The sequence below is a fragment of the Psychromonas sp. SA13A genome (assembly GCF_011378715.1).
GTDB lineage: Bacteria > Pseudomonadota > Gammaproteobacteria > Enterobacterales > Psychromonadaceae > Psychromonas.
Genome location: NZ_WTKU01000003.1, coordinates 230,687 through 312,341 on the forward strand (window position 1 = coordinate 230,687; position 81,655 = coordinate 312,341).

General features: G+C 37.1%; 63 protein-coding genes (1 of these 63 only partly in view). 42 read left to right on the forward strand and 21 right to left on the reverse strand.

Annotated elements, in window-relative coordinates:
* From GQR44_RS05050 to GQR44_RS05075, 6 genes are all read right to left on the reverse strand, one after another.
* Window positions 1-259 carry the 5' portion of a BON domain-containing protein gene (locus GQR44_RS05050; protein WP_166369892.1) on the reverse strand. Its footprint begins 287 nt before the window's first position, so the window shows 259 of its 546 coding nt (coding positions 1-259); the start codon lies at window positions 257-259; the stop codon falls past the left edge of the window.
* Window positions 260-567: 308 nt separating this feature from the next.
* Entirely contained in the window at window positions 568-1,578 is a 1,011-nt protein-coding gene (locus tag GQR44_RS05055; RefSeq protein WP_166369894.1) for a mechanosensitive ion channel family protein, read from the reverse strand.
* Between the two features lie 296 nt (window positions 1,579-1,874).
* Window positions 1,875-3,509, reverse strand: coding sequence for a diacylglycerol kinase family protein (locus GQR44_RS05060; protein WP_166369896.1), 1,635 nt, complete (start codon window positions 3,507-3,509; stop codon window positions 1,875-1,877).
* 308 nt (window positions 3,510-3,817) lie between these two features.
* On the reverse strand, window positions 3,818-4,198 hold the full coding sequence (locus GQR44_RS05065) for a hypothetical protein (protein WP_166369898.1): 381 nt from the start codon (window positions 4,196-4,198) through the stop codon (window positions 3,818-3,820).
* 197 nt (window positions 4,199-4,395) lie between these two features.
* Window positions 4,396-5,817 carry an SLC13 family permease gene (locus GQR44_RS05070; protein ID WP_205962966.1) on the reverse strand — a complete coding sequence of 474 codons (1,422 nt, stop codon included), beginning with the start codon at window positions 5,815-5,817 and terminating at the stop codon, window positions 4,396-4,398.
* Between the two features lie 142 nt (window positions 5,818-5,959).
* Window positions 5,960-6,436, reverse strand: coding sequence for a response regulator (locus tag GQR44_RS05075; protein ID WP_166369900.1), 477 nt, complete (start codon window positions 6,434-6,436; stop codon window positions 5,960-5,962).
* A gap of 458 nt (window positions 6,437-6,894) precedes the next feature.
* Here GQR44_RS05075 and GQR44_RS05080 point away from each other — a divergent pair, with 458 nt between their 5' ends.
* From GQR44_RS05080 to GQR44_RS05090, 3 genes are all read left to right on the forward strand, one after another.
* Window positions 6,895-8,229 (forward strand): ferric reductase-like transmembrane domain-containing protein, encoded by a 1,335-nt coding sequence (locus GQR44_RS05080; protein WP_166369902.1) that lies wholly within the window; start codon window positions 6,895-6,897, stop codon window positions 8,227-8,229.
* Window positions 8,230-8,645: 416 nt separating this feature from the next.
* On the forward strand, window positions 8,646-8,996 hold the full coding sequence (locus GQR44_RS05085; protein WP_166369904.1) for an Imm51 family immunity protein: 351 nt from the start codon (window positions 8,646-8,648) through the stop codon (window positions 8,994-8,996).
* A 491-nt stretch (window positions 8,997-9,487) separates the two neighbouring features.
* Window positions 9,488-10,108 carry an HAD-IA family hydrolase gene (locus tag GQR44_RS05090; RefSeq protein ID WP_166369906.1) on the forward strand — a complete coding sequence of 207 codons (621 nt, stop codon included), beginning with the start codon at window positions 9,488-9,490 and terminating at the stop codon, window positions 10,106-10,108.
* Window positions 10,109-10,216: 108 nt separating this feature from the next.
* Here GQR44_RS05090 and gnd read toward each other — a convergent pair whose 3' ends face one another.
* The 3 genes from gnd to zwf are packed head-to-tail and all read right to left on the reverse strand — an operon-like array spanning window position 10,217 to window position 13,890.
* Complete coding sequence (gene gnd, locus GQR44_RS05095; protein ID WP_166369908.1) at window positions 10,217-11,665, reverse strand: decarboxylating NADP(+)-dependent phosphogluconate dehydrogenase; 1,449 nt, start codon at window positions 11,663-11,665, stop codon at window positions 10,217-10,219.
* Complete coding sequence (pgl, locus tag GQR44_RS05100) at window positions 11,655-12,392, reverse strand: 6-phosphogluconolactonase (protein WP_166369909.1); 738 nt, start codon at window positions 12,390-12,392, stop codon at window positions 11,655-11,657. The genes gnd and pgl overlap by 11 nt, the downstream gene beginning before the upstream one ends.
* A 1-nt stretch (window position 12,393) precedes the next feature.
* A complete protein-coding gene (zwf, locus tag GQR44_RS05105; RefSeq protein WP_166369910.1) occupies window positions 12,394-13,890 on the reverse strand; it encodes a glucose-6-phosphate dehydrogenase in 1,497 nt (498 codons plus the stop codon).
* 571 nt (window positions 13,891-14,461) lie between these two features.
* Between zwf and GQR44_RS05110 the strand changes: the two genes are divergently transcribed.
* The 4 genes from GQR44_RS05110 to GQR44_RS05125 all read left to right on the forward strand — a co-directional run bounded on the left by GQR44_RS05110 (window position 14,462) and on the right by GQR44_RS05125 (window position 17,690).
* Window positions 14,462-15,094: an SGNH/GDSL hydrolase family protein gene (locus tag GQR44_RS05110; protein WP_166369912.1), complete on the forward strand. Its 633-nt coding sequence runs from the start codon at window positions 14,462-14,464 to the stop codon at window positions 15,092-15,094.
* A gap of 504 nt (window positions 15,095-15,598) precedes the next feature.
* Entirely contained in the window at window positions 15,599-16,174 is a 576-nt protein-coding gene (locus GQR44_RS05115) for a YceI family protein (protein ID WP_166369914.1), read from the forward strand.
* Between the two features lie 168 nt (window positions 16,175-16,342).
* The gene (locus tag GQR44_RS05120) at window positions 16,343-16,873 is read left to right on the forward strand and encodes a redoxin domain-containing protein (RefSeq protein ID WP_166369916.1); all 531 of its coding nucleotides are present in this window, start codon (window positions 16,343-16,345) and stop codon (window positions 16,871-16,873) included.
* A 169-nt stretch (window positions 16,874-17,042) separates the two neighbouring features.
* Window positions 17,043-17,690 (forward strand): LysE family translocator, encoded by a 648-nt coding sequence (locus tag GQR44_RS05125; protein ID WP_166369918.1) that lies wholly within the window; start codon window positions 17,043-17,045, stop codon window positions 17,688-17,690.
* A 120-nt stretch (window positions 17,691-17,810) separates the two neighbouring features.
* Here GQR44_RS05125 and GQR44_RS05130 read toward each other — a convergent pair whose 3' ends face one another.
* Window positions 17,811-18,599, reverse strand: coding sequence for a hypothetical protein (locus GQR44_RS05130; RefSeq protein ID WP_166369920.1), 789 nt, complete (start codon window positions 18,597-18,599; stop codon window positions 17,811-17,813).
* 152 nt (window positions 18,600-18,751) lie between these two features.
* Here GQR44_RS05130 and GQR44_RS05135 point away from each other — a divergent pair, with 152 nt between their 5' ends.
* Together GQR44_RS05135 and GQR44_RS05140 are read left to right on the forward strand one after the other, a co-directional pair.
* On the forward strand, window positions 18,752-19,153 hold the full coding sequence (locus tag GQR44_RS05135; RefSeq protein WP_166369922.1) for an NUDIX domain-containing protein: 402 nt from the start codon (window positions 18,752-18,754) through the stop codon (window positions 19,151-19,153).
* A gap of 92 nt (window positions 19,154-19,245) precedes the next feature.
* On the forward strand, window positions 19,246-19,659 hold the full coding sequence (locus tag GQR44_RS05140) for a GFA family protein (protein ID WP_166369924.1): 414 nt from the start codon (window positions 19,246-19,248) through the stop codon (window positions 19,657-19,659).
* Window positions 19,660-19,745: 86 nt separating this feature from the next.
* Here the strand turns inward: GQR44_RS05140 and GQR44_RS05145 are convergent, their stop codons facing one another.
* A complete protein-coding gene (locus GQR44_RS05145; RefSeq protein ID WP_166369926.1) occupies window positions 19,746-20,942 on the reverse strand; it encodes an MFS transporter in 1,197 nt (398 codons plus the stop codon).
* Window positions 20,943-21,250: 308 nt separating this feature from the next.
* Here GQR44_RS05145 and GQR44_RS05150 point away from each other — a divergent pair, with 308 nt between their 5' ends.
* The 5 genes from GQR44_RS05150 (at window position 21,251) to GQR44_RS05170 (ending at window position 26,578) form a co-directional block, all read left to right on the forward strand.
* Window positions 21,251-23,047 (forward strand): VWA domain-containing protein, encoded by a 1,797-nt coding sequence (locus GQR44_RS05150; RefSeq protein ID WP_240923561.1) that lies wholly within the window; start codon window positions 21,251-21,253, stop codon window positions 23,045-23,047.
* 46 nt (window positions 23,048-23,093) lie between these two features.
* Window positions 23,094-23,723, forward strand: coding sequence for a sigma-70 family RNA polymerase sigma factor (locus GQR44_RS05155; RefSeq protein WP_240923562.1), 630 nt, complete (start codon window positions 23,094-23,096; stop codon window positions 23,721-23,723).
* Complete coding sequence (locus GQR44_RS05160) at window positions 23,716-24,603, forward strand: hypothetical protein (protein ID WP_166369930.1); 888 nt, start codon at window positions 23,716-23,718, stop codon at window positions 24,601-24,603. Before GQR44_RS05155 ends, GQR44_RS05160 begins: the two co-directional genes overlap by 8 nt.
* A gap of 100 nt (window positions 24,604-24,703) precedes the next feature.
* Window positions 24,704-25,156 (forward strand): hypothetical protein, encoded by a 453-nt coding sequence (locus GQR44_RS05165; protein WP_166369932.1) that lies wholly within the window; start codon window positions 24,704-24,706, stop codon window positions 25,154-25,156.
* Between the two features lie 465 nt (window positions 25,157-25,621).
* Window positions 25,622-26,578 carry a sensor domain-containing diguanylate cyclase gene (locus GQR44_RS05170; RefSeq protein ID WP_166369934.1) on the forward strand — a complete coding sequence of 319 codons (957 nt, stop codon included), beginning with the start codon at window positions 25,622-25,624 and terminating at the stop codon, window positions 26,576-26,578.
* A 212-nt stretch (window positions 26,579-26,790) separates the two neighbouring features.
* Here GQR44_RS05170 and GQR44_RS05175 read toward each other — a convergent pair whose 3' ends face one another.
* Entirely contained in the window at window positions 26,791-27,384 is a 594-nt protein-coding gene (locus GQR44_RS05175; RefSeq protein WP_166369936.1) for a phosphoribosyltransferase family protein, read from the reverse strand.
* Between the two features lie 119 nt (window positions 27,385-27,503).
* Here GQR44_RS05175 and GQR44_RS05180 point away from each other — a divergent pair, with 119 nt between their 5' ends.
* Together GQR44_RS05180 and GQR44_RS05185 are read left to right on the forward strand one after the other, a co-directional pair.
* Window positions 27,504-28,082: a phosphoribosyltransferase family protein gene (locus tag GQR44_RS05180; RefSeq protein WP_166369938.1), complete on the forward strand. Its 579-nt coding sequence runs from the start codon at window positions 27,504-27,506 to the stop codon at window positions 28,080-28,082.
* A 279-nt stretch (window positions 28,083-28,361) separates the two neighbouring features.
* Window positions 28,362-29,987, forward strand: a complete 1,626-nt coding sequence (locus GQR44_RS05185; RefSeq protein ID WP_166369940.1) for a methyl-accepting chemotaxis protein — start codon at window positions 28,362-28,364, stop codon at window positions 29,985-29,987.
* Window positions 29,988-30,251: 264 nt separating this feature from the next.
* Here GQR44_RS05185 and GQR44_RS05190 read toward each other — a convergent pair whose 3' ends face one another.
* The 4 genes from GQR44_RS05190 to GQR44_RS05205 all read right to left on the reverse strand — a co-directional run bounded on the left by GQR44_RS05190 (window position 30,252) and on the right by GQR44_RS05205 (window position 33,360).
* The gene (locus GQR44_RS05190) at window positions 30,252-31,832 is read right to left on the reverse strand and encodes a BCCT family transporter (RefSeq protein ID WP_166369942.1); all 1,581 of its coding nucleotides are present in this window, start codon (window positions 31,830-31,832) and stop codon (window positions 30,252-30,254) included.
* A 494-nt stretch (window positions 31,833-32,326) separates the two neighbouring features.
* Entirely contained in the window at window positions 32,327-32,572 is a 246-nt protein-coding gene (locus GQR44_RS05195; RefSeq protein ID WP_166369944.1) for a hypothetical protein, read from the reverse strand.
* Between the two features lie 12 nt (window positions 32,573-32,584).
* Window positions 32,585-33,004 carry a hypothetical protein gene (locus GQR44_RS05200; protein ID WP_166369946.1) on the reverse strand — a complete coding sequence of 140 codons (420 nt, stop codon included), beginning with the start codon at window positions 33,002-33,004 and terminating at the stop codon, window positions 32,585-32,587.
* Window positions 33,005-33,045: 41 nt separating this feature from the next.
* The gene (locus GQR44_RS05205; RefSeq protein ID WP_166369948.1) at window positions 33,046-33,360 is read right to left on the reverse strand and encodes a DUF883 domain-containing protein; all 315 of its coding nucleotides are present in this window, start codon (window positions 33,358-33,360) and stop codon (window positions 33,046-33,048) included.
* Window positions 33,361-34,328: 968 nt separating this feature from the next.
* Between GQR44_RS05205 and GQR44_RS05210 the strand changes: the two genes are divergently transcribed.
* The 4 genes from GQR44_RS05210 (at window position 34,329) to GQR44_RS05225 (ending at window position 38,423) form a co-directional block, all read left to right on the forward strand.
* A complete protein-coding gene (locus GQR44_RS05210; RefSeq protein ID WP_166369950.1) occupies window positions 34,329-35,285 on the forward strand; it encodes a TRAP transporter substrate-binding protein in 957 nt (318 codons plus the stop codon).
* A gap of 68 nt (window positions 35,286-35,353) precedes the next feature.
* Complete coding sequence (locus tag GQR44_RS05215; RefSeq protein ID WP_166369952.1) at window positions 35,354-35,833, forward strand: TRAP transporter small permease; 480 nt, start codon at window positions 35,354-35,356, stop codon at window positions 35,831-35,833.
* 20 nt (window positions 35,834-35,853) lie between these two features.
* Window positions 35,854-37,161, forward strand: a complete 1,308-nt coding sequence (locus GQR44_RS05220) for a TRAP transporter large permease (protein WP_166369954.1) — start codon at window positions 35,854-35,856, stop codon at window positions 37,159-37,161.
* Between the two features lie 314 nt (window positions 37,162-37,475).
* Window positions 37,476-38,423 carry a LysR family transcriptional regulator gene (locus GQR44_RS05225; protein WP_166369956.1) on the forward strand — a complete coding sequence of 316 codons (948 nt, stop codon included), beginning with the start codon at window positions 37,476-37,478 and terminating at the stop codon, window positions 38,421-38,423.
* A gap of 200 nt (window positions 38,424-38,623) precedes the next feature.
* Here GQR44_RS05225 and GQR44_RS05230 read toward each other — a convergent pair whose 3' ends face one another.
* A complete protein-coding gene (locus GQR44_RS05230) occupies window positions 38,624-39,631 on the reverse strand; it encodes a zinc-binding alcohol dehydrogenase family protein (RefSeq protein ID WP_166369958.1) in 1,008 nt (335 codons plus the stop codon).
* A gap of 482 nt (window positions 39,632-40,113) precedes the next feature.
* On the opposite strand from GQR44_RS05230, the gene GQR44_RS05235 reads away from it, so the two are divergent.
* From GQR44_RS05235 to GQR44_RS05295, 13 genes are all read left to right on the forward strand, one after another.
* Entirely contained in the window at window positions 40,114-45,153 is a 5,040-nt protein-coding gene (locus GQR44_RS05235) for an alpha-2-macroglobulin (RefSeq protein WP_166369960.1), read from the forward strand.
* Between the two features lie 97 nt (window positions 45,154-45,250).
* A complete protein-coding gene (gene pbpC, locus GQR44_RS05240) occupies window positions 45,251-47,602 on the forward strand; it encodes a penicillin-binding protein 1C (RefSeq protein ID WP_166369962.1) in 2,352 nt (783 codons plus the stop codon).
* A gap of 252 nt (window positions 47,603-47,854) precedes the next feature.
* The gene (locus GQR44_RS05245; protein WP_166369964.1) at window positions 47,855-49,522 is read left to right on the forward strand and encodes a methyl-accepting chemotaxis protein; all 1,668 of its coding nucleotides are present in this window, start codon (window positions 47,855-47,857) and stop codon (window positions 49,520-49,522) included.
* A gap of 252 nt (window positions 49,523-49,774) precedes the next feature.
* A complete protein-coding gene (locus GQR44_RS05250; RefSeq protein ID WP_240923563.1) occupies window positions 49,775-50,206 on the forward strand; it encodes an ATP-binding protein in 432 nt (143 codons plus the stop codon).
* 358 nt (window positions 50,207-50,564) lie between these two features.
* Complete coding sequence (locus GQR44_RS05255) at window positions 50,565-53,963, forward strand: EAL domain-containing protein (protein WP_166369966.1); 3,399 nt, start codon at window positions 50,565-50,567, stop codon at window positions 53,961-53,963.
* 1,120 nt (window positions 53,964-55,083) lie between these two features.
* Window positions 55,084-55,659, forward strand: coding sequence for a TerD family protein (locus GQR44_RS05260; RefSeq protein WP_028869612.1), 576 nt, complete (start codon window positions 55,084-55,086; stop codon window positions 55,657-55,659).
* A gap of 80 nt (window positions 55,660-55,739) precedes the next feature.
* Complete coding sequence (locus tag GQR44_RS05265) at window positions 55,740-56,345, forward strand: TerD family protein (protein WP_166369968.1); 606 nt, start codon at window positions 55,740-55,742, stop codon at window positions 56,343-56,345.
* 582 nt (window positions 56,346-56,927) lie between these two features.
* On the forward strand, window positions 56,928-58,004 hold the full coding sequence (locus GQR44_RS05270) for a sodium:calcium antiporter (RefSeq protein WP_240923564.1): 1,077 nt from the start codon (window positions 56,928-56,930) through the stop codon (window positions 58,002-58,004).
* A 281-nt stretch (window positions 58,005-58,285) separates the two neighbouring features.
* Complete coding sequence (locus GQR44_RS05275; RefSeq protein ID WP_166369972.1) at window positions 58,286-59,356, forward strand: phosphoribosyltransferase domain-containing protein; 1,071 nt, start codon at window positions 58,286-58,288, stop codon at window positions 59,354-59,356.
* Window positions 59,335-60,114, forward strand: a complete 780-nt coding sequence (locus GQR44_RS05280) for an HAD hydrolase family protein (protein ID WP_166369974.1) — start codon at window positions 59,335-59,337, stop codon at window positions 60,112-60,114. Before GQR44_RS05275 ends, GQR44_RS05280 begins: the two co-directional genes overlap by 22 nt.
* Window positions 60,115-60,118: 4 nt before the next feature.
* Window positions 60,119-61,207: a cysteine protease StiP family protein gene (locus tag GQR44_RS05285; protein WP_166369976.1), complete on the forward strand. Its 1,089-nt coding sequence runs from the start codon at window positions 60,119-60,121 to the stop codon at window positions 61,205-61,207.
* Entirely contained in the window at window positions 61,204-61,821 is a 618-nt protein-coding gene (locus GQR44_RS05290) for an HAD-IB family phosphatase (protein ID WP_166369978.1), read from the forward strand. The genes GQR44_RS05285 and GQR44_RS05290 overlap by 4 nt, the downstream gene beginning before the upstream one ends.
* A 64-nt stretch (window positions 61,822-61,885) precedes the next feature.
* Window positions 61,886-62,341 (forward strand): TerB family tellurite resistance protein, encoded by a 456-nt coding sequence (locus GQR44_RS05295; protein ID WP_166369980.1) that lies wholly within the window; start codon window positions 61,886-61,888, stop codon window positions 62,339-62,341.
* 224 nt (window positions 62,342-62,565) lie between these two features.
* Here GQR44_RS05295 and GQR44_RS05300 read toward each other — a convergent pair whose 3' ends face one another.
* The 3 genes from GQR44_RS05300 to GQR44_RS05310 form a co-directional block, all read right to left on the reverse strand.
* Window positions 62,566-63,729: an alpha/beta fold hydrolase gene (locus GQR44_RS05300; RefSeq protein WP_205962967.1), complete on the reverse strand. Its 1,164-nt coding sequence runs from the start codon at window positions 63,727-63,729 to the stop codon at window positions 62,566-62,568.
* A gap of 76 nt (window positions 63,730-63,805) precedes the next feature.
* Window positions 63,806-64,231, reverse strand: coding sequence for a DUF4174 domain-containing protein (locus tag GQR44_RS05305; protein WP_166369982.1), 426 nt, complete (start codon window positions 64,229-64,231; stop codon window positions 63,806-63,808).
* A 439-nt stretch (window positions 64,232-64,670) separates the two neighbouring features.
* Window positions 64,671-66,122, reverse strand: coding sequence for a glyceraldehyde-3-phosphate dehydrogenase (locus GQR44_RS05310; protein WP_240923565.1), 1,452 nt, complete (start codon window positions 66,120-66,122; stop codon window positions 64,671-64,673).
* A 537-nt stretch (window positions 66,123-66,659) separates the two neighbouring features.
* On the opposite strand from GQR44_RS05310, the gene rbr reads away from it, so the two are divergent.
* The 6 genes from rbr (at window position 66,660) to GQR44_RS05340 (ending at window position 76,152) form a co-directional block, all read left to right on the forward strand.
* Window positions 66,660-67,238 carry a rubrerythrin gene (gene rbr, locus GQR44_RS05315; protein WP_166369986.1) on the forward strand — a complete coding sequence of 193 codons (579 nt, stop codon included), beginning with the start codon at window positions 66,660-66,662 and terminating at the stop codon, window positions 67,236-67,238.
* Window positions 67,239-67,389: 151 nt separating this feature from the next.
* Entirely contained in the window at window positions 67,390-68,529 is a 1,140-nt protein-coding gene (locus tag GQR44_RS05320) for a TerD family protein (protein WP_166369988.1), read from the forward strand.
* A 599-nt stretch (window positions 68,530-69,128) separates the two neighbouring features.
* A complete protein-coding gene (locus GQR44_RS05325; RefSeq protein ID WP_166369990.1) occupies window positions 69,129-69,770 on the forward strand; it encodes an RpiB/LacA/LacB family sugar-phosphate isomerase in 642 nt (213 codons plus the stop codon).
* A gap of 419 nt (window positions 69,771-70,189) precedes the next feature.
* Window positions 70,190-71,287, forward strand: a complete 1,098-nt coding sequence (locus tag GQR44_RS05330; protein WP_166369992.1) for a GTPase — start codon at window positions 70,190-70,192, stop codon at window positions 71,285-71,287.
* A complete protein-coding gene (locus tag GQR44_RS05335) occupies window positions 71,274-72,923 on the forward strand; it encodes a GTPase (RefSeq protein ID WP_166369994.1) in 1,650 nt (549 codons plus the stop codon). The genes GQR44_RS05330 and GQR44_RS05335 overlap by 14 nt, the downstream gene beginning before the upstream one ends.
* A gap of 298 nt (window positions 72,924-73,221) precedes the next feature.
* A complete protein-coding gene (locus tag GQR44_RS05340; protein WP_166369996.1) occupies window positions 73,222-76,152 on the forward strand; it encodes a UvrD-helicase domain-containing protein in 2,931 nt (976 codons plus the stop codon).
* 151 nt (window positions 76,153-76,303) lie between these two features.
* Here the strand turns inward: GQR44_RS05340 and GQR44_RS05345 are convergent, their stop codons facing one another.
* The gene (locus GQR44_RS05345) at window positions 76,304-77,683 is read right to left on the reverse strand and encodes an ATP-binding cassette domain-containing protein (protein ID WP_166369998.1); all 1,380 of its coding nucleotides are present in this window, start codon (window positions 77,681-77,683) and stop codon (window positions 76,304-76,306) included.
* A 527-nt stretch (window positions 77,684-78,210) separates the two neighbouring features.
* Here GQR44_RS05345 and GQR44_RS05350 point away from each other — a divergent pair.
* The 3 genes from GQR44_RS05350 to GQR44_RS05360 all read left to right on the forward strand — a co-directional run bounded on the left by GQR44_RS05350 (window position 78,211) and on the right by GQR44_RS05360 (window position 81,501).
* The gene (locus GQR44_RS05350; RefSeq protein WP_166370000.1) at window positions 78,211-79,215 is read left to right on the forward strand and encodes an ABC transporter substrate-binding protein; all 1,005 of its coding nucleotides are present in this window, start codon (window positions 78,211-78,213) and stop codon (window positions 79,213-79,215) included.
* 140 nt (window positions 79,216-79,355) lie between these two features.
* Window positions 79,356-80,246, forward strand: a complete 891-nt coding sequence (locus GQR44_RS05355; RefSeq protein WP_166370002.1) for a proline/glycine betaine ABC transporter permease — start codon at window positions 79,356-79,358, stop codon at window positions 80,244-80,246.
* 1 nt (window position 80,247) lies between these two features.
* Window positions 80,248-81,501, forward strand: coding sequence for a glycine betaine/L-proline ABC transporter ATP-binding protein (locus GQR44_RS05360; RefSeq protein ID WP_166370004.1), 1,254 nt, complete (start codon window positions 80,248-80,250; stop codon window positions 81,499-81,501).
* Window positions 81,502-81,655 lie beyond the last annotated feature (154 nt).

Consider the following 81,655-nt stretch of genomic DNA (forward strand, 5'->3'; position numbering starts at 1 on the left):
CAAGGCTTGCTACTAGCTCTTCCGCCAAAGATTTATCTACAGCGCTATCTACTTTACCCGTTAGGATCACAACACGGTCTTGCACATCGGTATTAATATCAAAAGAGTTTAAATGACTGTTAAATAAAAGCGTTGTTTCTGCTTTACCATCTAACCATGCATCTTTAGATTTATCTTCCCATGTATTGTCTGCGAATGCGGCTGTTGAACCTGCAGTGAACAAGGTAAGTGCAATAATTGAACGAATTGAGTTTTTCATCATTTTCTCCTTTTTGATTAGGTAATATAGATTAGCGATTATTATGCCAAAACTGTAAGTTGTTGATTTTTAATTATTATGGTTTTTTTAGGTGGCTTTTTAGTGAACTCACTTTGTTTTTATTACATGCGTTAATGTAAAAATTACAAGGGAGTATCGCCGGTAAGCATTGACCTCACGGCTCGCTGGCTTTGCATCTTAAATGAGCACGGTTATATCACCCCTCTAGGATAACTTCACGAGTAATCCTAGAGGGGTGGGGTGCTATTCGCCTATTATTAACGATTAGATATTAACGATTGGATTACTTAGTAATTATCTGTCGTGTTTGATTTAGCAATGGATTTAGCATCTGCATGAGTCTGTTTATTATGCGTTTCGTTAGTTGATGTAGCGCTTTGTTTGTCGTTAACTTGTTCAGCATCAGTTTGTTCAGTTAATAGCTGACCTAACTGTTTTCCCCCTTTAATTGCAAAATCCAGCGTACGAATAGGGAATGGGATCAAGATATCAGCTTCTTCTAGCGTATTTTTAATAACAGAAATAGCTTGGTGTCTTGCTGCCATGAAACCTGTTTGGCCAGGGTAATCAATCCAAAACCACACTAGTAAATTAATAGCGCTATCTCCAAAACTTTCAGCGTATACATTGGTTTCCTGTTTTTTGATCACAAAGTCACATTCATTTAATGCGTTAACTAACAGCTTCGCAGCCTGGTCGGGATCGTCGGCATAGGAAATTGAAACGGGGATTTCAATACGTCTTTCTCCAATCACTGTGTAATTGGTTAATATATTTCTGAACAATATTTTGTTAGGGATGATTTCTAGTTGGCCAAAAAATGTTTCAACTAAGGTATTGCGTAAGTTAATGGTTTTAACAGTACCAAATACACCATCAGCTTCGACTATATCGCCGATTTTAAATGGTTTTCGTATACCCATTACAATGCCGGCAATTAGATTTTCAGTCATATCTTGGAAGGCAAAACCGATTGCCAAACCTATTATTCCTGCACCCGCTAATAACGAGGTGACTGTACCTTTTAAGCCAACAAAGTCTAAGCAAATGAAAATACCCATTAATATCAAACAGGTTTTAAGAATCGCTGTAATTAAATCAGCTATTTGGTGGGAGTCAAATGCGCGCCTTAATACTTTACGCATTACATTACCGGCAATACGTGCGAATAAAGAGAAGAAAATAATAAAGATAATTGCCACGATTAAATTGGGTATATGCTGAATACCTGTCTCTATCCAAGTATTTAGCTTTTCTTCAATCAGTTTCCAATATTGATCAATATTTAATAAGTCCACGTCGTACTCCTAGAAAAATCATACATAAAACTCATACATACAAATTACACTGCAAATTTTAGGCCCGGACTTAACTTGCTGATATTATTTAATTTATTAGTTTTTTTGATGGATTTTAAAAAGCGAAATAGTAAATTTTACAAAAAAATTGTCAGTTATTCCTAGAGCCGCATCTTCTTTGCTGAGGATAATATAGAGTTAAGTGCAATGACTGTTGCGCTGATGGAAGGGGGCTTGAAATAAAAGCGCTAAGTGTTATTCCCTATTGTGAACAGGTTCACTAAGCGCTGTTATTTTTATTGTTTTAAAAAAACCGTTAACGCACTGGGGTTAATACAAATATTGAGCGTATCACTTTCAAATAATTCACCATCAATGACGTATTTAATCGTTTCTTTACTATTGATTTTTATTTTTTTAACACGCTTAGCCCGAATATTTTGTTCACTATCTACTGGCCTTGGTTGGTCATTATTAAAGCTCAATCCAGCTGAAATTAATTCACCTAACCCCATTAATTTACTGCCTACCTGTTGTGTTGAGTTAATCCAAGTAACATCAAGGTAACCGTCTTGAATGTTAGGTGCACCATTACCTTGTGCTAGCAAACTTGTTACGGGAGCGGCATTGGCAACTACAAAACTTGTGGTTTCGATAGGGGTAAAATTCTGATCATCAAAGGCGACATCAACATGATAGGTTTTTCCCTCTGAATAGGCTTTCCAAAAACCATTTAAATATGCAAATTGCCCGTTATCATCTTTTACTTCTCTGTCTGCAAAATTGATCATGTCATATTCAAGGCCAATCCCTGCTAATAACAGCGCCGTTTTACCATTACATTTTGCGGTATCAATTTTAACTGTTTGCTTATTACATATGTGTGATAGCGCAAGCTCAACGGGGGTTATTTTAGACAGGTGGCCGTATAAATGGTGGGCTAATGCATTAGCGGTGCCCATAGGTAAAAAACCAAATGTGATATTGGTATTCACCACCTCTTCAGCAACTTCTCTTAAAGTGCCATCTCCTCCCGCAGCAATGACTGTCGAAGTCTTAGCCGCCAGCGCTTGTTCGGTATAGTGTTTAGCGGATACTGTTGGGGTTGTTTCTCTTACTGTTAATGAGAAGTGTTTATTAAGTTGATTGATAACATCGACTTTATATTGCTCCCATTTCCCACCACCTGCAGCCGGATTTACAATTAACCAAGCCGTTGGATAAGTATTAAGGCTTTTCTGTTCTCGATATTGCGCTAAGCGTCTTAACTGTTTTTTGTTTAAGCCTGCCTGGGTTCGCACACTTGATATGTTATCTAATACTTCTCGAACGGTTAAGTCCGGATTTTTTGCTAATAAATAAGCCGCGGCAACAAATACCGAACGGCCTCTGCCTAAAGCGCAGTGAACCACTACGTTGTTACCGTCATTAATATGGTTGTCGATCCAAGTGATTGCTTGCTGTAAAGAATCGAGATCCGGTGTTTGATGGTCTAAAGTTGGGATGTTCAAATAATCTAGTTCTAATGCAGTACTTCCCCAATCTAAGGCACTAAATTCAGCGGTCATATCTACAATTGCATGAATATCACTGATGTCACCGGATACAAAGTCTTGTGTATTTAAACGTGTTGCGACGAATAAACCTTTGCCTACTTTATGTATTTTAGGGGTCTTATCCAGCTTCCTGGCAATGCCATTATAAATATAAACACCTGCAATAAATGGCCATAATAAAACATTAATATAGAGGGGAATGCGTCCATCGCTATTTTTTCTAAATATACTGGGCATCTTAATCAGGTAAGCAATTGAAATAACGGCGAGAGAGGCACTGATCCAATATAAAATAAAAGACAGTAAAAAAGTGCTGAAATAACCCAATAAAGCAAAAATGAAGGTTAACGCGATGTAATAAAAATAAATAGGCATTACTAATCCCCTTATGAAAAAACGATAGCATTACCAGAGGGGCGCACCCATCTATCAAAGCAATCAATAATTAAGTGTATTTGCAAAGGCTGTACCAAACTTTAACTTGCTGATAAATATTGTTTTATTGTTTTTTCTAAATGAAAATTTAAACTGGTTTTGTAAACTTTACATGAGTGATTGTTAATACTGCTCGATTAAAATGGCAATGGTGGTGCTTAAATTGGTAAGTTGTTTTTGTTTTAGTTGCTGTCGTAGTTGTTGTCGCTATTGTCGGGAGTTTTTTAGCTTCTTAGTATCTGAGAAAGTCAGAGGTTATTGTCTTTTAATAACTGAATAAATTCACTTAATGAATGTTGGTAAAAATCACGGATTAAATTCTCTGTTTCAAGTGCATTTTTATCCATAAAAAGACTAAAAACATCTTGTTTAAAAAAGGGGACTAAAAAGCGTCGGCGTTGAGAAACCTTGGCCGAAATAATCCATTTATCTTTCTCTAAGCTAGAAATCTGTAAAGAGGTATCGTCAAGCTCTGGAATTTGTAACATTAACATTTTCATCGTGGATGTTGGTTGTTTATTCTCCCATTGAAAGTTTCTAAAAAAATGTAATGCTTCGTTTAAGGTCGGCTGTAACGGAACATCTTGTTCCATTTCTTGATCGTAATAACCACAAAATATTCCGTTCATTTTTAGCTCCTATTCTAAGCTCCTGAACAATACTGAGTCCAATACCTTACATAGTTGATTTATTTAAAACCAGTGATTTTGAGCTGTATCGTTGATGAAAGCTAAAAAAATAATGATGATTTTGTAATAGGCCATAATGCTGATTGTTACTGGCCCTTTTCTTTTAACAATAGCAATAGCAATAACAATAAATATAATTAGTTAATAATAACGCCCAATTGATGCAGAACAAAAAACATAGAAAAGCTGATTAATAAACCACTAATCCCTAATATCACTCCTACTTTAAGCATTTGAGAACTTCTTATATGTCCACTAGCATAAGCGAGTGCATTAGGTGGTGTGCTGACGGGTAAAGACATACCTAAAGAGGCTGCAAAGGTTACTGATAATATGAGGACCATTTGACCGCCATAGGGAAGTAATGAATGCATCGATGCACCTAATGTGGCGACTAAAGGTAATAGCAGGTTAGCACTGGCTGTATTAGACATAAAATTAGCCATCAATAAACACAACATAGAAGCGCCAACAATCAGCACTAATGGGTGAAAGTGATGGAATGGAATCGCTTCGATGGTGCGTGCGGCCAGTCCTGTTTTATCTAATGCTAAACCTAAGGCTATGCCGCCGGAAACAAGCCATAAAACATCCCAGGAAATATGCTTTAAGTCTTCCTTACTAATGATATTAAAAATAGAGAATATGGCGACGGGTAACATAGCAACTACGTAAGAACTCATTCCATGCAAGTCTCCTAGTAACCATAATATGATGGTTAATAAAAAGGTTCCATAAACGAGCCAAGCCTTGGGCGTTTTTAAAAATGTGCCTTCGATATCTAGTTTTATGACATTAACGGAAGCAGGAAATAAATGGTTTAGTAACAACCAAGCTAGCAATAACATTACCGCAACAAAGGGCACACCCATTGCCATCCATTCTGCAAAGCTAACACTGTTTTCATTGACTAAGTATTTAAGCGCAACCGCATTCGGTGGTGTACCAATAGGCGTGGCGATACCGCCGATGTTAGCTGCAACAGGAACCGATAATGCAAAGGCTATTTTACCCATGTCCTTATCACCAAATAATGCTAACACTGGGGTTAAAATAGATAGCATCATAGCGGTGGTTGCGGTATTACTCATAAACATTGAAAAAACAGCGGTGATCAACATAATTCCAAGCATTACATATTTAGGCTGGTGGCCAAATGGGCGCAACAGTACGCGGGCTAAATTAATATCCAAACGATATTTGGTCGAGGCAATAGCTAAGAAAAAACCACCGAGAAAAAGCATGATAATCGGTGATGCGAAGGTGGCCATAATGTCAGTTTGGCTAAGTAAATGCCCTTGCAGTTGTGGTGTGTCATTGGTGGCAAACCATAATCCGTGATCGGAAATAAGCAGCAACTCTAATACAATAATTAACACGGAAGTGGCGTAAATTGGAATCGGCTCCAAGACCCAGCACAAAGCAGCCATTACAAAAATAGCCATCACACGTTGCTCTACTAATGTTAAACCAGCTAGTCCAAAGCTATCTGCGGGTAATACAATAATAATTAAGGGCAATAAAATAGGCAGAATGTACTTCAAGTTTTTTTTTATCATTTAATATGCCTCCCACAAAGCGATCCAATTTACGTTGATATTAATGTTAAGCTGTTGAAGTAATTCTGTTTGTATCCTCGCGTTATTTTATTGTCTGCTGTTATTACGAACTCGTTATTATCAAAAGCTAATGCAGCAAAATTTATGATTTAAGTAATCGATACAGAGTAGGGGCATCGAGTTTCTTTATAAAAGGTTCATAGTCAATTCCTTTTTCAAGGATGAATTGTGTCAATAACTCCTTCACCATTTGAATTAGCTCGTCAGAGTCCCAGGTTTTGGCTAAGAAGCCATCAACCTTGGCGCTGTTAATCGCTTTGATAGTATCTGCTTGTGTGGCATGGCCCGTAAGCAGAATTTTTTTAGTGCCAATGAAGCGATTGTCGGTTGCGACTTCTGTTAATAATGCAACGCCTGATTTAACGGGTAAAAAATGCCCTGAAATAATTAAAGCGACATATTCTTGCTGAGCATCGAAGGTTTCTAATAATTGCTCACATTGCTCTGCAGATTGGCACTCTTTGATAGTGAACATTTCACTAAAAAAGCTAAGGTCTCGATTGACGGCCTCTAGGATTTCGCGATCATCGTCAACGCAAATAATATTAATTTTTTCCATTTTAATTCCTCCTACACAGCCATCAATAAAAGTAATCATTGCTAATAAAACAAAAAGTCATTCACTCCAATAAAAAAGTAATTAGCTCCAGTAAAACAAAAAGTAACGATCTTCAATAGTAAGGTAATTAGCGCTAACAAAACGATGTTCATATCTAAGCGTTAACAAAGATATGGACAAAGGTATAGCATAGGCTCAACAGTCGAAATAGGTGTTCAGATCAAGTAAAGGCAGGATCGCTATATCTTTTAGTTGAGTTTGATAAGGGCGTCTTTAAAAGGTGTTTTAGCGTTTTTACCCGTTGGATTATTAGTGCTTAAATCCACATTTAATTCATATTTGAGAACTATTTATTTGCTATAGTATAACCATGGTAATAGTAGGTGAATTGCGTCGTTTTGAGCGCCTATTTAAGTCGCTATTACAATCCTTATTTAAGTTCTTAGAAGGCGAGGGTTATGCGTAGAATAAAATGGTTTATACCGGTTTTTTTTGGTTCATTGACCCTGTTATGGGTATTAGCCGAAAATTTTCAATTACTTCCCTGGTCTTACTTTCCCATTCGTAAAGTATTGATGCAGTATAGCGGTATTTTAGCAATGGCTACGATGAGCATTATTATGCTGCTAGCACTGCGTTTAAAGCCCTTAGAAAAGTTATTAAATGGTTTAGATAAGTCATATCGTTTACATAAATGGTTAGGCATAAGTAGTTTGGTGTTTATTCTTATCCATTGGTTTTGGACTAAAGGTTCAAAATATTTGGTCAACTGGGGGCTATTAGATAAGCCTGGTGGAAAAGGGCGAATGCTGTCAACGATTGATGCATCTTCATTTGAAGGGCTATTACATAGCTTACGTCATTCCGCTGAATCGGTAGGTGAGTGGAGTTTTTATGTGCTGCTACTATTGATTGCTATCGCCTTAGTCAAAAAGATCAGTTACCCAATATTTTTAACAACACATAAACTAATGTCCGTTGTTTATCTATTGTTTGTATTTCATAGTTTAGTATTAGTGAAGTTTAGTTATTGGCAGCAACCTATAGGCTGGTTTGTTGGGGTATTAATTGTCATCGGTTGTTGGGCTGCAATACAAAGCTTAGTAGGTAATATTGGACAAAAAAATAAAATACAGGGCCATATTGAAAGCTTTCATTTTTATAAAAGTAACCATGTATTAAGTCTCTGCGTGGGGACTTCAAAGCAATGGCCTGGTCATGAACCTGGGCAGTTTGCTTTTGTTACATTTTTGGGGCAAGAACCACATCCATTTACTATTGCGAGTATGCCAAACTCATCGGGTTCTGTGCGTTTTCATATTAAAGCGATTGGCGATTTTACGGATCGACTTAATACCAGCATTAAAGTGGGTGATCCGGTCACATTAGAAGGCCCTTACGGTTGTTTTAACTTTAAATCTAAAACCGGTCATCAAATTTGGGTTGCAGGGGGAATTGGTATCGCTGCCTTTACTGCGAGAATGGAAGCGTTGGCGAATACAGAACAGTCTTGCTCTGTGGATCTGTTTTATTGTACGCAAAGCCCTGATCCTATTTTTATTCAATACATTAGCTCATTAGCTAAACAAGCAAATGTTAAATTACACCTTTGGGATGTGAATAAGCAGGGATTTTTAAATGCTAAACAGATCACTGAAATGGCAATGGATTGGGCGGATTCTGATGTTTGGTTTTGTGGGCCTCAATCTTTTTCTAGTGCATTGCAGCATGCATTTGATGAGCTTGGATTAAGCAAAAGTAAATTTCATTATGAGTTATTTCAGATGCGTTAGTGGTTAATTATTTGCAGTAGTAGTTAATGATTTACAGTAGTAATTAATTATTTGCAGTAGTAATACTGCTGCTGCATGTTTTGATGAGTGTATTAATAGTAATTTATTCTAATTGATACACTTAAATTCATACACCTAAACTCGTACATCAAAAAAACAAAATCAAGGTGTTAGCGTGATTATGGAAGTGTTGTCAAAGGTCTTTGGCGGTTACAAACATGAGTTGGTCGCTATAAACATTCGCTAAGTACAGTCCAATTCGCATGAGATTACTTACTTGCTCATAAATAAAACCTATTTATTCTGAGGGTTGTATAAATTATTAAATACAAAAGTATGATGCATAGCATTATTTTTTATCATTTTTAGGACTAGGATGAAGTTCAAATCAACCGTGTCTATTAAAGAGATTTATTATGAAACAACCGAATGCTTTTCAACCTTTTTTATTTTCAAGTTTCCAAAAAATGCATAGTTTGACCTTAGGGGACTTAAAATGGAAAGCATTTGAGTCTCATGATTTTTTAGGTGATAGCGATGACTGGGGAATGGTGCTCGAAAATATGTTAACCGAGAAAAACCCCGATCTTTTAGCAAAATTAACGCTGTGTAGCGACCATGATATGTTTTGTATTCGCAGCCAAGATAGAGATGCATTGCATGACGTAGCTGAAATGGTGTCTGAGTTTTATGATGATGATGCGCGTTTAGATACTTTTATTGAACGTTATGCGCAGTATGACTTTGTACCTAACGCATCCGTTTGAAAGACTCTTTAAATAAAATCTTTGATTATCAAGAGATAATATTGAGTAAATAGCGAATTATTACTCGTTCACTATTTACTCACCTTCCTTGTTATTCTTATTAACAATAATTCTTAGCCACCTATGAGTCAGGTATTTAGTTATGTACTCTATGTATACAGTAAACTGTTCTGCTATGTATTCGGCTTTCTATTCAATTTTTTAACTTTCTATTCACGTTCTATTCAGTTATTTATTCAGTTAACTATGCTGCAATGTAACTGCGATATATTTAACTATTACTCATCCAGACACTTCCTGCCAATTATTATTGTTCGCCTTTTAATTTTACTTTTGTCATTTGTAAAGTGATGTAAGGTTGTTGTTATAAGGTAAGTAGCTATAAGATAAGCCATTGTAAGGTAAGTGGCTATAAGATAAGTTGTTGTAAGTTCGGTAGTTATAAATAGGTGAGTATCTAATTCTTTTTATAAAGTAATCATGAGGGTGTTATGGATTTAGTGATTTTTGATTGTGATGGAACATTGGTCGACAGTGAGTTTCTCTGTAACCTAGCGATGCAGCAACAGCTGGCAGAATTAGGTATTGAGGCAAGTGCTGAACAACTTGTTGCTGAGTATCGAGGTGTGAAGCTTAATGTGATCATGTCGAGCTTAGAAGCAGTATTTTCAACCACCTTTCCTGATAATTTCGAAGTTGAATATAGAAAGAAAGTAGCTCAACTTTTTGACCTTCACTTAACCCCTAATCAAGGTGTTATTGAGTTAATTGAATCGCTGAGTATTCCCTATTGTATTGCTTCATCAGCCCCTAGAATGAAAATAGAACAGGCACTACGAGTGACAGGGTTGGATAAGTATTTTAAAGGTAAAATATTCAGCGCCTATGAAGTCGGCTCTTGGAAGCCTGACCCTGGTTTATTTTTACATGTAGCAGAAACCATGCAGGTTGACCCCGCTAATTGTTATGTGATTGAAGATAGTCTGGTTGGTTTACAGGCAGCCAATGCAGCGCAGATGAAGAGTGTTTATTACGCGCCTAATGACGTTGAACAAAGTCCGCTCGCGATGTTGCAAGTACAACATATGTCGGAATTGATTGGCAAACTTTAAGTATGATTGATGTGCAAAGAATAAGGCGTTAAATCATCAACATACTCGATGATTTAACGCCTTTGCTTATGGCGTTGCTACCTTAAACTTGAGTGCGCTTAAGGTTATTTAAGCATCATAGGTGGTGGAGGAGATATCACCTCCATGCCCTGTCCAGTTGTTATGGAAGAACTCTCCAGCAGGTTTATCTATTCGCTCAAAGGTATGCGCGCCAAAATAATCTCGTTGTGCTTGGATCATATTCGCTGGCAATTGCGCCGTCGTGTAACCATCTAAAAAGGTCAGTGCAGAGGTCATACATGGCATTGGTAGCCCAATCTGCAGAGAGCTAGATGCGACGTCTCTCCATGCTGGTAAACAACGTTCTAGAATATCTTTAAAATAAGGGTCTAAGCCTAGGAAGTTGAGTTCAGGTTGTGTCGCAAAGGCATCTCGAATATTACCCAAAAATGCACTACGTATAATACAACCACCGCGCCACATTAATGCCACGTTACCGTAATTTAGCTCCCAATTATTTTCGTCCGATGCTTGTCTCATCAGCATAAAACCCTGTGCATAGGAGATGATTTTACTCGCTAATAGTGCATCACGTAGGGCATTAACCCATTTTGCTTTATCTTCTTTGATAGGCGAAATAGATTTGTTAAATAGGCTACTCGCTTCCACACGTTGTTGTTTAATAGAAGATAAGTAACGCGCAAAAACAGATTCAGTAATTAATGTTAAAGGAATGCCGAGGTCAAGGGCATTAATACCTGTCCATTTGCCGGTGCCTTTTTGCCCTGCGGTATCCATGATTTTTTCAACCAGTGGTTCGCCATCAGTGTCTTTAAAGGCCAGAATCTGTATGGTTATTTCTACTAAGTAACTATTTAACTCTGTTTCATTCCATTCACGGAAGGTGGCTTCCATCTCTTCATGTGACATCAATAATGCTTCTTTCATGAAGTGATAAGCTTCACTGATTAACTGCATATCACCGTATTCGATACCGTTATGGATCATTTTTACAAAATGGCCTGAGCCAGCATTACCTACCCAATCACAACAAGGTTCACCTTGATCTGTTTTTGCAGAAATACCTTGGAAGATAGGTTTGATATGCGGCCACGCTTTAATGTCGCCGCCTGGCATAATAGAGGGTCCAAAGCGCGCACCTTCTTCACCGCCTGAAACACCTGCACCTACAAAATGAAGGCCTAACTCGCTTAGTTTTTGAACACGGCGATTACTGTCAACATAATTAGAGTTACCGCCATCAATGATAATATCTCCTTTATCTAGGAGTGGCAGTAGGGCATCTATAAAATGATCAACAACGTCACCAGCTCGCACCATTAACATTATTTTACGCGGTGCTGCTAATAAGCTCACCATTTCCTCTAAGGAGTGTGCGCCAACAATATTGGTATCTTTTGCTGTTGATGCTAAAAATTGATCAACTTTTGACACGGTACGATTATAAGCAACCACTTTAAAACCATGGTCATTCATATTTAAAATTAGGTTTTGCCCCATCACGGCTAGGCCTATGACTGCGATATCAGCATTCATCATTGTTTCCTTTTTGTAATAGTGTTGCGGATTCTGGATCTAAATAAAACTCGGTTAATCCTGATTTAGTTGAAATATGAGCTGCAGGGTAGATGTCCCCACTGCTTGCTTGAGTATTTATGGTATAAATCATCTCAGCTTTACTCGCGCCCATCACTAAATAAGTAATGCGTTTACTCTGCTCTATTAAATGTGCAGTTTTAGAGATACGTAGTTGACCAGATTGCGGTTGTGTTGCAATAAAAGTTAAGTTGGTTTCTTCGTAATTAGTTTGCCCTGGGAAAATAGATGCTGTGTGTCCATCTCCTCCCATTCCTAAAATGATCCAATCAAATTGTGGAATATTATCATCACCGCAAGGGATTATGTCTTGTATCTCTTGAGCATAGCGCAACTCCTCTTCAGCGGGAGGGTTTTCACCTTTAATGCGATGAATATTTTCTGCTGGTATATCGATATGATCAAATAAACGTTGTTTACATTGACCGTAATTACTTTCTTCGTGGTCAGGGGCAACACAGCGTTCATCACCCCACCAAAAATGCAATTGCTGCCAATTGATGGTGTTTGCGTAATCGGAACTTGCTATATAATCAAATAACAGGTTAGGCGTAGAACCTCCCGATAAAGAGATATGGATTTTATGCTCACTAAGACTGAGTTGTTGTAAATCAGTCGCAAGTTTATCAAGCAATGCTTGAGTGGAATTGAAAATTATATTATTCACATTAAAGCTCACAGTAGTCAGTATCAGTTAAATTCTTACAAGGAGAACGCCATGTTTGATCTTTTTCAAACAGCGCTTCTGCCTCAATCGGCCCCCATGTCCCTGCGGCATAACCGTAAAGATCAAAGGATTGTTTTTTATAATCAAGAATAGGTTGCACAAATTTCCAACAGGCGTGAACGGCATCACTTCTAGAAAATAAGGTCGCATCACCTTTTACAACATCCAATAATAAGCGCTCATAAGCGGTTAATAGTTGTGTGTTTTTTAAGTTTTTGTAATGGAAGTCCATGGAAACTTCCTCGGTGTTAAAACCAGACCCTGGTTTTTTTAAACCAAAAGTAAGTAAAGTACCTTCATCGGGTTGAATACGAATGATCAGTTTATTATCTGGTGGGTTTGCTGAAAAAACCGGATGTGGTGTTTTTTTGAAGTGAATAACTACTTCAGTAACACGAGTAGGCATGCGTTTAGCGGTACGTACATAAAATGGCACTCCGTCCCAACGCCAATTTTTGATAAACATCTTTAATGCTACATAGGTTTCAGTACGAGAATCATTAGGTACACCTTCTTCTTCTCGGTAGCTTGATAAGCATTTACCACGCACATGTGATTTTGTATATTGCCCTAACACTAGGTTATGTTTTAGGTCATGGTCGGTGAGAGGTTTTAGGCATTGCAAAACTTTGACAACTTCATCACGCATTGAATCGGCGTTAATCACTGCTGGCGGTTCCATTGCGACCATTGCGATCACTTGTAATAAATGATTCTGGATCATGTCGCGCATTGCACCAGAATTATCGTAGTAACCTCCACGTGTTCCTATGCCTAAATCTTCTGCGCCAGTGACTTCGATATAATCGATATATTTAGCATTCCATAAAGGTTCAAAAATACTATTTGCAAAGCGTAAAACTAACATGTTTTGTACTGTTTCTTTGCCCAGGTAATGGTCTATGCGATAAAGTTGTTTTTCGGTAAAGTCTTGATATAAGCTTTTGTCCAGTTCTATTGCAGATTCAAGGTCATAACCAAAGGGTTTTTCAATAACTAAGCGTTTCCATCCGTTATCTTCTTTATTCATACCATGCGCAGCAAGATTTTTAGGGATGACGGAGTAAAGACTAGGTGGTGTTGCAAGATAATAGAGGGTATTACTTGGTATTTCTAATTGTGTCTCTAAGGATTCAATACGCTCTTTAAGGACTGCATATTGATCTACTTTAGCAGGATCAATCGCTTGGTAAAATAAGTGTTTAGAGAATTTATTCAGTGCTGCTTGATCAACATCAGGGGCAGATTCGATATGCTTAATTAACTTATCTCGAAAACTCTGGTCACTATAATCACTTCTGCTGACCCCGATAATAGCAAATGAGGTTGGTAATTCTTTTAGCATATAAAGCTTAAAAAGGGCGGGTATTAACATGCGTTGTGTCAGGTCGCCAGATGCGCCAAAAATCACAATGCAGTTATTATCAAGAGTTAACATTAATCTATCCTTATTTAAATAGGCGAAAAAGATTAAAAAATCTGATTATTAAGTTATCGCGAATATAGATTTCATTTTTGTGTTTAAACTTTAACTTAGTGTTAAACAATTTTTGTGTTTGATTAACAGCCAATGATATGGACACTGTTTAAAACATAAAGTTTTGCTTCTATAGACTGTTTACTGAGACACCATATTCTAAACATGTTTTGTTTAGCAAGGATCTTTTTTATAATAAATTATTATCAACATATACTCCTTACCAATCAATATACATTATTCAGTCGCTAACTCGGGCCTCGGACAAGACGTAACATGACAACAATAGTCAATCCTTATCGAATGTTATAACGCAGTATTGGTTTTCGAGTTAGCGAGCCGCAAGGTGATTATCTTCATTTTCGTGGCAGGAGGTTTGTAAGTCATTTATTTTAAACGTTATATATTCAAGCCTATATCTTCACCTTATGCATTGAACTTGTTTAATTCTCTTCTTGCTGATTTTTGCATCTTGGATGATAACGGGTATGATTAATGAATTTCATTTTATAAAATGACGACGGTGATAATGATGAAAACAATACTATGCTTTGGTGATTCAAATACTTGGGGAACAGTACCCGATGAGAATCGACGTTATGATTTAACTGAAAGGTGGACAAGCTTATTAAAAAACGCGCTTCCTGCTCATTTTGAAGTTATTGAGGCAGGGCAACCTGGGCGTACAACTGTGCATGATGACCCTTTTAATGCTGGCCGAAATGGACTGCAATATTTACGTCCATGTTTAGAATCTCATGTGCCTGATTTGGTGCTGATCATGCTCGGTACCAATGATTTAAAGCATCGTTTTGGCCTGTCTCCCGATGACATTTCACGCGGTGTGTCTGTGTTAGTTGAAACGGTACATAAATTTGACACTGCTTGCAAAAAAAAGGCACCTAAAGTTTTATTGATCTCTCCTCCTCCTATTTATGAGGTTGGTGAATTCGCCGATATGTTTGCAGGTGGGACTGCTAAATCCTTATCCTTAGCAGAATATTATCAACGTAGCGCAGAAAAACTAGGGTGTAGCTTCTTTGATGCTGGTAGCGTCGTTACCTCATGTAATAAAGAGGGGATTCATTGGGATGTAGAGCAACATAAACTTTTTGCTAATGCCTTAGTGCCAGTGATTCAAGCTATTTTTAGTCATGATATCTAGTGCAGTCCCTCACTATTAACACTCACTAGTAAGGTTCGCTATTAAATCTTAATCATTCGATAGAAGCGACTAAAAGAGTGGCGCTGTTTTTTCCTGATTTAGTGTTAATCAGAGTGCCACTTCCCCTCCATGCTATTAGGCCAAGCTGTTCGATTGTAATTTATAGTTGTCGCTTTTTACTGATTGCTAAACTTCTCCACAGAATCCGATAGCCCTCAACCGTTACCAGCCTCTATCAATTTTTATAAATTTGTTCAATAAGACTTATTTTTCAATTGGCCGACATTTTTTAACTGTTTGATTAAATAATTATCTTTGATATTGTGGTCGCGCACGTTGATAGCAATATTAATGTCGCATATCCACCGTGAATATGGACTTTTACTTATTGTGTTGAATTCATGATTCAATGATTACAATCGGTATTATGCAACTTAACAAAGATGTTGAGGCGATGGTGTCTGTAGGTTTTTTTATCATAATTAAAAATTAATGGAGTTTTTCATGAAAATTATATCGAGCATCGCATTGCTACTTGTTTTTTTATCACCTAGTGCTTTTGCAAAATGGCAACTGCAAGGGAATGAATCTAGCGTCAATTTTGTCTCTGTAAAAAGTTCACAAACGGCGGAAGTACATCATTTTAAAAAGCTCACTGGCGCTATAAGCGATACTGGCGCAGTTGAACTCAATATTGATCTTACTAGTGCAGAAACGAATATTGGTATTCGTAATGATAGAGTTAAAGCGATGTTATTTGAAACATCAACATTTTCAAAAGCAAAAGTTAGCGGTGCTATTGATATAGAGAAAGTTGCGCACTTAAATGTAGGCGATAGCTATATTGAAACCGTTAAGTTAGACCTCGACTTGCATGGGGCTTCACAGGAAGTATCAAACGAAGTACAAGTGGTTAAACTTAATGATGGAAAATTATTGGTTAGCTCGATAAGACCGGTTGTTATTAATGCAAGTAGTTTTGGATTAGAGAAAGGCATCGAGCAATTGCGGGAAGTTGCTAAGCTGCCATCAATTAGCACTGCCGTTCCGGTAACATTTAACCTCATTTTTGTGCAATAAAAACGTCGAAATTCCGTTCTACTTATCGTTACAAGCAAACAGTTGGTTATTGAATTGAATTACAAAGTCTATATGGACTGATTCATAATCGGCTATTTTCATGTTGTTTAACACAACGAAAATCTTGAAATTTTACAATTTAGAATTTAACTAATTAGGAGAAATATAATGACACATTCAACAATGCAAGCTGGTGCGCTATTTCCGAGTACCGTGGTTACAAGTATTGACGGTGAAGCGGTTGATATCAGCCAGATTAGTGCAAATGCAGATTGGAGAATGGTGGTAGTTTATCGTGGAAAGCATTGCCCATTATGTACTAAATACCTGAACTTATTAGAAACTTATAAAGAAAGGTTTGCAGCTAACGGAGTAGAAATTGTTGCCGTTTCGGCAGACAGTAAAGAACAGCTTGAAATGCAATTACCTGCTTTAGAAATAAGCTTTCCTATCTACCATGGTTTGAGCATTGAGCAAATGAAAGCTTTGGGTGTCTATATTTCAGACCCTCGTTCTGAAAAAGAGACGGATCATGCTTTTGCTGAACCAGGTTTGTTTGTTATTAATACTAAAGGCCAAGTACAGCTAGTAGATATTTCAAATGGTCCATTCAGTCGACCTGATTTAGCTGTTTTAGCGGGTGGGTTAGAGTTTATTAAAGCGCCTGAAAATGATTATCCAATTCGTGGAACACATTAATAAACGAGTATAACGGTATAGTTTGTATTAGTTTAAACTAGAAAAATAGGGCTAAAATAAAAGAAAGCACTTTCTTTTTTTTAGCCCTTATTGTTTTAGTCTTTTTATTTTTCTGTTTGCTATTATTTTAGTTGATAAGCCTATAAAGCTTATTATTAACGAGGTCTTTATGGAATGGAGTACATGGTTAGTTTATATCAGTGTGATTAGTATATTGATATTCAGCCCTGGACCATCGGCGCTATTATGTATTGCTGATGGTGTTAAGTTTGGCAACAAGAAAACAATCCCTACTATTTTAGGTGGTGCAATAGCCGCTCTTATTTTGATGAGTATTTCAGCAGTTGGACTTGGCGCTATTTTGGCCGCTTCAGAACATCTCTTTTTTGTTATCAAAATGCTTGGTGCGCTGTATTTGATCTATTTAGGTTGGAGTGCATGGAAAGAAGGTAAAATTGACCTTCCATCTGAGACTACAATAAACACTAAATTAGTCTCTTATTCCAGTGTTACACTTTTTCGTAAAGGGTTTATGGTTGGTATTAGTAACCCTAAAGATCTGCTGTTTTTTATCGCTTTGTTCCCAAGTTTTATGGATGCACAATTACCTCAAGTTGAACAATATATTGTATTAGCCAGCACTTGGTTTTTAATCGATTGTAGCTCTATGTTTATGTATGCGGGTTTAGGATCCAAAATAAGTCCATTACTAGCTAAGCCTCGTACCATGAACATTGTTAACCGTGTTGTTGGTAGTGTTTTTATTACACTAGGCGGCGCATTAGCGGCTTCTGCTGGATTCGATAGGAAAGGGTAAGTATAAAACTATTCGAACAGTAATGAGCATACAGATTATTTAAAGCATTCAGTTGAGGCCGGTTTTACTAAACAATTAACCTCAACTGAATCAGTACTAATAATAACTATAAGCTAATAACTATAAATTGAGTAAATAGGCTTCAATAAACTTACCTTGATTAGGTGCTTTAGGCGCAGTTTTGAAGGTTAGAGTATTATTATTTTGACGTAGTTTTAGCGTATTACCAAATTCACATTCAATGTTATTAAATTGTGCAAACTGAGTTTTAAAGGTTTGATCATTTTTACACATATAAGCCATTTGCTCGGCAACTTGAGCACAAAAAGCACCTACAGCATATTGCTGCAAGGTTTTATCATCGATAGCAGTCCATTCCACGTTTGTTTTTATTGCTAGCCCGCACTGTTTATTAATATCAGTATTGGCTTCAGCGACTTTCTGTTGCTGATAATTCAAGTGCTTCTGACGATTAAAAGTAGCCAGTTTAGCTTGTGTGCCTTGCTTTAATTGCTGCTCGTACTGCGCTTTTAAATCGGCGACTATAACTGGATCAGACTGTTCTTTTTTTGATAAATACATGCCGTCACGGGTATCCGGTATATACAGTGTGTACGAGCAACAACCATAACTGTCTCCCACACTGACTAAGCCGCGCTCGGTACCATCATAGGTATATTTGTAAGCGTTATTACTTCCATGAGGCTTAAAATCGGTTAGAAATGTAATGCCGTCAATCTCATGATTAATACCGGTTATTTTTATTAATGCTTGTTTTTTATCTGTTGTCGGTGCGATAACAACATTAACACCTTCTCTTGAACTGAGTTCAATAGGATATTTAGCTAGCTCCAAAGCATAGCTTTTTGATGATAGGAGTAGGCAAGTTAGTAATAATATTTTTTTCACAATAAGTCCTTTTAAGTATCTTAATTTTATATTTAAATCAGTTTATAGCATTGATCATAATGATTTAAAAGCACTATACGTGAAGGGAGTTTTAGATATTTTTAACCTTGGCGTGTAAAGTAGCGAATCAAAAATAATTAATGGGCAATAAGATGAAAAAAGTAATCGATAAGCTTGCTTGGTTGATGATCGTTGATGGGAAATTACTTAATGCACGCTCTAAAGATAAAAGTCTTTTTTATTTACCCGGTGGTAAACGCGAAATAGGTGAATCTGATCAACAAGCATTGATTAGGGAAATAAAAGAAGAAATGTCTGTTGATATCATAGCCGACTCGATTCAATACGCTGGCACATTTGAAGCTCCTGCCGATGGCGAAAAGGCTGAAACGGTTGTGAAACTAACCTGTTATTTTGCTGATTTTGAAGGACAGCTTTGTGCTCAATCTGAAATAGCCGAGATCGCATTTATCGACTTTGAAAATAAATCGCGTTGTTCCTTGGGATCTATTCAAGTAATGCAATGGCTTAAGAACCAGAATTTAATACAATAAGACATTGATCTTTTTGCAAATTTTATGCAGATACTTTTAAGCGAAGATCTGTTTTAATAGCTTCCATCAAATAAGATTAGTTAGGAAATATTATGAAAATTACAGGAAAGTGTCACTGTGGTGATATCGTTTACCACGCAGAAATAGATGAAACTAAAGTAGTAAGTTGCCACTGTAGTGATTGTCAGGTGATGTCCAGTGGACCTTTTAGAAGTGCGGTAATGTCATTACCCAATGCAGTTACTTTTATCGGAAAAAAGCCTAAAGAATACGTTAAGACAGCGGAAAGTGGTAATAAGCGAGCGCAAGGTTTTTGTGAAAACTGTGCAACAACATTGTATGCAACATCGGTCGGTGAGGGTGATAAAATCTATGGTTTACGCCTAGGTGCGATTGAACAACGTGAGTTGTTGACGCCAAAAGCACAAATATGGTGTCGTTCTGCAGCTCCATGGTTGAAGGCATTAGCGGATATTCCTGCCTTTGAGACATCAATACCTAAATAAAATAGTTTTACTTACAAGCCTAAACCTATCTCTAACTTGATGAGAGCTCTACAGGTTAGGGCTTGTATCATATTAATCCAATCTGATTAAAGATGTTCATTGAAGGTGATGTTACGTCCACCCAAATAACCAAAAACACCACATAATAAACTGGATAATGCGCATAACCACAATACTGGAGTCCAGCTATCAAATTGAGAATGTAATAAACCTGCAAGCATTGGTCCTATCGCTGCTAGTAGATAGCCTATACATTGCGCCATTCCCGATAGTGAGGCTGCTTGTCCTGAATGATGGGTGCGTAAACTAATATATGATAGTCCGAGGATAAAAATAGCACCTGAACAAAACCCCATTGTTATCGACCAAACAAAAGCAAATTCCGGTAGGTACAATAATCCTAATGCACATATAAAACCTAATATCGCTAATGATAACGCCAACACTCGTTGATCTTTTAGTTTTGATAGCAGGGGAATCAAAATGATCCCGGGTACAGCAGAAGCAAGTTGAAAAGTGCCATGTAACACTCCCGCTTGCTGTGCATCATGCCCACCTTCCATCAATATATTGGGTAACCACGCAATCATTATGTAGGTAAAGAAGGAATTCAGTCCTAAACATAGTGTTATTTGCCACGCTAAGGCATGGTGCCAAATTCTTCCTGGCGAAAGTGCTTGGGTGAGGTCTTTAGTCGGTTTGGTATGTAATTTTAATTGCGGTAACCAAATAAGTGCGCTGAATAAGGTGACTAACCCAAAACAAGCCAAAGCAATCTGCCAACCTAAATCCTGATAAGCCGCAAGTGGAATAATCAGTGCTGAATAACTGCCGGCAAAAATACCCATTGCTAGCACATAAGCCGAAGTCATCACTGCTACTTTATGTGGAAAGTCACGCTTAATTAAACTGGGTAATAAAACATTACCAATGGCGATACCAACACCGATTATCGCGGTGCCAATGTAAAGCAATATCACCGAATCAATCAAACGAGAGCTTAACCCTAACCCAATCAATAACAATGCAATAAATAATGAAATTTCAAGACCTTGTTTCTTGGCTAAGGTAGTGGCCACAGGTGAGGCAATCGCAAATGCTAGTAAAGGTAATGTGGTTAACATACCAGCTTGAGAAGCACTTAGATTAAAACTATTAATAACTTGATCTAACACTGGGCCAATACCGGTAATTGGCGCACGTAAATTAGCGGCAATAAATAAAATACCAATAATTAGAATAGCAGAAGCAAGTCGGGACCGTTGAGGCGAAATGGAATGCATAATCAGACTCTATTATTATAAAAAAAAAGAGCGCAGATGATAACAGATAATAGTAATTAAACGCATCTAATCGTCACTAAATAGTTGAGTAAAAAATGATTTAAAATAATGGTTATTTATGTAGAGATTTAATGCATAGCTACAGATAAAAAATTTGCTTGTTGTTGCTTGTATGAAATTATTTTTATTTATTTAACCCCACTTTTACAAGTCATCCGTTTATATCAATAACAAAGGTTTATTAACCATCAATCGCAGAGGTTGATGAAACGTCTATTGACATAAAAAGTGATATTAAAGGTGATAATATGATGAACAACTTACAACAAAGCTCACAAGCAACTCATAGCATGAAAAAATACCGTTTAACTGTATTGAGTGGCGCTATTTTATGTACTTTAACTGCCTGTAATCAAACCAATATGGGCAATGTGAAAGAGAATGTTAAGGGCAACGAAAAAACAGCTCCTATTGAATTCCTTGAGCTGGAAAAAATCGCGATTGAAGATGCCGCCGTATACCAAGCTGCTAAGTCGCATGCAGATCAATTAATGCATAAACAATCTCGCCTTCAATCCATGCAGTTAAGTGATATGGCAATAGTCGATTCAACGGTTTTATCGAAGATGATTGAGCCACCAATAACCAATCCAGAAGTTACCATTACACAATCTACCATTACACAAGATAATAATGAGCATTATTTAAGTTCACTTTCAAACCCTGTTAAACAGGTTAAAAGCGAACCATTGTCTACATTCTCAATTGATGTTGATAGTGGCAGTTATAGTAATATGCGTCGTTTTATTAATCATGGACAGTTGCCTCATACAGATGCGGTACGTGAGGAAGCATTCATTAATTATTTTAATTATCATTACAGTGCCCCTGCCGATACCGATAGTCCGTTTAAAGTACATACGGAAGTCGCTAATGCTCCTTGGAATCATCAACGACAATTATTAAAAATAGGTATTAAGGGATTTGAGATAGCAAAAGCTGACCTAAAATCTGCTAATTTAGTATTTTTATTGGATGTCTCTGGATCAATGAATGCCGCAGATAAATTACCTTTGCTTAAAACAAGTTTATCGATGCTGACTAAGCAGCTTGATGAAAACGACTCCGTAGCGATTGTGGTTTATGCCGGTGCTGCAGGAGTTGTATTGCCAGCTACCGCTGGAAGTGATCAACAAACGATTACTAATGCGCTTAACAAATTAGCTGCGGGTGGATCAACCAATGGCGCACAAGGTATTGAACTTGCCTATCAAATAGCACAGAAAAACTATAAAGAAGGGGGCGTGAATCGAGTGATATTAGCTACCGATGGCGATTTTAATGTCGGTACTCAATCAATTGATAAGTTAAAAGAGATGATCGCCAAAAAACGTGAGTCAGGCATTGCTTTAACAACCTTAGGTTTTGGACAGGGGAATTATAATGATGCATTGATGGAGCAATTAGCGCAGATTGGAAATGGTCAACATGCCTACATTGATAATATTAATGAGGCACGCAAAATATTAGTTGATGAAATCAGTAGTACCATGCAGATAATCGCTAAAGATGTGAAAATTCAGGTAGAGTTTAATCCACAGCAAGTTGCTGAATATCGATTAATTGGTTATCAAAATCGTTTATTAGCCCGTGAAGATTTTAATAATGATAAGGTTGACGCGGCTGAGTTAGGAGCCGGTCATAGGGTTACTGCGTTATATGAAATTACCTTAAGTAACACACATCATAAATACATAGATGCATCGCGTTATCAAACTGACTCACTAAAAGGTCAGTCTCAAAATCAGCCAAACAACCAAGAATTAGCATTTGTGAAAGTACGTTACAAACAGCCTAATAGCGAAGTTAGTCAATTAATAACTCAAGCTGTGATGCTCGAAGACCAACCGACATCAGCAAGTGATGACTTTAAGTTTGCTAGTGCAGTTGCCGGTTTTGCACAACTATTAAAAGGTGCAAAATACACTGGGCAATGGCAGTATCAAGATGTCATAAAATTAGCCTTAGAGAGTAAAGGTGAAGATCTTTTTGGTTACCGAGCTGAATTTATTCAGCTAGTAAGAACAGCAGAAGCTTTACAATAAGGTCTTGGATTCAGATTATAAAAGGGTAATAGTAATTAAGGATATGATGACAGGGATCGCAGATGAAATGCTGATGCAACAATATGCCCAGGGCGATGTACAGGCTTTTAGTCAGCTGTACACTCGTCACAAAAATAGCCTCTATCGATACTTTTTACGCCAAGTGTCAACACCTGAGTTAGCAGAAGAATTATATCAAGAGGTCTGGAGTAAATTGATCAAAGCCAGCCCTAGTTATCAAGTGCAAAGTAAATTTAGTACTTGGTTATACCGAATTGCACATAATGAATTAATCGATTATTACCGACGTCATACCTCCCAAAACAAAGTGTTCTCGACTAATGTAGAGCAAATAGAACATCCTTCAGTAGTTGAGAATGGTGAACTTGATCAAAGTGGTCAATCAAGTGAAGATTTTCTATCGAATACAACAGATACTACTGTCGAGGATGATATCTATGCAACGCAACAGATAAAACAGGTTAAATGGTGTTTACAGCAACTGCCGAGAGAGCAAAAAGAAGCCTTTTTACTTAAGCATGAATCAGGTTTTGCGGTGAATGAAATTGCATTATTAGTTGGCGAGTCCCATGACAGTATTAAAAGTCGCATTCGTTATGGATTAAATAAATTAAAGCATTGTGTGATGCATAATATGAGGAAATTTTATGAGTGATAAATTAACTGATCACGACCTTATATCCCTTTATCATCAAGGTGCAAAAGAGCAGCCGAGTACTGACTTGAACTCGAAAATTTTAACATTAGCGGAAGCACAAACTAATGCCACTGAGCAAAAGGTCGAGGAAACAACGGTAGCAACAACAAGGCTAGGCTTAGATAAGTCAAAACCGAATAAGAATTCTTCGACTGATATTGACTCTAGATTAAATAATGTAACATCATTATCCGAGCATTTGATAAACCATAACACCATAAAAAATAGCACCACCAATGAGTCTCCAAATAAGCTTCCTCAAAAGAAACCTCTTTACAAAACATGGTATGGACAGCTTTCAACGGCTGCTTCGTTAGTTTTGGTGGGCGTGTTGTACTTACAAAATTTACAGCCAATGCAAAGCATAGCGCCAATGTCAGATAAAACCTCAATGCAAGAGCAGCAGCAAATTGAAGAGCAATTACTGCAAAGAAAAAGTATTCAAGTAGAGTCTGAAGCTTTAATGGAAAGGGCTGGAAATAAGATCATGATGCAATCTAAACGCCTATCGCAGGAAGCCCCTCAGTTCAATACTGATAGTGCTAATAACTCTGACAGTATAAATAATGCTAAAGAAAACTTAATGGTAGATGATTCCGCTGCAAATGGTTTGGTTATAGACAACTCGGTTACAGAAAACTCAGTTGCAGATAGTTCGGTAGCAACAAAGAGCCAGCAATTAAACATAACTAATACGTTGCAGAAAATTGCGTTATATTTGGATAAAGATGAAAAAGAACAAGCAGACAGACTTTTTAACGAGTTATTAACTAATTACCCAGAAATGACAAAAGAATTAACAATAAGTTATGAAGTCTTATTGTCTGAATCCAAGTAACTTATTTAATCAGTAATGCAATATGAAATAGTTGTGATCCTTTGATTAAATAAGCTGTTAAACTAGGTGCAGAAAAATGACAATGTAAATAGGAATATAAATGTTAATAGTAGATTATCAAAGTAAGAGTTATCACCGTTTTTTAAATGATATGCCTCAGATCGTAAACCATAAAACACGTTTTTTGATTACTGTAAATGGAGCGGATGATGCTGAGATTAGTGCTGCTACGGCAGAGCTAGCTGCTATTACAAAAAGTATTGTGCAGCACTCTACTGCGATCAGCGATAAAGCTTCAAATGAACAAGTTGACCAATTATTTGTTGATGCTAGAACAAGCCGTAATATCTTATTATTTGAACAGTCTGATTTATTATTTGATAAAAAAACGATAGTAAAAAATTCACATCAACGCGATAACGGTTTTGATCTTAATAATTTATTTAAAAATATAGCAAAGCATAATGGTATGGTAATTTTAGCAACTGACCAAAAACAAACTTTAAGTGCCTCTATGTCTACTAAAATGGACGTATTGATCCGCTTTAGATAACTAGTTTTTTAGTCTCAATAGCTACAGTAGTAAAAATAACGATCAGCCATTCTTCTTAACTTCATTCAATAAAGCGAGTCTGTACGATCTTGCTCTTTTTATTGAATGGATCCCGCCCAATACAAACCTCTTTGAACTGCACAAAAGTCTATAACAAGGTTTATTTGCAACATATTGAAAAAATAAGTTTAGATTTCATTAGTCCGTGCAGAGGTTTCCTAATTATGCTTCAACTCACATTGATGACAATAAGAAGATATATTTTGCAATATTCCTCCCAAGTTGACTATAATACAATCATTGGTGTACCTATAAAGTAGTATTTTTAATGGTAAAGTCACTTTTTAGCTATGCCTTAACTTATTATAAGAATCATATCCCATAAGTGATCTATATTTTAATAGGTGAAATAGCGCACTTGATTACTTGAATTCAAGTTTTGATTAGTATCACTAGGACTATTTAATGAAACAGCCAGATATTCCATTTAACGAAATAAATCGACTTGAGGTGCTTCACAGCTTACGGATCTTAGATACTCCCGCTGAAGAACGTTTTGATAGGCTAACGAGAATGGCTAAGCGTATGTTTAATGTGCCCATTGCATTAGTCACTTTGGTTGATGAAAATAGGCAGTGGTTTAAGTCTAGTATTGGTATCGAGGCAACTGAAGCGTCGCGTGATATTTCATTTTGTGGACATGCAATTCTCGATAGTGAAGTTTTAGTTGTTCCATCTGCAAGCAACGATCATCGTTTTGTTGATAATCCATTAGTTATTGAAGAGCCAAATGTTGAGTTTTATGCTGGATGCCCTTTAGTAGTAGGGGGCTACCGACTCGGTACTTTATGTATTGCGGACAACCATACAAGGGACTTTGATGATCAAGATATTGCAGCATTAAAAGATTTAGCGGCGACCGTTGAACATGAGCTTTCTGCTTTACAAATGGCCACTCATGATGAACTAACTGGAATATTAAATAGACGTGGTTTTATCTCATTAGCTCAAAATAGTTTAACGCTAAGCGAGAGAAACGGGTTTACTTCTACACTTGTTTATTTAGATTTGGATGATTTTAAGGTTATTAATGATAGCTTGGGGCACGCAGTTGGAGACAAAATATTACATTCATTTGCTGCTTTATTAAACCGCTCATTTCGTGATTCAGATATTGTCGCTCGGCTTGCTGGGGACGAGTTTGTGCTACTTTTAAACAACGCTTCACAGCGAGATGCACAAAAAATAATGGTTAACTTTAAGCAGTCGCTATCAGATTACCTGCAACAAAGTGAAATGCGCTGTAATGTTTCGTTTTCAACGGGTTTTGTTGAGTTTGATCCTAATAAACATAGCTCCATAGACCTATTATTATCAGAAGCAGATCAGCAAATGTATGTCTGTAAAGGTACAAAAAGGTAAAACTTAGTGCTTTGAATTCGTAGCTAATACACTCTATGTAATATGAAAGTTTTAAGCTAAAGTTTTTAACTGCGAACTACTTTCACTAAACACTTCTTAATTAAATATTTTATGAGCAACAAATAAAAAAGGACCAATATTATATTAGTCCTTTAGTCGTAAGCAGTTCTTAATGTTTGAGTATTAATGCTCGTTTATTAACGCTTCATAAATTAACTTTTAACAAATGATTTAGCGTCTATGTGGTTAAAAGCAAATGACTTATGAGTTTTGATCTCTTCAAGTGATAATCCTTGTAACTCATAGGGAAATACAACCCAATCATCGGTCTGATTAACAAAGTAGTCCGGGCCTATATTTTCCGGTAATGATGCTTTTTTCCATACGGTTGCAATACGGACATCAGAGGGCATGTTTCGCTTAAGTCTAACTTTAAGCTCGTTGATTACCGCATCAGCGTTTTTACCAGAGCGATACATGTCATCTACAATCAGTAACTTATCATTAGCATTTAGCTGTTTTACTAAGTAAGTTAAACCATGTACATGAATAGGTTGGTTTACACTATCTTGATCATGATAACTATCAAAACCACCGTAGGAAGTACGGATAGAGATATGGTCAGTTTTGACACCTAATGTTTGCAAACACTCCTGCACATAGATACCTACCGAACTACCACCGCGCCATAAGCCAACAATAAAGGTTGGCTTAAAATCACTTGCCATAATTTGGGTTGCTAATTGAAAGGATTCTTCTATTAGCGTGTCTTCATCTAAAAAGATTTTTTCACTGTATTTAGCCAAGAAATTACCAACTTAATGTGTTAAATTTACAAAATAATTAATCGAAAAATTAGAACATAAACAAGATTTTAATTCAATCTTTAGTGGCACTATCTTTAAATGTTTTACTGGGAAATAACATGTCAGACAAACAGTATTTAACCGCACAAACCCTATTAGAAGATTCTTATGCTTTAGCGCGTAAAATTTTAGACAGTGAGTTTAAACCTACTTTTATTGTTGCTATCTGGCGTGGTGGTGCGCCAATTGGTATTGCGGTGCAGGAGTTCTTAGCCGTACACGGAACTCAATCGGATCATATTGCTATCAGAACGTCTTCTTATGCTGCTGCCATCGACCAACAGCAAAAGGAAGTACGTGTACATGGTTTGAACTATTTAGTTAAAAACTTACAACATCACGATAAATTATTATTGGTAGATGATGTTTTTGACACGGGTCGTTCTATTGAAGCGATAATTCAAGAGTTACAAAGAAAAACCAGACTTAACATGCCTGAAGATGTGAGAGTGGCGGTGCCGTATTACAAACCATCACGTAATCTAACCAACCGTGTGCCAGATTATTATATTCATGAAACCGATGCTTGGTTAAAATACCCGCATTCTCTTGAAGGTTTATGTGCACAGGAAATTGCTGCACAACGTCCGCGCCTCTATGAAATTATCAAAGATTTCCTACCTGCTGAAGATAAGTAGTTTCGGTAAAATCCTTTCCATAAACAACTATCCTACAAACCAGTGTTACGTTAAGCACTGGTTTTATATCAAACATATAGCTGCTATTTCTATAGCGAAACCGGTCGTCTCCCCCCGATTGATTATTGCATCTGCAATGATAAAGGCTAAATAATAAACAAAACTCCCATTGGATTTTTAATTGTCGATATTCGACTAACATAAAGTGGCATAATTGGAGATTGCAGACTAGGCTAAGTGTCTAATTTAAAATCTTATACTATTTCAGAGTGGAACTTTATGACTATCAATTTACGTTTAATTATTGGTTTTGGCGTGGTGATTTTGATGATGATAGTGTTAACCGCTATCAGTATACATAGGGTTAATTTTATTGATGCTACGATCACTGAAATGACAGATGTCAATTCGGTTAAGCAGCGTTATGCTATTAATTTTAGAGGCAGTGTTCACGACCGAGCGATTGCGATTCGAGATGTTGTGTTTGCAAGAAACGAAAGTGAATTAAATACCGATATTGCTAATATACAAAAACTAGATAAATTCTATCAACAATCTGCTGCAGAAATGCAATCACAAATGTCGTCTGCGGATGTTAGCGCAGAAGAAAAACGCATTTATACCTCGATTAATCAAATTGAACAGAAAACTATGCCTTTGATAGAGCAAGTGATAAGCGCTAAGCAAAGTGGCAATATTGTATTAGCGAATGATGTCTTACTTAACCAAGCAAGAGGTGCATTTGTAGACTGGCTGAGTATTATCAACGAATTTATTGATTATCAGGAAAAGGTTAACCAACAGGCCACTAAGGAAGTTCGTGAAGTTGCGAGTTCGTTTCAGAGCTGGATGATTATATTAACCAGTATTGCGATGGTAATAGGTTTAGCGGTTGCTTATCGCATTAGTTTTCAAGTTAGGCGGTCAGTGGGCGGCGATCCTCAGGAAGCGGCTACAGTTGTGGCTAGAATTTCAAAGGGTGATTTGACGGGGCAGATAAACTCATGTTGTCCAAATAGCATGTTGGCATCGGTTGGTTTGATGCAACAGCAACTAAAAACGACTGTGAATAGTATTGTGGCTTCTTCGGCTGAGTTATCAGAACGTGCAATATCTGTAACCGCTGGCTCGTTGCAAGCACTGCATGCCGCTGATAAACAGGTTGTGCAAACTAATCATGCCAAAAACGATCTCGATTCTATGAGTCATAGTATTCACAATGTTGTTGATACAGTGAAACAAACTGAAAGTAATTCTCAAGCTACGGTTGAGTTATCAAAACGAGGTCGAGAAGCGGTTCAAAATGTTGCCACTGAAATTGAAAAAATTTCTAATACTGTAAAAGCGACAGTGACACAAGTTAACGTATTGCAAGAAAGAACCCGTGAAATTGGCGAAATTATTAATGTTATTCGTGGTATTTCAGATCAAACCAATCTTTTAGCTTTAAATGCAGCTATTGAGGCAGCCCGAGCTGGTGAAACAGGTAGAGGGTTTGCAGTTGTTGCCGATGAAGTTCGCCAACTGGCATTAAGAACAGGTGAGGCAACGGGGGAAATTGAAACCATGATTAATCAAGTACAGGGTGATACGCAAGCTTCTGTTACTGCAATGGAAACAACGGTACCGCAAGTAGAAAAAGGGTTAACACTGACCCATCAAGCAAATGAATTATTGAATGATATTCAACGCCAGGCTGATGATTCGTTAGTTAAGGTATTAGAGGTTGTCGGCGCTACCAATGAACAGGTTGCTACCATTGATAACGTGGCACAAGGAATGGAGGAGATAACGGTTATGTCTCGAGAAACGAGTGAAACATTGAAAAATAATGTTAACCAAGCTGAGCTGCTTGAGAATTTAGCCAAGAGCCTGAAAAAAGATACTGACTACTTTACTATTTAGTCACTTAACTTTCATACTATCATTCTCCAATCAAAGCCCTGTCACTGTTTTAGTGACGGGGCTTTTAGTAACTAACGCAAGCGTACCCATCTTATAGGTTTTGATCGTTAGCGTGCGATAAGAGAGCAATAGATAATAGAAGATGCATGATGAATCTACTAAAAAGCGCTAGCAAGGTCTCCCCTGATAGCGCTTAATATCGGCTACGTTAATCTCTAATTTGTTACCGGCTAAAGTTATTAAGATTAGTCCTGTAGCAGTGCGTTATTTGTATAGAGATCGTTCGCTATTTAAGCCTTTGATTAAACTCACGCACATAATCAACAGTACAAAAGTAAAGGGCAGTGCAGTGGTTACTACACCTGATTGCAATGCTTGTAGTGCTTCTTTACCACCAATCCACAGCATTACAGCTGCAATAGCACCTTCTATTGTTGCCCAGAAAATACGTTGAGGAACCGGTGCGTCAATTTTACCGCCTGCAGTAATACTATCGATAACTAATGACCCTGAGTCAGAAGATGTAACAAAGAATATCAGGATTAAAACAATTGAAATCACAGAGATGACATCACCATAAGGTAATGCATCGTATACGTGGAATAACGTTAACGATATATCTGTTAAGCCATTGGCGCCTAACTCACCTACTTTATTAATAACTTGATCAATTGCAATACCACCAAAGATAGCCATCCAAATAATGGTCATAAAAGTGGGTACAAAGATCACGCAGAATAGGAATTGGCGAACGGTACGGCCTTTAGAAATACGAGCAATAAACATACCTACAAATGGTGACCAAGAGATCCACCAAGCCCAATAAAAGACGGTCCACCCTTGCATCCAAACTGTATCATCACGGCCATGAGGGTTACTCAATGCAACAATATTTTCAGCATAAGCGATAAAGGTCTCTGGAATGGTGACTACGATAATGTCAAAACCTACGTAAGCCACAAATAAAAGTAGAGCAAATGCAAAAATCATATTGATATTACTAAGTAATTTTACACCGCCTTCAATACCTCGAATGATCGATAAAATAGCAATAAAAGTAACAAAAGCAATCACTATAAATTGCATGCCCAAGCCACCGTCGGTACCAAATACATGATTAATACCACTGGTTGCTTGTTGTGCACCTAATCCTAAAGAAGTCGCTAAACCGAACAGTGTTGCTAATACCGCTAAGATATCAACAACGTGCCCTAACCATCCCCATGCTCTATCACCGAATATAGGAAAGAAGACAGAGCGAATTGATAAAGGTAACCCTTTATTATAAGCAAAAAAGGCTAATGATAAGGCCACAATGGCATAGATAGCCCAACCATGAATACCCCAGTGGAAAATAGTTGCGCCCATTGCTAGTGCTTTTGCTTCGGGTGTATAAGGGGTTACATTAAAGGGAGTTCCCCACCAATCTGTAAAGTAAGCTGTTGGTTCTGCTACGCCCCAAAAAAGAAGACCGATACCCATTCCTGCTGCAAATAGCATCGCTAGCCATGATGGTGTCGAATATTCAGCTTTTGCCTCTTTACCTCCGATGCGAATTTTTCCTAATGGCGAAACCATTAACACTAAGGAGAAAAGAAGAAAGAAGTTAGTGGCCCACATGAATAGCACGTCAAATTGTTCCATAATACCGTTTTTGACGCTATTTAATGCTTCTTTAGCTGTGATTGGGTCGACTAGTAAGGTGATTGCAATGAATAGGCAAATAAGTCCTGCACTGGTACCAAAGACAGGGTTGTGAATATCAAACCCCCATTTTTGTAAGTTATCTTGACCTACCTGATAGTCAGTAGTCTCGATACTGTATTTTTGTTGTTGATTATCCATAATATTATTCGTTTATGCCTTTAAAACATCTGTTAATTAAAAAGTAAATTAAAACGCTTAAAAATTATTAACCGTCATTAATCGTTATTATTGATGATTAAGCTTAGCTTAATTAATGTTTGTTGCACCTTTGAGGGTGAAACGGTTACCGCATAGCGATAGTACAATGTAATCAGTAAATATCTAACTTTTATTCACTGTTAGATCATAGTTTTTTGCAGTTAAATAAAACGACTAAAAATAATTATTCAGTGGTTAATTAGCGCTGTTAAGGTAAAGGTATTCAATAGTTATTCTGTTCTAGTTTGGTTAGATTATTCACTGTATCTTTTTGTTTATTAGCTGCAAGTTGTTTGAAAGTGTTCGAGCTAGTCATACAAGCTTTGGTTGTTTAAGTGGACGTTGAAGTTGATTTTTAGCCATTGGCTTAATTTTTCCTAGTTCTGCCTAGTTTTATTTATTGGCAATTAGTAATGTTAAGTTGCCACTAAACTTTATAGCTTCATAAATAGTTTTATTAAACTGGGTAATATAGACTTAGTAGAGGAGGTTGGTTGACTAACGATACCTTTGGCAAAACCTGCACCAAAAGAAGCCATGAGCCCCTTTTTTGATGCTAATAATGTCTCGATATTAGCTTTAGCATCAAGTGTGGCTTGCTTATCTAGGAGACTGGCATTAGTGTATTCTTGCTCAGTAAGACGTACTGCATCTATCTCGTTCTGAATAATAAACTTCATATTTTTATCCTGCTATGACTTCAGTGCAAGTTGCGCCAGCGTTGCATTAAATCCAACTAACTGCCATATGCTTTTTAATTGTTTAAATAACCAAAACCCTAATCCGATATTAATCACTAGCAATAATATAATTGGCATGCTCAGGGATAAGCTTAAGTAATAAATGATGAATCCAATACCGACATTAAGTAGTGCCCATACCATGACTGTAATCACTATTAATGCAATGCTAATAGCAAATGAGAGTAGAATCGCGCTGAGGCTTAACTTAGCCTCAGCGGCAACTAAATTCTTGGCGGCAATTAGCTTGACTACTTTACTGCCTAATAACGTTTCTAAACTGTCATAAGTGTTCTGAAATGATGCTGACTGTTCTTCTAAATCGTTATCAGGTTGCTTTTCAAATGAGTCTTTTTGCTCTGAAATATCCATACTAACCTTCGCTTCGATTGTTTACTTGACGGTTTCACTTTTTACTTTCTTTTTAATAGTGATGAGACCAGCATACCAACAGTGAATGCGATACCAGCAGCAGCGATTGGGTTTTCTGTCGCGTATTTTTTAACCGCAGACTTATTCCATTTATCTTCTATTTCACCCTGTTTCTTTGCTAGTGTTTCAGAACTGCTGTGCGCAGTTTCACGTAATGATTCTTCAGCTGTACCTACTTTATCAGCTAATGTATCTACAGAATCGTGTAACGTATCTTGTAACTTATCAGTAACTGGGTGATCTTCTTTTAAGGTATTTTTTAAATCAGCTTTCGTTGCTTGTTTTGACTGTGCCATTTTATTTTCCTCTTCAGTTATTGAAATCGACAATGATTGAACTATGTAATCTCATGTAATCTCGGTAATGTTGATTACTTCATATTGTGTTCAATAAGGTAGTTGCAACTAATGGGCCAGTTATTTAATGTTTACTTATCAATGGCTTACTATTTTCATTCGAGTAACATTAAAAGCAGGCATGTAAATTTTTCAGGCATTCGTTGTAATATTTTCACAATACAACAAATAGTGATTCTAATGACGTTTACTTCACCTCTTAGTTTGAATGTTACTTTCGCTTAGATGTTTGCATTTATTAGAATATTTTGATTCATTCAAATCCTTTTACTTATTCAAACCTTTTACTTATTCAAACATAAGGTCACCTATATTTTTTCTACATTTGATTCATGTGACAGTGAATGTGTGAAGTAATAGAGCATATAAATCTTATCGTGTTTACATTTAAATTCGCTGCTTGTACTAAATTGAGTTAATGGGGGAAGTACTTAATTTTGAATAATTATTAATATCCCCATTTGTAGTACAAGTGTTGGCTTTATTTCAACTTTAATCATTGTTTTAAATAAGTTAATTGTCGCTACATTAAAATTTGAAAATACTATCTCACGAGTGATAGGTATTAAATACTTGATTTTTGTTTTTAAATTTAATTTAAGTTGTTGTTTTTGTTCATTTATTTTGTTTTTTGTTTGTTTTTGGTCATCTGATTGGATTCTTTGATATTTATGCGAACATCATTTAATAGTGATAAAGGTCTAAGTTTGTAGGGACTAAGCGTGATCCGCATCATACCCGTATGTTTTATTATTGTAATACTTAATGTTGTTTGTAATATACAAGGGTAGACGATTAATAACGACACAGTTTTTACAAAAATTTTTACCACTCATTGTAGTCATTACCCATTTATTTAATGAACCATGATTACAAAAATAAATATTTTTAATAAGGAAGTGAAAATAATGAAAAAAATCTTATTACCTTTAGTAGCTACATTGCTACTTGCACCAACTGCATATGCTAAAACACTAAACTTAGGGCACGCTATGTCTCTAGAAAGTGCAGCTCACCAAGGTATGGTTATCATGGCTGAGAAAGTTAAAGAAAAGTCTGATGGCGACCTTACTATTAAGATTTTCCCAAATGGACAACTTGGTTCTGAACGTGATCAGGCGGAGCAAGTGGTAACGGGTGCTATCGATATGGCTAAAATCAACGGTGGTTTAGCAGAATCTTTCGAACCCACTTTTAAAGTTAATGCGCTACCTTTCTTATTCCGTGATGTTCCACACATGAGAAAATTCATGAGAAGTGAAGCAGCAAAAGAGATGTTAGTTTCAAGCGAAGGTAAAGGTTTCATTGGTCTTACTTTTTATGATTCAGGTACACGTAGCTTTTACGCTAAAAAACCAATTAACTCTCCAGCAGATCTAGCCGGCATGAAAGTACGTGTACCAGGGTCTCCAACTATGATGGAAATGGTTAATTTATTAGGCGGTAAAGCGACACCTGTACCATTCAATGAAGTTTACACTGCTTTGCAACAGGGTGTAATTGACGGTGCAGAAAATAATATTTCTAGCTTAGTTGAAATGAAACATAGTGAAGTTGCTAAATTTTACTCTATGGATCAGCATATGATGACCCCTGATGTGATTATCATTTCAGAAAACAAATGGAATTCATTAACAGCAGCAGAGCAAAAAATCTTAAAAGAAGCAGCGGCAGAGTCTCTTGAAGAACAGATCAAAATCTGGGACGCAACGGATAACATGAATAAAGCGAAAGGCATCAAAGAAGGCGTAACATTTATTGAAGTTGATAAAGCCCCTTTCCGCGCAGCTGTTAAACCAATGATTGATGAAGCTAAAAAAGATCCTAAGTTAGCGCACTTCATTGATAAAATTGAAGCACTTTAAATAAGTATTAGTAAAAATATAATTTTGCCCTGGCCTTGCTAGGGCAAAATCCTTCGAGGTATAACTACATGTTAACATCTTTCAGAAACCTACTTGATAGGTTGATTCTATTTATTTCTTCTTTTGCATTAATGTTGCTAGTAGTAACCGTCACCTGGCAAGTCTTTAGTCGTTATGTGTTAAATGACCCAAGCAGCTGGACTGGTGAACTTGCTCGCTATACGATGGTGTGGCTTGGATTATTAGGAGCTGGTTATTTATTTGGTGTTAAAGGACATTTAGCGATAACGCTATTAGATGGCTATCTTAGAGGAAGAGCACATACAGCATTACAATTACTCATCAATGGGATCTCTTTTGCATTTGTCTCTTTAGCAATGTTTAAAGGTGGTATTGCACTGATGGGAAGAACCGGCCAACAACTATCACCTGCGTTGCAACTACCAATGTCTACCGTTTATTCAATATTACCTATTTCAGCCGTTATTATTCTTATTTATTTGACATTAAATACGATTGAACTTTTTTGTAAACCTCACAAAAAATAAATTTTAAAAGGATTCATATTATGGACTTGTCCATTGGTGTTTGGCTACTAGGCCTATTTTTATTCATGATTGCGATAAGCGTGCCAATTGCGATTGCTATTGCCATGTCATCTTTAACCATCATGTACTTCATTTTACCCTTTGATGTAGCAAGTATTACAGCCGGCCAAAAAATTATTACTGGTATTGATAGTTTCAGTTTATTAGCTATCCCTTTCTTTATTCTCGCTGGGAATATTATGAATGTAGGTGGCATTGCGGGGCGACTTATCAACCTAGCAAAGCTAATGGTTGGTTGGATCCCAGGATCTCTTTTACACGTAAATATATTTGCTAATATGATGTTTGGTGCCGTTTCTGGTTCTGCCGTTGCTGCCGCTGCTGCGGTTGGTAAAACCTTAGGTCCAGAACTAGAAAAAGAAGGTTATGACAAAAACTTAGCAACAGCAGTCAATGTTGCATCTTGTCCTGCAGGCTTACTGATTCCACCAAGTAATTCATTAATTGTATTTTCAGTTGTATCGGGTGGAACATCCGTTGCCGCACTGTTTATCGCAGGCTATGTCCCTGGTATTTTAATGGGATTAAGTTGTATGGTTGTGGCTTATTTTATCGCTAAAAAGAAAGGCTATAAAACAAGTGCTAATGACGGCTTCACAGCTAAAGATGTATTAAGAATTATTTGGCAAGCAACACCAAGTTTAGGGCTTATTTTTGTTGTTATTGGGGGGATTATTGGCGGTGTATTTACTGCAACAGAAGGCGCGTGTATAGCTGTGCTTTACTCTTTCACCCTGTCACTCTGTTACCGAACACTTAAGTGGTCACATTTTCCAACAATTTGTAAAGAAACAACACTGATTACCGGTATTATGCTGTTCTTGATTGGTGCATCAACCATTATGTCATGGGCAATGGCTTTTACAGGTTTACCGACGATGATAAGCGATTGGATGTTATCAATTTCTGATAATCCAATTATTATATTTATTCTAATGAATTTAATTTTGCTAATTGTTGGTATGTTTATGGATCTTACGCCTGCCGTATTGATCTTTACACCTATATTTATGCCAATTGCAGAGCATCTGGGTATGCATCCAATTCACTTTGCAATGATGCTTATATTCAATCTATGTATTGGTATTGCAACACCACCAGTAGGCACCGCATTGTTTGTGGGCTGTAGTGTGAGTGGGTCTAAGATTGAAAATGTAATAAGAAGTATTATGCCATTTTGTGCGGTGTTGATTGTGACCTTATTATTAATCACTTTCATTCCTGAGATTAGTTTATTCTTACCAAGATTCTTTGGATTAATTTCTTAATTTAAATGCTTAATCGAATCTCTTAAGCTAACCACTTAAGCGCATTACTGAATTAATGCGCTTTAATATCATTGTTATTGTTCAAACGGCCAAAATCAGAAAACCTTTCGGTGGACTGATTTTGGTATTAAGCTAAAAGCCTAATAAGTTAACTCCCGCCTGGTCGTATCCAATATTTTGTGTCTTCCGATTTACTCTGGTTATTATTTTCCCGCAATACTTTGATCGCTTATGGTGTGAGTCACACTGTGAATGGTAAGATATTACCTTTATAACTTTTAAAGTTATCCGTAATCGTTTGTAGGGAGTTTCAATTGTCAATTACTAATCAGTTAATGCTATTTATCGATGTGGTGCAACAGGGCTCTTTTGCTAAAGCTGCGGCTATTCATGATATGGACAACTCCTCATTATCGAAACAAATTAAAAAACTAGAAACTGAGCTAGGTGTGCAGCTACTGAATCGCTCAACACGTTCATTTTCTTTGACTTCCGCCGGAGAAGAGATCCTGCATCAAGCCCATATTATGATGGATACGCTGGATGATATGAAAAGTATTGCTGATTCCTATCAGGTTGAACCGAAAGGTATGTTACGTATTACTTCGGGTATGTTTTTTGGGCAACAATACATCCAACCTGCGATTAACCAGTTTATGCAGCAATACCCTGATGTAAAAATAACATTGATGTTAGATGATAAACGCAGCGATATTATTGCAGATCACTTTGATTTAGCCTTTAGAATTGGCAAATTGGATGATTCCAGTTTAATTGCTAAAAAAATTGCTAATACACATTTTGCGTTAGTTGCATCTGAAGATTTTATTTCTCACCATGGTCTACCACAAACACCTGAACAGCTAATCGCTTTACCCGCGGTTATCTATGGCAATGGCGATGTGAGCTTGGATCAAATTAAAATAAGTGAACAAGCGCATAGCGATATACAGAAAACATTTAAAATGCGCGGCAATTACAAAGTGAGCGATGTTCGCGCTATGATGGAGGCGGTGCAAGCTGGACTAGGTTATACTTTGATTGATCTTTTTAATTTAGAAAAACCTATTAAAGAGATGGGGTTAGTTGCGTTGTTAACTGATTATAAACTATCAAATATGGATACCGCCATTTATGCTCTATATCCACATCGTAAACAAACGTTACTGGTCAGTGAGTTTATTAAAACGGTGCAAAATTATATCGGTGAGCCTGCTTTCTGGGTTGAACATATCCCTAATTACAAACAGCTTTATAAATAAAATTAGCACTGGATAGTGATGGTTTCGCTTCGATTATCCAGAGTAAATATTTAAGATTAATAGTCAGTTTTTGACTGCAATGACACCCAAAATATAGCTCAGACAATAAATTATTTACAGGGTTTAGTAATAAAGCTCATTACATGAGCTTTATTACTAAAAAGTAAGGTTAAAGTGATGGTTCTTAAAAACAATGGTTCTTAAAAACCTTCTAAAACAACTTTACCTTTTGCAGTTTGCGTCTCAAGGAACTGATGTGCTTTACGTAAATTAGCAGCATTAATTGGACCTAAATTTTGACCCACTGTGGTTTTAATTTGCCCTTTATCAATCATATTCGCCACGTTATTTAAAATTTCATGCTGCTTTTGCATATCATCTGTTTTGAAGATTGAACGTGTGAACATTAACTCCCAGTGAACTGAAACCGCTTTAGTTTTAAAAGGTACGATATCTAATGTTGCTGGATCATCAATTAAACCAAACTTGCCTTGAGGTTTAATGACTTTTTCAATCTCAACTAAATGCTGCTCTGTATTATTTAAGCTAACAACATAATCCACATTTGCTAAGCCTTTTGCTGCAAACTCTTCACTTAACGGATTACGGTGATTAATAATGGTATCAGCACCTAAATCTTCTAACCAAGAAATAGTTTCTGCACGTGATGCTGTTGCAATAATTTCAAGTTTTGTTAGTTGTTTTAATAGTTGCACCATGATTGAACCCACGCCGCCGGCAGCACCAATGACTAGAATACTTTTAGATGCATCATCTTTTGCCACGTTAAGGCGATCGAATAACAATTCCCATGCCGTGATGCTGGTTAATGGTAATGCCGCTGCCTCACCGTAAGATAATGTAGTTGGCAAACCACCAACAATACGTTCATCAACAAGATGATATTGTGCGTTACTACCTGAGCGAGTTACATCACCAGCATACCAAACCTTGTCACCAGGCTTAAATAAGGTTACGTTTTCGCCCACTGATTTAACAACACCTGTAGCGTCATAGCCTAATACTTTGTATTCACCTTCAGGAGCAGGGGCCGTCTGACGAATTTTAAAGTCAGCAGGGTTTACCGAAACAGCTTTAACTTCAACCAAAATATCCTGTCCCTGTGCAATAGGCATCTCTAATTCTATATCTTGCAGAGATAGTTCATTTTCTACGGGTAAATTTTGTTGGTATCCAATTGCTTTCATTTTCAATCCTCTTCAGTTTAATGAGTTACGCTTGTTAGTTACGCTGCTAGTTACGTTAATGGGGACATTTTGAAGGGTTCTACTGCTGTTGCACAGAGAAGAAAGTTCCAATTATTATGGAATAAATACCCCACAATTAAAGACTATCTATGAATAAAATTTATTAATTGAATTCAGATTAAGACTTAAATTGATGATGAAATGATTGAATTAAATGATTTTTATTTAAATATCTGGACCAGAGAGCCTGCAATAAGGGCTTACTATTATTTATTATTGTGCATCAATAGTGACTTCGCTGTACGTTGCCACTTTTTGAACATGATTGATCACTGAATGGACACTTTTTCGTTAACAAAATAGTTTATGATAGAATTTTTAAGATAAACTTAATGTCATTTTTATAATAACTGATAGCTAACAACTCATTGTTTATAGCTGATAGTTAACAGCTCATAGTTAACAGTAATTGGAGAGTCCTCATGTGGTTTAATAAAGTATTAAATGTCAGCTTATGTTGTTTGTTATTATTAGGGTGTCAGGAAAATACCGATCAACCATTAGTTGCTGAGCCATCGATTTCTGAATCACCGGTTTCTGAGTCATTGGTTTCTGAAGCATCGATTTCTGAACAATCGATTGCTGAATCCTCGAATGCCGAACAATTATCTGCCGAACAATTACCGGTTGATAAATTAGTTGCGCAACAAGCTGGCGCTGTCAATGTCGCACCGAATCCCAAATCGACCGCAGTATCAGTAGCGTTAAGGTTACTGGATGTCTCCGAGCGTGAAGTGGGCAATAGCAATGCCATCGAATTATTGTTTAATAGTCCCTTACAAGCAGAACAAAACTTTGACCGTTTTGTTGAAACTTCCCCTAAATTAGCCACTCCCGTATTGAGCAAAGACGGGAAAAAGTTACAATTTTTTGGTATTCAACCGCAAACTGATTATACAATTAATGTGATTGCTGGATTAATGGCTGAAAATGACAGCTCTCTTAATAAAGCTTCACAATATTCCGTCACCACAAGAGCAATGCAGCCAGTTGTTAGTTTTAAAATGCAAGCGGGCGCAATATTAGTACCGGGACACTCTGAAAATTTAGGTATTTATTCTGTCAATGTTGAAGCTGCGAACCTTAATATTTATCGCGTTAAAGCCGATAAACTTAGCCGTTTTATTGGTGACTTCGATTATATTGCTAATAGCGGCGCCTATCATTACCAAAATGCAAACCGTGAGGAAATGGTTGAACATATCTATACGGCTCGCATTGAAACTGCAGGTAAAGCCAATCAACGCCATGTTACAAAATTTGCCATTGCTGATAAAAAATGGGCCAATGAAAGCGGCGTTTATTTTGCCACTATCGGTAAACCCGGGGGCTTTGAATTCGATGCAGCTACTTGGTTTTCGGTGTCTGCAATCGGTTTACAAATACGTCAATTCCCGACAAAAACCTATGTGATTGCCCAAGATATTAAAACCGGAAAATTACTTTCGAATGTACAGATAGATTTTTTAGATAATAAATCAACACGATTTTCTTCATTAACCACCGATTCATCGGGTAAAGTCAGCATTAATAATAGTGACCGTTTAGCATTAATTGTGGCGCGTAATGACCAGCAAGTAACTGTATTACCTTACCAACATCCACGTTTTGACCTTTCAGATTACAATGTAGCTGGCCCAACGCACAGTGATAGTCAAATATTTGTTTATTCTGAGCGAGATATTTATCGTCCGGGTGAAACCTTAAGGTTGAATATGCTACAGCGTAATGCGGATGGGCAAGTACTACCATCTGAATTAAGCGTGACTGTGTTTAAACCTGATGGAAGCACTTACAAATCAATTTGGTTGAAAGCAACGGATAAAAAAAATGGTTACTATCAATATCAACTTGATCTGCCTAAATCTGGTCCAATGGGTAATTGGCAAGCTAAAGTTAATGCTAAAGGTAACAGTCAATATAGTGCGCGTTTTCATTTTAAAGTTGAAGATTTTTTACCGGATCGTATGCGCTTAAGTTTTAACGGCGAAGAAGCATTAAACCCCACTAAACTAAATAGTTTCAATGCCACACAAAAGCTAACCGTTAATGTGTTGGGAGAATATTTGTATGGCGCGGCCGCCGCAGGTAATAAATTACAAACTAAGGTCAGTGTGTCAGCTTGGACTTATCCATTTAAACAATGGCCTGATTATTACGTGGGGGATATTAACGGTGCTCGGAATGAAAATTTCGAATTGGCAGATGCTCAGTTAGATGAAACTGGGCAAGTTGTTACGAAAGTGGATAAAGATTGGAGTGATTGGAATGTACCCGTTAAAGTGCGCCTGCATTACAGTCTTTTTGAAACGGGTGGACGTGCAATTAACCGTTATTATGATAATTTATTATGGCCTAAAGCCAGCTTTATTGCGGTAAAACCAGGCTTTGATAATGACCAATCTGCAAGTAATAGTGGTATAAATTTCAGTCTATTAAAATTGAATAAAGCGGGGAAACCCCTTACCTCCGGTAATGTGAAAGCGGAATTGATACGTGAAGAAAAACGTTATTTTTGGAGCTATAACGATAATAATGGCTGGCACTATCAACGTATAGAAAAAGAGTATGTTGTTGATGACCGTATACTTAGCTTTGTCGACTCAACACCACTGAACTTATCACAACAAGTTGAATGGGGTGATTACCGATTACAACTTACTGACTTAACAACGCAAGCGCGAACTGTTTATCATTTTCGCGCTGGACAGGATTGGTATAACGATTGGCAAAATAATAGTGCGACGATCCGACCTGACCGCGTCAATTTGGCGTTAGATAAAGCCGCTTATTTACCAGGAGAAAACTTAATATTACGTATTGGTTCGCCTACATCGGGTAGTGCATTGGTAACAATCGAATCCGACCAAGTATTATGGCAACAGTTAGTGGAAATAGACAAAGGTGAGTCTACGTTATCCTTAAGCGTACCGAAAAATCTTGCTAGGCATGATTTGTACATTTCTGCTTTTGTTGTCTCAGCAGCTGACAATGCATCCAAATCCATCACTAAGCGTAGTTTTGGTATTATTCCTTTGCCTTTGAATCGAAGTGATCGTCAATTAAATGTTGAAATTGATACTGCATTAAGTTGGATACCAAATCAGCAAGTAACGGCCAAAGTACTTGTAAAAGATGCACAGGGCAATCCTGTAACCGGAGATGCCAAAGTCACTTTATCCGCCGTTGATGCAGGTGTATTGAGCGTGAGTGGGTATCAGGTAGAAGACCCTCATCATTTCTTTTATAGCCAGCGAGCTTATCAAGGCGGCATAAGCGATGTTTACGATCAAGTGATGACTCCCTTATTAGGAGACTCGGCAAACATACGTTGGGGAGGCGATGCCGCATTAACACGTGGTGGCGAACAAGCACAAAGTGAAGTACAAATTGTAAGTCTATTCAGCGGGTTAGTATCGGTTAAACAAGGTATCGCCGAGATCCCTCTACAATTACCTGCCTTTGATGGACAACTAAATTTGACCGCGATTGTATTCAATAAAGCACAATTTTCTAAAGCAGAAAAAACCGTCAAGGTTGCTTCACCTGTGGTGATGCAAGTGGCGATGCCAAAATTTATGGCGCAGGGTGATAATAGTCAGATTGCGGTAGATTTAAGTAATAGCACAGATAAACCTCTACAAGGCGAGTTCACCTTCAGTGTCGGTGGCAATTTATTAGCGCAGAAACAGGTTAAAAATATCACTTTATTGCCTCATAAAAAGCAGACGTTGTATTTCTCTTTAGATGCTGAACAAGCAATAGGGAAGGGTGAAATCAATGCCAGCATGGCCTTAGGGAAGGTTGTTATTAAGCGTCACTGGACATTACCTGTTCGCCCAACACAAGCCAGTGAATACCACTCAGAGAAAGCATTGTTAATGCCTAATGAGCAAATGACATTGCCAAACGATCCGCTCTCTGCCTTTACTGATAGTAGTAAAAAATTACAATTGTCAGTGGCATTAAACCCACATTTAGATGCACAGGCACACTGGCAATATCTTGCGGATTATCCTTATACCTGCCTAGAGCAAACCACCAGTAAATCACGTCCATTTGTGACAGCATTGCACAGTCCAGTGAGCAATATAGAAGCTGTTGATACACAGATGGCACAACAAAAAGTGCAAGATGCAATTCAACGATACAGTCAATTGCAACGCGCTGATGGTAGCTTTGGTTTATGGAGTAATCATTCACCAGAGCAGCACTGGTTAACTGTTTACGCCACCGACTTTCTTTATGATTTGCAAGCAAATGGAGTGACGGTGCCAGCGGATATGTTGGATAAAGCCACACAACGTTTGCAAAGTTATTTAAGCTCTCGTAGTCGCCATCGTGTTAACACTTGGTCTACTAACCCGCAGCATTATGATGCCGCTTATCGTGCCTATGCAGCTTATGTGTTAGCAAAACAAAATAGTATTACCCTTGGGCCATTACGTGATATTGCTGAAAAAGATATGCCAGCGGCAATCGGTAAATTACCTGGTGTTCACCTTGGTTTAGCGATGTTAATGGCCGGTAGTGAACAAGAGGGGAATGCTTTAATTAAACAAGCATTAACGCAACAACGTGGACAAGATTACCTCGGAGATTATGGTAGTGAATTGCGCGATCAAGCGATGGCTATTAATGCAATATTAACCTCAGCTTCAGTAAACGCGTCATTACAACAAATAGCATTAAAGATGGTACCTGATTTAGCATTAAACATGCAGCAAAAACAGTGGTTAAGCACTCAAGAACGTAGTGCTATTTTGTCCTTGGCAATGACCATGAAAAAACAATATACAGCACACAAATGGCAGGGTGATCTGCTCATTAATGATAACAATATAGCGCTACAAACAAGCGGTGAATATCATCAGAATATTACAACCGATAATAATCAAAACAAAGGGATTCAAGCGAGTTTTAAAAATACAGGCACTAGAGCTGTATATGCTTCCTTCGATTGGTCTGGCGTAAAAAAACAGCCTGATTATGACCTTGACCATGGTATTAAAGTGACTACACAACATTTCTTAGTGGATAAAAACAGTGCAATAGAGCTGCCTGATAATAGTACTTTACAATCAGGGCAATTATTATTAACACGCATTACAGTGCGCAGCGAACAAAGAGTGGCAGATGCATTACTGGTTAATTTGATGCCGGCTGGGGTGGAGTTAGAAAACCAACAATTAAACAACAGTTTAAAATTGTCAGATCTTATGATTGAAGGTGATCAGGTGGAAGTGACTGCCAACATTGTACATCAAGAATATAGAGATGATCGTTATGTGGCTGCACTGGATTTGCGTGCGCAACAGATTCAAACGTTATACGTGTTGTCACGCGCAGTAAATCCCGGCAAATATGTGGTGCCCGCGGTACGTGTTGAATCTATGTATCAACCTTCTGTATACGGTGTTGGTGGAAGCATTAAGCATATTGACGTGAAAGCACTTGATTAAGCTTGTGTTTCAGCGGTTTACTAGTGTAGTGACAAAGAAAACCTATCAAGGCTTATTAAAATGGCCATGGCTTTGTTTAGCATGGTGCTTTTTATTCATGATTTTAGTGCTGTGTAGTTTATGGATTGCTAATCGTTGTTATCCATTACTATTGTCTGATCAGCAACAGGATTTCGCTAGCGTGGTATTAGATGATCAAGGTTACCCGTTACGTGCCTTTGCGGATCTGCAAGGAGTGTGGCGTTATAAAGTCGATATAGAAGATGTTTCCGATGAGTATTTACTAGCCTTAATTGCCTATGAAGATCGTTATTTTTATCAGCATCCTGGTGTTAATCCGATTAGTTTTTTAAGAGCAGCATGGCAATATTTAATCCATCAACGTATTGTTTCTGGTGGTTCAACTATCACAATGCAAGTTGCACGAATATTACACCCTCACCCGCGTACTTTATTGGGAAAACTACAGCAAGTATTACGCGCTTTACAATTAGAATGGTATTTGAGCAAACAAGAAATATTAAATATTTACATTAATTACGCTCCATTTGGTGGCACTTTAGAAGGTGTGCAAGCTGCAAGTTATCAATATTTTCGAAAGCCTGCCTCGGCGTTGCGGCCTGCTGAAGCTGTTTTATTAGCGGTTTTACCACAAGCTCCCTCGCGATATCGACCAGATCGTTATCCTCAACGTGCCACTCAAGCAAGAAATAAAGTCATTGATCGACTAGTCAAGCAGGGCGATTGGAGTCCACAAAAAGGAAAACAAGTAAAACAAGAACCTGTGGTGGTATGGAAACCTGAGCAACCTTTTGTCGCACCGCTGTTAGCAAGGCGATTACATCAAGAAAACCCCAATAAAGCCGTTATCAATACTTATATTAAACGTGATTTACAACTGCAAATTAGTAGTTACGTTCAAGAATATGCGATGTTACAGGGGGCAGGTGTTTCGATGGCTGTGCTGGTGGTTGATAATCAAACACAACATGTAGTCAGTTATGTAGGATCTGCCTCGATGTTAGATGCAAGTCGCGCTGGCCACGTTGATATGATTCAAGCTATTCGCTCTCCTGGATCAACTTTAAAACCATTATTATTCGCTTTAGCGATTGATGATAACCTTATTCATTCACAATCCTTATTAGCCGATGTGCCTCGTTTAAATTCTCGCTATCAACCCGGTAACTTTGCTAATGGGTTTGATGGCCCAGTGACTGTAACGGATGCATTGCAACGCTCTTTGAACATTCCTTTTGTGCAATTGATTGAAGCCTATGGAGAACAAAAGTTTGTGAATAAACTTGCACATGTATTGTATCCATTACGTATTCCCAATGGTCAAGCTAATGCGTCCGTTATATTAGGAGGTGCGGGGATTTCATTACAAAGTCTTGTGACTTTACACAGTAGTTTTGCTAATCAAGGTTGGGTTAAACCACTTATTTTTAAAAAGCCCGAAACTAATGAAAAGCCTAAAAATAGCAAAAATAATGCAGTTAAAGGACGTAGATTAGTTAGTGATGAAGCAGCTTGGATCACTTGGAAAACCTTAACCGGATTAACTCCTCCTGCACAATTTAGTTGGGGTGTTTCACAACAAGTACGTCCAGTACTTGCTTGGAAAACTGGTACAAGTTGGTCTAGCCGGGATGCATGGGCAATTGGTAGCACTGAACAATATAGTATTGGTGTGTGGGTTGGGAAACCCAGTGGAGAGCCATTAAAAGGTGCACTAGGCGTAACCACCGCAGCGCCGGCATTATTTTCTGTGTTGAGCATGTTAAATAATGCAAAACAAGCGGATCTTCAATCTGTTTCAGCAATGCCTGAGCGGCCATTTAACGTACAGGAAAAAGAAATTTGTTGGCCCGATGGCAGAGCGAGCCATTTAAGTGAAGGTAGCTGTGATCGCCGTTTTGTTGCACTTACTAAAGGTGGGGTCACACCGAGAACGCTACAAATAGAATCGGGATTAGCTTTTCATCAGGTGATAGAAAACATTATGATTGATGCCGATAGCGGGCTGCGTTTATCGGGTCATTGTGGATCGTTAGTGGCAAAGCATAAAAAAGTTAGTGTATGGCCTCGACAGCTAGAACCTTGGCTTGCCGTTAATGAAAAAAGAGGACATCGTATTCCCATCTATTCTCCTCATTGTTTAGTGATCCCCAAACAAGCTGATGCACTTACTATTGTTGGTTTATTAAATCAACAACAAATATATAGACAGCAGCAAGAGTTAATTCAACAAACTTTGTACGCTGCGGGTGCTTCGGGGAAAGTTAGCTGGTATTTAAATGGGCGATGGTTGGCCTCACAAGCCGGTGCATTCACTTTAAAATTATTACCTCAATTACAAGGAAAAGCGGAGCTTGTTGCCATTGATCAACACGGCGTAACGGGACGAATCACTTTTACTATGAAAGATGATTTAATATCATTCTAGGTTTTGTCTAAGTAGTTTATTTTGTAAAAATAACTACCTAGACAAAACCTAACTGCCTTAATAAAAACCATAAATTGCCTTGTAATCATACGGTTAAGCAAAGTAAGTTAGATCTAACTCTAAAATGGGGTTTAATTGATTATTTTTTTACATTATAAGTAAGCAAAAATATGCAAATTGCTTATACTCAGCGCAAATGTTTACCCCCTATGCATTATTTTCACTTCCTTAAAAGGAGGAGCAGGACTGAGTATGAATAAATTAAATCTTCTTCAAAAGCTGTTATTACTAACCCTATTGCCATTAGTGATCATTATTGTTTCACTTTCTTCTATCTCTTACTCTGTAGAAAAAGAAGGACTTGAGCGAGATGTTACTGAATTTCGTCAATCCTTGATGAAAGAGCGTAAGCAAGAACTAAGAGAAGTTACTGAAATTGCGTTAGGCATTATTGCTTATCAAAAATCTCTACCTAGTAGTGGTGATATTGATGCCGCACTACGTGATATTCGATTTGGTAGTGCGGGATATTTTTATATTTATGATACCAAAGGCACTAGTATTTTCCATGCAGTAAAACCTGAAATGCAAGGCAAAAATTTTATTGATTTAAAAGATACAAAAGGCAATAAATTAATTGTTGGTTTATTAAATGCAGCTCAAAAGGGCGATGGCATCTATTCATTTTATTTCCAAAAACCAGGTTCTTCTGAGCAAATCGAGAAAATTGGTTATGCAACGATGATCCCCAATAGTAATTGGATGATAGGGACTGGTGCTTATGTTGATGATATTGAAAAAGTAATCGCTAACTATTCCAATAAAGCTGAGAAAGCATTATCTGAGAAAGTAATGTTTACTTTCATGATTTCGATCGCCTTAATCATTGTTACTGCCATTATCATCTATATCGCTGCAGTTAAAATGGTAAGACCGATTCAACGTATGGCTGATAACTTAAATGATATTGCTAAAGGCGAAGGAGACTTAACTCGACGCCTTGAAATTAATGGAAACGATGAAATTGCACAATTAGGCCGTTCTTTTAATCTGTTTGTTGATAAATTGAAAAATATCATTACTGATATCAGTGAAGCGACGATTGGCATCAATCAAGCGGGACGTGATATGGATCAACAAAGCCGCGGTATTGCGACACAATTAAAAGATCATAACAATGAAACAGAGCAAGTTGTATCTGCTGTGACTGAGATGTCATCAACGGCTAATGAAGTTGCAAGCAATACTAATCAAGTAGCGGAAGCAACCCGCGCAGTTTCAGAAGATGTTAATCACGCCCAAAGTTGTGTTGAAACGTCATTAACAGAAGTCTCTGCTTTAGTAGAGGAAATTAATGGTGCCGCAAGCAGTATGAATGCTTTAACGGAACAATCGCAAGAAATTAATAAGGTGTTGAGTGTGATTGGTGCGATTGCAGATCAAACTAATCTATTGGCATTGAATGCAGCCATTGAAGCTGCGCGAGCAGGAGAGCATGGGCGCGGTTTTGCTGTGGTGGCAGATGAAGTAAGAAGCCTAGCAAGCCGTACACAAAAGAGTACCCTTGAAATCAATGAAATGCTTGGTGAATTACATCGTTTAGTAGAGCTTTCTGCCAAAGCGATGTCACTGAGTCAAGAGCGAAGTGTACGTTCTGTGGATTCATCGCGTGCTATTTCAGATAGTTTACATTCGGTGACTTCTGGTATTACCTCTATCAATGATATGAGTACTCAAATTGCTACTGCGGCAACGGAACAAAGTTCTGTGACGGAAGAGATCACTCGTAATGTTTATCAAATCCAAAGTATTGTGAATTCATTAACTGAAGGTAGCAGTGAAGCTGAAAAAATTTCGCGCGGTGTATTAATTGAAGGTAACAAACTAAATCAATTAGTGGGCCAATTTAAAATAAAGTAACTTGATGACGAGCAACGAGTATATTATTCATATGCTCGTTTGCGTCATATTGTTAATTAACATGGTTATTGCTTTATTATTTGAATCTAATCTTCTATAGATATCATGAGCTAAGTTTACATAGGTATCAGGAATTAAGTTTTATAAAATAACGGGTTCTGATACTACACTAACTCTTTTTTGCTGTTTTGTAATGTAGTGTTACTTCTTTGTTATGATTGCAGGAATAAAAACACATAAAAAGAGTCATCTATGCCTTTAACTATGCCTTCATCTACACCTTTATCTAACCCTTCATTACCCCTGACACTTATTCGAGGTTTACCGGGAAGTGGAAAAAGTACTTTAGCTAAAAAAATAGTTAAAGAAGCGCAATATACAACGCAGCACTTAGAAGCAGATATGTTTTTTGTTAATGACAGTGGTCGCTATCTATTTCAACCTGCTTTACTCAAACAAGCTCATGATTGGTGCCAACAACAGTGTCAGCATTTTTTAAAGTTGCAGCACAATGTGGTGGTCGCTAATACCTTTGTGGAGCAATGGGAGATGAAGGCTTATAGACAATTAGCCAAACAGTATAATGCAACCTTACAAATTAAAGTATGCACAGGAAAGTTCAACAGCATTCATGATGTTCCTGCTGAAACAATTAAAAAAATGCAAAAGAGGTGGCAAGCATAAGTACCTGTAACTTCAATTCACCGTGCTGTCACAATATTTTTAGTCGTTAAATATTTTTAAATAGCAAAAATATGTCACAATTTATTGTATGAAAATACAAATATAGTGTATAAAAACACAAATATAGTGTCATTCCTCACGCGGCTTCTATCACCCACTTCACAGTTTTTACTTTATAGATAATACTGAAGGTATCTGTTTCTTTTTTAATTTTGCAGCTAAGAGCTGTTCTTCTTTATTACTGGTTCACCACGTTGAAAGTAAAAGATTGCCGATTAATTGACTTTTTCAGATTGAATAAAGTAAACAGATCTATTTTTAGTTCGATGGTAAGACCTTAAACTAAGGAAGTAAGTCTATGCATAATCCCTCCGCTAATGAGCAATATGTTTTAAAAAATGGTCGCGCTACTATTGCAGTGTTAGTCGGTTCAATGTCCTCAGCATACCAAGAGGGAATTATGCGTGGCGCGGCTCATGTGGCAGAGAAAAATGATTATAACGTGATCGGTTATTGTGGTGGCGCGGTTAATTCTACAGACCCTTTATCATTAGTGCGAGACCGTGTTTTTGGGCTTGTTGATATGGACTTAATTGCGGGGGTGATTGGCCCCTTTAGTTCTCACTTACGTTTTTTAGATGATCACTCTAGTCAAAAACTGATCAATCGGTTTTCAACAGTACCCACGGTCAATATCGGTAGTTATGTGCAAGGGCACAGCAACGTCATTACCGATTATGCAATTGGTTTTGAACAGTTATTTGAACACTTTTATGTCAAACATCAGTATCGTCATATTCTTTTAATGAGAGGCCCTAAGCACCACGCTTCTTCAAATAGTCGAACCGAAATATACAAAGAAATGTTAATTAAGCATCAGCTTCCCTTTGATCAAGATGCTGTTTTATATGCTGATTTAAATCGCTTGGCTGCAAAGATCTCCTTTGAAAATTTCTTAGATCAAGTGGGTAAACCCGTTGAAGTTGTGATTGCAGTAAATGATAACCAAGCCCTCGGGGTTATCGACGCCTGCAAGGAGCGAGGTATTTCTGTTCCCGAAGAAATAGCAGTGATAGGGTCGATGGATACATTAGAAGGTGCCTTTGCTTCCCCTGCTTTAACTAGTATACAAGAACCGCTCTTTGAACTTGGTAGCGTTGCTGCTCAGGCACTTATTGATCAAATTGAAGGTAAATCACAACGAGTTGATATTTATGTCCCCACATCATTAGTGATAAGACAATCATGTGGGTGTTTACCTGAGGCTCATTTTAGATCCAATAAAGAGCAGTGCGATCTGACCAAAGCATTAGGGGATATAAAGAATAATGATCTGATTTTTAAAGGCATTCTGGATTATTTTGAGTCTAAGGTGGTCCCTTATAAGGGAGGTATTATTCGCGATGATGTTGCCTCAGTGATTCATTTATACCAACAGGCGGTTCATGAAAAAGATTTTGATGGCTTTTTAAAAATACTACAAAGCTACTTACAAGAGTCGGTGAAAACGGAAGAAATTATTTTATGGCTTGAATTGACTGACCGAATACAGTTTAGCGCATTACAATATTTAGAACAGGACAAAGATGCACATGGATTGGTTGGTTTTATAGGACAATTGATCTCTTTAAAAAATAAAATTGAGAAAGTGGCGATTAATTTTCAGCGCTTTGAAGCTGAGTATTATTTGAATTATTTTAGAACCATCGTTAATAACCTCAACTCCTCATTTGATTTAACACGAATAAAAGAATATGCCGTTGATATTTTAAATTTATCGGAGCTACACATCTCTTTATTTAACGAGCTAAATAGCGAACCTCTTTACGCTACTAACATTGTATCTGTTCGTAATAACCAATTTATGCAAATCGAGAATAAAGAATTTCTTGCCAAGAAATTATTGCCGGATGGTCTAATACATTATCAAGATCGTTTTACATTGATGGTTTTTCCACTGTCTTTTAGGAAAAAAGCATTGGGTTTTATGACCTTGAATTTAAGTAACCGTAAAGGCACTGCGTTTGAGAATTTGCGCGCTATTATTAGTGCTGCATTAAAAAATGAAATTTTGATTCAAGATTTAAAGAAAGAACAAATACGGTTTAGTGAGATAGCACATAGCTCATCTAATTGGTTATGGGAAACCGATAAAAATAATGAGTTTACGTATTGTTCCAACTCAACGAGCGAGATCATTGGTTATCCACCTGCATTATTGATGAATAAAAAAATTAATGAATTTAATGTCGGAAAAGAAGGGTGTTTTATCAATAGAATGCATAGTCATGAGGTGATAATTGATTTTGAATGTTGGTATCGACATCACAATGGCAATGTTATTTGTTTGTTAATTTCAGCTAAACCTATTTTTATTAATCAGGTATTTACTGGTTATCGTGGGCTATTTGAAGATGTAACAGAAAAAAAACTACAAGCCGAGAAAATTAAAAACTTAGCAAATTTAGATATTTTAACTGGTTTGCCAAATCGTAAGTTATTTCAACATAAACTCACTGAAGTGATTGAGCATTGCCGAGTTGAGAATAAAAAATGTGCGATTATATGTATCGACGTCGACTACTTTAAACATGTTAACGATACACTTGGACATGAAGGAGGTGATTTATTACTTGTGCAATTAACGCAACGTTTACAAGAGGCCCTTTCTAAAGATCATATATTGGCGCGATTAGGTGGTGATGAATTTGTTATCATCGTGCCCGATATACAGAGTGAAGAAAATGTAGTCGAGGCCGTCGTATCTATCTTTAAGCATATAAAAGCACCTATTTTGATTAATGATAAACCTATTTACAGTACCTTGAGTTTAGGGGTTAGCTTGTATCCCAATGATGGTGATGATGTACAAACATTGCTGCAGAGTGGGGATAATGCAATGTATCAAGCAAAATCCCAAGGACGTAATGGTTATGTTTTTTATGATAAATTTTTAGAGCAAAAGAATATTCTACGCAATAAATACGAAGATATATTACGTGAAGCGATCTTAAAGCAGCAATTTATTTTATATTATCAACCTCAAGTTTCGGTTAATACCGGAAACATTGTCGGTTTTGAAGCACTGGTTAGAATACAAAATAAAGAGCAGGAAATTATTGCGCCCAATAATTTTATTCCACTGGCTGAAGAGCTAGGGTTAATTGGGCAAGTTGATGAGTTAATCTTTGAAGAGGGATGTAGACAATATGGCTATTGGCGTAAAAATGGCCATCAAAATATCCGCTTATCAATAAATTTATCGGCACTGCAATTACGAAATGAAAAATTATTGAATACTTACATACAGATAATGAAAGCGCATCATGTTGACCCTAAAGATATTCAAATAGAAATTACTGAAAATGCTTTGATTGAAAATGAACAACTAGCATTAACTATTTTACAGGGCTTTAAAGACTATGGGTTGAGTATTGCTTTAGATGATTTTGGTACGGGTTATTCATCACTTAACTGTATCAACCTTTACCCCATTGATACGATTAAAATAGATAGAACGTTTGTTAAAGATGCGGTCAATAACCCAAAAAATAAGGCTGTTATTCAAGGCATGGTCTTAATTGCTAGCAGTTTAAATTTAAAAATTATTGCTGAAGGTGTTGAAACCGTCGAGCAATATGAATTTATTAAGCAACTAGGGTGCCATGAAATTCAAGGTTATTACTTTTATAAACCTTGCCCCGCTGCACAAGTCGAGCTGTTATTGCAACAACGGGCGGTAACAACTATTAAATAAAAGCTTTATTTACTTTGTGGGTAAGCCACTGGCTTAAATTATTAAATTTATACTCTACATAACTTACTGTCAGCATACGATGATTCGTTTGATACTGCCGTTGTTGATTGTTTACGACTATTTTCTGCTCTCCCTTCAAACGGGTGTTTGTCACTCTCAGCATGCTTTTACATTCGCGAACCCTTATATAAGAAGTTCGTTATATTGCGAGTCCTTACATTCGCCGCTAATTAAATACCCTAATGGTGGCGACAATAATATTGAGGTACTTGCCAACTAACTTTTGTCTACTTAATGTCTATATTTTTGTCTGTAGAACACGTCAGTTAAATATTTTTGGTGACTAAAATTGATTGCTACCTTGCTTTTTGTAATTAAGTCACCATCTAATGATAGTAATCAATTTTTTCTCTATTAACTAACGCCTAGGAAACGGTAGATTTGTTAACGATGAGATAAAGGAGTAGTTGAGTTTAAACTAACAATAGAAATTGCTTAAACAATAGGGTTAAAAAGTATGACTTTCAAAATAGTGTTTTAAATAGATTGTTTTAATGTTATTGTTTCGACATAATATGCCTAGGATTATTTTGAAGTTTAATTTCATGTGAGCTTTAATTTGATTATTAATCACAAAGAATAAATAGTATCTGGGTGAAGAGTTAATGGTTAAATGGAACTAATTGTTCAAGTTAACACACTAATTAAAGTGACTAAGTAACGGCGATATCGGCGTGAGTTAAAAGGCCAAAATACGACCTTTTTATAGACTTGATATAAGTTTGTTTAAAGAGGGAAATGATTGAATATTATCGCTAGTTATTTTTCATTTTTAATGGTGGAAAGAGAGTTAAGAAATGCATCAAACTTTGAATGATTTAATTAATCAAAGCGTATTTTAAAACCCTCTATAAAGTAGTGTTTATGCTAGATGGGATAGTTGATTTTATAATCAGTAATATGTTGATTATAAATGAGAATTAACTTTTTTTAGGTCTCACTTTTTATAAAAGTTAGGTTTCTATCATGTTAATTTTTTTGCCCCTATAGTATATTGAGTATTGATACTTTATCGGTATCTATAATGTTAAAATAAACTTTTATTAAGTGGAGAATTAATATGGCTGTTTCGTTACAAAAAGGTGGAAATGTTTCTTTAGAGAAAGTTGCTCCTGGTATGACCAAATGTTTATTAGGGTTAGGTTGGGATTCTAGAGCGACTGATGGCGCAGATTTCGACTTAGATGCTTCTGTGTTTCTACTAACGGCTGATGGTAAAGTTAAATCAGATAAAGGCTTTATATTCTTTAATAACTTAATGTCTGAATGTAAATCGGTTGAGCACACGGGTGACAATCTTACGGGTGAAGGCGAAGGCGATGATGAAGCCGTTAAAGTTGATCTAAGCTTAGTACCTGCAGATGTATCAAAAATTGTTATCGCAGTGACTATTCATGAAGCTGAAGCAAGAAAACAAAACTTTGGTCAAGTATCAAATGCCTTTATTCGTATCGTAAATCAAGCTTCAAATGAAGAAGTAGCACGTTACGACTTATCTGAAGATTATTCTATTGAAACTGCATTAATTTTCGGTGAGTTATATCTACATAATGGCGCGTGGAAATTTAAAGCGATTGGACAAGGTTTTGAAGGTGGTTTAGGTCCTCTAGCTCGTCAATACGGCGTACAAGTTTAGTATTTGATCAAGTTTTAATAAAAGGTTGGCTGACAGTGTTCGCCAATCTTTATTTTTTGAATAACAATGTGGAGTATTAAATGGCAATTTCATTACAAAAAGGCCAAAAAATCAGCCTTGAGAAGAGTAACGGTACTGGCTTAACGAATATCTGTGTAGGCGTTAACTGGGGTGCGATCACTAAGAAAGGTTTTTTTGGCGGCGAGAAAAAAGTTGCTGTTGATTTAGATGCGAGCTGTGCTGTTTTTGATGCTAGCGGAAAAACATTAGATGTTGTCTACTTTGGTAAACTAACTAGTACGGGTATTAAACATTCTGGTGATGACCTAGAAGGTGATTTAGACGGTGATGATGGCTTAGATAATGAAATCATTAGCGTGAATCTTCCGCAGTTACCAGCTAATGCAGAGCAAGTTGTTTTTGTACTTAACTCATTCAGCGGTAACGATTTCAAAACTATCCCTTTTGCTTCTATCCGTTTGTATGAAGGTACACCGAGTCGCGTTGATTCTGTTCATGCCGTATATGATATTGCTAATGATCCACAGTTTGCAGGCTCTGTTTCTATGGTACTTGGTAAACTTTACAAGCATAATGGTAGCTGGAAGTTCTCTGCGATTGGTGAAACAACTGCAGATAAAGGCCTAGAAGGTACAATTAAAACTGTTGCAGGTGGTTATCTTTAGATTTTAAGTGATGATGTAACTTTGGTAAAGCAGCTGTAACAATCAAACTGTGCCAATTTAACAGTAAACATTTAGCAGTACTAATTTAACAATACCAATGCAACAGTACCAATGTAAAATAGAACAATTTAGTCATCAAACAATATTCGATGCAGCCTGTCTTGCTATTAGCAAACACTTAGCTTGAAAGGGTGAGGCAAGGGCTTATCGAGAGAAAGGAATTTAATAAACTGTTTACAGGTTGATTAAAACTGACTCACAGATTGGTGACTAAATATAAAACAAAGTAAGAAATAAATCTAAAGCGTTAATTGTATGGCTGTTAGTAACAGAACTGCTAGTTATAGAACTGTTAATGATAGAAGTAAGTTAATCGCAATAGGTTGAACATAACTTGTCTGATTTAACTCCAAACCCTGCATTTATATTTATAGTGGTTAATATCACTATTGATAAAGTGCGGTTAATGGAAATTGTACTGATTGCCTTAAATAAGTGATTGGTATTATTAGACAGCAATAAAAATTAGTTTATTAGCCACAAGCTACGGCATACAAGTAGCTTATTAATTTGGAGAGTATCTTGGATACAATATTACCGTTTTTTTATATCATTATTTCATGCTATTTACTTAAATATGCCTGTGATACGTTTGAACAAGCAGCTGGTTACTTAGGCCGTAATTTCGCACCCGGTATAAAAGGCGCAACGGTTAATGCTATCGGTTCAAGCATGCCAGAGATGTTTGTTGTTATTGCTTGTTTGTTTTGGTTCGACGATCCATCATTAGTGATGGTTGCTTTAGGTGTAACAGCGGGATCTGCTATTTTTAATGGTTGTGTGATCCCCGCTTTGTCTATCCTAATGGCAAAAGATGAAAGCGGCAAAAAAGTTGATCATATTGAACTTGATAAGCGTACTTTGATAAGAGACGTTTTTTGGGTGTTAGCGGCAGAAATTGCATTGATCGTGTGTTTAGGCTTTGATCATTTCACTATCTGGATGGCGATTATTCTTAACCTTATCTATGTAGGTTACGGAGCTCATTTATATTACGACTCTAAAAAATACAGTGAAGATGATGAAGAGTATGAATATGAAGAAATCGAAGATAAAGGCGTGATCGGTAACTTATTTACTTTTAACTTCAATGCATTGTTATTTTCAAATAAAAGTTTCACTTTAATCAGTTCCCTCGTTGTTTTAATACTCGCTATTTTAATCATTTCAGGCGCATCACATGTGCTGGTTGAAGGTGTATTAGGTAGTGCGACAGTATTAGGTGTTCCTGAGTTTTTTGCTGGCTTAATATTTGGTGCTGCAGCGTCTTCTATTCCTGATTTAATCCTATCGGTTAAAGATGCTCAAAAAGGCGAATATGAAGATGCAGTTGCTAACCCATTAGCGTCAAATACTTTTGATACCACGGTTGCCTTTGCATTACCATTATTAGCATGGTTCCTTATTAATGGTGTTGATTCATTACCATTAGAGCAAGATGCTAACTTGACTATTTTACGTTGGTCAATTGTTGCCATCACTGGCGCAGTAGCAGCAAGCTTATTGTTTAAACATAAGAAAGTAACCAAAGGCGTTGCATACTTCTTATTAGCAATGTTCGGTATTTGGGCGGCTGCAATGTACTTTGTTATTCAATAAAAGTACTTAATGCTCGCAAAAAAGGCTTATTCTTGAATAAGCCTTTTTTTATTGAGTTGTAATAAATTTACGCTGAAAATACAGTTAAGCAATAGGCGATGAGATATCATTGAGTAGACTTTAAAATTGCATAACCTTACAAGGAATAGCTTTTTTATGTGTATTTTATTCATCACAAATGCTTGATAAATAGCAATATATGACTGTCTTAGTCCACGCAGAGGCGGTACGATGGTGATGACTATAATTTTTAAACGTTTAAATATAATTTAATGGTTAATATGAAACATACTTATACAACTGCAGCGGGAGATATCTCCTTAAAGACCGATAATGACAGAGAATGTTTAGATAACATTTTGTCATTTGCTTGCAGACAGAACCCTAAAAGACATTTTATTATTATTAATAAGTTAATTGGTCGATATACGCCTACGGCTCCTAAGATCATGCGTGAAACTTATGAGCAACTTGTCGACCAAATTAAACCCGGTGCAAGCAGTTATGTGGTTAGTTTAGCTGAAGCGGCAACGGGATTAGGAGCAGGTGTTGCAGACAGCTTATCCAAAAGACAAAATAAAGTTTACTTCCAGCATACGACTAGACAAAAAATAGATGCTAAATTGTGGTTTAGTATTGATGAGGCTCACAGTCATGCCGTTAGCCATCTTTTTTACCAGCCTAAAGACGAGTTATTACCCGCCATTACTCAGGTAAAAAGATTGATCCTGGTTGATGACGAAATCACCACTGGAAAAACCATTAAACAATTACTTAACAACTTGATTGATTATCTACCCTGTTTAGAAGAAGTGATCGTGACTTCAATCATTAATTTAGGTGGTCAAAAAAGTTTAATTAATAGCGCAGATATAGGCTTACCGATTCGTTATGTATCCTTAGTTGATGCTGACCTTAGTATTGAAAAAAATCCAGAATTTAAGCCGCAATTACCGCAACATGCAGATACAAAATTAAGCACTTCAAAGGCTTCTTCTGCCGTTGGTAGACGAGGATTAGCAATGCCCTACGTTAGCGAATTGAATGAAATAAAATCTGCAAATAGCACCATTGTTATCGCCGATGGAGAGCACCAATATATTCCCTTTTTATTGGCGGAGAAATTAGAAGAAAGTGGGGTAGATGTAGTATTTCAATCAATTAATCGTTCACCTATTTTACCCTGTGAAGTGATTCAAAACCAATATAAAATTGAAACCGAATCTAATACCGCGGAACATTATTTGTATAATTATTTTCCTGAAAATAAATCAGTATTTGTGGTCAGTGAGCACCAGTACGAAGGGTTAGAATTTGCCGATGGAGTTAAATGTCACCCATGGAAGTCTTAACCAAAAACAATGATCGCTTATTTGTATTTACTGACTTAGACGATACATTATTTGCGAGTGTAAAAGGGCAAGTTAGTGAACATATGATCCCTTCTACGGTGGGCGTGAACGGTCAACCCTATGCTTATTCTTCAGTACAACAACAAAAATTATTAAACGTAATGATCAAATCAAATGCGATCATTATTCCTGTTACAGGGCGAAGAAGTAGCTCTTTTTTGAATTGTAAGTTACCTGCAATTACCAATACTGATTACGCCATTGTTTCACATGGGGCAGTTATTTTAGATAATAAACATCAACTGTTAGATGAATGGAAAGTGTTTTTAGAACAGCAATTTAGCCTACAACTATGGCATAATAAATTAGTTGAATTGTATGAAAAATTATCTCATTACTTTGAAGTGATCAATAGTGGTGTGCGGGTTAGATTGATTATCGACCATGGCATTAGCACTTATCTTTGCTTAAAGATAAGTAAAGATTATGCAGATGTTAAAAAAATAGTACAAGTGAATGACTATTTAGAATCTACCTTACCTAAAGAGATGTTTTTACACGCTAATGGTCGTAACTTTGCCATATTACCTCCCTACGCACGCAAAAAAGTAGCCGTTGATTTCTTAAAAAAAATGATGAACGTAGGTGAGTTGGATACGGTTTTTGCAATGGGTGATAGTCACAGTGATTTGCCTTTTATGCAGGACTCCGATTTTTTAATTGTTCCGCAACAAGCACAAATTTTTAAGCAGGAATAAAATAATGAAAGAGCCATTATTAGGCAGTTATTCAAAACAAGATTGCCAGTTTTTATTAAAACAAATACAGCCTAATTTTTATACCGTGGAAGATAAAGAAAGGTTGATTCAAACAGGGCAATTGCATTATTCGCAAATGGTCAGTCAAGAATCAAAACCCACTACTGAATATGAACAATTATTTCTTTCGCTGACTGCTCAGTATAAACAACAGTTAGCCAATGAAATTCTACAGCTGGCCTATTTAATAGAAGACAATATTCAACAGGATGTTTGTATTGTGTCTTTAGTGCGTGCAGGCACGCCTATTGGTGTATTGGTGAATAAAGCAATTAATCAATATGCGAACGTCAATGCTCAACATTTTTCGATCAGTATTGTGCGTGATAAAGGCATTGACGTTAATGCGCTTGATTACCTCATTTATGACCTAAAAATACCATCTGAAAGTATAGTGTTTATTGATGGCTGGACTGCAAAAGGCGTGATCACAAGAGAATTAAAACAAGCCATTGTTGAATATAATAACCGTCGACAAGTAAATATTGGTGCACAACTCTACGTTATTTCTGATATTGGCGGTACAGCGGATTTTTCAGTGACGTTACGTGATTATACTATCCCTAGCGCACTCATGAATTCGACCGTGAGTGGGTTAATAAGTCGCTCTGTGATCAATGATCAAATTGGTGAAACCGATTTTCATGGCTGTATTTCTTATCAGCACCTAGAGGATTATGATTATTCAAATTGGTTTATTGAAGAAATTTCAGCATGTTTTGTAGAAAAAGAATATCAAAGGGCAGAGTTGATAAGTCCTGAGCAACGCCAATTACGTCATCAACAAACACAGCAAGCAATCTCTGAGCTAATGCAAAAATTCAATGTCAGTGACATCAATCGTATTAAACCAGGTATTGCAGAAGCCACCCGTGTCATGCTGCGTAGAGTACCTGATTTGTTAATTGTGAATGACACGAATAACCCTGATATAAAGCATTTATTACGTATTGCTAATGAAAAAGAAATTAGCATAATCACTTTTCCAGCGATGCCTTTTGGGGCATGCGCATTAATTAAAGATGTCATATGAATACAAAAAAAGTTGCCCTATTTGATTTTGATGAGACCTTAGTACATGAAAACTCCCTGAGTTATTTGTTTAAGTATTTGTTAGGTAGAAAACCATTATTTTTTTATTTATTCGCACTTTTTTGGGATCTTCGCGTCTATCGAGGACAGCTCAGATCTTTAATTAAACACCGCCTTTATAAAAAATCATTAGAGGGCAGGGATGCTGAACAAGTTTATCAAGCGGGGTTAGTGAGTGCGGCAAAACTCTCACAAATCAAAGAAGTGGTACAGCAGATGTATGACCTTCATGAAAAAGGCGTTGAAGTTTGGATCATCACTGCTTCACCACAACCTTTTATCGAAGGCATCGTGGCACAATTAAAGTGGCCGGTAGCGCGTGTGATCGGAACATTGCTTGAATCTGAAAATGGAAAATTAACTGGAGAAATCGGGCCTGAGTGCCAATTAGAAGAAAAAGTACGTCGCTTTAATTTAACCATTGAAGAAGATGCTTTAGACTATTGTGTAGAGGCATCCTATGGTAACTTACCTGTGGACATCCCGATGTTAGACCTTGCTCAACATAAGTTTTTTGTAGAAAACGGTAAATTAGATCCCTTTGTAGGGAATTGATATTAATACGCTTAATGCTAAACCTATCACTGGTTTAGTTTAATTTTAATTTGGAGAAGTAAAAATGAGTTTTTGGAATAATATTAAAGAAAAATTAAATGAGGCCAATGAAAATTTACAAAAAAACGTGGGTCAATTTAAAAATAAAAAATTTGCTGATGCGTCAATGGCAATCTGTGCATTAGTAGCTGCTGCTGATGGTGATATCGATGCAGACGAGCGTAAAAAAACAGCCGGTTTTATTATGGCTAATGAAACGCTAAAAGTGTTTTCGCCTTCTGACCTAAAAGAAAAATTTGATTTCTTTTGTAACAAATTAGAAGCAGATTACGACTTTGGTAAAATTGAAGCGATTCAAGCACTAGGTGCATTAAAAGGTAAGCCAGAACAAGCACGTGCTTGTATTCAATTAGGTATCATTATTGGTGGTGCTGATGGCGAGTTTGATGCTGATGAAAAACAAGTCATTAAAGAAGCTTGTAATGCAGTGGGTATTGCCCCATCTGAATTCGATTTATAATCATCAATTGATATGCAGTCATTAACGCTCAACTGACCAATGACTGCTAAACTAATCAATGACTAGTAGTCATAAAAGGCTGAAACCTTTCACTAAATATTTCAGCCTTTTTTATAAGCAGATTTTATCTAAAATGCTAATAACTTTGTTTAAAACAACTTTTAAAACAACTTCTAAAATAGACGTTAGCAACAAGCTATCCAGTTAACTTTATAATTCACCATTCACCATTCACCGTTCATCATCGCATCTAATTTTTCCATGCTTTGTTCAAAATAGGGGTTGTAAGTTAAGCGTGCCAGGGTTTTTCCTTCCTCTCTTGAACCGTAAGAAGAAAACCATACCTCATCACCTAGTTCACAGGCTTTTTCTTGTTCTTTACTTTGCCCGTTATTGCATATTCTAATCGCTGCTTGTTGACCATATTCGGCGTTATTAGGTGAAAATAATAATCCCATGTGAGAGCCATTAACAATGTGTAAATCGGGACGTTGCATAGTGAATCTTGTCGTTTTTTCAATGGATAAATCACGCTCACCTTGCCATATCAGCTGATTATTTTTATTGGTGAATTGTTTTTGAAACACGGTGGTGGGAAATTTGGTGTCAATAACACTATCACCTTCACTTATCATCATAAAAACGGGTTTGTTGTAGGTCGTATTTTCTAAATCATGTTGCACAACTTTTACTGTATCGTAATAAACAGCAGCGCCATTCATTGGCAAAGAGTTATAGCGCGTATAATTGGTCTCAGGATCTCGGTCCGCCCATGTCATGACATAACTAGCAACTTTAGCCCATTTCACTACCGAAGATTCTGGTTTAAAGGCGGGTGAAAATAGTAATAGCCCTTCGATGCTATCATCATTTAATGCCTCTGATGTGACTAAATTTGCACCTGTAGAATAACCGCCAAGCCACAGTTTGTTGGCCTTTGGTTTTAATAACGCAATATGATGGCTTACTACATTTTGCCAATCTTCTAATGTCGGTAACATTAAATCTCCGACTTTACTGCCATGTCCGGGTAATAATACCGTTCTAACAAGATAACCCTGTGCAGCGAGATGTTGTGCCACATCCATAAAGGAATAGGGGGAGTCACCTAAACCATGTACCAATAATACTGCATCGCCATTTGGGTTTTCAGGAATTAGCTCAAAGGGTGCATTCGCTTGTAGCTCTTTTTCAATATTATCTGTTTTAAATACACGATGTTGAGATAACCATTGTTTAGTTTCATTAACATACTGTTGAAAATTATCTTGGGAGTAACTAGGTAATGATGCTGAAGCGACATAATTAGGGTCTGTCTTAGATTGGCTACAGGCCGTTAAAAGCGCAATGGCACTAATAAAAGCAATACGATACAAAGATGAAGTCACGATAAAGTCCTATTAAAAAATGAATGTGTAATGAAAAACAAAGTAATTTTTTTCGCTTAACTTATTTGTACTTAACTTATTTAGGGCGCATCTCAACTTGACGCATTGGCATCGAGTCAATTTTTGAAAATATGGCTGCTAAATTGAGACGTTTAGCTGCCCATTTTATACCTCCGTCTTTACCAATCAACATGACGTTTCCTTGCTCTAGCTGAGAATTTATTTTGTAATTTTGAATCATGTTAGACACAAAGTTGTCAGTAATATTCCCGCTGAAGTTACTGCTTACTGTGTTGTTTTGCATGATAAACCAAACAATATCGCGCTCATTAAGCTCAGTTTCATGTTGCTCAAATATTTTCGATATACTGTCTTTATCATTGACGGTATTAACGACAATTACTCTATTTTCCCATCTTAGATCGGAAAGGTCTGTTAGCATCGCTAACTCCTTGGCCTGAATAGACAAACTGATGATAAAAAAACAAATAATGTATTTCATATTTTATTCCCTGATCAGTAATCTAGATTGGCATATTAAGCAAAGTTAACAATCCTGAAAAACTTGTTAGCTGTTGTTAGATCTTGTTGTGTTTATAAATACGTATTGAAAGCGTTATTAGATCAAAGAGAAGGTCATTGAGAAAGTCATTTGGTAAAGTCATTTGGCTCGATACATTCAGCGAGATGCTTGCTGCTAGGTAGTCAATATGTAGTGCTAAAGTAGAAGAAAGGTGACATGCTATTAAATATTTGATGATGGGCGCAGAGTAGCTTTTAGAGAGCATTCAAAAGAGGAAACATTGTAAAACTGTAAACTCAAGTGTATTTGTTTGGGAAACAAAATTCGGTAATAGCCACATATTTCATTGATAACACTAAAACATTAGTGTTCAGTCTAATAACATGTGGCCGGTTTATGGTTTTGATCGTTTTAAGTGCTATTTTACAACAGGATACATTGGGTAAAACACCCCGCACATTTGCTGTGCAATACGAATAACCTGGTGGCTATAACCAAACTCGTTATCATACCAAACATATAAATTAACACGTTTATCACTAGTGATTGTCGCTTGCGCATCGACGATACCAGCGTGAGAGTTACCCACGAAATCGGTGGATACCACCTCTGAAGAGTTAACCCAATCAATTTGCTTCTGTACTGAAGAATACAAAGACATTTTACGAAGGAAGTCATTAACTCCTTCTGTAGTCACATCACTCTTTAGGTTCAAAGATAAGATGGCCATAGATACATTAGGGGTAGGGACACGAATTGAGTTACCCGTTAATAACCCTTTCATTTCAGGAAATGCTTTTGCAACGGCTGAAGCCGCACCTGTTTCAGTAATAACCATATTCAATGCAGCAGCACGGCCGCGTCGGTCACCTTCATGATAGTTATCAATTAAATTTTGATCGTTAGTGTAAGAGTGAATAGTTTCCACGTGGCCATTAATAATGCCATATTCATTATCAATTACTTTTAATACAGGTGTGATTGCATTAGTTGTACACGAAGCGGCAGATAATATAGTATCCGACTCTTCAATAACGTCATTATTAATACCGTAAACAACGTTTTTGATATCTCCCTTACCTGGAGCCGTCAATAATACTCTCGAAGCACCTTTAGCTTGCAAGTGACGTTCTAGGCCTGCTTGATCACGCCAGATGCCTGTATTATCAATTACTAAAGCATTTTCAATACCGTAGGCTTCGTAATCAGCATTTTCAGGTGCATCTGAATAGATAACTTGAATATAATTACCGTTAGCAATAATCGCATTTTTTTCTTTGTCTATCGAGATAGTACCTCGAAAAGAGCCATGGATAGAATCTCGACGTAATAGACTTGCACGTTTTTCAAGGTCACTTCCTTTACCTTTACGAACTACAATCGCACGTAAGCGTAAACCATTACCGCCACCAGATCTTTCAATAATAAGACGAGCTAATAAACGCCCAATACGACCAAAACCATAAAGTACCACATCACGATTTTCTTTTGTTGCAGGACTATTTTGACCAAGTGCGCCTTTAAGCTCTTCATTCAAGAACGTCTCAAGATCTGTTGTATTTTCTTGATTACGGAATTTAACTGCAAGCTTACCTACATCAACGTGAGCGCGATCTAGATCCATCGACATCATCGCATTAATGATAGGAAAGGTTTCTAATACAGAAAGTTCTTGGTCTTCCATATGACGAACAAAGCGATGCGCTTTTAATAAGTCAATAACAGAACGATTTATAATAGGACGACCGTATACAGAGGTAACAATGTTCTTTTTACGGTACAAAGCACCAATCATCGGAATCATGGTTTCTACTGTCGACTCGCGATCCGACCAATCTTGCATACAGGTATTAGAAATAACTTGGTTCATGCGTTTACCTTTCATTTATAATAATATATTTCTGCAAAGGAATAGAGCGTTGCTCGATCCCTAAAAATGAGGCCTAGATTATGCTCGTTTGACTCGCGTTGACAAAGTAAAAGCTTGAATGCGTTATGAAAAATGAGATCGCGGAGATGTTAAAAGAGTTAAATGAGATAGGTTATATTGTTAAAGAATTTATTATGTTATTTATAATTTAATTATCAATATTTTAAGTGACAATTAATCCATAAGGTTTAAAATAAATAAGTACCTTAGAAATAATATCTGTTACGCCAAAGGAATAAACGAAGTAATTATATTGCACTTTCATGTCCCCCTTTCTAGATAGAGCAATTCGAACTTCGCAAAAAACAACAGGATGGTGTTGAACATCTTTAGCTGACTTCTTGATGCTAAATAGCTGGTTATTCAATATCAAACTAGTAACACAGTGAGGGTTTATTTTACCTTGCAAAGTCTTAATCTTTTATTTTCTTCGGTATATAAGAATAAATTTCAATCATTTAACTGGAGAAGATCGTAATGTCCAAAAGCATTAAAGGTACACAAACAGAAAAAAACTTACTGATTGCATTTGCAAATGAATCACGTGCAAGAAATGAATATACTTTTTTTGCCAGTGTAGCTAAAAAAGAAGGGTTAGTTCAGATATCATCTATATTTGAAGAAACAGCGCATCAAGAAAAAGAACATGCAGAAAGATTTTTTAGTTTTCTTGAAGGCAATAAAGTTGAGATAACTGAGACTATTTCTAGTGGGGGTATCGGTCATACATTTGAAAACCTAAAAAAAGCTGCAGCAGGTGAAGAACATGAATGGGGCGATATGTATCCAGCCTTTGCAAAAATAGCTAAAGAGGAAGGTTTTGGTCAGATTGCTGCTGCGTTTACTGCCATTTCAGTTTCAGAAAAACAGCATGAAAAACGATTTAATGATCTAGCTGATAATCTTGAAGCGGGTCGAGTATTTAAAAGGGATGGTGTCGTTGTTTGGCGCTGTAGAAACTGTGGCTACCTCCATGAAGCAAAAGAAGCACCTAAATTATGTCCAGCATGCCTTCACCCACAAGCTCATTTTGAATTATTAGGTGAAAACTGGTAAACGAACATAGCAGACTATTATCTTTATTCATGCTCCAATTTGCTGATTGATAGTGGTTTGGCGATTACTATCAGATCTAATTCAGAGCATTTTTTCAACTAATTTTCTTCTTAAGATCCAACCTATGAGACATTATTAGAAGGAATTGAAGGTGACAAATTTACCGATAGGTGGCAACCAACAGCTGACTCAACATGCCTTTACATTAACGCATAACTTAGCGGAATCTATAGACGTATCGATATTTTTACTGGATGCAACTGCAAAAATTGCTGTTGATGAGGATATGATTTTTTATGGTCTACCGACTTCTCCTTGCGCAGGCGTTAAAATTGTTAATCAGACCATTGAATTTAATCTTGATAAAATTCCTAGCCGTATCGAAAAGCTTGCTATTACAGCGACGATAGAGAATGCAGCATCTTGGGGGAACAATATTGAGTTAAGGACAGCTCAATTTAACAGTGTTGTTGATACTTTAGATCGCTCTGAAAAAGCACTGATATTATTAGAGCTGTATAAGCGTAATGAGCAATGGAAAGTGAGGTTTGTTGCGCAAGGTTTTAATGGTGGCTTGGCGCCACTAGCAGAACACTTTGGCGTGGAATTAGAAAAGCCAGGTGCAAATGAAGCACAGACAGAACCAACATTAGCTGAGGCTTCTGCAGAACATGTAGCTAGTACATCTTCAAGACCGAATGAACCTGCTAGGGTTAATTTGAGCAAAATCAGTTTAACAAAAGCACAACCCAAAGTGGATTTAACCAAGCGTGCCGGCACGTTAGGATTAATTAAAGCGAATTTGAATTGGACACAGGCATCAGGAGGCTTCTTTAGCTCAGCTATCGACTTAGATTTAGGGGCTTTTGTAGAGCTTAATAATGGGCAAAAGGCGTTAGTACAAGCGCTAGGTAAACGCCTTGAATTTACACCCTATGTAGAACTGTTAGCCGATGACCGAACGGGGAAAAGTGTCGATGGTGAGTGGTTGCATATTAATGGCGATAAAATTCAAGATGTTAAACGGATAATCATTTTTGCTTTTATCTATGAAGGTTCACCGAACTGGGAAAAAGCCAATGCACAGGTAACAATACATGTACCTGATATGGCACCGATCGAGTCAAAACTTACCGAAAAAAGTAAATCAAAACGATTTTGTGCCATTGCAGAAATAAAGGTCACCAATGGCAAGGTGCAGGTTGAGCAGTTAAATAAATTATTTGATGGTCATAAAGATTGTGATCAACACTTTGGTTGGGGATTTACTTGGACCGAAGGGCGTAAGTAAATTTAGCATTGTAAATCAATGAGAAGCGTTAGTTATTCAGTGTCGTTTTTTGGCTAACGTTACTTTTTAAAAATTTGTGAGGTAATATTTTTACGCTCAAATAAAGTCACTATGGCTACAGGAAATTAGTCGCTTATTTTTTCTATCCTTTCTATTAAGGTTAATCTCTAATCTCAAAACTTTATTTGCAACTTCTTCGCTTTAACGCCCTGCATCTTTATTGAATACTTTCTGTATCACCAAATGTATTAGCAATATTAACAATAGAGGATTTTAATAAATAAAACATCGTTTTAAAATTTATTGATGTGAGTTCCATTTGTATGTATATTTAAGCTATTAATCTTTACGATCTAAATCGTAACTAGATGGTAATTAAACCGTCCCCTAAATTGTACCGAAGCTAGAAACATTTAATTAACGTTCGCAGGGATAAAGGTTGAGGTAAGTATTGAGGTAATAAGTATGTAATGTATTTTGATGTAAACAATCATTTTCTGTTTAAAAATGAGCAAATACAACAAATGAATTCGGCCTTATTAAACCTTAGTGACAATATTCACGACCAAAATGAACGGCGAACAGCACAGGAGTAAAATATGAAAATAGCGTTAATGATGGAAAATAGTCAAGCAGGTAAAAATGCGACCATTTTAAATGAATTAAATACAGTAGTCGGGCCGCTTGATTATCCTGTTTATAATGTTGGAATGAGCGATGAAAATGATCATCATTTAACGTATATCCACCTTGGTATTATGGCCAGTCTTTTACTCAATGCTAAAGCCGTTGATTTTGTTGTTGCCGGTTGTGGTACTGGTCAAGGTGCTATGATGTCATTAAACATACACCCTGGAGTGGTATGTGGTTATTGCTTAGACCCGTCCGATGCTTTTCTATTTAATCAAATCAATAATGGCAATGCGCTGGCTTTGGCTTTTGCAAAAGGTTACGGCTGGGGCGCTGAGCTAAATGTACGTTATATCTTTGAAAAAGCATTTACTACGGGCGAGCGTGGCCAAGGTTATCCTTTAGAGCGTGCAGCACCGCAACAAAGTAATGCAAGCATTTTAAATGACGTTAAGGCCGCCATTGTTAAAGAAAACTATTTAGATACATTACGTGCTATTGATCAAACACTGGTTAAAACGGCAGTATCGAGCGAACGTTTTCAACAATGCTTTTTCGATAATTGTCAGAATGCCGAGATTAAAGAATACGTACAATCTCTTCTTGCTTAGCTGCGGTGTTTGAATAGTTGCAGGCTCCGTAGCTTATTAATTAACTTTTACGTAGCTTTATAAGGTGCCTAGTTAGATAGGGCGCCTATATAACTATTCATATAACTATTCATATAACTATTATTCGCCTTGAACTACGCAAAACTAACGGCACTGTATAGCCAAAAAATATAATTTTATGATTTTAACTAACTTCAATTCCGCTTTCATTAACCAGAATTGAGGTTAAGTAATAATCGCCATCGTTATTCATCTTTAAAATTTATAAAATAAGAACATTGCTCTTAATAAGGGAGTAATTAGTATTAACACCTCTAGCCACTCCTTTCTACTCAGGTTATTCTAGTCACACAAGATAGCTTTAATTTATCAATGTTACTTTAATCTAGTTAGTGTCACTTAGTCAGGGATCTGCTGATATGTTTGAACAAATAAAAGAGTTTATTAACCCCAGTAAAAATCCTGATCTCAGCCAAGCGCAACAAGTTCAGCATGAGTATTTACCAACGTTGTGGTTACTAGGTAAAACAGGGGCGGGTAAATCTTCTTTTATTCAAGCGTTAACAGGGCTGTCGTCGATAGAAGTGGGTAACGGTTTTGAACCTTGCACCATGACTGCACAAGTTTATGATTTTCCGCAGCAAAAAGCAGTGATGCGATTTTTAGATACACGCGGTTTAGGTGAAGCGGATTACGATGCGAGTGAGGATATAAAAGAGATCAGTAAGTCAGGCAATGCGATTGTGGTGGTGATGAAAGTTGATGAGCCAGAACAAAGCGCAGTGTTGGATGCTTTGAAGCAGATTAAAAAAAATAAAAATATTGAACATTTATTGTTGATCCATAGTGCAGTTTTATTAACTAATGAAGCGGATAGAGAACGGCAAATTGCATTTAATGAAATGCAAGTGCGCGAGAGTTGGGGCAAACCTTTTAACTCGGTCAGCGTAGATTTTGAGGCTGCTGAAGATGGTGTTTATAATGAGCAATTATTGATTTCAGAAGTAACAAAAATACTGCCTATTTTAGGTTTGCTAGTGGAAGATAAAGCACATTCTGATATTGAAAATGCAAACTTTAATCAAGTGCAAAAAGAAGTGCTGTGGTATTCCGGTAGTGCTGCCGCTAGTGATTTAATTCCAGGTCTTGGTTTGGTGACTGTGCCGGCTATTCAGGCGAAGATGTTACATAGTTTGGCGAATCAATATGGTGTGATGTGGAATAAACGCACATTTACAGAACTAACTGGCTCATTAGGCAGTAGTTTTGCCTTACAGTATTCTGCGAAGCTGGGCGCAAGACAGCTTATTAAATTAATTCCCGTGTATGGACAAACGATTGGTGCCGCAGCGGCTGCATCGATGAGCTTTGCTACAACCTATGGATTAGGCCGTGTTGCCTGTTATTACTTTTACCATAAGAGTAAAGGTGAGCTGATATCTGAACAGGTGATGCAAGATTTATATAAAAATGCCCTTAAAAAAGGCAAGGCGGCGGCAGGATATGAAAAAAATTAAACAACTCTTTTTACTATTATCGCAGTTATCCGGTGGCCGTTGGGGGATTGCTGTCGTATCGGCTATTTTACCTGTGTTGATGATGGTGGGATTTGGCTTATTTCTGGCTATCCAATACGATTATCTGCTGATTTTATCTATTTGTATTGCCGTTAGCACGCTGCTGATCAGTTTGCCTTTATGGCTAACTAATCGTCATCAAGATAAACGTCGTCTTCAAGAGCAGCAAAAAAAGCTCAATGAAAATAGCACGCAGGTTGATGATAGTTTGGTTAAGGTTAATCACGATTGGTCGACGCATGAAGTGGTAATCTGGGAGCAGTCGAAGATCCAAGCTCGCCAATTATTAAGTGCTGATACAGAGTGGCGAGAACTGGATAAAGTTGCCTATCAGCTGATGAACTTTGTTGCACAGGCGTTTGATAAAAAAGGGTTAGATTTTTCAATTCCCGAAGGTTTGCAGTTATTAGAAGAAATAAGTCGGCGCTATCAATTAGTGGTTAAGGAGTATATTCCTGCCATAGAGTTGGTGAAAATTTCTCATTTAACAAGTGGCTATAAAGCGTATGAGCAATATGGTGAAGTAGGTCAAAAAGCGATTAAAGTGGCTATTTGGGCCAATTATGCAAAAAACTTATATTTAAATCCTGCTAAATTTGCTACTGACCTGCTCAAAGATCAATCTACCTCGGGCATGACTCAAGGTTTATTTGAAAATATTCAGATTCAAGCCAAACAAGCTTTATTAGATGAAGTGGTCTCGGTTGCGATTGATTTATACAGTGGCCGTTTTAGCTTTGAGCAGGGCAGTGTTACCGCTTCTGATATTGCGACGCAAGATGTTCAGCGAATGGCTGCTGATTTAGAGCCAATACGTATTGTTATTGTTGGGCAAACCAATGCAGGCAAGTCGTCGGTTATTAATGTACTAAAAGAGCAATTAATGGCCGAAGTGGATGTATTACCTTGCACCGATGGCACGATTGCTTATCAAGCAAGCTTGGATGACATTGATATTCGGCTAATCGACTTACAGGGCTTAGATGGTAAGCCTAAAACAGAACAAAGTATGCTTGCTGAAATGACCAGTGCGGATCTTATTCTTTGGATGTTAAAAGCTGACCAGCCTGCTCGTGCATTGGATAAAAACCTTAAAACTAAATTTGATGCCTATTACGATGATGTAAAACATATCTCTAGTAAAAAAGCGACGGTGGTTGGGATAGTTAACCAAGTTGATAGGCTTAAACCAATTGACGATTGGCAACCTCCCTATGATTTAATACAACCGAACTTAGTTGAAGCAAAGGCTGCCAAAGCGAAGATCATTAAGCAAGCGATGGATTATAATCAAACCCTATTAATGCCTGATATAATGATTGCGCTGTCGATCAGCCCGAATAAACCACACTTTGGTATAGAAAGTCTAAAAAACACACTGCAAGCAGAGATTGAAAATGCAAATAATGTACAGCGTAATAGGCAAAGACGAGAAGCAATAGGTAAAGGCATTGGTATCAAAAAACAGTTTGACCGTGTACTGCATAGCGGCAAAAAACTTTATCCTAATTTGTTAAGAGCCGCTGCGCCAAAGTTAAATGAAATAGTGGTTAAAAAGTTAAAGAAAAAACCATAACTTTTGACCCCACCTGAAATCAGCCTTATCTATTAATCAATGTGAAAATATTAGCCTTCAATGCGTTGAGTATCAGAAAGCCCAGTGAATGATTTACTGGGTCACAGGATTATTTACAGGAACTAAAAAAAAATTATCACTTTTATCCTCACGGCTTTCATTTGTTTTAAAAATCACTGAGTCCCAGTATCATGCTTTCATTTTTGTGTGCAGTGGCACATGCAGCTTACTTGTGTTTCTTGTATTAATAAGTTGTATTTTAAGCGCACTTTGACCTTCTATCAGGCTATTTATTATCATGACATCAATCACTTCAAGCTTCTTCGGTCGTCTCTTTGGGCATCATACTGAAATTAACCTCAATGCCGATGCGCTGAGTATCTACGTTGATAAAAATAAATCGGTAGTTAATTGGGGTGCGTTAACTAAACCACCAGTGTTCATCTCAACATGGTTTGGTCAAACGTTAATTGTTGAATCTGACCATAAACACTATCACTTAAGTAAATTAAGCTATGACGCGGCTAAGCTTTATAAGCATCAATGCCAACAATGGTGGATACAAGCAAATCAGCAGTCACTGATACAACTAATAGTAAAAATAGAACCCTTCATTAGCAGTCAATACCTTCGACAGTCAGTGGTAAAACGACTACTAAATGCAGTAACCCTAGAGTATGAAAAGTGGTTTCCTTGGGTTTTATCTGCTAAACGAGTGTCCGCATCATTGGCGCCTTACTTAGAAAAGCTATCACGCTATCGTCATTGGCAAGTGACGCAGATTAACGCATTTCGTGATACTTATATCGAGCAACAATTACAACAATATCAATCATTTTTTGATGCGGTTGAATCGAATCCATTAACTGCAATGCAACGTCGAGCTTGTGTGATTGATGACGATAACAATCTGTTGTTAGCAGGGGCGGGTACTGGTAAAACCAGCGTGATGGTAGGACGAACGGGGTATTTACTTAAAAGCCAACAGGCAAAAGCTAGCGAGATATTATTATTAGCCTATGGCAGAAAAGCAGCGCTTGAAATGGATCAACGTATTAAAGATAAGTTAGGCCTTGATACAATTAAAGCTTCTACGTTCCATCATTTAGGCTTGAGTATTATTGCCAAAGTAGAAGCTGCGAAACCTAATCTATCGCTCTTTGCTGAAGATCAAACCGCTAAAGCTAAATGGGTACAGGATTGTTTTGAGCGATTAATGAATGAGCAAGCTGAGTATAGACAATCTGTATTCACTTATTTTAGTCGTTATTATTATGCGGAGAAAAATCACTTCGAGTTTGCTAGTCTAGGTGATTATTACCAATACCTCACTGACAATGATATTCGTACTTTGAAAGGCGAGCAGGTTAAAAGTTTTGGTGAATTGTATGTTGCTAATTGGTTATTTAATCATGGTATCGATTATCAATATGAAGCAAACTATACGGTTGATTTGCGCACTACTGAACGTAAACAGTACCAACCCGATTTCTTTTTACCCACGCTTAATTTGTATATTGAATATTTTGGTATTGATGAAAATGGCGATACTGCACCCTATATTGATAGGGAAGATTACCATACATCTATGCAGTGGAAACGCCAAACCCATCAACAACATAATACCGAGTGTATCGAATTAACCTATGCGATGCATAAACAGGGGATGCTATTAAGTTACTTAAAAAAATCCCTTTCAGCGCAAGGTATAAAGTACCAAATCTTACCTGAACAAGTGATATTAGCTAACCTTAAAGAAACTGGGCGCATTAGCGTATTAGCAGAACTCTTTTCCTCCTTGGTGGGTTTGTATAAAGCGGCTTGTTTAGATCCGTTGTTAGAAAAAAAGGTTATTGCTAATGCCATTGATCCCACGCAAACCAGTAAAGCTTTACAGTTATTGCATCCTATCTTAAAGGCGTATCAAGCGTTTCTAGATGCCCGTAATGAAATTGATTTTGAAGATATGATCAATAAAGCCTTGCAGTATATTGAAAATGGTCAATTTCGTTCCCCTTGGCGTTATATCATGGTTGATGAATTTCAGGATATTTCTGAGCCACGTGCTCGCCTTGTGAAGGCATTACGTGATAATCGTAAAAGTTGTTCAATATTTGCTGTTGGTGATGATTGGCAGGCTATTTATCGTTTTAGTGGTGGGGATGTGTCATTAACAACTGAGTTTGAACAGTATTTTGGCGCGAGTACACAAACACAACTGGATCAAACCTTTCGATTTAATAATAGCATTGCAAAGGTGGCTACTGAGTTTGTTAGCAAAAATCCATCACAGCTAACTAAAACCATTAATGCAATTAAGCAGGTTGATAAACCGGCTGTCTCTATTTTACGTAAAAGTGTCGTGAATCAAGGTATTAATAATGTTAATAAACAACAAACACAAAGCATTCCAGAAGTTGCCAACGGTGCACTAGCGGAAGTATTAACTGCCATTGCTAATAAACCTCATCAACGCGATAAAATGAACGTGTATTTATTAGCGCGTTATTGGTTTCAGTTGCCGGATAAGCAAACTTTGGCAGAGTTAAATAAACAATACCCAACACTGTTTATTGAAAATCAAACCTTTCATGCTTCCAAGGGCAAAGAAGCCGATTTTGTTGTGATCATGGGAATGACATCGGGCAAACTTGGTTTTCCATCACAAAAAGCCACTCCTGCAATTATTGATGCTTTGTTAGCTAAGCCTGAAGATTTTGAATATGCGGAAGAAAGGCGGTTAATGTATGTGGCATTAACACGAGCGAAAGAGCGTGCTTATATTATTGCGGATATGCTTGATGGCAGTGATTTTGTTAAGGAGCTGGTGGATGGTTATGATGTTGAATTGAATGAATTTGGGATAACAATCAGTCAAACATTAGTGGATAAAATTACGTGTATGCTTTGCGAAACTGGTACGTTAATACCGCGTAACGGACGTTTTGGACACTTCTTTTCATGCTCGCATTTTCCTCGTTGTGACCATAAAGAAAGAGGGTGTCGTCAATGTGATACGGCAATGACAAAAAACAAATATAGTGGCTTTAAAACTTGCCTTAATCCTGCTTGCTCGGAAATAGTGCCTCTATGCGATCAGTGTGGTGCTGAAATGGCGTTAAGGAAAAGTAAAAAAGGTGAATTCTGGGGATGTCGAAACTTTAAAGGTAATGAGCCGATGAGCTGTAAAAATGGTATTGATAAAGCCAATTTACAGTGGCCAAATTAAGCTCAAGCTCATCCATAAATAACTTGAACTTTATTTAGTCTAGTATTCATTACCCTTTTAACCGGCTGAAATTAACTTTCAGCCGGTTAAATTTTTAGTTATTATCTGTTTTATAAACTTTATTATTTAGCGAATTCAACCTTGAAGTTTGCTAAAGGGTAATATGTTGTTCAAAAATAGGTAAAAACTCATCTCTTCGATGACTGACTAATAACATGGTGCTGTGTTGTTGCGTTGCTAGATGCTCTAGGAAGTTAAGTACACGATGCCTATTTAGCTCATCTAAACCCTGCGTTGGTTCATCTAATATTAATAAATAGGGTGATTTCACCAGCGCTCTGGCGATTAAAGCCAGTCGTTGTTCACCATAACTTAAACTCTGAAACAGACTCTTTTGCTGATCCAATAAACCAATCTTTTCTAGCCATTGTTGTGCAATGTTAATTTCATGAGCGGTGGCCTGTTGATACATACCAATGGAGTCATAAAAACCCGACAATACCACGGTTAATAATTCGCCATTAACACGGTACTGGCGGTGTAATTCAGAGCTAACTATTCCCATGTTCTTTTTAACATCCCAAATAGTTTCTCCTGAACCTCTTTTGTAACCTAGTACATGGATATCGTTGCTATAACATTGTGGGCAATCTCCAGTAATCAATTGCATTAAGGTTGATTTTCCGCTGCCATTAGGCCCTGTAATCAAAGTATGCTGCAGTGGTTTTATTTCAACATCTAAATCCTCAAAAACATTAACGCCGCCATAATGCACAGTGCCTTTGTTTAGTTTAACTAAATAAGGATGATTATAATCAGATAATTGTTGTATGTTTTCTGGCCAAGGAATGTGGTCAGGTACTGGACTTAATAATGCATCTAATTGATTTTTTGTTTCAATATCATCGAGCTGGCCAATTACATCTACTCGGCCACGTTCAATAAAGGCGATGTTATTACACCAATTTGGAATATCTTGGCGATTACTTAGCATTAATACAATGGTAAAGCCTGTGTTGGATAAACGTGCTAACGCATTAGATAAAGTTTCACAGGATTGCACGTCTAAACTATCAAAGGGATTGTCACAAATTAACAATTCAGCACCGCTAAATATAGCTTGTAGAATCAATAGTTTTCTACTTTCACCCGTGCTTAATTGGATATAACGTGTTTGCATACGGTGGCTGAGTCCAAACTCACTAATCAGTGGGTCATTCCATTTATCTTGCGGTAAAAAGTCTTGTGCTTTGGTGCCAACATCGTTTGCGTCTACGTAGTCTGGCGCTTCCATCGCTAACGTATTTTCGTAGGTTTGTTGCTGTGCTTCAAATGAAATAATGCCTACTTTTTCTTTGCTTGGTAAAGTGAGTTGATCCACTTTGTCTATTTGTAGATCGCCAGTTAAAAGTTGATCAATATACTGTTTTCCTGACCCATTACGGCCTAATACGCACCAGCTTTCATTGTTGCGTATTTGCCAATGATCGATGGTTAACTTTTCATGCGCTAAATTTACAATATTTATCATAGAATTATTCAGTCTGTTAAAAGGAGGAAAATTTTATTTTGCCACAAAGTTAAATAAATGAGTAAGTTATAATTATCAATTTTAAAACTTAATTCAGAGAGCGTTACTGTGTTTTTCATACTTAGCTTATTCTCTAGCTTAGCCTCGAGCTAAGTATCTAGACTGGTCACTAGCACTGTTGATTTAGTTGTTTATTAACAGATGTTAACGCAAGGTAGTGGTATTAGTTAACATCTGTTCATCTTAATAAGGTTATGTCGACATCGTTAAGTAAGTACCAAAGCGAACATTGATCCATACCATAAATGTTTACATAGCATACTGATGAAAATTAATGTGACTCAATTCAATAAATTAAAGCATGGTCTCATTTATCGGTTGCGAACCCTGTGAATTTAGTTAATACCTTCAAATATAAGCCTATTTAATGTACTATGTCGATTCGTTTGCTATGTTAATCCTCATCTTTTAGTCATAAATTCTAATTTTTAACCGTAAATGCAAACTTCATTAATAAGGATATTAATATGCGTAAACTCATCTCATCTTCATTACTACTTGCCTGTGCTTCTTTCACTTTACCTGCTGCGGCAAGTGAATGTGGCAAAGTAACTATTGCTGATATGAACTGGGCTTCTGCAACCGTTATTGCCAATGTTGACCGCTTTATTGTTGAACATGGCTTTGATTGTGATGCAGAGCTTGTACCTGGTGATACTATGCCAACTGGTGCTGCAATGATTGAAAAAGGGCAACCTGATATCGCGCCTGAATTCTGGAGTAACGCAATGCGTGAAGCATTAGATAAAGGGGTTGCTGAAGGTCGAATTCGCTACGCGGGTACAACACTCTCCGATGGTGGAGAAGAAGGTTTTTGGGTACCTGCTTACATGGTTGAGAAAGACCCTACGTTAGCAACTATTGCAGGTATTAGAGCCAATGCAAAATTATTTAAACACCCTGAAGATCCAACTAAATCTGCTTTAATGGGCTGTCCTTCTGGTTGGAACTGTCAAATTTCAACTACTCAACTGTTTACGGCACTTGATCTAGAAGCTTCTGGTTTTGAGCTGTTAGATCCAGGTTCTGGTGCCGGTTTATCAGGTTCAATTGCTAAAGCTTATGAACGCAAAGAAGCTTGGTTAGGTTACTACTGGGCTCCAACATCTGTTTTAGGTAAATATAAAATGGTTAAAGTGGACTTTGGAACTGGCGTCGATAAAGATGAGTTCGTAAACTGTACAACTCAAATCGATTGTTTAAATCCTAAAGTGACCATGTATCCGCCTTCAGCAGTGGAATCAGTTGTTACTGAAGAGTTCGCGAAAAGAGCGCCAGAGGTAGTGGCTTATCTTGCTGGTCGTTCATTTACTAACGAACAAATGAATGCCTTATTAGCTTGGAAAGAAGACGAACAAGCCGATGGTGATTATATCGTTGAATATTTCCTAACTAACCATGAAGAAATATGGACGCAATGGGTTGATGCTCCCACAGCAGCAAAAGTTAAAAAAGCATTAGCAGAATTATAACCCTTCCTATAAAGCCTAGTTAAGCTAGGCTTTATTATCATTCTAGGTAAGTAAATAACTTACACAGTATCAATTTTAGCGTTCTGCTTAGCTAGATATTTACCTAGGTTGGTTAAAATTTTTTCAGGAGAAAAAATAAAATGTCAGACAAGTCATGGATGTCAGAAATCCCGCAGCTTGATCGTAAAGAATTAAGAGATTTTAAAAAATTATTAGATGGTCTCTTTCGTGACTTTTCACGTGAATACGGCGATGCTATTCAATCTTTCTTTGACCCATTATTAAGCACCCTCATTTGGTTTGAAAAATTACTATTATCAACTCCTTGGTGGTTAGTTATCGCAGCCCTCGCTGCTTTTTCATATGCAGCCAGTCGTTCCTTTAAATTAACTATTTCAGTCGCAGTAGCTTTTGTCATCATTGGTTATTTCGGTATGTGGGAAGATACAATGCGTACCATGAGTATGATCATTGTTTCTACCTTATTAGCGATTCTAATAGGAATGCCAATTGGCGTCGCGATGGCGCGATCTAATCGAGTACAATCGCTTGTCACACCTATTTTAGATGTGATGCAAACAATGCCTGCCTTTGTTTATTTGATTCCGGTCGTTATGTTACTGGGTATCGGTAAAGTGCCAGGGGTGATTGCGGTGATTATCTATGCCATTCCTCCGGTTATTCGTTTAACAAACTTAGGTATTCGCCTTGTTGATAAAGAAGTGTTGGAAGCTGCCACCGCTTATGGTGCAAGCCCAATGCAACGGCTATTTGGCGTACAAATTCCGTTAGCAATGCCCACGATTATGGCGGGAATTAACCAAACTATTATGATGGCATTAGCAATGGTAGTTATTGCCTCAATGATTGGGGTTAAAGGATTGGGACAACCAGTGTTACAGGCGATTAGTAATCAATATTTTACACAAGGTTTATTAAATGGTCTTGCGATTGTGGCGTTAGCGATTATTTTTGATCGAATTTCACAAAGTTATGCAAAACGTACGTTACAAAACTTTGGGGGGCATTAAGATGAGTTCGAATGAAAATAACGCTCCTTTAATTAGTATTAAAAATCTATATAAGATTTTTGGTAAAAATGAGAAGAAAGTTTTAGAAGAAGTAAAAGCAGGTAAATCTAAAGAGACTATTTTAGCTGAAACAGGCCATACTGTTGGTCTAGCGGATATCAACTTAGATATTTATCCCGGTGAAATATTTGTGATCATGGGGTTATCTGGCTCAGGTAAATCGACATTGATTCGTCACTTTAATCGTTTAATTGATCCAACAGCTGGTGAAATAGTGGTTGCTGGTGAAGATGTGATGCAGTTAAACGCCAAAGACCTACAAAATTTCCGCCGTCAAAAAATGGCGATGGTATTTCAACGTTTTGGTTTAATGCCGCATCGCACTGTGCTACAAAATATTACTTATGGTTTGCAAGTTCAGGGTGTTGCTAAAAATGAGCGAGAAGAACGTGGTAATGAATGGTTAAAAACGGTGGGGTTAGATGGGTATGCAAAACAATATCCTGGCCAACTCTCTGGTGGACAACAACAACGAGTTGGATTGGCGCGCGCATTATGTACTGATGCTGATATCTTATTAATGGACGAAGCCTTCTCTGCACTAGACCCTCTTATTCGAAGTGAAATGCAAGATCAGTTAATTGAACTACAAGATAAATTGCATAAAACCATTGTATTCATCACCCATGATTTAGATGAAGCGTTACGTATTGGTGACAAAATTGCGATTTTACGAGATGGTTTACTCATTCAACAAGGTACACCTGTAGATATTCTATTGAACCCCATAGATGACTATGTTGAAGCCTTTGTAAAAGATGTAAATAGAGCGCGCGCATTAACCGTTGAGACTGTTATGCAACCACAAATTTGTCGTATTTCTAGCGAGAATATTGGTGAAGCTGTTGCACAAATGCGAAAGTCTAAACAAGATTATGGTTACGTTGTAAATGATGATGGTTATCAAGGTATGATCACACAAGAAACATTAGAAAATGTTGAAAAAAGTGATTATGGCAATGCGATTACTGATGAACTATTCGAAGATGTGCCATCGGTACAAAGTGATGCACTATTGGAATCTGTTATTTCTGATATGTTAGATAATGAGCATCCTTTAGCTGTTTTAAATGCCGAAGGTGATGTAGAAGGGCACATATCTCGTACCACGTTAGCGGAAGTACTCAGTGATCAAGGAAGTAGTGAAAGTAGCGATAGTGATCAAGAGAGTAAAGATCCTGAACCCCAAAAATAGTAAATAACGTTGTTTGGAGATAAGCAAAATCAGCGTTATTAGCTAAACAGAATATTAAAAGCTCATTTTTTACAGAATGGGCTTTTTATTATTGGCAGATTCAACTCTGAAGTGCATAACGCCTAAGCAGCTATAGCTACCATATGTTCAGCCA

Coding starts and splice junctions, on each gene's coding strand:
- GQR44_RS05060 (WP_166369896.1), bottom strand. CDS start 3,509: ATGCCTATTTATTTTTATTACATCGCGTTAACCTTCATTTTTGCTTTA.
- GQR44_RS05065 (WP_166369898.1), bottom strand. CDS start 4,198: ATGAACGGAATATTTTGTGGTTATTACGATCAAGAAATGGAACAAGAT.
- GQR44_RS05070 (WP_205962966.1), bottom strand. CDS start 5,817: ATGATAAAAAAAAACTTGAAGTACATTCTGCCTATTTTATTGCCCTTA.
- GQR44_RS05075 (WP_166369900.1), bottom strand. CDS start 6,436: ATGGAAAAAATTAATATTATTTGCGTTGACGATGATCGCGAAATCCTA.
- GQR44_RS05080 (WP_166369902.1), top strand. CDS start 6,895: ATGCGTAGAATAAAATGGTTTATACCGGTTTTTTTTGGTTCATTGACC.
- GQR44_RS05085 (WP_166369904.1), top strand. CDS start 8,646: ATGAAACAACCGAATGCTTTTCAACCTTTTTTATTTTCAAGTTTCCAA.
- GQR44_RS05090 (WP_166369906.1), top strand. CDS start 9,488: ATGGATTTAGTGATTTTTGATTGTGATGGAACATTGGTCGACAGTGAG.
- gnd (WP_166369908.1), bottom strand. CDS start 11,665: ATGAATGCTGATATCGCAGTCATAGGCCTAGCCGTGATGGGGCAAAAC.
- zwf (WP_166369910.1), bottom strand. CDS start 13,890: ATGTTAACTCTTGATAATAACTGCATTGTGATTTTTGGCGCATCTGGC.
- GQR44_RS05110 (WP_166369912.1), top strand. CDS start 14,462: ATGAAAACAATACTATGCTTTGGTGATTCAAATACTTGGGGAACAGTA.
- GQR44_RS05115 (WP_166369914.1), top strand. CDS start 15,599: ATGAAAATTATATCGAGCATCGCATTGCTACTTGTTTTTTTATCACCT.
- GQR44_RS05120 (WP_166369916.1), top strand. CDS start 16,343: ATGACACATTCAACAATGCAAGCTGGTGCGCTATTTCCGAGTACCGTG.
- GQR44_RS05125 (WP_166369918.1), top strand. CDS start 17,043: ATGGAATGGAGTACATGGTTAGTTTATATCAGTGTGATTAGTATATTG.
- GQR44_RS05135 (WP_166369922.1), top strand. CDS start 18,752: ATGAAAAAAGTAATCGATAAGCTTGCTTGGTTGATGATCGTTGATGGG.
- GQR44_RS05140 (WP_166369924.1), top strand. CDS start 19,246: ATGAAAATTACAGGAAAGTGTCACTGTGGTGATATCGTTTACCACGCA.
- GQR44_RS05145 (WP_166369926.1), bottom strand. CDS start 20,942: ATGCATTCCATTTCGCCTCAACGGTCCCGACTTGCTTCTGCTATTCTA.
- GQR44_RS05150 (WP_240923561.1), top strand. CDS start 21,251: ATGATGAACAACTTACAACAAAGCTCACAAGCAACTCATAGCATGAAA.
- GQR44_RS05155 (WP_240923562.1), top strand. CDS start 23,094: ATGACAGGGATCGCAGATGAAATGCTGATGCAACAATATGCCCAGGGC.
- GQR44_RS05160 (WP_166369930.1), top strand. CDS start 23,716: ATGAGTGATAAATTAACTGATCACGACCTTATATCCCTTTATCATCAA.
- GQR44_RS05165 (WP_166369932.1), top strand. CDS start 24,704: ATGTTAATAGTAGATTATCAAAGTAAGAGTTATCACCGTTTTTTAAAT.
- GQR44_RS05170 (WP_166369934.1), top strand. CDS start 25,622: ATGAAACAGCCAGATATTCCATTTAACGAAATAAATCGACTTGAGGTG.
- GQR44_RS05180 (WP_166369938.1), top strand. CDS start 27,504: ATGTCAGACAAACAGTATTTAACCGCACAAACCCTATTAGAAGATTCT.
- GQR44_RS05185 (WP_166369940.1), top strand. CDS start 28,362: ATGACTATCAATTTACGTTTAATTATTGGTTTTGGCGTGGTGATTTTG.
- GQR44_RS05190 (WP_166369942.1), bottom strand. CDS start 31,832: ATGGATAATCAACAACAAAAATACAGTATCGAGACTACTGACTATCAG.
- GQR44_RS05195 (WP_166369944.1), bottom strand. CDS start 32,572: ATGAAGTTTATTATTCAGAACGAGATAGATGCAGTACGTCTTACTGAG.
- GQR44_RS05200 (WP_166369946.1), bottom strand. CDS start 33,004: ATGGATATTTCAGAGCAAAAAGACTCATTTGAAAAGCAACCTGATAAC.
- GQR44_RS05205 (WP_166369948.1), bottom strand. CDS start 33,360: ATGGCACAGTCAAAACAAGCAACGAAAGCTGATTTAAAAAATACCTTA.
- GQR44_RS05210 (WP_166369950.1), top strand. CDS start 34,329: ATGAAAAAAATCTTATTACCTTTAGTAGCTACATTGCTACTTGCACCA.
- GQR44_RS05215 (WP_166369952.1), top strand. CDS start 35,354: ATGTTAACATCTTTCAGAAACCTACTTGATAGGTTGATTCTATTTATT.
- GQR44_RS05220 (WP_166369954.1), top strand. CDS start 35,854: ATGGACTTGTCCATTGGTGTTTGGCTACTAGGCCTATTTTTATTCATG.
- GQR44_RS05230 (WP_166369958.1), bottom strand. CDS start 39,631: ATGAAAGCAATTGGATACCAACAAAATTTACCCGTAGAAAATGAACTA.
- GQR44_RS05235 (WP_166369960.1), top strand. CDS start 40,114: ATGTGGTTTAATAAAGTATTAAATGTCAGCTTATGTTGTTTGTTATTA.
- pbpC (WP_166369962.1), top strand. CDS start 45,251: ATGATTTTAGTGCTGTGTAGTTTATGGATTGCTAATCGTTGTTATCCA.
- GQR44_RS05245 (WP_166369964.1), top strand. CDS start 47,855: ATGAATAAATTAAATCTTCTTCAAAAGCTGTTATTACTAACCCTATTG.
- GQR44_RS05250 (WP_240923563.1), top strand. CDS start 49,775: ATGCCTTTAACTATGCCTTCATCTACACCTTTATCTAACCCTTCATTA.
- GQR44_RS05255 (WP_166369966.1), top strand. CDS start 50,565: ATGCATAATCCCTCCGCTAATGAGCAATATGTTTTAAAAAATGGTCGC.
- GQR44_RS05260 (WP_028869612.1), top strand. CDS start 55,084: ATGGCTGTTTCGTTACAAAAAGGTGGAAATGTTTCTTTAGAGAAAGTT.
- GQR44_RS05265 (WP_166369968.1), top strand. CDS start 55,740: ATGGCAATTTCATTACAAAAAGGCCAAAAAATCAGCCTTGAGAAGAGT.
- GQR44_RS05275 (WP_166369972.1), top strand. CDS start 58,286: ATGAAACATACTTATACAACTGCAGCGGGAGATATCTCCTTAAAGACC.
- GQR44_RS05280 (WP_166369974.1), top strand. CDS start 59,335: ATGTCACCCATGGAAGTCTTAACCAAAAACAATGATCGCTTATTTGTA.
- GQR44_RS05285 (WP_166369976.1), top strand. CDS start 60,119: ATGAAAGAGCCATTATTAGGCAGTTATTCAAAACAAGATTGCCAGTTT.
- GQR44_RS05290 (WP_166369978.1), top strand. CDS start 61,204: ATGAATACAAAAAAAGTTGCCCTATTTGATTTTGATGAGACCTTAGTA.
- GQR44_RS05295 (WP_166369980.1), top strand. CDS start 61,886: ATGAGTTTTTGGAATAATATTAAAGAAAAATTAAATGAGGCCAATGAA.
- GQR44_RS05305 (WP_166369982.1), bottom strand. CDS start 64,231: ATGAAATACATTATTTGTTTTTTTATCATCAGTTTGTCTATTCAGGCC.
- GQR44_RS05310 (WP_240923565.1), bottom strand. CDS start 66,122: ATGAACCAAGTTATTTCTAATACCTGTATGCAAGATTGGTCGGATCGC.
- rbr (WP_166369986.1), top strand. CDS start 66,660: ATGTCCAAAAGCATTAAAGGTACACAAACAGAAAAAAACTTACTGATT.
- GQR44_RS05325 (WP_166369990.1), top strand. CDS start 69,129: ATGAAAATAGCGTTAATGATGGAAAATAGTCAAGCAGGTAAAAATGCG.
- GQR44_RS05330 (WP_166369992.1), top strand. CDS start 70,190: ATGTTTGAACAAATAAAAGAGTTTATTAACCCCAGTAAAAATCCTGAT.
- GQR44_RS05335 (WP_166369994.1), top strand. CDS start 71,274: ATGAAAAAAATTAAACAACTCTTTTTACTATTATCGCAGTTATCCGGT.
- GQR44_RS05340 (WP_166369996.1), top strand. CDS start 73,222: ATGACATCAATCACTTCAAGCTTCTTCGGTCGTCTCTTTGGGCATCAT.
- GQR44_RS05345 (WP_166369998.1), bottom strand. CDS start 77,683: ATGATAAATATTGTAAATTTAGCGCATGAAAAGTTAACCATCGATCAT.
- GQR44_RS05350 (WP_166370000.1), top strand. CDS start 78,211: ATGCGTAAACTCATCTCATCTTCATTACTACTTGCCTGTGCTTCTTTC.
- GQR44_RS05355 (WP_166370002.1), top strand. CDS start 79,356: ATGTCAGACAAGTCATGGATGTCAGAAATCCCGCAGCTTGATCGTAAA.
- GQR44_RS05360 (WP_166370004.1), top strand. CDS start 80,248: ATGAGTTCGAATGAAAATAACGCTCCTTTAATTAGTATTAAAAATCTA.